At 65.7% G+C, this 115343-nt stretch carries 97 protein-coding genes, 6 tRNA genes and 2 pseudogenes (1 of these 105 running past the window's edge); 29 read left to right on the forward strand and 76 right to left on the reverse strand.

The genetic code is table 11. The features are described from left to right. Positions 1-11 precede the first annotated feature (11 nt). Positions 12-917 carry a 5-dehydro-4-deoxyglucarate dehydratase gene (kdgD, locus tag ISF28_RS21765; RefSeq protein WP_198119280.1) on the forward strand — a complete coding sequence of 302 codons (906 nt, stop codon included), beginning with the start codon at positions 12-14 and terminating at the stop codon, positions 915-917. Here the strand turns inward: kdgD and ISF28_RS21770 are convergent. Together ISF28_RS21770 and ISF28_RS21775 are read right to left on the reverse strand one after the other, a co-directional pair. Beyond that, entirely contained in the window at positions 908-3508 is a 2601-nt protein-coding gene (locus ISF28_RS21770; protein WP_198119281.1) for a glycoside hydrolase family 2 protein, read from the reverse strand. The two genes, kdgD and ISF28_RS21770, sit on opposite strands and share 10 nt — an antisense overlap. Positions 3509-3628: 120 nt before the next feature. Further along, the gene (locus ISF28_RS21775; RefSeq protein WP_198119282.1) at positions 3629-5002 is read right to left on the reverse strand and encodes an alpha-L-fucosidase; all 1374 of its coding nucleotides are present in this window, start codon (positions 5000-5002) and stop codon (positions 3629-3631) included. A gap of 191 nt (positions 5003-5193) precedes the next feature. Between ISF28_RS21775 and ISF28_RS21780 the strand changes: the two genes are divergently transcribed. Together ISF28_RS21780 and ISF28_RS21785 are read left to right on the forward strand one after the other, a co-directional pair. After that, a complete protein-coding gene (locus ISF28_RS21780; RefSeq protein WP_229519275.1) occupies positions 5194-7134 on the forward strand; it encodes a TOL_0244 family TonB-dependent receptor in 1941 nt (646 codons plus the stop codon). A 113-nt stretch (positions 7135-7247) separates the two neighbouring features. Beyond that, complete coding sequence (locus tag ISF28_RS21785; protein ID WP_198119283.1) at positions 7248-8693, forward strand: NAD-dependent succinate-semialdehyde dehydrogenase; 1446 nt, start codon at positions 7248-7250, stop codon at positions 8691-8693. An 81-nt stretch (positions 8694-8774) separates the two neighbouring features. Here ISF28_RS21785 and ISF28_RS21790 read toward each other — a convergent pair whose 3' ends face one another. The 3 genes from ISF28_RS21790 to clpP form a co-directional block, all read right to left on the reverse strand. Further along, positions 8775-10937, reverse strand: a complete 2163-nt coding sequence (locus ISF28_RS21790) for an exo-alpha-sialidase (RefSeq protein ID WP_198119284.1) — start codon at positions 10935-10937, stop codon at positions 8775-8777. A gap of 356 nt (positions 10938-11293) precedes the next feature. Beyond that, on the reverse strand, positions 11294-12913 hold the full coding sequence (locus ISF28_RS30930) for a methyl-accepting chemotaxis protein (RefSeq protein WP_198119285.1): 1620 nt from the start codon (positions 12911-12913) through the stop codon (positions 11294-11296). 258 nt (positions 12914-13171) lie between these two features. After that, a complete protein-coding gene (gene clpP / locus ISF28_RS21800; RefSeq protein WP_198119286.1) occupies positions 13172-13786 on the reverse strand; it encodes an ATP-dependent Clp endopeptidase proteolytic subunit ClpP in 615 nt (204 codons plus the stop codon). Positions 13787-13927: 141 nt separating this feature from the next. On the opposite strand from clpP, the gene ISF28_RS21805 reads away from it, so the two are divergent. The 3 genes from ISF28_RS21805 to ISF28_RS21815 all read left to right on the forward strand — a co-directional run bounded on the left by ISF28_RS21805 (position 13928) and on the right by ISF28_RS21815 (position 17701). Continuing rightward, complete coding sequence (locus ISF28_RS21805) at positions 13928-14623, forward strand: sigma-70 family RNA polymerase sigma factor (RefSeq protein WP_198119287.1); 696 nt, start codon at positions 13928-13930, stop codon at positions 14621-14623. 81 nt (positions 14624-14704) lie between these two features. Continuing rightward, a complete protein-coding gene (locus tag ISF28_RS21810; protein WP_198119288.1) occupies positions 14705-16870 on the forward strand; it encodes an FUSC family protein in 2166 nt (721 codons plus the stop codon). 51 nt (positions 16871-16921) lie between these two features. Further along, the gene (locus tag ISF28_RS21815) at positions 16922-17701 is read left to right on the forward strand and encodes a type 1 glutamine amidotransferase domain-containing protein (protein ID WP_198119289.1); all 780 of its coding nucleotides are present in this window, start codon (positions 16922-16924) and stop codon (positions 17699-17701) included. 98 nt (positions 17702-17799) lie between these two features. On the opposite strand, the gene ISF28_RS21820 is transcribed toward ISF28_RS21815, so the two are convergent. Further along, positions 17800-18798 carry a tripartite tricarboxylate transporter substrate binding protein gene (locus ISF28_RS21820; RefSeq protein WP_370663485.1) on the reverse strand — a complete coding sequence of 333 codons (999 nt, stop codon included), beginning with the start codon at positions 18796-18798 and terminating at the stop codon, positions 17800-17802. Positions 18799-18823: 25 nt separating this feature from the next. Beyond that, complete coding sequence (locus ISF28_RS21825) at positions 18824-20176, reverse strand: 2-hydroxycarboxylate transporter family protein (RefSeq protein ID WP_198119291.1); 1353 nt, start codon at positions 20174-20176, stop codon at positions 18824-18826. A 169-nt stretch (positions 20177-20345) separates the two neighbouring features. Between ISF28_RS21825 and ISF28_RS21830 the strand changes: the two genes are divergently transcribed. After that, positions 20346-21041 (forward strand): trimeric intracellular cation channel family protein, encoded by a 696-nt coding sequence (locus ISF28_RS21830; protein WP_198119292.1) that lies wholly within the window; start codon positions 20346-20348, stop codon positions 21039-21041. A 5-nt stretch (positions 21042-21046) separates the two neighbouring features. Here the strand turns inward: ISF28_RS21830 and ISF28_RS21835 are convergent, their stop codons facing one another. Then, positions 21047-22639 carry a L,D-transpeptidase family protein gene (locus tag ISF28_RS21835; protein ID WP_198119293.1) on the reverse strand — a complete coding sequence of 531 codons (1593 nt, stop codon included), beginning with the start codon at positions 22637-22639 and terminating at the stop codon, positions 21047-21049. Positions 22640-22788: 149 nt separating this feature from the next. Between ISF28_RS21835 and ISF28_RS21840 the strand changes: the two genes are divergently transcribed. Then, complete coding sequence (locus ISF28_RS21840; protein WP_198119294.1) at positions 22789-23271, forward strand: flavodoxin family protein; 483 nt, start codon at positions 22789-22791, stop codon at positions 23269-23271. On the opposite strand, the gene ISF28_RS21845 is transcribed toward ISF28_RS21840, so the two are convergent. Genes ISF28_RS21845 through ISF28_RS21855 form a run of 3 tightly spaced genes read right to left on the reverse strand, consistent with a single transcriptional unit; the run spans position 23240 to position 27148 of the window. Next, positions 23240-24781, reverse strand: coding sequence for a bifunctional aminoglycoside phosphotransferase/ATP-binding protein (locus tag ISF28_RS21845; protein ID WP_198119295.1), 1542 nt, complete (start codon positions 24779-24781; stop codon positions 23240-23242). The two genes, ISF28_RS21840 and ISF28_RS21845, sit on opposite strands and share 32 nt — an antisense overlap. A gap of 19 nt (positions 24782-24800) precedes the next feature. Next, positions 24801-26129, reverse strand: a complete 1329-nt coding sequence (locus tag ISF28_RS21850; RefSeq protein WP_198119296.1) for a nicotinate phosphoribosyltransferase — start codon at positions 26127-26129, stop codon at positions 24801-24803. Positions 26130-26143: 14 nt separating this feature from the next. Continuing rightward, positions 26144-27148: a ribose-phosphate diphosphokinase gene (locus ISF28_RS21855; protein ID WP_198119417.1), complete on the reverse strand. Its 1005-nt coding sequence runs from the start codon at positions 27146-27148 to the stop codon at positions 26144-26146. 174 nt (positions 27149-27322) lie between these two features. Between ISF28_RS21855 and ppsA the strand changes: the two genes are divergently transcribed. The 3 genes from ppsA (at position 27323) to ISF28_RS21870 (ending at position 31782) form a co-directional block, all read left to right on the forward strand. Beyond that, the gene (gene ppsA, locus ISF28_RS21860) at positions 27323-29761 is read left to right on the forward strand and encodes a phosphoenolpyruvate synthase (protein WP_198119297.1); all 2439 of its coding nucleotides are present in this window, start codon (positions 27323-27325) and stop codon (positions 29759-29761) included. Then, positions 29758-30891 (forward strand): 6-phosphofructokinase, encoded by a 1134-nt coding sequence (locus ISF28_RS21865; protein ID WP_198119298.1) that lies wholly within the window; start codon positions 29758-29760, stop codon positions 30889-30891. Before ppsA ends, ISF28_RS21865 begins: the two co-directional genes overlap by 4 nt. Before the next feature lie 150 nt (positions 30892-31041). Further along, positions 31042-31782, forward strand: coding sequence for a PEP-CTERM sorting domain-containing protein (locus ISF28_RS21870; RefSeq protein WP_198119299.1), 741 nt, complete (start codon positions 31042-31044; stop codon positions 31780-31782). Between the two features lie 11 nt (positions 31783-31793). Here ISF28_RS21870 and ISF28_RS21875 read toward each other — a convergent pair whose 3' ends face one another. The 7 genes from ISF28_RS21875 to ISF28_RS31260 all read right to left on the reverse strand — a co-directional run bounded on the left by ISF28_RS21875 (position 31794) and on the right by ISF28_RS31260 (position 35664). Then, entirely contained in the window at positions 31794-32357 is a 564-nt protein-coding gene (locus ISF28_RS21875) for a sigma-70 family RNA polymerase sigma factor (protein ID WP_229519290.1), read from the reverse strand. Between the two features lie 53 nt (positions 32358-32410). Continuing rightward, positions 32411-33052: a DUF1109 domain-containing protein gene (locus ISF28_RS21880; RefSeq protein WP_198119301.1), complete on the reverse strand. Its 642-nt coding sequence runs from the start codon at positions 33050-33052 to the stop codon at positions 32411-32413. 109 nt (positions 33053-33161) lie between these two features. Continuing rightward, positions 33162-33425, reverse strand: a complete 264-nt coding sequence (locus ISF28_RS21885; protein WP_198119302.1) for a pentapeptide MXKDX repeat protein — start codon at positions 33423-33425, stop codon at positions 33162-33164. 56 nt (positions 33426-33481) lie between these two features. After that, the gene (locus ISF28_RS21890) at positions 33482-34213 is read right to left on the reverse strand and encodes a molybdopterin-dependent oxidoreductase (RefSeq protein WP_370663486.1); all 732 of its coding nucleotides are present in this window, start codon (positions 34211-34213) and stop codon (positions 33482-33484) included. Positions 34214-34284: 71 nt separating this feature from the next. Beyond that, positions 34285-34917 (reverse strand): cytochrome b/b6 domain-containing protein, encoded by a 633-nt coding sequence (locus tag ISF28_RS21895; RefSeq protein WP_198119304.1) that lies wholly within the window; start codon positions 34915-34917, stop codon positions 34285-34287. A 67-nt stretch (positions 34918-34984) separates the two neighbouring features. Continuing rightward, entirely contained in the window at positions 34985-35467 is a 483-nt protein-coding gene (locus ISF28_RS21900) for an alpha/beta fold hydrolase (RefSeq protein ID WP_229519277.1), read from the reverse strand. Continuing rightward, on the reverse strand, positions 35464-35664 hold the full coding sequence (locus ISF28_RS31260) for an alpha/beta fold hydrolase (protein ID WP_370663482.1): 201 nt from the start codon (positions 35662-35664) through the stop codon (positions 35464-35466). The genes ISF28_RS21900 and ISF28_RS31260 overlap by 4 nt, the downstream gene beginning before the upstream one ends. Before the next feature lie 2 nt (positions 35665-35666). On the opposite strand from ISF28_RS31260, the gene ISF28_RS21905 reads away from it, so the two are divergent. Beyond that, positions 35667-36053, forward strand: a complete 387-nt coding sequence (locus ISF28_RS21905; RefSeq protein ID WP_229519278.1) for an Rrf2 family transcriptional regulator — start codon at positions 35667-35669, stop codon at positions 36051-36053. A gap of 688 nt (positions 36054-36741) precedes the next feature. On the opposite strand, the gene ISF28_RS31075 is transcribed toward ISF28_RS21905, so the two are convergent. Beyond that, the gene (locus ISF28_RS31075) at positions 36742-38082 is read right to left on the reverse strand and encodes a C1 family peptidase (protein ID WP_198119306.1); all 1341 of its coding nucleotides are present in this window, start codon (positions 38080-38082) and stop codon (positions 36742-36744) included. A 194-nt stretch (positions 38083-38276) separates the two neighbouring features. Between ISF28_RS31075 and ISF28_RS21915 the strand changes: the two genes are divergently transcribed. Beyond that, positions 38277-39263, forward strand: coding sequence for an IS5 family transposase (locus tag ISF28_RS21915; protein ID WP_229519279.1), 987 nt, complete (start codon positions 38277-38279; stop codon positions 39261-39263). 236 nt (positions 39264-39499) lie between these two features. After that, positions 39500-39774, forward strand: a pseudogene (locus ISF28_RS30660) (IS256 family transposase); the annotation flags it as partial. Between the two features lie 104 nt (positions 39775-39878). Here ISF28_RS30660 and ISF28_RS21920 read toward each other — a convergent pair. The 17 genes and pseudogenes from ISF28_RS21920 to ISF28_RS22000 form a co-directional block, all read right to left on the reverse strand. Continuing rightward, positions 39879-41192 (reverse strand): DUF4214 domain-containing protein, encoded by a 1314-nt coding sequence (locus ISF28_RS21920; RefSeq protein WP_198119307.1) that lies wholly within the window; start codon positions 41190-41192, stop codon positions 39879-39881. Between the two features lie 412 nt (positions 41193-41604). After that, positions 41605-42129 (reverse strand): PilN domain-containing protein, encoded by a 525-nt coding sequence (locus ISF28_RS21925; protein ID WP_198119308.1) that lies wholly within the window; start codon positions 42127-42129, stop codon positions 41605-41607. Next, positions 42120-42875 (reverse strand): hypothetical protein, encoded by a 756-nt coding sequence (locus tag ISF28_RS21930; RefSeq protein WP_198119309.1) that lies wholly within the window; start codon positions 42873-42875, stop codon positions 42120-42122. Before ISF28_RS21930 ends, ISF28_RS21925 begins: the two co-directional genes overlap by 10 nt. Further along, the gene (locus tag ISF28_RS21935; RefSeq protein WP_198119310.1) at positions 42856-44460 is read right to left on the reverse strand and encodes a GspE/PulE family protein; all 1605 of its coding nucleotides are present in this window, start codon (positions 44458-44460) and stop codon (positions 42856-42858) included. The genes ISF28_RS21930 and ISF28_RS21935 overlap by 20 nt, the downstream gene beginning before the upstream one ends. A 48-nt stretch (positions 44461-44508) precedes the next feature. Beyond that, positions 44509-45693 carry a type II secretion system F family protein gene (locus tag ISF28_RS21940; protein ID WP_198119311.1) on the reverse strand — a complete coding sequence of 395 codons (1185 nt, stop codon included), beginning with the start codon at positions 45691-45693 and terminating at the stop codon, positions 44509-44511. A 2-nt stretch (positions 45694-45695) separates the two neighbouring features. Continuing rightward, positions 45696-46139 carry a type II secretion system major pseudopilin GspG gene (gspG, locus tag ISF28_RS21945; RefSeq protein ID WP_267876970.1) on the reverse strand — a complete coding sequence of 148 codons (444 nt, stop codon included), beginning with the start codon at positions 46137-46139 and terminating at the stop codon, positions 45696-45698. A 7-nt stretch (positions 46140-46146) separates the two neighbouring features. Then, positions 46147-46599 (reverse strand): pilus assembly FimT family protein, encoded by a 453-nt coding sequence (locus tag ISF28_RS21950; RefSeq protein ID WP_198119312.1) that lies wholly within the window; start codon positions 46597-46599, stop codon positions 46147-46149. 2 nt (positions 46600-46601) lie between these two features. Further along, positions 46602-46973: a type II secretion system protein gene (locus tag ISF28_RS21955; protein ID WP_198119313.1), complete on the reverse strand. Its 372-nt coding sequence runs from the start codon at positions 46971-46973 to the stop codon at positions 46602-46604. A gap of 1 nt (position 46974) precedes the next feature. Continuing rightward, entirely contained in the window at positions 46975-47448 is a 474-nt protein-coding gene (locus tag ISF28_RS21960) for a prepilin-type N-terminal cleavage/methylation domain-containing protein (RefSeq protein WP_229519280.1), read from the reverse strand. Between the two features lie 11 nt (positions 47449-47459). Continuing rightward, positions 47460-49739: a secretin GspD/PilQ domain-containing protein gene (locus ISF28_RS21965; RefSeq protein WP_198119315.1), complete on the reverse strand. Its 2280-nt coding sequence runs from the start codon at positions 49737-49739 to the stop codon at positions 47460-47462. A gap of 8 nt (positions 49740-49747) precedes the next feature. Continuing rightward, a complete protein-coding gene (locus ISF28_RS21970) occupies positions 49748-50269 on the reverse strand; it encodes a hypothetical protein (protein WP_198119316.1) in 522 nt (173 codons plus the stop codon). Beyond that, on the reverse strand, positions 50262-50795 hold the full coding sequence (locus ISF28_RS21975; RefSeq protein ID WP_198119317.1) for a hypothetical protein: 534 nt from the start codon (positions 50793-50795) through the stop codon (positions 50262-50264). The genes ISF28_RS21970 and ISF28_RS21975 overlap by 8 nt, the downstream gene beginning before the upstream one ends. Positions 50796-50833: 38 nt before the next feature. Further along, positions 50834-51286, reverse strand: a pseudogene (locus ISF28_RS31265) (RHS repeat-associated core domain-containing protein); the annotation flags it as partial. 57 nt (positions 51287-51343) lie between these two features. Beyond that, positions 51344-51640 (reverse strand): DUF7716 domain-containing protein, encoded by a 297-nt coding sequence (locus ISF28_RS21985; RefSeq protein WP_198119319.1) that lies wholly within the window; start codon positions 51638-51640, stop codon positions 51344-51346. Between the two features lie 9 nt (positions 51641-51649). Beyond that, on the reverse strand, positions 51650-52189 hold the full coding sequence (locus tag ISF28_RS21990) for an HNH endonuclease (protein ID WP_198119320.1): 540 nt from the start codon (positions 52187-52189) through the stop codon (positions 51650-51652). An 84-nt stretch (positions 52190-52273) separates the two neighbouring features. Continuing rightward, positions 52274-52981: a hypothetical protein gene (locus ISF28_RS21995; RefSeq protein ID WP_198119321.1), complete on the reverse strand. Its 708-nt coding sequence runs from the start codon at positions 52979-52981 to the stop codon at positions 52274-52276. A gap of 12 nt (positions 52982-52993) precedes the next feature. After that, positions 52994-62791 (reverse strand): RHS repeat-associated core domain-containing protein, encoded by a 9798-nt coding sequence (locus ISF28_RS22000; protein WP_198119322.1) that lies wholly within the window; start codon positions 62789-62791, stop codon positions 52994-52996. A 363-nt stretch (positions 62792-63154) separates the two neighbouring features. On the opposite strand from ISF28_RS22000, the gene ISF28_RS22005 reads away from it, so the two are divergent. Then, positions 63155-63307 carry a hypothetical protein gene (locus ISF28_RS22005; RefSeq protein ID WP_198119323.1) on the forward strand — a complete coding sequence of 51 codons (153 nt, stop codon included), beginning with the start codon at positions 63155-63157 and terminating at the stop codon, positions 63305-63307. Between the two features lie 413 nt (positions 63308-63720). Here ISF28_RS22005 and ISF28_RS22010 read toward each other — a convergent pair. The 15 genes from ISF28_RS22010 to lepA all read right to left on the reverse strand — a co-directional run bounded on the left by ISF28_RS22010 (position 63721) and on the right by lepA (position 74127). Continuing rightward, positions 63721-63794: transfer RNA gene (locus tag ISF28_RS22010), tRNA-Cys, on the reverse strand. A gap of 76 nt (positions 63795-63870) precedes the next feature. Next, positions 63871-63946 (reverse strand) — tRNA-Gly (locus tag ISF28_RS22015). A gap of 36 nt (positions 63947-63982) precedes the next feature. After that, a tRNA-Gly gene (locus tag ISF28_RS22020) sits at positions 63983-64058 on the reverse strand. A 42-nt stretch (positions 64059-64100) separates the two neighbouring features. Beyond that, positions 64101-64176 (reverse strand) — tRNA-Gly (locus ISF28_RS22025). A gap of 78 nt (positions 64177-64254) precedes the next feature. After that, positions 64255-64330, reverse strand: a tRNA-Gly gene (locus ISF28_RS22030). An 80-nt stretch (positions 64331-64410) separates the two neighbouring features. Then, the gene (gene pgsA, locus ISF28_RS22035; RefSeq protein ID WP_198119324.1) at positions 64411-64995 is read right to left on the reverse strand and encodes a CDP-diacylglycerol--glycerol-3-phosphate 3-phosphatidyltransferase; all 585 of its coding nucleotides are present in this window, start codon (positions 64993-64995) and stop codon (positions 64411-64413) included. Positions 64996-65104: 109 nt separating this feature from the next. Then, entirely contained in the window at positions 65105-66973 is a 1869-nt protein-coding gene (uvrC, locus tag ISF28_RS22040) for an excinuclease ABC subunit UvrC (protein ID WP_198119419.1), read from the reverse strand. Positions 66974-67122: 149 nt separating this feature from the next. Continuing rightward, positions 67123-67518 (reverse strand): holo-ACP synthase, encoded by a 396-nt coding sequence (acpS, locus tag ISF28_RS22045; protein WP_198119325.1) that lies wholly within the window; start codon positions 67516-67518, stop codon positions 67123-67125. Between the two features lies 1 nt (position 67519). Beyond that, positions 67520-68305, reverse strand: coding sequence for a pyridoxine 5'-phosphate synthase (gene pdxJ / locus ISF28_RS22050; RefSeq protein WP_198119326.1), 786 nt, complete (start codon positions 68303-68305; stop codon positions 67520-67522). 22 nt (positions 68306-68327) lie between these two features. Continuing rightward, positions 68328-69125, reverse strand: coding sequence for a DNA repair protein RecO (recO, locus tag ISF28_RS22055; RefSeq protein ID WP_198119327.1), 798 nt, complete (start codon positions 69123-69125; stop codon positions 68328-68330). Positions 69126-69146: 21 nt separating this feature from the next. After that, on the reverse strand, positions 69147-70076 hold the full coding sequence (gene era, locus ISF28_RS22060) for a GTPase Era (protein WP_198119328.1): 930 nt from the start codon (positions 70074-70076) through the stop codon (positions 69147-69149). Continuing rightward, the gene (gene rnc, locus ISF28_RS22065; protein ID WP_198119329.1) at positions 70073-70906 is read right to left on the reverse strand and encodes a ribonuclease III; all 834 of its coding nucleotides are present in this window, start codon (positions 70904-70906) and stop codon (positions 70073-70075) included. The genes era and rnc overlap by 4 nt, the downstream gene beginning before the upstream one ends. 62 nt (positions 70907-70968) lie before the next feature. Next, positions 70969-71382 (reverse strand): DUF4845 domain-containing protein, encoded by a 414-nt coding sequence (locus tag ISF28_RS22070; RefSeq protein ID WP_198119330.1) that lies wholly within the window; start codon positions 71380-71382, stop codon positions 70969-70971. A 19-nt stretch (positions 71383-71401) separates the two neighbouring features. Further along, positions 71402-72316: a signal peptidase I gene (lepB, locus tag ISF28_RS22075; RefSeq protein WP_198119331.1), complete on the reverse strand. Its 915-nt coding sequence runs from the start codon at positions 72314-72316 to the stop codon at positions 71402-71404. Positions 72317-72333: 17 nt separating this feature from the next. Next, positions 72334-74127 carry a translation elongation factor 4 gene (gene lepA, locus ISF28_RS22080; RefSeq protein WP_198119332.1) on the reverse strand — a complete coding sequence of 598 codons (1794 nt, stop codon included), beginning with the start codon at positions 74125-74127 and terminating at the stop codon, positions 72334-72336. Positions 74128-74504: 377 nt separating this feature from the next. Between lepA and ISF28_RS22085 the strand changes: the two genes are divergently transcribed. Beyond that, positions 74505-75476 carry a hypothetical protein gene (locus ISF28_RS22085; RefSeq protein WP_198119333.1) on the forward strand — a complete coding sequence of 324 codons (972 nt, stop codon included), beginning with the start codon at positions 74505-74507 and terminating at the stop codon, positions 75474-75476. On the opposite strand, the gene ISF28_RS22090 is transcribed toward ISF28_RS22085, so the two are convergent. The 15 genes from ISF28_RS22090 to ISF28_RS22160 all read right to left on the reverse strand — a co-directional run bounded on the left by ISF28_RS22090 (position 75477) and on the right by ISF28_RS22160 (position 88345). After that, entirely contained in the window at positions 75477-76709 is a 1233-nt protein-coding gene (locus tag ISF28_RS22090; protein ID WP_198119334.1) for an ATP-grasp domain-containing protein, read from the reverse strand. 11 nt (positions 76710-76720) lie between these two features. After that, the gene (locus ISF28_RS22095) at positions 76721-78163 is read right to left on the reverse strand and encodes a pyridoxal phosphate-dependent decarboxylase family protein (protein ID WP_229519282.1); all 1443 of its coding nucleotides are present in this window, start codon (positions 78161-78163) and stop codon (positions 76721-76723) included. 78 nt (positions 78164-78241) lie between these two features. Further along, entirely contained in the window at positions 78242-78526 is a 285-nt protein-coding gene (locus ISF28_RS22100; RefSeq protein WP_198119335.1) for a glutaredoxin family protein, read from the reverse strand. Continuing rightward, a complete protein-coding gene (locus ISF28_RS22105; protein WP_198119336.1) occupies positions 78523-79977 on the reverse strand; it encodes a DegQ family serine endoprotease in 1455 nt (484 codons plus the stop codon). The genes ISF28_RS22100 and ISF28_RS22105 overlap by 4 nt, the downstream gene beginning before the upstream one ends. Before the next feature lie 166 nt (positions 79978-80143). Continuing rightward, positions 80144-80452 carry a sigma-E factor negative regulatory protein gene (locus ISF28_RS22110; protein WP_229519283.1) on the reverse strand — a complete coding sequence of 103 codons (309 nt, stop codon included), beginning with the start codon at positions 80450-80452 and terminating at the stop codon, positions 80144-80146. Between the two features lie 46 nt (positions 80453-80498). Next, complete coding sequence (rpoE, locus tag ISF28_RS22115; protein ID WP_036240215.1) at positions 80499-81101, reverse strand: RNA polymerase sigma factor RpoE; 603 nt, start codon at positions 81099-81101, stop codon at positions 80499-80501. A 61-nt stretch (positions 81102-81162) separates the two neighbouring features. After that, positions 81163-81690 (reverse strand): protein YgfX, encoded by a 528-nt coding sequence (locus tag ISF28_RS22120; protein WP_198119337.1) that lies wholly within the window; start codon positions 81688-81690, stop codon positions 81163-81165. A gap of 103 nt (positions 81691-81793) precedes the next feature. Then, complete coding sequence (fabF, locus tag ISF28_RS22125; protein ID WP_198119338.1) at positions 81794-83038, reverse strand: beta-ketoacyl-ACP synthase II; 1245 nt, start codon at positions 83036-83038, stop codon at positions 81794-81796. A gap of 25 nt (positions 83039-83063) precedes the next feature. Further along, positions 83064-83303 carry an acyl carrier protein gene (gene acpP, locus ISF28_RS22130; protein ID WP_036168404.1) on the reverse strand — a complete coding sequence of 80 codons (240 nt, stop codon included), beginning with the start codon at positions 83301-83303 and terminating at the stop codon, positions 83064-83066. Between the two features lie 176 nt (positions 83304-83479). Beyond that, positions 83480-84217 (reverse strand): 3-oxoacyl-ACP reductase FabG, encoded by a 738-nt coding sequence (gene fabG / locus ISF28_RS22135; RefSeq protein WP_198119339.1) that lies wholly within the window; start codon positions 84215-84217, stop codon positions 83480-83482. 38 nt (positions 84218-84255) lie between these two features. Continuing rightward, positions 84256-85203 carry an ACP S-malonyltransferase gene (gene fabD / locus ISF28_RS22140; RefSeq protein WP_198119340.1) on the reverse strand — a complete coding sequence of 316 codons (948 nt, stop codon included), beginning with the start codon at positions 85201-85203 and terminating at the stop codon, positions 84256-84258. 48 nt (positions 85204-85251) lie between these two features. Next, positions 85252-86232: a beta-ketoacyl-ACP synthase III gene (locus ISF28_RS22145; protein WP_198119341.1), complete on the reverse strand. Its 981-nt coding sequence runs from the start codon at positions 86230-86232 to the stop codon at positions 85252-85254. 2 nt (positions 86233-86234) lie between these two features. Continuing rightward, positions 86235-87275 carry a phosphate acyltransferase PlsX gene (gene plsX, locus ISF28_RS22150; RefSeq protein ID WP_198119342.1) on the reverse strand — a complete coding sequence of 347 codons (1041 nt, stop codon included), beginning with the start codon at positions 87273-87275 and terminating at the stop codon, positions 86235-86237. A gap of 176 nt (positions 87276-87451) precedes the next feature. Further along, a complete protein-coding gene (gene rpmF / locus ISF28_RS22155; RefSeq protein WP_005666806.1) occupies positions 87452-87634 on the reverse strand; it encodes a 50S ribosomal protein L32 in 183 nt (60 codons plus the stop codon). Between the two features lie 213 nt (positions 87635-87847). Further along, the gene (locus ISF28_RS22160; protein WP_198119343.1) at positions 87848-88345 is read right to left on the reverse strand and encodes a YceD family protein; all 498 of its coding nucleotides are present in this window, start codon (positions 88343-88345) and stop codon (positions 87848-87850) included. Between the two features lie 106 nt (positions 88346-88451). Between ISF28_RS22160 and ISF28_RS22165 the strand changes: the two genes are divergently transcribed. Together ISF28_RS22165 and ISF28_RS22170 are read left to right on the forward strand one after the other, a co-directional pair. Beyond that, positions 88452-89075, forward strand: coding sequence for a Maf-like protein (locus tag ISF28_RS22165; RefSeq protein ID WP_198119344.1), 624 nt, complete (start codon positions 88452-88454; stop codon positions 89073-89075). A gap of 5 nt (positions 89076-89080) precedes the next feature. Continuing rightward, positions 89081-89830, forward strand: a complete 750-nt coding sequence (locus ISF28_RS22170; protein WP_198119345.1) for an SAM-dependent methyltransferase — start codon at positions 89081-89083, stop codon at positions 89828-89830. Between the two features lie 13 nt (positions 89831-89843). Here ISF28_RS22170 and ISF28_RS22175 read toward each other — a convergent pair whose 3' ends face one another. Next, positions 89844-91118, reverse strand: a complete 1275-nt coding sequence (locus tag ISF28_RS22175) for an EAL and HDOD domain-containing protein (protein ID WP_198119346.1) — start codon at positions 91116-91118, stop codon at positions 89844-89846. A gap of 164 nt (positions 91119-91282) precedes the next feature. Beyond that, a complete protein-coding gene (locus ISF28_RS22180) occupies positions 91283-92368 on the reverse strand; it encodes a 23S rRNA (adenine(2030)-N(6))-methyltransferase RlmJ (RefSeq protein ID WP_229519284.1) in 1086 nt (361 codons plus the stop codon). 6 nt (positions 92369-92374) lie between these two features. Between ISF28_RS22180 and ISF28_RS22185 the strand changes: the two genes are divergently transcribed. Then, positions 92375-92605: a hypothetical protein gene (locus tag ISF28_RS22185; protein WP_198119427.1), complete on the forward strand. Its 231-nt coding sequence runs from the start codon at positions 92375-92377 to the stop codon at positions 92603-92605. Between the two features lie 243 nt (positions 92606-92848). Here ISF28_RS22185 and aceA read toward each other — a convergent pair whose 3' ends face one another. Beyond that, a complete protein-coding gene (aceA, locus tag ISF28_RS22190; protein ID WP_198119348.1) occupies positions 92849-94147 on the reverse strand; it encodes an isocitrate lyase in 1299 nt (432 codons plus the stop codon). 530 nt (positions 94148-94677) lie between these two features. Between aceA and ISF28_RS22195 the strand changes: the two genes are divergently transcribed. Further along, the gene (locus tag ISF28_RS22195) at positions 94678-95256 is read left to right on the forward strand and encodes an FxDxF family PEP-CTERM protein (protein WP_198119349.1); all 579 of its coding nucleotides are present in this window, start codon (positions 94678-94680) and stop codon (positions 95254-95256) included. Between the two features lie 76 nt (positions 95257-95332). On the opposite strand, the gene clpB is transcribed toward ISF28_RS22195, so the two are convergent. Continuing rightward, on the reverse strand, positions 95333-97957 hold the full coding sequence (clpB, locus tag ISF28_RS22200; RefSeq protein WP_198119350.1) for an ATP-dependent chaperone ClpB: 2625 nt from the start codon (positions 97955-97957) through the stop codon (positions 95333-95335). 183 nt (positions 97958-98140) lie between these two features. Between clpB and ISF28_RS22205 the strand changes: the two genes are divergently transcribed. Beyond that, the gene (locus ISF28_RS22205) at positions 98141-99340 is read left to right on the forward strand and encodes a voltage-gated chloride channel family protein (protein WP_229519285.1); all 1200 of its coding nucleotides are present in this window, start codon (positions 98141-98143) and stop codon (positions 99338-99340) included. Between the two features lie 4 nt (positions 99341-99344). Here the strand turns inward: ISF28_RS22205 and yiaA are convergent, their stop codons facing one another. From yiaA to ISF28_RS22235, 6 genes are all read right to left on the reverse strand, one after another. Beyond that, positions 99345-99770, reverse strand: coding sequence for an inner membrane protein YiaA (gene yiaA, locus ISF28_RS22210; RefSeq protein ID WP_198119352.1), 426 nt, complete (start codon positions 99768-99770; stop codon positions 99345-99347). Positions 99771-99852: 82 nt separating this feature from the next. After that, positions 99853-100236, reverse strand: coding sequence for a fluoride efflux transporter CrcB (gene crcB, locus ISF28_RS22215; protein WP_370663483.1), 384 nt, complete (start codon positions 100234-100236; stop codon positions 99853-99855). Beyond that, the gene (gene moaE / locus ISF28_RS22220; protein ID WP_370663484.1) at positions 100221-100709 is read right to left on the reverse strand and encodes a molybdopterin synthase catalytic subunit MoaE; all 489 of its coding nucleotides are present in this window, start codon (positions 100707-100709) and stop codon (positions 100221-100223) included. The genes crcB and moaE overlap by 16 nt, the downstream gene beginning before the upstream one ends. After that, entirely contained in the window at positions 100706-103351 is a 2646-nt protein-coding gene (locus ISF28_RS22225; RefSeq protein WP_198119353.1) for a DUF349 domain-containing protein, read from the reverse strand. Before ISF28_RS22225 ends, moaE begins: the two co-directional genes overlap by 4 nt. 116 nt (positions 103352-103467) lie before the next feature. After that, complete coding sequence (locus ISF28_RS22230; protein ID WP_198119354.1) at positions 103468-104091, reverse strand: hemerythrin domain-containing protein; 624 nt, start codon at positions 104089-104091, stop codon at positions 103468-103470. Positions 104092-104339: 248 nt separating this feature from the next. Then, positions 104340-105575, reverse strand: a complete 1236-nt coding sequence (locus tag ISF28_RS22235; protein WP_198119355.1) for a winged helix-turn-helix domain-containing protein — start codon at positions 105573-105575, stop codon at positions 104340-104342. A 135-nt stretch (positions 105576-105710) separates the two neighbouring features. Here ISF28_RS22235 and ISF28_RS22240 point away from each other — a divergent pair, with 135 nt between their 5' ends. From ISF28_RS22240 to ISF28_RS22275, 8 genes are all read left to right on the forward strand, one after another. Continuing rightward, the gene (locus ISF28_RS22240) at positions 105711-106988 is read left to right on the forward strand and encodes an exonuclease SbcCD subunit D C-terminal domain-containing protein (RefSeq protein ID WP_198119356.1); all 1278 of its coding nucleotides are present in this window, start codon (positions 105711-105713) and stop codon (positions 106986-106988) included. Further along, entirely contained in the window at positions 106985-110824 is a 3840-nt protein-coding gene (locus ISF28_RS22245) for an AAA family ATPase (RefSeq protein ID WP_198119357.1), read from the forward strand. Before ISF28_RS22240 ends, ISF28_RS22245 begins: the two co-directional genes overlap by 4 nt. 37 nt (positions 110825-110861) lie before the next feature. Next, a complete protein-coding gene (locus tag ISF28_RS22250; RefSeq protein WP_198119358.1) occupies positions 110862-111074 on the forward strand; it encodes a hypothetical protein in 213 nt (70 codons plus the stop codon). Positions 111075-111085: 11 nt separating this feature from the next. Next, positions 111086-112243, forward strand: coding sequence for a methyltransferase (locus ISF28_RS22255; protein WP_198119359.1), 1158 nt, complete (start codon positions 111086-111088; stop codon positions 112241-112243). An 84-nt stretch (positions 112244-112327) separates the two neighbouring features. Next, a tRNA-Met gene (locus ISF28_RS22260) sits at positions 112328-112404 on the forward strand. 63 nt (positions 112405-112467) lie between these two features. Then, the gene (locus ISF28_RS22265) at positions 112468-112737 is read left to right on the forward strand and encodes a hypothetical protein (protein ID WP_198119360.1); all 270 of its coding nucleotides are present in this window, start codon (positions 112468-112470) and stop codon (positions 112735-112737) included. A 53-nt stretch (positions 112738-112790) separates the two neighbouring features. Further along, the gene (gene dbpA, locus ISF28_RS22270; protein ID WP_198119361.1) at positions 112791-114203 is read left to right on the forward strand and encodes an ATP-dependent RNA helicase DbpA; all 1413 of its coding nucleotides are present in this window, start codon (positions 112791-112793) and stop codon (positions 114201-114203) included. 111 nt (positions 114204-114314) lie between these two features. Next, positions 114315-115343 carry the 5' portion of a serine/threonine-protein kinase gene (locus tag ISF28_RS22275; protein WP_198119362.1) on the forward strand. The gene runs 177 nt beyond the window's last position, so only the first 1029 of its 1206 coding nucleotides appear in the window; it begins with the start codon at positions 114315-114317; its stop codon lies beyond the right edge, outside the window.

Raw genomic sequence — 115343 nt, forward strand, 5'->3', positions numbered from 1 at the left:
CTGGAGCCCCCATGAATCCGCAAGAACTCAAACAGGTCATGTCGTCCGGCCTGCTGTCCTTCCCCATCACCGACTTCGATGCCGAAGGCAATTTCCGCCCCAGCACCTACGCCGAGCGCCTGGAATGGCTCGCCCCGTACGGCGCCACCGCCCTGTTCGCGGCCGGCGGCACGGGCGAATTCTTCTCGCTGACGCACGACGAATACTCGCAAGTGATCAAGACCGCCGTCGACACCTGCGCCGGCAAGGTGCCCATCCTGGCCGGCGCCGGCGGCCCGACCAGGAGCGCCATCGCGTTCGCCCAGGAAGCCGAACGCCTCGGCGCCAAGGGCATCCTGCTGCTGCCGCACTACCTGACCGAAGCGAGCCAGGACGGCCTCGTCGCCCACGTGGAACAGGTCTGCAAATCGGTGCAGATCGGCGTCGTCGTGTACAACCGCGCCCAGTGCCGGCTCACGCCCGACTCGCTGGCAAAGCTGGCGGACCGCTGCCCCAACCTGATCGGCTTCAAGGACGGCATCGGCGACATCGAACTGATGGTCTCGATCTGGCGCCGCATGGGCGACCGCTTCAGCTACCTGGGCGGCCTGCCGACGGCGGAAGTGTATGCGGCCGCGTACAAGGCGCTGGGCGTGCCGGTGTACTCGTCGGCCGTGTTCAACTTCGTGCCGAAGTTGGCGATGGACTTCTACCGCGCCGTCGCCAAGGACGACCATGCGACGACGAACCGCCTGCTGGACGAATTCTTCCTGCCCTACCTGGCGATCCGCAACCGCAAGGCCGGCTACGCCGTATCGATCATCAAGGCCGGCGCCCGCCTCGTGGGCCGCGACGCCGGTCCGGTGCGCGCGCCGCTCACCGACCTGACGGAAGAAGAGCACGCGATGCTGGACAAGCTGATCAAGGCTCAGAAGTAAGTCGCCGGGGTCCCCGTGATCCCGACCTCGGCGATGCCGCACGATCCGCCCGCGGGAGCGCTAAGCCGCAGGCGCAGCTGCCGTCCGGTGACGGCGCGCGCCGCGACGTCGAGCGTGCCGGCCGTTGCCGGTGCCTCGGCCAACGGCCGCCACACCCCGCCGGGGTCCTGCGTTTCCGCGCTCACGGCGCAGCGCGCGCCCGGCGCGAAGCGCACGGCCAGGCGGCGGTAGTTCACGATGCGCTCCGGGTCGACGACGAGCCACGGCGCGCGGTCCTCCGGCGCCGGCGCCCACCACGACCCGGCGTCGCCGTCGTTGGCGAGCGACGAGGCGTGCCCCGGCGCGCTGGAACTGGCCTGCGTCGGGTTCTTCAGGCCGAACGCCTGCTCCGGTCCCACTTCCATCTTCTGCGCCACGTACGGCCGGTCCGGCGCCAGCGGCGTCACGCCGGCGACGAACGGCGGGCCATCCACGGTGTCCACCGTCAGCACGCCGTCCGCGAGGCCCGGCGACGTCGCGCGGATCCGCGTCGTGCCGCGCTGCCAGCTGCGCATCGCGATGGCCGCCTGGCCGTCGTGGATCGGGATGTCGCCGTCCGGCGCGAACGCGATGCTGCGTCCCGTCGGCAGTTCGCCCGGCCCCGCTTCCAGCGCCAGGCGCACGGGCGGGCTGTCGGACAGCGCCTTGCCCGCCGTGTCGACGACGGTCACGACCAGTTGCACGTCGTCGGTGCCGTCGGCGTGACGGATGACGGGGCTGCTGGACGTCACGCGCAGCGCGGCCGCCTTCCCCGCCTGCGGCCACGTCGGCGGCGCGATGCCGCGGTAGGCGTTGCGATACCAGTACCAGCTGCGCTTCGGCAGCCGCGCGTAATCGACGAGGCCCATCGAGCCGAACCGGCCCGCGATCGAGCCGTGGTCGAAGCCGGCCCAGATGACTTCCCCCGAGCGCCACGGCTGGCGCCACGTCGCCGGCTCGCCCGCGCGCGCGCCCGGCGTGCGTTCGATGTCGCCCCAGCCCGGGTCGTACGCGCCCGGCCGGTCGGAGATGGTCGAGCCGTATTCGGCGACGAAGTTGGCGATGCCGGGGTTCGGGAACAGCACGGCGCCGTCGCCGTTGTAGCCGGCGACGTCGCCGATGTGGTCGATCTCGCCCCGCTGCGCGCCGTCGACGGACGCGGGCCGGGTCGGATCGAGGCGGTGCGACAGCGCCACCTCGTCGGCCAGCAGCCGGCGCACCCGCGGCATGGTGTCGCGGTCCGAGAAGAACACCTCGTTGTCCATGCCCCAGGCGACGACCGACGGATGGTTGCGGTTGATGCGGATGAGTTCCGCCAGTTGCTGCTTGACGCTCTCCTCGAACGCCGTCCGGTACTGGGCCTCGGGCGGATACGCGGACCGGCTCCACGGACTCTTCATGCCGGCCGTGCCCCAGAACGGCGCCTCCGGCAGGAACATCATGCCGATCCGGTCGGTGGCTTCGGCGAAGTGGGGATCGTGCGGATAGTGCGAGCCGCGGATGAAATCGAAGCCCGCGTCCTTCATCAGCTGCACGTCGCGGTCGATGGCGGCATCCGTCACCGCGTCGCCCCAGCCGGCCTGGTCCTGGTGGACGTTGGCGCCCCGAAAATAGCGGTGCCGGCCGTTCAGGAAAAAGCCTTTGTCGGCCGTCCACTTGATGGTGCGGAAACCGAATTCCGTCTCGAAGCGGTCGCGCCGGCGCCCCGCCACGTCCAACGTCGTGACGGCCCGATACAGGGTGGGCGTCTCGGGGCTCCACAGGTCCAGGCCGGCCAGGCGCGCGGATTGCTGGGCGACGTTGAGCGTGCGCCCCGGCGGCACCTGCACGGCCGCGTCGGGCAGCACGGCGACGGTGGCGCCGCGGCCGTCCGCGATGCGCGTCTTGACGGTGACCTTCACCGCGTGGCGGCCATCGTTGCGCACTTCCGTCGCCACGCGCACGGCGCCGCTGCGCCCCTTCAGGCCCGGTGTCGTGACGGCCGTGCCGGTCCAGGGCACGTGCACGTCGTCCGTCGCCACGAGCCAGACGTCGCGGTAGATGCCGCCGCTGAAGATATGCTCGCCGGCACGCGGCGCGAGCGTCGGATCCCACATGTTGTCGACGCGGACGGCGACGAGGTTGCGCCCCGCGTGCAGCGCGGGCGTCAGGTCGACGGGGAACCCGGTGTAGCCGCCCCGGTGGCGCGCCAGCTTGCGGCCGTTGACGTACACCTCGGTCGTCTGGAACGCGCCTTCGAATTCCAGCGTCCAGCGGCGCCCGGCGGGAACGGCCGGCAGCACGAGGTCCTTGCGATACCAGCCATACCCCACGTACACCACGGGCGCCTGGAAATACGGCATGGAAAAACTGTGCGGCAGCCCCACGGCCTGCCAATCGGCGTCGTCGAAGTCGGGATTGTCGGCGCCGGCGACGTCGCCCAGGTGGAAGCGCCAGCCGGCATTGAAATTCTGCCGCTGCCGCGCGGCGGGGGGCTCGGCGGCGGCCACCGCATGGACCACGCCCGCGGCCACGGCCAGCGCCATGACGGCGCGGGCCGCGAAATGTGTCAGGGTCGCCGTCGGCGAAGGCATGTCTGCTCCAGGTCGGTCGTCATCGTGCGAAGACCGTCATTGTGACGACGCGCACCCCGCGGGCGCAATGACGAAATTCGCTGGAGCGGACAATGATTTTCGCCGACAGGCATGCACCGTTCAGCGCACCGGCGCGAGCGCGGCGGCGGGCGAATCCAGCTGCAGGGCGACCACCGTGTCCATGTCGTCGCGCGCGGCCGGCGGCACGCTGATCTCGATGCGCTGCGCCGATTGCTCGACGCGCGCGGCGCCGCCGCCCAGCACGGACGCACTCACGATCCTGGCCGGAATCGCGGGCAGGGTCAGGGTCTCGCCCGGCCAGGCCAGCACGTGGACGTAGATCGTGTTGCCGCTGCGCGTGGACGCGCCCCAGGTTCCCGGCAGGAACGGACCGCCGCGCGTGCCGTAGATGCTGTCGCCGTGCTTGCCCAGCCACGCGCCGATCTCGCGCAGGCGTTGCGCCTGCTCGGGATCGATGCGGCCGTCGGGGTCCGGTCCCACGTTCAGCAACAGGTTGCCGTCGCGCCCCGCCACGTTGGCCAGCAGCTGGATGTAGTGCTTGAGCGGCTTCGGCGCCATGTTCGGCTGGTAGCCCCAGGCGCCGGCGATGGTCGTGCACAGTTCCCACGGATGCTGGTCGTCGTAGTCGCCCAGCGCGCCGTCGCCTTCGCGCGCGTGGAAATCTTCCTTCATGTCGGCGCGGCCGTTGATGACGACGTTCGGCTGCAGGCGCCGCAGCATCGCGTACACCTTGTCGTGCTGCCAGTCGAAGCCGCCGGCATAATGCTTGCCCGCCGGGCGCTTCTGCCATTGCGCGGCGGTCCAGTCGCCGCCGAAATTCAGCCAGTCCGTCTCGCCGCCGTCGAACCACAGCACGTCGATCTTGCCGTAGTTGGACAGCAATTCGCGCATCTGGCGGTGATACTGGGCGCGCATCGCTTCGGCGCTGGCCCGCTGCAGGTCCGGGAAAAAGAAGCCGGGATAGCGCCAGTCCAGCGGCGAGTAGTACAGCCCCACGTGCATGCCGGCCTTGCGCGCGGCCTTGACGTAGCCGGCGACGAAATCGCGGTGCGCCGCCGTCTTCGTGCTCGAGAAGGGATTGGCGCCGTCGTCGAACATCGCGAAGCCGTCGTGGTGGCGCGACGTGAACACCATGTATTTCATGCCGGCGGATTTCGCCAGCTGCGCCCAGCCGTCCGGATCGAAATGGGCCGGTTTGAACCGGTCGGCCAGTTTGGCGTATTCACCGGTCGGGATCTGTTCGCTAAATTGCACCCACTCGCCGCGGCCGGGAATGGCGTACAGGCCCCAGTGGATGAACATGCCGAAACGGGCCTGGCGCCACCAGCCGATGCGCGCGGCCGCGGCGGCGTCCGGCGCCTGGGCCTGGGTCTGGACTGCGGGCTCCGCCGCCGCGGCGGCGCCCGGCACGGCGCACGCCGCGGCCAGCAGCAGGCCGGCGCAGGCCGCCAGCGCCGATGAAGCGATCTTCATTGCAATGTCTCCTCTGAATAATTTGGATGAATTGTCCGAACCGCACCGTGCCGCAGCAATTACAAAATTAACTATTGCTGGCACAAAATGTGGTGGGGCACTATGTTCACACGCGAGGCGACATGTCAAATATCAATATTTTGATTTCTGCCATACAATTTCGCAAACCCGTGTAAAGGTGTCGCCAGACCATGTTCAATTTCACATTACCCCCAGCCGCAGCGCGCGGCGTCCTGGCCGGATGCGCCGCCGCCCTGCTGGCCGCGCCGGCCGCCGCCGACGTGCCGCTCGAATCGAAGGACATGGCGGAACTGAGCCTGGAAGAACTGGCGAACATCCCGGTGACGTCCGTGTCCAGGCGGGCGGAGCCGCTGTCCGACGCGGCCGCGTCCATCTTCGTCATCACGGGCAGCGACATCCGCCGCGCCGGCGCGACGTCGCTGCCGGAAGCGCTGCGGCTGGCGCCCAACCTGCAGGTCGCACGGGTGGATGCCCGCAACTACGCGGTCACGGCTCGCGGCTTTTCCAGCCCGTTCGAGAACAAGCTGCTCGTCCTCGTCGACGGCCGCACGGTCTATTCGCCGCTGTTTTCCGGCGTGTTCTGGGACGTGCAGGACGTGGTGCTGGAGGACGTCGAGCGCATCGAAGTCATCAGCGGCCCCGGCGCCACGCTGTGGGGCGCGAACGCCGTCAACGGCGTCATCAACATCATCACGAAGTCCGCCGCCGCGACCCAGGGCATGCTGGCCAGCGCGACGGCCGGCAAGGATGCGCGCGACGGCGCCGTGCGCTACGGCGGCGGCTTGCAGGGCGACGGCCATTACCGCGTCTACGCCAAGCATGCCGAGAACGACGATACGCACAACGCCGCCGGCGGCACCGTGGCGACTGGCTGGCACCGCGACCAGGCGGGATTCCGCACCGACTGGGGCGATAGCGCGCGCGGGCTCACCGTCCAGGGCGACGTCTACGACGCCCGGCTGCGCCAGGCGGGCACGAACGACATCCGGGTCGGCGGCGCCAACCTGCTCGGGCGGATGAACCGCACGTTCGCGGACGGCTCGTCGGCTACCGTCCAGCTGTACTGGGACCACACGGAACGCGACCAGCCGCGCGCCTTCCACGAACGGCTCGACACGTTCGACCTGCAGCTCCAGCACGCCGTGCGCCTGCCCGGCCGCCACCACGTCGTCTGGGGCGGCGGCTACCGGCTCGGCCACGACCGCGTGGAAAACGGCGCCGCGTTCGGCTTCCTGCCCGCGACCCTCGACCTGCACTGGGCCAATCTGTTCGCGCAGGACGAGATCGCCCTGCGCGACGACCTGCGCCTGACGGCCGGCCTCAAATTCGAGGACAACAATTACACGGGCGTCGAGACGCTGCCGACCCTGCGTCTCGCGTGGAACCCGCGCCCGGCGGCGCTCGTGTGGAGTTCGCTGTCGCGCGCCGTGCGGGCGCCGTCGCGCATCGACCGCGACTTCTACAGCCCCACGCAACCGGCCGTCGTGGGCGGCGTGCCGCAATACCGCGTGGCGGGCGGCCCCGACTTCGTCTCCGAGACCGCCAACGTGTTCGAGCTGGGCTACCGCGCCCGGCCGCTGGCCTCGCTGTCGTATTCGACGACGCTGTTCTTCAGCCGCTACGACAAGCTGCGCACGCTGGAGCCGAACCCGCGCGGCACGGGCTCCGTGTTCGAGAACCGCGCGGACGGCCTGACGCGCGGCATCGAGGCCTGGGCCACGTGGCAGGTGGTGGACACGTGGCGCCTGCAGGGCGGCGGCGTCGTGCAGCGCATCGGTACGTCGCTGGAGCCGGACAGCCGCGACCTGACGGGGACGACGGGCCTGTTCACGAGCGACCCGACCCATTACTGGTCCGTGCGCTCGTCGCACGACCTGGGCGGCGGGCAGGAACTCGACGTCATGCTGCGCCACGTGGGCGCGCTGCCCCGGCCCGCCGTGCCCGCGTACACGGCGGTCGACGCGCGCTGGGGCTGGCGCGTGAATCCCGGCCTCGCGCTGTCCGTCATCGGGCGGAACCTGTTCGATCCGCGCCACGCGGAATTCGGCGCGCCGGCGACGCGCAGCGAATACGAACGCACGCTCGCCGTGCGCCTCGTGTGGACGCCCTGACGCGCCGGCCTGGCCCGTGTTAAGCAAACAATCGGCGGCGGTGCGATCATAGCGGCTTCCGCTCTCGGCGGACCGAATATGCAACCACTACTGACTACAGGAAACGACGCTTCATGACGACTTCCAGCTATCCCGACACCCGCCTCCTCATCGCCAACGAATGGGTCGACGCCACCGGCGGCAAGACGATCCCGGTCGTGAATCCGGCCACCGGCCAGGCGATCGGCACGGTGGCCCATGCGGCCATCGCCGACCTGGACCGCGCGCTCGCCGCCGCCCGCAAGGGTTTCGACGCCTGGCGTGTCGTGCCCGCGGCCGAGCGCGCCGCCACGATGCGCCGCGCCGCGAACCTGCTGCGCGAGCGCGCCGGCGACATCGCCCGCCTCCTCACCCAGGAACAGGGCAAGCCCCTCGCGGAGGCGAAGATGGAGGCCATGGCCGGCGCCGAGATCATCGACTGGTTCGCCGCCGAAGGCATGCGCGTGTACGGCCGCATCGTGCCGGCCCGTAACCCGCAGGCGCAGCAGCTCGTGCTGAAGGAACCGGTCGGCCCCGTCGCCGCGTTCACACCGTGGAACTTCCCGATCAACCAGGTCGTGCGCAAGCTGGCCGCCGCACTGGCCACCGGCTGCTCGTTCCTGTGCAAGGCGCCGGAAGAGACCCCGGCCTCGCCCGCCGCGCTGTTCCAGTGCTTCGTCGACGCGGGCGTGCCGGCGGGTGTCGTCGGCCTCGTGTTCGGCGATCCGGCCGAAATCTCGGGCTATCTGATCCCGCACCCGGTCATCCGCAAGGTGACGTTCACCGGTTCCACGCCGGTCGGCAAGCAGCTGGCCGCGCTGGCCGGCGCGCACATGAAGCGCGTGACGATGGAACTGGGCGGCCACGCGCCCGTGATCGTCGCGGAGGATGCCGACGTCGCGCTGGCCGTCCGCGCCGCCGGCGCCGCCAAGTTCCGCAACGCGGGCCAGGTGTGCATCTCGCCGACCCGCTTCCTCGTCCACAACGCGGTCAAGGACGAATTCACGCGCGCCTTCGTGGCCCACGCCGAAGGGCTGAAGCTGGGCGACGGCCTGGTCGACGGCACCACGCTGGGCCCCCTGGCCAACGCGCGCCGCGTGGCCGCGATGACGAAGGTCGTCGAGGATGCCGCGGCCAAGGGCGCCGTCGTCGCGACGGGCGGCAAGCGCGTGGGCGACGCCGGCAACTTCTTCGCGCCGACCATTCTGTCCGACGTGCCGCTGGAAGCGAGCGTCTTCAACGACGAGCCGTTCGGCCCCATCGCCGCCATCCGCGGCTTCGACAGCCTGGAAGACGCGATCGCGGAAGCGAACCGCCTGCCGTACGGCCTGGCCGGCTACGCGTTCACGCGCTCGATCAAGAACGCGCACCTGCTGATGAACCGCGTGGAAGTGGGCATGCTGTGGATTAACCAGCCGGCCACGCCGAGCGCCGAGCTGCCGTTCGGCGGCATCAAGGATTCGGGCTATGGTTCGGAAGGCGGTCCGGAAGCGCTGGAGGCCTACCTGAACACGAAGGCCGTGTCGATGGTCGGCGTCTAAAGCCGTTCGGTACCCACCGCACCGGCACGCAACGGCCACCGCGGGGCTGCCCGCGGTGGCCGCGCTGCCGCTAGCGGTTCATCACGGCTTGCCGACGACGATGCCGCGTCCCGCCGTGCTCATGTAGACCACGCCGAACGTGTTCATGTCGCCGACGACGAACCGCCCATTGCCCGGACCGCCGTACTGGTGCGCATTGTCGTTGATGCGGGTCCAGGTCTGGCCCGTGTCCGTGGAACGGTAGAGGCCGGTCACGCCGCCGATCGTGCCCCAGATGAAGACCGTCGGATACGACGCACCCGCCGCCGCCTTGCCGAAGCCGACCGCGCCGCAATACGTGATATTGGGCAGATTGCTGAACTGCCAGCCCGAGCTCGTGGTACGCGTCAAGCCGCCGCCGTACAGCGGCACCCAGATATCGCCTTCGCGGCCGGGCGCCGCGCGGATGCCGTCGCTACCCCAGGCGGCGATCGTGTTGAACTTCCAGAACGACGCGCCGGCGTCCGTGCTGATCATGAAACTGCCGGTGGACGGATCGTACACGTAGAACTTGTTCGCATTGACCGGGTCCGCGATCGGGCGCGCATTATTGACGCTGATGCCGCCGACGGCCGACCAGCTCCCCCCCATGTTGGTGGAGCGGTACATGGTCGTGGAATTGGCCGGGGCGTGCAGCAGCGCGGTGGCGCTGGTCGACAGCGCGACCTGGCCGAAGCTGCCGTTCATGCCGACCTGGTTCCAGTTCACGCCGCCGTTGGGGGACGTGTACATCTTGCTGCCCACGCGCACGACCTGGCTCGTGTTGCTGTCGGCCACGGTCAGGCCGGTGGTCGTGCCGCCCATTGCCGGCGAATAGAGCGGGTTGGTATAGGTATCGATGTTGTAATGCTGGAAGCCGTCGTAGTCGCCGATGACGGACAGCAGCGGGCCGCCGGGAATGCTGTAGACGTTCAGCGGCACCGTTTCTTCCAGGCCCTTGGTGGTGAACGTCCAGGTGGTCGGCACGGCATCGATGTTGGTGGTCCGGAACACCCCGTTGCCCGAGGTCAGCCATACCGCCTTGTTGTTGAACGGATCGAAGACGGCCGTGCCGGCCCAGTGGATCGTCGCGGTGGAGCCCCAGGTGATGCCGCCGTTATCCTTGGCGAAGCCGCGGTTCATGATGTCGGTCCAGCTGGCGCCGCCGTTCGTCGAGATGAACACGTGGTCGCCCCAGCCGTTGCCTTGCGCCATGTACTGGTTGATGGTCGACGCGACGAGCCGCTGCGGGTTGGCGGGATCCACGCTGATGCCGCTGAACGACGCGGTGATGCCGGACGGCGTCACGTTGGTCCAGGCGCCGTTCGAGATCGTGTATTTCCAGATCTGCCCGTTGTTCATGGGCTCCGATCCCGAACTGTCGGGGTGCGGGCCGGCACCGTTGGCATACGTGATGTACACGTTGCCGGCGCCGTCGAACGCCGCGCGCTGCGGCATCAGGCCCGACGGGCTCCCGGACACGGCCGTGAACGACGCGCCCGCGTTGTCGCTGCGATAGAAGTTGGCACCCGCCCAGCCGTAGCGCGACACGCCGACGAACAGGCGCTGCGCCACGCCGCCCGACACGCTGGACGGGTCGGCCAGGACGAGGCTGATGCCATTGCTGTTGGCCGTCGTCGTCACGTTCAGCGCCGTCATCTTCGCCCAGCTCGCGCCGTAGTTCGTGCTCTTGAACAGCCCGTTGGCGCGGGTGCCGACGTACAGCACGTTGCTCGAACCGGGGTCGACGACGAGGCGCTCGCCGTTCTGGCGGCCCATCCCGTTGCCGTTCGCCTTGAACTGGCTGCTGACGTCCGTCGTGGCAAAGGTCCTGCCGTAATCGGACGAGCGCAGGATCGCCGACTTGCCCCCGTTGAAGTAACTGATCCCGACATACATATACACATTGGCCGCGTTCTTCGGATCGACGGCCAGGGACTCGACGCCGAGATAGCCGACCTGGTCTTCCGCCACCCAGTCCAGCAGCGGCACCCAGCGGCCGTTGGCATTGTCCCACCGGTAGGCGCCGCCCACGTCGGTGCGGGCATACACGACGCCCGCCTCCGTCTTGCTGGGAATGATGGCCGACACGAACCCGCCGCCCCCCATGGCGACATTGCCCCACGTATAGGCAGCCGCCGGCTGCAGTGTGGCCATGGCGGCCACGCCGACCGCGGCCGCCGCCCACGGCGCCGCTCTCTGGAACATTGAATCGATCAACTTCATGTATTGCCTCCTAAGGTCGTTATACATCTGAAGTGTGTCGACGCCTGTCTCCGCGCAAGCGTCGATTCCCGCGTCGGCCGATTTTTATCAAGCCGAGACGCAAGAATCTCCGAACCATATCGAACGGGTTTGAGCGCACGCAGCCGTGTAACGGCGTTTGTAATAAATCGTTAATCTACCTGGCGGTTTTCATAACGACGGCGGCGCCATGTGGATGGCGCCTTCGAGACGTCGTTCCGCACCCGGCGCCCCTGGACGGGGAACCGGTCTTGTCGTGCGGACGAGGATGCGACGTCGGCGGGAGCGACGTCTGGAATGTGGATGCCGGGTTGGATAGGCCGCGGCCGGGGCCGGCGTCAGGTACCGGCGTGGACCGGCCCGCCGATGCGCATCGCGCCCGACGCGGCCGCCGCCGGCCGCGCGCCGGCGTCCTGGAGCCGCAGGCGGAACACGCCCACCGCGTCCGCCAGCCGGTCCGCTTCCTCGCGCATGGCCTGGGCCGCGGCCGACGCCTGCTCCACCAGCGCCGCGTTCTGCTGGGTCGCCTCGTCCATCTGGCCGATGGCGCGGCTGACCTGCTCGATGCCCGTCGCCTGTTCCTCACCCGCCACGAGGATCTCGCCCATGATGGCGGTGACCTGGTTGACGCTCCGGACGATGTCGCCCATCGTCGCGCCCGCCTTGTCGACCAGTTGCGAACCGTGCTGCACTTTCTCTACCGAGTCGTCGATGAGCGCCTTGATTTCCTTGGCGGCGGCCGCGCTGCGCTGGGCCAGCGTGCGCACTTCGCTGGCCACGACGGCGAAGCCGCGGCCCTGCTCGCCGGCGCGCGCCGCTTCGACCGCGGCATTCAGCGCCAGGATGTTGGTCTGGAACGCGATGCCGTCGATGACGCCGATGATGTCCGCGATCCGGGCCGCGGAGGCATTGATCGCGCCCATCGTCGACACGACCTCGGACACGACGGCGCCGCCCTTGCCGGCGACTTCCGCCGCCGACAGCGCCAGCGTGTTCGCCTGGCGGGCGTTGTCCGCGTTCTGCTTGACGGTGGAGGTCAGCTCCTCCATCGAGGACGCCGTTTGCTCGAGCGCGGCGGCCTGCTGCTCCGTACGTGCCGACAGGTCGAGGTTGCCGGCGGCGATTTCGGCCGAGGAGGTGCGGATGGCGCCGGTGCCCGCGCGCACCCGTCCGACGATGTCCGCCAGGCCCGCATTCATGTGCTCCAGCGCCCGCATCAGGCGGCCCGTCTCGTCGTGCGCCTCGGTCGAAATATCCTGCGTGAGGTCGCCGTCCGCCACCGCGCCGGCGACGCGTACCGCCTTCTCGAGCGGACGGACGATGCCGCGCACCAGCGTGGCGCCGATGATCGCGGCCAGCACGAGGCCGAAGGCCATGCCGCTGAGGCAGACCAGGCGCACCGTCTCATAAGTCGCTTGCGACTTCTTTTCGGCCTTGGCGGCCTCGTCGAGCTGCAACTGGAGCAAGGCGTTGATGCTGGCGCGCACCGGCACGAACAACTCGATCATGGCGCCGTGCACGAGCGACTTGGCGCGCTCCATGTCGCCGGCACGCAATGCGGCCACCGCCGGCTGCGTCGCTTCGGCCGTGTATTTGTCGTTGGCCTGGATGAAGCGCTCGGCCAGGTCATGTCCCTCGCCGGTCAGCCCGGTCGCCGTGAAGGCCTGCCACTGCCGTGTGATCTCCGCATGGTTGCTGTCGAGCTCCTCGATCAACTTGGACAGGCGGCCCGCGTCGCTCGTCAGCGCCTCGGCCAGCGCGAGCTGGTTCAGGTTCAGCTTGCGCACGATCTGGTCGAGCTGCCCCAGGGTCACCAGGCGGTCCGCATACATGTCATGCATGGCGCCATTGGCATGGGCGAGGCTCAACAACCCGATGGTGGCGCCGCAGATCAATTCGAAGCCCAGGAAGGCGATGACGGCGATCAGCCTGGCTTTGACGGTGAACTTGCTTAACATTTTTTTCCCGAAAGAAAACTTTAACAACAGCAATTATGACCAAGAGTTTTCTACATCGGTTCATATTTACAAAAAATTTGTCGAATTTAACATTGCAGTTGTTGCGCTGCCACACGCGCACCCCGCATCCGTGCTTGACATGGCCGCAAACATGGTCATACCAAGTCCTGCGGCCATCTTTCGCTGCGCAAAAACGCGCCAATTGGCACATCATCTTTGACGAATTTGATTTGCATCAAGGAAATGTTAAAAGTATCGTCAAACGACCGCGCGCGCGTCCAGTACCCGGTCGATCAGGCCGTATTCCACGCCCTGGGCGGCCGACATGTAGCGGTCGCGGTCGGTGTCCTTCTCGATCTGGGCCAGCGTCTGCCCCGTGCGCTCGGCCAGGATCGTGTTCAGGCGGTGCCGCTGGTACAGCATCTCGCGCGCCTGGATGTCGATGTCGGCCGCCACGCCCTGCGAGCCGCCGTGCGGCTGGTGGATCATGATGCGGGCGTTCGGCAACGCGTAGCGCTTGCCGGGCGCGCCGGCCGCCAGCAGGAACGAGCCCATGCTGGCGGCGAAGCCCGTGCACAAGGTCGATACGTCGGGCTTGACGAACTGCATCGTGTCGTAGACGGCCATGCCCGCGTACACGGAGCCGCCGGGCGAGTTGATGTACAGTGAGATGTCCTTGTCGGGATTGTCCGACTCGAGGAACAGCAGTTGCGCGACGATCAGGTTGGCGGATTGCTCCGTCACCTCGCCGACGAGGAAGATCACTCGCTCCTTGAGCAGGCAGGAATAAATGTCGAAGGCGCGCTCGCCGCGTCCGGTCTGTTCGATGACGGTCGGGACGAGGCCGAGGCCCCGGGGTTGCTTGAATGTCATGATGGTCCTTTCGGTTGGTGGACCCGCATGACGCTTGCCGCCCGCCGTCGTGTGACGGCGGGAAAAATAAATCGCCGGCGTGTCACACCCGGGCGGCGCCAAACGTCAAGCGGCACCACCACCGCAACGAGGAGAATCGCGATGCCATGCACCACCGATACCGAGTCGGCCCTGTTCGAACGCCTGCGTCCGCGCCTGAAAGCGATCAGCCTGCGCATCGTCGGCAGCGAGGCGGACGCCGAGGACGTCGTGCAGGACTGTTTTCTCAAATGGCATGGCACGGAACGGGACGCCTTGCTGACGCCGGCGGCATGGCTGACGACGGTCGTCCGGCACCAGTCGATCGACCGCCTGCGCCGGCGCGCCCGCGACGCGCTGGCCGCGCACGCCGCCGCGGAACACGTGCCGGTGCCAGCGCCCGCGCTGCCGGAAGATTGCTTGCTGCGGCGCGCCGAACTGGGCGAGGCGCTGGCCCGCCTGCTGGCCTGCCTGTCGCCGTCGGAGCGGCTGGCCCTGATGCTGCACGACGTCTTCGAATGCGGCCACGCCGACATCGCGGCCGCGCTCGGCGCGACGCCGGCTTGCGCGCGCCAGCACCTGTCGCGGGCGCGCCGGCGCCTGCGCGCGCACGCGGGCGACCCGCCGCCGGACGACCGGCTGTGCCGCGAACTGATCCGGCGCTTCCACGCCGCGCTCGACGGCCTCGACGTACCGGCAATGATGACCCTGCTCACCGACACGCAGCCGATGGCCGTGCGCGCCAGCCCGCCGGTGCGGATGCGGGGCGGCCCGAGCGCCAACGATGCGTGCTATGCGCTCCTGGCGGCCGGCAGGTAAGGTCGCCGCCACGCGCGCTGCGAAGTCGCCCGCGGCGGCGCTATAATGGGCTCATCATTTCCGGCCGAGCGAATCGAGCCCATGCATTACGCCCTCGCGCCCCGCACACTCTTCTTCAGTCATTATTTCTACACCGGCCTGCGCATCGCCACCGGCGTCGTCGGCCTGACGTTCCTCGCCTACGGGTTTGCCGACCTGCCGACCGCGATGGCGGTGGCGATCGGCGCGCTGTGCACCAGCATGATGGACCTGCCCAGTCCCCTGCGCCACAAGTTCAACGAGATGCTGGCCGGGGTGCTGACGTCGTCGGCGGTGGCGCTGCTCGTGGGTCTCTGCTCGCCGACGCAATGGCTGCTGCGCGCCGTCATCGTCCTCGTGTCGTTCGTGGCCAGCATGATGACGGTGTACGGCAGGAAAGCGATGCCGCTGCAGTTCGTCGCGCTGTTCGTGATGATGCTGTCGAGCGACGCGGCGGCCACGCCGCTGCAGGCGCTGCGCCAGGGCGCCCTGTTCTTCGCCGGCGGGGCCGGCTACATGGCGTACGCGATGGTCGTCGTATGGATCCTGCGGCGGCGCCTCAAGCAGCAGGTGCTGGCCGAGGCGCTGTACGAACTGGCCGCGTACACCGGCATCAAGGCCGGCTGCTACGACATGGCGAACCCCTTGCCCGCGCAGATGGAAAGACTCGTGCGCCGGCAAAGCCTGCTGGCCGAGCGCCAGCAGGCGTCGCGCGACCTGGTCCTGCGCGGCAAGCCCAGGGCCGACGAGGCCATCCTCGTGCGGGTGCACTACGCCATGTTCGACCTGTACGAACTGGTGCTGTCGACGCACACCGACTACGCCTTGCTGCGCCAGCATTTCGCCGACGGTCCCGTCCTGCCGCTGCTGGGCAAGCTGATCGGCAAGGCGGCGCGCGACATCGAATCGATGGCGTACGCCATGACGCGCAACCGGCCGTCGTACGCCGACGTCGATTACCGCGCCGAATTGCGCGCCCTCGACGGGGCGCTGGACGCCCTGCCCCCGGCCGCCAGCGAGGACGAAGGCGCGCAGGCCGTGCTGCGCGCCACCTCCAACAAGATCCGCGCCATGATCGCGATGATCGCGCGGCTGCACGCCGCCAGCACGGCGCCGGACGGCACGCTGCCGACGGCCGCCGCCGCCGACCAGACCCCGTTCCTCACCCAGCAGCGCTACAGCATCGGCATCCTGCTGTCCAACCTGCGCTGGACGTCGCCGACCTTCCGCTTCGCGCTGCGCGTGGCGATGGCGATTAGCGTGGGCCTGTCGTCGGTCGAATGGCTGCCCTACCGGTCGCACGGCTACTGGACGGCGCTGACCATCGCCGTGATCCTCAAGCCCAGCTTTTCCATGACGCGCCAGCGCCGCGTCGACCGCCTGGTCGGCACGCTGATCGGCTGCCTGCTCACGGCCGTGATCCTGTATTTCGTGCATGCGCCGGCCCTCCTGATCGGCTTCCTGTTCGTCGCCACGGCGGCCGTCCCGACCTTCCTTTCCATCAAATACCGCTACACGGCGATCGCGGCCAGCGTGCAGGCCCTGCTCCTGATCGGATTGACGATGCCGCACAGCGCCGGCGCCATCGAGGCGCGGCTGCTCGATACGCTGCTCGGCACCTTGATCGCCACCTTCTTCAGCTACGTCCTGCCGAGCTGGGAATACCAGAACCTGCCGCGACTGGTGCGCGCCGTGACCGACGCCAACCGCAAATACCTGGCCGCCGCCGCCGACCTGCTGCTGGGGCGCGCGGTCGACGATTTCCATTACCGGATCCGCCGCAAGGGCTTCATGGACAGCCTCGCGAATCTCAGCGCGGCGCTGGGCCGCATGCTCGACGAACCGGAGGACAAGCGCCGCGCCCCCGCCGAACTGAACCGCTTCACGGTGCAGAACTACCTGCTGATGGCGCACATGGCGGCGCTGCGCCTGCTGCTGCAGCGCTACGCGGACGCCATGCCGCGCGCGGAGGTCGAGGCGGCGCTCGAGGACGCGTTCGCCAAGGTGCGCGCCAGCCTCGGCGCGGCGCCGCAAGCCCCGCCGCCGGCGCCGGACGGGCGCACGGTCTGGATCGCGGCCTGGCCGGGCTGGGCGCCGCTGCAGCGACGGCTGCGCTCGCTGCAGGAGGATGCGGCGCAAGTGGCGCAGTGCAATGCCGCGATCGCCGCCCTCCTCGCCCGGGACAATCGTCGACGTGCTTCAAAGACGGCCCGCGCCGGATGGAACTAAAGGCCTGTTGCACCGCTCTGTGACTCATGATCCTGGCGCGGATACGCGATCATGAATGCAATCAAGAAACTGGCTGGAAAGAAAATCGCGGTGCTGGCCGCCGACGGGTTCGAACAGGCGGAACTCGACACGCCGCTGGCGGCACTCGCCGGATGCGGCGCCGAGGTGGCGCTCGTGTCGCTGCGGCGCGGGCGGATACGGGGCATGCACATGCACCAGCCCGGCGACCTCGTCCGCGTCGACAAGGCCATCGACGACGCGCTGGCGTCCGACTACGACGGCCTGTTCATCCCCGGCGGCTACGTCAGCCCCGACATCCTGCGGCAATCCGCGCTGGCGCGCGCGTTCGTGCGGCAATTCGACGCGGCGGGCAAGCCGATCGCCCTGCTGTCCCAGGCGCCGCTGATCCTGGTGTCGGCCGGCCTGGCGGCGCGGCGCACGCTGACGTCCTGGCCCGGCGTGCGGGACGACGTCGTCAACGCGGGCGCCACTTGGCTGAACCGGGACGTCGTGCGCGACGCCCACGTATTGTCGAGCCGGGGCACGCAGGACGTGCCCGCGTTCGTGCAGGCGATGATCCCGTGTTTCGCGGGCGAGCCCGCCGCCGCCGGCCCCGCGGCGCAATCGGATCCGCCCCAGGAAAAGCCGCTGGAACAGCCGAACCAGTCGCTGCGCTGGCTGTCCGCGCCGTCGTTCGGCACGATGCTCAGCCTGGCGTTGCTGGGGGTCGGCGTGGTGGCCGCCCAGCGCGTCCGGCACAAGCACGCGGCGGCCGAACCGCCCGCGCTCCCGGACGCGCCGGCGCAGGAGACCAAGAACGTATCCCAGTAGGGTGGGCACCCCTGTGCCCACCAAACGCAAGCCGGTCCGCGAACGCATGGTGGGCACGGGGTGCCCACCCTACCCGTTCGCGCCTGCTGGAATACTCTTTAATGCTCGCGCACCAGATTGAACTGGCGCGCCTGCCGCTTGTAGTCGGCGACGGCCTGGCGGATGTAGCGGGTCAGCGCGTCGCCCGTGAGCGTCAGCGGATACAGCCCGATCTGCGCGCGCAACCGCGCGAATTCGGGCGCGGACTCGGCCCGGTCGAACGCCTGGACCCAGCGCCGGTAGTCCGCGTCGGACACGTCCGGCCCCATCCAGATGCCGCGGATCACGGGCCAGACCACGTCGAAGCCCTGCTCGCGCGCCGTCGGCACGGCCGCGAGGGCGCCGGGCAGGCGCTTGTCGGACAGCACGGCCAGCACGCGCGCCTTGCCGGAGGCGGTGTACAAACCCGTCTCGGACACGTCGCTCGACACCACCTGCACGTAGCCGGCCTGCATCGCGACGAATTCCTCGCCGCCGCCTTCCAGCGCGACGAAGCGCAGCTGATGCGGATCGAGCCCGGCCTGGCGCGCCAGCAGCGCCATCTTCATCCAGTCCTGGCTGCCGATGGTGCCCGACATGCCGATCAGGAGCTTTTCCGGGTCGCGCCGCAACGCGTCCATCAGGTCGCGCAGCGAACGATACGGCGAGTTCGCGGGCACGGCGACGACGCCGTAGTCGATGCCGAGCCCGGCGACCCAGCGCACGTCGTCCGGTTTGGCCTTGCCGAACTTGCCTTGCGCCAGGTTCAACAAGGAGCCGCCGGAAAACGCGACGAGGGTGTCCGGTTCGCCGCGGCGCTGCGACACGATCGTGTGCCACGCCACCGCGCCGATCCCGCCCGGCATATAGCTCAGTTTCAGCGCGGGCGCGCCGGGCTTGCCCTGCAGGGCTTTCTGCGCCAGTCGGCAGGTCAGGAACATCGCGCCGCCCGGCTTCGAGGGGACGATGCATTCGCCCTCGGGCGGCTGCTTCGCGCCGGCCGGCAACGCCACCAGCAGCGCGCCGAGCAGCCCGCCGAGCAGCGAAAGGAAGATGCGGAATGCGTTCATGGGCACCATCATACGCGCGGGCTCGGCGGCGTGTTCAATGCAGCTGCGCCATCAGCAGCAGGGTCAGCGTCACCGTGATCGCGCCGCCGATGCGCGTGGCGATCTGCGCGAACGGCATCAATTGCATGCGCTCGGCCGCGGTGAGGATCGCGACGTCGCCCGTGCCGCCCTGGCCGCTGTGGCAGGCGTTGATGATCGCCGCTTCGATCGGATACATCTGCATCTTGCGGCCGACGAAGAAGCCGGTGGCGATCAGGCTGGCGACGGTCGCGACGATGATGACGAGATTCACGACGTTGAACGCGGCGACGAGCTTGTCCCACGGCGTCATCGACGCGCCGATCGCGAACAGCAGGGGATACGTGACCGCGGTGGAAAAGAATTTGTAGACGATGTACGAGCTTTGCTGCAGCTGCGGCGACACGAGGCGCGACAGCTTGAACATCACGGCCACGAACAGCATCGCCACGGGCGCCGGAAAATGAAACAGGCGGAAGCACATCATGCCGACCATGTACAGCGAGATGGACGTGATTCCCGCCGCCGCGATGTTGCCGACGTCGAACTGGACCGGCGCGGCGTCGGCCTGCGGTTGCAGGTCGCCGTCTTCGGTCGGCTGCAGGCGGCCGTTGCCGGTCAGGTGGGGACGTTTCTTGCCGAGCGAATTCAGCATGCCGGACAACAGGATCGCCGTCAGGCTGCCCAGCATCACGGGCGGCAGGACTTCCGCGAAAACACGGCCCTGCTCCTGCCCGAGAATCCCGGCATAGCCGATCGACAGCGGAATCGCGCCTTCGCCGACGCCGCCGGCCATGATCGGCGCGACGAGGTAGAAGAACGTGTGGTACGGACCGAGGCCCAGCAAGGTGCCGACGGCGGTGCCCACGGCGCCCGCCACGACGGAGCCGGCGGCCAGCGGCACGAAGATCTTGACGAAGCCCTTGATGAGCACCGTGCGGTCCATGCTCAGGATGCTGCCCACGATGATGGACGAAATGAACAGGTACAGGAAATTGGTCGATTTCGTGAAGTCGACGACGTTCTTCAGCACCGGCGCCGGCAGCACCTTGCTGAACGCCAGGTAGGACGGGATGAAGGTGGCGAAGATCGCGGCCGCGCCGATCGTGCGGAAGAACGGCAGGCGCTTGCCCAGCTCGGCGCACGAAAAGCCGCCGACGGTCAGGATCGCGATCGACACGCAGATATCGTTCGGCACCTTGCCGGTGGCGACGAATCCCGCGATCAGGATCAACAGCAGGACGTAGACCGGCAGCGGCACGATGCCGATGCGGGCCCGTGCGATCTGCCGGCACACGCCGGAAAAGGATGTGGCGGCCGGCTTGGCATCGTCGCGTGCCGGCGTGTAGGTGGTCGTGGTGGTGTTCATGTGTGCTCCTCTTTCCTGGACCGGGCCGCGGCGTAGATATGGGATGCGGTGATACGCTCGATCAGCCTGGTGAATGGGGCCCACTATAGCGACGCAACCCTTCAATTACCTTTCAGTGCGCGGGCGCGGCATAATGACGGGTTTTCTTCGCCTTTCGCCTGGACGCACCATGTTCCCACCCGTCTCCCTCGACGTCGGTACCGCCATCAAGACCCTCGTGCTGACGCTCGACCTGCTGGGCACGTTCGTGTTCGCACTGTCCGGCGCCGTGGCCGGCGTGCGCCGCCGCCTCGACCTGTTCGGCGTGCTGGTGCTGTCGTTCGTGGCCGCCAACTCGGGCGGCATCGTGCGCGACGTGCTGATCGGCGCGGCGCCCCCGGCCGCCATCCGCGACTGGCGCTACCTGGCCGCGTCGCTGCTGGCCGGCGTGCTGATCTTTTTCTGGTATCCGAGCATCAAGCGGCTGAAGAGCCCCGTGCTGATCTTCGACGCGGCGGGTCTCGCCCTGTTCTGCGTGGCCGGCGCCCAGAAAGCCCTCGTGTTCGGCCTGTCCCCCGTCGCGGCCGCCCTGCTCGGCATGCTGACGGGCGTGGGCGGCGGCGTGGCGCGCGACGTGCTGCTGTCCGAGATCCCCGCCGTGCTGCGTTCCGACATCTACGCCGTGGCCGCGCTGGCCGGCGCCGCCGTGATGGTGACGGGCGACGCGCTGGGCATGCCCGGCGCCGCGAGCGCCTGCGCGGGCGCGGCCCTCTGTTTCGGCCTGCGCCTGGCGGCCATCAAGCTCGACTGGCATCTGCCGGTGGCGCACGCGCCGCGGCAAGCGGCGGACGAAGCCGGGGCGGCGGAGCGGCGGGAGGGGCGCTAGGAAACTCAGTCCCGCGCCCGGCCGCGCCGTGCCGCCAATTCCCGCTCCAGCTTGGCGTCGCGCCCGTAGATATCGGCGAAAAAGCGCGGATCGCCCTCGCTGTCGACGATGGCCGTGGCGTAGAACAGCACGACGGGAATCGGATGGGCCAGGTCGACGTGCCGGGTCGGTCCCGGCTGCAACGCTTCCTGGATGGTGTCGGCGTTCCACGCGCGCAGCCCGCCGAGCACGTACTGGGCCAGCGCGGCCGGATGCTCGACCCGGATGCACCCGTGCGACAGGTCGCGCCGGCTGCGCGCGAACAGCTCGTGCGCCGGCGTCGAGTGCAGGTAGATGTCCATCGGGTTCGGCATTGCGAACTTGATCGGGCCCAGCGAATTCTTCGACCCCGGACGCTGGCGCAGGCGCGCCCGGCCCGCCTTCAGGTCGGCCGCGCTCGCGCCCGGCGGCACCGTCTCCATGTCGTTCTGCGCCAGGTAGCGGGGGTTGCGCTCGAGCTTGGGCAGGATTTCCCGTTCGAGAATGCTGCGCGGGACGTTCCAGTACGGGTTGAACTCGACGTAGCGCATCTGGCCGATGAACAGCGGGGTTTCCGTCTTGATCGCGGCGCCGACCACGACCCGCATCTCGAGCGTCGTCCCGGTGCTGCCGTCGTGCAGCGCCCATAGCCGGTAGGCCGGCAAGTCGACGACGATCAGCGGGCCGGGGCCGAAATCCGGCAGCCAGCGCAGGCGTTCCAGGGTCAGCGCGAGTTGCTGCGCGCGCTTCTCGGGCGGCACGTTGAGCGCGGCGATCGTGCCGCGGCCCAGCACGCCGTCGTCCAGCAGACCGTGGCGGGACTGGAAGTGCTTGACGCCCTCTTCCATCTGCTCGGCGTAGACCTCCCCGGCCGGCGCAAGCGCGGCGGCCGGCAGGTCGCCCAGCAGCACCAGGCGCGCGAACAGCGCCTGCGCGGCCGGGTACGCGTCGCCGGGCGCGGCCTTGGTACGCGGCACCGGCAGCGCCGGCCACGGCTGCGCCGCCAGGTCGCGGTAATGGGCCAGCGCCGCCTTGACCCGCCCGTACTGCTGCAATTGCGGCTCGGCCGCCTGCACCGCCGCCTGCAGCCTGCCTTCGGCGAGCCCGGCGCGCAGGCGCTCGACCGGATCGTACTGCCGCAGGCGCGCATCAAGCCCGCGGGTGTGGTATTCGGAGCGCACGCGGCCGACGCGCAGGTCGGCCAGGTAGCGCAGCATCGCCGCCGTCAGCGCGACGTCGAACCGGGCGGCGTCCGCCCGCCCGTCGCCCAATTCGCGCTGCAGCGCGTCGACGCCGTAGTCGAGCGGATCCAGGCCCTGCAGCGCGGACCGGCGCAGCACCCACAGCGCGGCGGCGGCGGTCGACGCGTTCCAGGCGAGCGCGTACTTGCGCGGAGCGTAGAACCGGTCGAGCCAGCCGCGCTCGTCGTAGGGCAGCGCGGACATTGGCGGGGACTGCGCGGCCTGGACGGCCAGGGCGTGGATGGTGGCGGGGACGGGCTGGGCGAACGTCGAACGGGGAACGAGGGCCGCAGCTGCGCAGAGCGCGAGCGCGGCGCCGATTTTCTGGCTGAGCTTCATCGATGCTTTCCGGCTTCGGCAACGGTACGTTACCGAGTTGCATCATACCCTTCGGGGCCGGCGTTGCCCAGCGGCGCCACGATTCGGCGGCGCCCGCAACGGAACAACCCGTGCGCGGGATCGTCCAACGAGAACGTAAAGGAGGTCCCATGAAATCCTGTCTCGTCGTCTATTACTCGCGCACGGGGATCACGCAGGAGGTCGCGCAGCGGATCGCGGCCGGATGCGCGTGCGACATCGAGCCCATCCGCGATATGCTGCCGCGCGACGGCGTCCCCGGCTATCTGCGCTGCTGCTACGAAGCGTTCGCGCGCAAGACGCCGCCCATCGCGCCCATGGCCAGGAACGCGGGCGACTACGAGCTCGTCATCCTGGGCGCCCCCGTCTGGGTGGGCCGGCTCAGTTCGCCGATGCGCAGCTTCATCCGCGCGAACGCGGCTCGCCTGCCCCAGGTCGCGGCCTTTTGCACGATGGGCGGATCGGGCGGCGACCGCGCGCTCGACGAGATCGCCGCGCTGTGCGGCAAGCCGCTGGTCGCCCGCATGGCGCTCGCCGACCGCGAGATCAAGGGCGAACGCGACCGCGACAAGATCGGCCAGTTCACCCGCACTGCGGCCGCGGCGCCGGGCTGAAGTCGATGCCGGCACCGGTATCGACGACGACGGCACGCGCGCGTTCGGCCCGCGTCAGCGGCTCCGCACTGGTGATCTGGCGTTCGAGCACGGCGGCGTCGGCATCGGACGCGTCGCGGCCGTCCTGGCGCCGGGCCGCGATGCGCGCGCGCAGGGTCGCCGGCGGCGCGCGCACGTCGACGATGAAGAACGGCACGCCCAGGTCCGCGGCCACGGCGCACAGGCGCGCGCGTTCGGCCGCCATGAGGCAGGCGGCGTCGACCACGGCAGTCCAGCCGGCGGCGAGCACCGTGCGCGCGAGTTCGCACAGGCGCGCGTACGTCCGGCACGTGGTGGCGGCGGCGTACAGCGCGTCCCGGGCCGCGGCCGGCTGCAAGCGCTTGCGCTCGACGTCGGAACGCAGCTGGACGGCGCCGAGCCCTTCGACGAGCAGGCGGGCGACGGTCGTCTTGCCGCTGCCGGAATAGCCGTGCATGGCGATCAGGGCCGTCGGCACGTCGCGGGTGCTGCGGCGCGCGCAGCGCAGGTACGACCGGCCCTCGGCGCGGCTGGCCTCGCGCACGTCGGCCGGCAAGCCCGGCTGATGGGCGCGCAGCAGCATGACCCTGGCCCTCACCAATGCCCGGTGCACGCGATAGTGAGGCAGCAGGGCCAGCGCGGCGTAGTCGCCCGTCTGTTCCAGGTACGCGTTCAGCAGCCGCGCGGCGAGGTCGGGGCGTCTGCGGCACGCCAGGTCCATGTATGCGAACGCGACGTCGTCGATGACGTCGATCCAGCGCAGCGCGGCGTCGAATTCGATGCAGTCGAACGCCTTGACCTCGTCGCCGAGCGTGACGATGTTGTTGCAATGCAGGTCGCCGTGGCATTCCCTGACCATGCCGGCCGCCTTCCTGGCCGTCGCGAGCGCGCCGAGCGCTGGCCGGCGCCGCGCCGCCCAGCGCCGCACGACGGCCAGGTCGCCCAGCGCCGCCGCATCGTCCGCGGCATCCGCCGCGAGCGCGTTCAACGTGGCGGCGAACGTCGCCGTCACCGTCGCCGCGCTCCCCCACGCGGATGCGGCCGGCGCGCAGTCGGCGTCGCGATGGAAGCGCGCCAGCACGGCCGCCAGGCGATCGACCTCGGCGCCGTCGAGCCGGCCGCGCGCGAGCCGCTCGCCCCAGAGCGCGCCCTGGTCGAACGCCCGCATCCACACGGCGTAGTCGAGCGGCGGCCCCGTCCCGCCGAGGACCGGACGCGTCGGATCGCCGGCGACGGGCACGACGTCGATGTACAGGCCGGGCGCCAGCCGGCGGTTCAGGCGCCACTCTTCCCGGCACAGGCGGAGGCGCGCGGCGAGCGTGGCGCAGTCCACGAACGGCAGCGTCACGGCCTTCTTGAACTTGAAGGCATGGCCGCCCGCGACGAGGACGCGGGACATGGGCGTCTCGAAGCATTCGATGCGGCCCGCGGCCGCCCGCAGCGAGCGCGCCACGCCGTCGATCAACGCCTGCTGTCGCGCCAACGCGTCCATGATGGCGGCGCCCGGCGGCTCAGGACAACGTCCGGTCCACGTCGGCGGCCAGCCGCAGCAGGCCGGGCGACGGCCGGACGGACGGCGCCGGCGCCGGCGCGAGGCCGCGCAGCGCGGGCGCCAGCGTGCCGAGCTCCGCCCGCAGCGCCATGCGCGCCTGCGCCAGCGTGGGGGCCGGTTCCAGCCGGCGTCCGCCGCGCATCGCGGGCACGAGCAGCGGGGATCCCGGCAGTGCTTCGCCTTCCAGCCCGAGCGTGTCGTACAGGATCGTGCCGGCGCCGGCGCGGCAGCGGTAGACCTGCTTGCGGCCCGGCCACGTCTCCTTGCCGGGCGAGCGCTTGCGCCGGCCCGTGCCGCCGTATTCCGCCAGCTTGTAGGCGCAGTCGAGGAACGGCGCGTCGGCGGACGTGCTGACCCGCGTGCCGACGCCGAACACGTCGATGGGCGCACCCTGCCCCAGCAGCGCGGCGATCCGGTGCTCGTCGAGGTCGCCGCTGGCGACGATCCGCGTGGCGCCGCATCCGCCCGCGTCCAGCACCGCGCGCGCCAGCCGCGCCTGGGCGCCGAGGTCGCCGCTGTCGATGCGCACCGCGTCGATCCGCCCCGCGCCGTGGAGCGCAGCCGCCAGCCGCACCGCCCGCTCCAGGGCGCGCGGCACGTCGTAGGTGTCGACCAGCAGCGTGCAGCCGCCCGGACAGGTGCGGGCGAATGCGGCGAAGGCCGCCTCTTCGCTGTCGTGCGCCTGGATGAACGCGTGCGCGAGGGTGCCGGCCACCGGGATGTCCCAGCGCCGTCCCGCCAGCACGGTGGCGGTGGCGGAGAACCCGGCCAGGAACGAGGCGCGCGCGGCCAGCAGCGCCGCCTCGGCCCCGTGCGCGCGGCGCATGCCGAAGTCGACCACCGTGCGGCCCCGCGCCGCCGCGACGCAGCGCACCGCCTTGGAGGCGACGAGGATCGGGAACTGCATCAGGTTGACGAGCCGGCTCTCGACCAGCTGCGCCTCCACCAGCGGCGCCGTGACGCGCAGGACGGGCACGCCGGGAAAGAACACCGTCCCTTCCGGCATCGCGTCGACGTCGCCCGTGAAGCGCAGCGCGCCCAGGAAACGAAGAAAACCGGGCGTGAACTTGCCGGTGCCGCCCAGCCAGGCCAGCTCGTCCTCGCGGAAACGTAGCCCCGCCAGGTAGTCCAGCAGCTGTTCCAGGCCGGCCGCGACGAGGAAGTTGCGGCCCTCGGGCAGCCGGCGCACGATGAAATCGAACACGGCCGTGCCGTGCATGCCCAGGGCATGGTAGGACTGCGCCATGTGCAGTTCGTACAGGTCGGTCAGTAACGCGCTGTCGTCCATGGCGGCACCGGCGCTCAGTCGCCCACATCGGCGCCCGCGCCGCCATGCCAGCGCGCGATGGCCGCCGCCACCATCCCGGCGCAGCCCACGACGCGCACGCGCGCCTGCGCCATCGCCGCGCCGAGCCGGAACGGCGCGACGGTGTCGCCGACGAGGGTCGCGCCGATGGCGCTGGCCGCGAGCAGCGCCGGCGCGTCGCCCGTGAACAGGCCGTGCGTCGCGACCGCGGTCACCTGCGCCGCGCCGTGCGCCCGGCAGGCCCCGCCAGCGCGCGCCAGCGTGGCGCCGGTGCCGATCAGGTCGTCGACGATGACGGCGTGGCAGCCGCCCACGTCGCCGGCCAGCATGCCGCCGCCGAGCACCCCGCCGCTGCGGTATTTTTCGCAGAAGGCGGCGCCGACCGGGGTGCCGAGCGCGGCGGCGAGGCGGCGCCGGAACGCGTCCGCGCGCTTGATCCCGCCCTCGTCCGGCGCCACCACGACGACGTCGTTCCCCGCCAGCCGCGGGGCCAGCTCGGCGACGAACAGGTCGGCCGCTTCCAGGTGCTCGGTGCGGCAGCGGAACGCGTTCTGGAAGGCGGCGAGGTTGTGCACGTCGACCGTCGCCACCACGTCGGTGCCGACCGCGTCGAACAGGGCCGCCACGTAGCGCGTGGTGACCGGATCGCGCGCCTGGGTCTTGCGGTCCTTGCGCGCGTACGCCAGGTAGGGCACGACGGCGGTCACGCGCGCCGCCGCCGCATCCTTGACGGCGCCGATGAAGAACAGCAGCCGGCACAGCTTGTCGTTGGCGCTGCGGCTGGCGTCGCCGTACAGCGAGTGCAGCACGTAGACGTCGCGCCCGCGCACGCTCGCGAGCGGCCGCGCCTTGTGTTCGCCGTCCTCGAATTCCCGCTCCTCGTGCGCCGCCGGTGCCGTGCCGAGTGCCTGCGCGACCTGCGCGGCGAACTCGCGGCTGCCGTCCAGCCCGAACAGCAGCGGCCCGGGCGTTCCTTCCGTTGCTACCGCTGACCCGCCCATCGACGCCTCCGTGATCGTTGCCGGCATGTCCGCTGGACCGCAACGGTCGCGCAAAGTTCCATCCTGGTGGGGTAAAGCAACGCTGGCGCAACTCCCGCCCGCGCGCCCGCGCGCGGCGGCCTTGCCTCTGCTACCATCATCGACACCCGATGCCTGTCACAGGAGTGCGAGGCCATGGAAGCGCCAGACACGTTCATCCGCTGGTTCGCGGATCTGGGAATCGCCGATATTCCTTCGGTGGGCGGCAAGAACGCCTCCCTCGGCGAAATGGTCCGCGCATTGGGCGGCCAGGGGATACGCGTGCCGAACGGCTTTGCCGTCACCGCGGCCGCCTACAAGGCCACCCTGGACCGCTGCGGCGCATGGGCGCGCCTGCGCGAAGCGCTCGACGGGCTCGATGCGTCCGACGTCGCCGACCTGGCCCGCCGCGCGGCGGCCGCGCGCGCGATCGTCGAGGGCGCGCCCTTGCCCGCGGAACTCGAAGACGGCATCGTGCAGGCATGGCGCCGGCTGCGCGCGCAATACGGCGACGATCTCACCGTGGCCGTGCGCAGCTCCGCCACCGCGGAAGACCTGCCCACCGCCAGCTTCGCCGGCCAGCACGAAACCTATCTCAACGTCGCCGGCGAGGCCGCCGTGCTCGACAGCGTGCGCCGCTGCTTCGCCAGCCTGTTCATGGACCGCGCGATCGTCTACCGCATCGAGAACGGCTTCGACCACTTCAAGGTGTACCTGTCGGTGGGCGTGATGAAAATGGTCCGCGCCGACCTCGCCTCTGCGGGTGTGATCTTCACGCTCGACACCGAGATCGGCTTTCGCGACGTCGTCTTCGTCACCGGCGCGTACGGCCTCGGCGAAAACGTCGTGCAGGGCACGGTCGACCCCGACGAGTTCTACGTGTTCAAGCCGACGCTGCGAGGCGGCAAGCGGGCCGTCCTGCGGCGCAATCTCGGCGGCAAGGAGGTGCGCATGGTGTACGCGGCGGCCGGCGACCGCGGCACGACCCGCAACGTGCCGACCGGCCCGGACGAGCGCGCGCGCTACTGCCTCGACGACGCCGGCGTGCTCGAGCTGGCCGACGCCGCGCTGCGGATCGAGGAGCACTACGGCGCGCAGGCCGGCCATCCGGTGCCGATGGACATCGAGTGGGCGCGCGACGGCGTCGACGGCCTGCTCTACATCGTGCAGGCGCGGCCGGAGACGGTCGCGTCGCGCCGCGCCGTCACCCGGCTGGAGGAATACCGGCTCGACGGCAAGGGACCCCTGCTGGCGTCGGGCCGCGCGGTCGGCAGCAGGATCGCGTCCGGCAAGGCGCGGGTGATCGCGCACGCCAGCCAGCTCGGCCAATTCCGGCCCGGCGAGATCCTGGTGGCGGAAACCACCATGCCGGACTGGGGCACCGTCATGAAGTCGGCCGCCGGCGTCGTGACCGACCGCGGCGGCCGCACCTGCCACGCCGCCATCGTGGCGCGCGAGATCGGCGTGCCGGCGCTGGTCGGCTGCGGCAACGCGACCGCGGCGATCCGCACCGGCGACGAGGTGACCGTGTCCTGCGCCGAAGGCGACGCCGGCCACGTGTACGGCGGCCGCGTCCCGTTCCGCGTGATCGAGACGGATCTCGCGGCGCTGCCCATGCCGCGCACGCGGCTGATGGTCAACATCGGCAACCCGGATACCGCCTTCCGTACCCGCTTCCTTCCGAACGACGGGGTGGGCCTGGCGCGCATGGAATTCATCGTCGCCGACCATATCCGCATCCATCCGATGGCGCTCGTCCATCCGGACCGGGTCGCGGACGAAGACGCGCGCGCCGAAATCGAACGGTTGACCCGCGATTACCCGGCGCCGGCCGACTACTTCGTGCGCGAACTGTCCGAAGGCGTGGGCACCATCGCGGCGGCGTTCTGGCCGAAGCCCGTCATCGTGCGCATGTCCGACTTCAAGACCAACGAGTACGCCAGCCTGCTCGGCGGCGCGGCTTTCGAACCGGCCGAAGCCAACCCGATGCTCGGTTTCCGCGGCGCCGCCCGTTACGCGCATCCGGCCTACGCGGCAGGCTTCGCGCTCGAATGCCGGGCCATGAAGCGGGTGCGCGAGGAGATGGGCCTGACGAACGTGCGCCTGATGATCCCCTTCTGCCGGCGCCTGCGCGAAGCGGAGGACGTGCTCGCCGCGATGGCGCGGCACGGCCTGGAACGGGGCAAGGACGGACTCGAGGTCTACGTCATGTGCGAGATTCCCAACAACGTCATCCAGGTGGACGCGTTCGCCTGCCTGTTCGATGGCTTCTCGATCGGCTCGAACGACCTGACCCAGCTGGTGCTCGGCGTGGACCGCGACTCCGACCTCGTCGCCTTCGATTTCGACGAGCGCGATCCCGGCGTGCTGGAAATGCTGCGCCAGGCCATCGCGGGCGCCAAGCGCAACGGACGCCACGTCGGCATCTGCGGCCAGGCGCCGTCGGACTATCCGGAAATCGCGCGCTACCTCGTGCAGGAAGGGATCGATTCGATCAGCCTGAATCCGGATTCGGTGGTGGCGGCGGCGCGCAACCTCGTCGAGTTCGAGCGCGTGCTCGGGCTCGAACCGCGCGCGCCCGGGGACGCGGCGTGAACGGGCATGTCCAGCGCATCGCCATCGCCACCGGCGGCGGCGACGCGCCCGGCCTGAACGCCGTGATCCGTGCGGTCGTCCTGTCGGCCACGCGCCTGGGCTGGGAATGCCACGGCATCCGCGACGGCTTCAACGGCCTGCTCGCCCCCGGACAATGCCTGGATGAGCCGGTGACGCGCCTGTCGGTGCAGTCCGTGCACGGCATCGGCCATCTCGGCGGCACCATCCTCGGCAGCACCAACCGCGGCAATCCGCTGCGCTATCCGGAGCGGCAGGACGACGGCAGCCTGGTCGAGCGCGACCGCAGCGACGAGCTGGCCGCGCTGTGCCGGGCGCGGGGATTCGACGCCGTGGTCATGGTCGGCGGCGACGGCTCGATGGCCATCGCCGAGTGCCTGCACCGCAAGGGCCTGCGCGTGATCGGCGTGCCCAAGACGATCGACAACGACCTCGATCGCACGCTGCAGACCTTCGGCTTCGACACGGCGGTGGGCTTCGCGACCGAATGCATCGACCGCCTGCACACCACGGCCGACAGCCAGCACCGCGTGCTGGTGGTCGAGGTGATGGGCCGCTACGCCGGCTGGATCGCGCTGCACGCGGGCATGGCCGGCGGCGCGCATGCGATCCTGCTGCCGGAGATTCCATTCGACGTCGGCATCGTGGCCGACGCCGTCCGCAGGCGCGACGCGCTCGGCTGGCGCCACTCGATCGTCGTGGCCGCGGAGGGCGCGCTTGCGCTCGGCGGGCAACGTGCCGTCCGGGAGGCCGCGGGCGCCGGCCACGTCGAGCGCCTGGGCGGCATCGGCGCGTGGGTCGAGGACCGGCTGGCGGCGCTGACCGGCAAGGAGTGCCGCACCGTCGTGCTGGGTCATCTGTTGCGCGGCGGCAGTCCGTCGGCGTACGACCGCGTGATGGCCGCGCGTTTCGGCGCGGCGGCGGTCCGGGCGCTGGCCCGCGGGGAGTCCGGCGTGATGGTGACGCTGGGCGGCCGGCACAACGGGGCGGAGATCGGCACCGCGCCGCTGTCCGACGTGGCGGGCCGCACCCGGCGCGTGCCGGTCGACGGCGACACGGTACGCACGGCGCGCGACCTCGGCATCTGCTTCGGCGACGGCCCGCACGCCTGATGCCGAATCGCCGGCGCGGCATGCCCGGCGGCACATCGCAACCGGGCCATCCGCACGTTTGCGTTCGAATAAATGGAAGGATGACGGCGCTTCTTATAGTCGAGTGAGGCCGGCCGGCTCGTCACACCTTCCATTTAACCGGAGCAGATCATGAAAGCTTCCCGACACGCAGCGATCGCGACGATTCTTTCCGCAGCCATGCTAGGCATTGCGCCTAGTGCCTCGGCACAATTGAGTGCGTCGTCATCGTTCGATTCGTTCGCCTATCGACTCGTCGACCTCGATCCCTGCGACGGCATCGATCCCAGCATCAACTTCCTCAACGCATCGGTGAACGGCTTTGCGCTGCTGCGCGACGCCAACGGCGCCGTGCGCGAATCGGTGCAGGACGGCAGCATTGGCGAACGCCCCATCCAGGTACGGATCGACACCGGAGACGCGTATCTGGCCGGCGACGCCACCTCGACCAGCGCCAGCTCGCTGGTCTCCATCGAGTACGGCTCCGGCGATACCAACACCGACAGCTTCCTCGGCTTCGTCCTCGCGCCGTACACGGAGGTCACCTTCACCATCGACGCCAAGGCAACCGCCAGCCCCGCCAGTTCGCCGAACTACGCGTATGCCACCGTGGCCGTGAACGGGACCGTCACGGACGAGAACGGCGACCACATCATCGAAACCGATGGCCTGTCCAGCTACCTCGCCTCCTCCGACATCCTGTCGGTGACGTTGCGCTCGGCCGGGGTCGCGCGCATGGGAACGCTCGAGTTCGCCACCGCGGCCCACGCGCTGCTGCAGCCGGTGCCGGAACCGGCCCCGATGGCGATGCTGGCCGCCGGGCTGATGGTCGTCGGCGGGTTCGCGCGCCGGCGGATAGCGGGCAATACCTAGGTGCGGGGACCTCAGCGTTCGCCGCGGATACGGGCAGCCAATGCCTTCAGCCCGCGGTGCACGCCGACCTTGACGGCCGATTCCGACATGCCGGTGCGACTGGCCGTCTCGGCCACCGAGAGCCCCTGCAGCTTGACCATCTCGATCGGCAGGCGCTGGCGGTCCGGCAAGTCCTCGAGCAGCGCGGCGACGTCGCGGCGCGCGTCGCTGGCCTGCTCGGCCGACTCCTCGAACAGGTCGGCCGCATCGTCCAGCGGATCGTTGAGCGCGTCGTGGCGCATGCGCGCGCGCAGGAAGTCCATCAGCTTGTAGCGGGCGATCGCGTAGATCCACGCGGTCACCGGCTGGTCGCGGCGGTAGGTCAGGCGGGCATTGTGCACGGCGAGCAGGGTTTCCTGCACGATGTCTTCCACGTGGTCCTGCATGTCGAACAGGCGCCGGCGCAGGAAGGCGCGCAGGCGCCGGGTCAACTCCTCGAGGAACCGCCGGTACGCGCGCGCGTCGCCATCGAGACCGGCGAGCAGCCAGGCCTGGAGTTGCTCTTCGACGGGAGAGCGTGCTCCGGCATCCTGCATCGGCGTGCCGAGCGCGTCCGCGCGGACGCTGCCGGCGTCCTGGGCGCGGCCGTCTACCATCGCAGCAGCACCTTGCCGAGGACCGCGCCCAGCGCCGTCGGCACCAGCATGCCGAGCACGTACCACACGCCCCAGAACGGCAGCGTCGATTCCGGGCAATGCAGGCAGTACACGAGCAATCCCTGGGCGCCGGCCAGCAAGCCCGCCGCGGCGCCGGCCTGGCGCGGCTTCGTCGGGGCCAGGCCGCGCAACGCCCAGAACACGGCGCAGAACGCGGGAATGGACAGCACCGTCACGCACAGCGTGCACACGCGCCACGTCTCGCCCAGCACCATGTGCGGCCGCAGCGCGGGCGGCGCGGCCACGAGCGCGGCGCCCGCCCCGAGCCACAGCGCGGCCAGCGCCAGGGCCGACACCAGCCAGCCCAGCCCGGCGCCGCGCCCCGGGCGTGCGAGGCGCATCGTCACCGACAAGGTCGCGCCGAGCACCGCCGCCGGAAACGCCAGCTTGAGCCAGAACATGCCCGTCATCGCCACCCGGGCGAGATCCGGACGCACGCCCAGCAGCGCCACCATCAGGACGCCCGCGCCGGACAGGCCGAACGCCAGCGCCAGCGCGAAGCGCTTTTCGACGGCGCGCGGATCGACCGCCTCGACGCCCGTCGCCAGCATCGCGACCAATTCATCCGTTTTCATGCCACTCCTTGAGACCTGCCGGCAACGAACGCGGCGCGGATGCGTATTAGATCACGGCGCGCATCCATGCGCGAGAGGCATGCCGCGATCCGGGCCGTTGCCCGGCCGGTCAATGGCCCATTGCGTCCTTGGCCATGGCGTCCTTTTTCTTCATGGCGTCCTTGCCCATGGCGTCTTTTTTCATCGCCAGCTTTTTCATGGCGTCCTTGGCGATCGTATCGTGGGCCATCTCGTCCTTCTTCATGGCGTCGTGCTTCATCGCGTCGTGCTTCATGGCGTCGTGCTTCATCGCGTCGTGCTTCATGGCGTCCTGGGCGAAGGCGGTGCCCGACAGGAGGCTGGCGGCGATCAGGGTGGCGGCAAATGCTTTCATGATATTTCCTTTCTGATGGATCGAACGGTGGAGGTGTTGCGAGGAGGGGTCGGCGCTCAACTGCCGCCGAACCAGTTGTAACCCTGGTCTTCCCAGTAACCGCCGGGATACGTGTTGGTCACGAAGATGGCCTGGATATGCTTCGGGTTCTTGTAGCCCAGCTTGGTCGGCATGCGCAATTTCATCGGATAGCCATACCGCGGCGGCAAGGTCCGGCCGTCGTAGGTCAGCGCCATCAGCGTCTGCGGATGCAGCGCGGTCGCCATGTCGATGCTGGTAAAGTAATCGTCGGCGCACTTGAAGCCGACGTATTTGGCGCTGAGGTCGGCGCCGACGCGGCGCAGGAAATGCGCGAACGGCACGCCGCCCCATTTGCCGATGGCGCTCCAACCTTCCACGCAGATATGGCGCGTGACCTGGGATTGCTGCGGCAAGGCGCGCAACCCGGCCAGCGTCCATGGCTTGCGGTCGGCGATCAGGCCGGACAGCTCGAGACGCCAGGCGTCCCCGTCGACCACGCGCACCTCGTCCTCGCCATAATAGGCATTGAACGGAAATGGACGCGTGATCATGCTGTCCGGATAGGTGGGCGCGAGGCGCGTCGGATCGAACAGGAAAGCCTGGGCGCGGTCGTTGAAGCGCGACATCGACGCCAATGCGCGCTCGATGCTTTCCTCGCTGTCCGGCGTGCAGCCGGTCAGGAGACCGAGTCCGCCGAGCGTCAGGCTGCGCTGCAGGAATGCGCGGCGCGACGGCTGCTCGACGCGCTTGATCGCGTCGGCCAGCATGGCGGCGCCGTCTTCGGGCACGACGATGTTGCGGGGTTTAAATAAAGGCATGTCAGTGTCCTCGATGAAGATCAGCGGCCGCGCAGCATGGCCAGCAACGTGCGCGGCACGAGCGCGACCATGACCACGTGCACGGCGATGAACCCGCACAGGCCGGCCATGGCGAAGAAGTGCACGCGACGCGCGCCCTCGTAGCCGCCCACCAGCGTGCGCAGCAGCGGGAACTGCACCGACTTCCACAGCACGAGCCCCGACAGGACCAGCACGACGCAGTCCGCCATGACGAATACGTAGGCCAGCCGCTGGACGCTGTTGTAATGGCGCGGATCGGCATGCGACAACCGTCCGCGCAGCGCGGCGCCCAGGTCGCGCAGCACCTGGCGCGGCGGGATCGGGAAGAACTGGCGGCGCAGGCGTCCCGAGGTCAAATTGATGGCCAGGTACAAGAGGCCGTTCGCGACGAGCAGCCACATGGCGGCGAAATGCCAGGCGAGCGCACCGCCCAGCCAGCCGCCCAGCGTCACGGCGGGCGGAATGGTCAAGCCGAGGAAGCCGGTCGCGTCGTAGATGCGCCAGCCGCTGGTGACGAGCACCAGCACGGCCGCGGCGTTGAGCCAATGGGCGATGCGCAGCCATGCCGGATGAACGACGGCATCGTCGTGGCGCGGGGTGGGGACGGCGGTGGAAAGACGCGTGGTGCACATGGCGGATCGCTCCATTGGGGATGACCATGTGTAATTCGCGCGGGCGGCGCGGTCGGTTACACGCCGCTCAAAAAAAATTCGGACGCGTCAGACTATTGGCGAAAATCAGGATCAATTCATTGACGGCGTCGGCCCGCTCTTGCTGTATCCAGTGGCCGGCGCCGTCGAGCGTGACCGATCCGCGCAAGTCCGTGACCAGTCCGGGCATGCTGGCGATAATGCGATCCATTCCCGGGATCGCGAACAGCGCTGGAACGTGAACCCGCATGCCGTCCAGGCTGGCCTGGAGTTGCCAGTTTCGATCCAGGTTGCGGTAGTAATTCAGGCCGCCCCGAAAGCCGCTGCGCCCGAAAGCGGCCGCTACGGCTTGCAAATCGGAATCGCCCAGCCAGGCAGGCGCGGAAGGCGGATCGGGAAGGTCATGCAGGAGGCCGCGCGTGCGCGAGACCATGCCGAAGGGATTGGGCGTACCGTCGCCTGGACGGCGCGGACCGGCGTCGGCCGTGCGCGGGAACAGCCGCGTGGGCGGCATCGGCGGACGACCCATCATCGGCACGCCGAAGGCAATGACGCCTGTAACGAGGTCGGACGCATCAGCGCCATCTGCCAGGCGATCGTGGCGCCCCAGTCGTTGCCGACGACGATGACGCGCTCGACCGGCAAGGCGTCCAGCAAGCCGACCAGATCGCCTACGGCGTCGAATACCGTGGGCAGGAGGAACGATGAGGCGCGATGGCAGGCTGTCACGCATGATGCATGTGCTGATCCACATGAGCAAACGGGACGGCAGAACGACGTCCGACACGCTCGCGCTGATGCTCGACACGAACGCGGTCGTCGTCAGGCGAACGATGGCATCACTCAAGCAAGCCGGATCGGTGCGTTCGGACGGTGGCGCGGGTGGCGGCTGGTCGCTGTGCCGCGACATCAGCACCATCACGATCCGCGACGTCCACGAGGCCCTCGGCTCGCCCCGGGCGCTCGCCGTGGAAGCGGCGGTCGATCACCCCGCCTGCCCGGTGGAGCACGCGGTCGTCGCCCAACTCGGCGCGATTTTCGAGGCGACAGAAGACTTCATGCTGGCACGCATGGGCGACGTCACCCTGGCAACGGTTGCGGCGCAGATGGCGCAGTAACGCCGCGGTTCGCGCATCGCATGGCCGTTGGGCACGAAGCGGAGACGCTGTCCTGCTGGGAGAATCTGGAGGCGAGGATGGGAGCCGAACCCATCTGCACGGCCTTGCAAGCCGTTTTAGCCTTTAGGAATCAAAGAGTTAGCTCAGCGCCACACTTTGCATCGAATGAGTTCGCTGGAGCGTGACTGTCAAAACAATATAAGCGCACTGTGCAGTCGGCCCCGGCTTGCTGGAGTGATCCCATGATGCAGAGGCCACGCATCTAGGCCGGTCTCCGCCCCGAAGCAAACCGTCGGTCCCTGTACCACGCGCATGAAGGTCGACCGGAATTTACCCGCCGCTCGCGAGCGGCGACCCGACGGCTTACGTGGGTCTGCCCGGTATCGGCGTCATTCTGTAGCTCAGTGCCGGATGGGCATTACGGCGGCGCCGGTCGACGCGCGCGCCTAAAACCCGCATTCACCGCGTCGCATCCTTGGCGGTAACGCGGCGTTGGCGGCGCCCTGGAACGGCGCGAGGTCGACAGTGATCGTTGTCGCCGCCGACGTTGCGCGCCGCCCGTCATACGGAGCACCTTGCAAGGCGCCGTCGCGGCCCACGCGACATCTCAAGTGGTGACTCCTGGACCGGTTGCAGCGTTCCAGGAGTGCAATGAGGGGCCCACACGCCCGCCGAGGTGGCGTGGCAGTCAGGCGCTATAGCTGGGCGTGAAGCTGTACGTCGTCACGTTTGCGGCCATCCATCCCATATCGTGTTGCACGCCGGTTAGTGCAACCTGGACGGTATCGGCGTTTGACGTGACAGCGGCGATGGCCGTCGCTGCTTCCGCCGAGTTATTCAGCTGATAAGTGGCTGCATACGTCTCGCTCACCGTGCCGCGATTGACCAGCGCATCATGATCGGTGCCGGTCGAGTTTTGAGCCGAATGGATGATATCGAGAGTTACGTTTCCGTGCGTAACCCCGCTGTTCAATTCGTTCACCCAGACATTCGCTTCGCTTCCGACCACATGGCGGCCGAACAGGTTCATGTACATCTGGTCGACATAGGCGGTATTCGACAGCGAACCGTATTTTTGCGTGGCTTCGCCCGACGTCACGAGCGCATTTGCAATCGAAGAGAGGGAGACGCCGCTATTTTCCTGGCCGACCCAGTATTCAAGACCGCTGTGATCGACAGCGCGGCCCAGCGTGCCAACGTACAGGGTCGCGATATCGCTACGCGCCTGGGTCCACGCGGTATCGACGTTCTTGAAATTTTGGACTACCGCAATCTCATTGACAAGCACACCCTGTTCGATGAAATCGTAGGGGAGCGTACCGTATCCGTGGTCGCCCCAGCCGGCACCCCACGAATTCTCGAAAATGTAGGCACCCTTGCCGTCATTTAGCGTATCGTCCTTCCCGACGATGACGAATGCATGCCTGCCAACGGTGCTGTTGTCATAACCGTTGACTCCCAATTGACTGGACAAATACCCGCCCTCGGCGGCCATCCAGTCCGGAATGTAGCCGCCGACGATAACGGCTTTGCCCTGCATTAGCTGTTGCTCAATGAGAACCTTAACGTTGGCATCTTGTTGAGCACCGTCGTAACCGCCAACGCCTGACGGACCGTTGGCCAGCGGCTGATTATGATCGCCGTTCTTGTACATCATCCAGTCCGTATAGTCCTTATAATCGATGACTTTCTGGGTGGCGGCGTTTGCTTCGGTCGATGCGCTGGGTTGCAGATACAGACTGCCGTTGTATGGCGCCGCATTTGCCTGAGACGCAATGCCGACTTTCTTCGCGACATCCAGCATTTTCGTTATACTCGCGCCAGAGTCATTAGTGACGTCTTCGTATGCAAATCGATAATCGTAGTAAATCTGGTTGCGGGCCAGTTCACCGGTGTCCAGATGATATTCGCGGGATTCGAGACGGATTGCCTGGCAAATGGCGTTAGTGACGCAAGAATTTTCCGTTCCTTGGTCGAACACCATAGGGGAAAAGGAACTCAAATAAATTTTCGACGAGACGGTAGACACGAATACTCCCAAGGTAGTGATGAATGTGCATCTCATGCAATTAAGAAATTGCATTTTCGCAATATTACACGAGAGTATTGATTTTTGATAACAAATTTTAGCGAAAGCGTTAAGGAAGTGCTGATTTAATCGCTGAGCCCCCCGGCAGGAGGCGCAACTGGCACAATGACGCATCTGATCTTTCCATCATCCCGATGAAGCAAACGAGTTTTTCCGACGCCGAGTTCGCAAGCAAGAAGAGACTGACGCGACGCGATCGCTTTCTGGCCGAGATCGAAGCCGTGACGCCGTGGCCGTCGCTGGCGGCGGCGCTGCTGCCGTACTATCCCAAGGGCGAAGAACGCGGTCGACCACCGGTCGGTCTGGAGCGGATGCTGCGCATGTACATCGCACAGCAGTGCTTCGGCTTGTCGGACGAGGGCATCGAAGATGCGATCTATGACAGTCAGGCCATTCGCGGCTTTGTCGGCATCGACCTGACGCACGAGTCGGCGCCGGACGCAACGATGCTGCTCAAGTTCCGTCGGCTGCTCGAAAAGCACAACCTGACGCGCAGGATCTTCGATGAAGTCAACGGGCACCTGGTCAGTAAAGGCTTGATGATGCGCGAGGGGACCATCGTCGACGCGCCCCTGATCGCGGCGCCTCCCTCGACCAAGAAATCGCGACGAGAAACGCGATCCGGAAATGCATCAGTCGAAGAAGGGAAAGAACTGGTTCTTCGGCATGAAGGCTCATATCGGCGTCGATGCCAAGTCCGGCCTGACGCATACGCTCGTGACCACGCGGGCAACGTGTTCGATGTCACGCAAACTCACAATCCTCTTCATGGCGACGAAACTATGGTGTTCGACGACGCCGGCTACCAGGGTGCCGACAAGCGCCCGGTGAACGTGGATAAGGCGGTCATCTGGCACATTGCGATGAAACGCAGCGTGCGTAAGGCCATGAAGAAGAATCCGCTGGGTCGCGCCAGGGAAAAGCTGGAGAAGGCCAAGGCCAGCGTACGCGCCAAGGTCGAACACCCGTTCCACGTGCTGAAGAACCTGTTCAAGCATCGCAAGACGCGTTACCGCGGGCTGGCGAAGAACACCGCACAGCTGCATACCTTGTTCGCGTTCGCCAATCTCGTGCTGGCCGGCCGAACTTTTGGAAGCGCCCACGCCCGAACTCCGTCCTGAACCGGGAAATGCGCGCTGCGATACGCCAAAATGCATCTCGCGGACCAGCGTACGCGTGAAAAATAACTCATTTCAACCATCGTCACATCCAACGCTGGTTTGTCACATCGGTCGGGCGCACACCCCATTTGTTCAGCGTTTCCCTAGAGGGTCGACGTCTGCTGCGGCCGCTGCGGATGTCGGGAGCCCGTCAGATCTGCCGGGTGGAACGGAGTCGTGAAATAATCCAGAAAGGACTGTTCCATGACCGATGTAATGACGGCGAAAAGTCCAAGAAACAAAAAAACGCGTCCCCGTTCCCGGTCGAGTTGATCGACCAGTTGCTTGCGCAGGTTGAGAACAAGGACGATGAGTCGATCCTTGGGGAATCTGCGTGGCCGCGCAACTCAAGAAGAGGCTGGCCGAACGCATGCTGTCGGCCGAGCTGAGCCATCACCTGGCCAACGAGGGCGAAGGCAGCAAGAATCACTGCAGCGGCAGCCGCCCGAAGAAGGTTCTTACGGCTCGTGGCGCCGTCGCGGCCCACGCGACATCTCAAGTGGTGACTCCTGGACCGGTTGCAGCGTTCCAGGAGTGCAACGAGGGGCCCGCACGCCCGCCGAGGTGGCGCGGCAGTCAGGCGCTAAAGCTGGGCGTGAAGCTGTACGTCGTCACGGTTGCGGCCATCCATCCCATATCGTGTTGCACGCCGGTTAGTGCAACCTGGACGGTATCGGCGTTTGACGTGACAGCGGCGATGGCCGTCGCTGCTTCCGCCGAGTTATTCAGCTGATAAGTGGCTGCATACGTCTCGCTCACCGTGCCGCGATTGACCAGCGCATCATGATCCGTGCCGGTCGAGTTTTGAGCCGAATGGATGATATCGAGGGTTACGTTTCCACGCGTAACTCCGCTATTCAATTCGTTCACCCAGACATTCGCTTCGCTTCCGACCACGTGGCGGCCGAACAGGTTCATGTACATCTGGTCGACATAGGCGGTACTCGACAGCGAACCGTATTTTTGCGCGGCTTCGCCCGACGTCACGAGCGCATTTGCAATCGAAGAGAGGGAGACGCCGCTATTTTCCTGGCCGACCCAGTATTCGAGACCGCTGTGATCGACAGCGCGGCCCAGCGTGCCAACGTACAGGGTTGCGATATCGCTGCGCGCCTGGGTCCACGCGGTATCGACGTTCTTGAAATTTTGGACTACCGCAATCCCTACGATATGCACACTCTGTTCGATGAAATCGTAGGGGAGCGTACCGTACCCGCGGTCGCCCCAGCTGGTACCCCACGAATTCTCGACGATGTAGGCACCCTTGCCGTCATTTAGCGTATCGTCCTTCCCGACGATGAGAAACGCATGCCTGCCAACGGTGCTGTTGTCTTGATCGTAGCGTCCCAATTGATTGGACAAAGGCCCGAACTCGGAGTGCAGCCACTCCGGAATGTCGCCGTCGACGATAACGGCTTTACCCTGCATTAGCTGTTGCTCAATGAGAACCTTAACGTTGGCATCTTGTTGAGCACCGTCGTAACCGCCAACGCCTGACGGACCGTTGGCCAGCGGCTGATTATGATCGCCGTTCTTGTACATCAACCAGTCCGTGTAGTCCTTATAATCGATGACTTTCTGGGTGGCAGCGTTTGCTTCGGTCGATGCGCTGGGTTGCAGATACAGGCTGCCGTTGTATGGCGCTGCATTTGCCTGAGCCGCAATGCCGACTTTCTTCGCGACATCCAGCATTTCCGGTATACCCGCGCCAGTGTCAGTATCGGCGTGTTGGTTTGCGAATCGATAATCGTAGTAAATCTGGTTGCGGGCCAGTTCACCAGTGTCCAGATGGTATTCGCGAGATTCGAGACGGATTGCCTGGCAAATGGCGTTAGCGACGCAAGAATTTTCCGATCCTTGGTCGAACACGATAGGGGAAAAGGAACTCAAGTAAATTTTCGACGAGACAGTAGACACGAATACTCCCAAAGTAGTGATGAATGTGCATCTCATGCAATTAAGAAATTGCATTTTCGCAATATTACATGAGAGTATTGATTTTTGGTAATGAATTTTAGCGAAAGCGTTAAGCCTGCACGACGAGCGTATAGCCGAGCCATGACACGGAGTCGTGCGCTCAATATGTGTAGTTCAGGGCTTCCAAGCAGGTAAGGGCGCGAAATCTCTAGAGGGGCGGCGTCTACTGCGGCCGCTGCGGATGTCCGCTCTCGCAAACGTGGACACGAACCCCACATGGGGCACGTCGTCCGTCATCGCCCCTCAACATTTCGCCGCCATGCGGCCCTACAGGTTCCGAAGGATTAACGGTGTGCGGTAAACAGCGTGGCAGTTTCTCGGTCGCTCAATCGCGGAGTTGCATTCGGATCTCGAACGTCACGATGTCGGCGTTGCCCTGCATGCCTTTCTTTTGATGGGAAAGATAAACATTGTAAAAATACGGCTCGGCCGACAAGGCAGCCAGATAGTCCACCAATGACTTTATGTCGCGCGACGTACCACGCAAGGTCAGCCGCCGTGCTATCTTGTCCGGCAAAAACTCGTGCAGAGCAATATCAGGCTTACTGGTGCGCTCCAACGCGGCGAACATCGGGTACCAGGAGAAACTCAGTTCCTGCCGCAGTTCGTTCCAGTTACGCTGTGACTCAGGATCCGGAAGACGGGTTTTGTGCGAGGGAGATCTGGCGGTCGCCTGCTGCAGCGAGGCAAGAATGCGCTCTTGCCTGAGCAGGTTCTCGTAATGTCGATAAAGCTCGACGCCAGCCCAGAGCGCAGCCGCAACGGACGCCGCCAACAAAAACCACCAACGCGCCGCATGCCGTGCCTTTGGCCCGAGATAATGTATCGTCTGATCCAGGTTCACGCCCATCGCAGCCCCGGGAGTACTTCAAAATCTGATGTGGGAAATCGGCTCTTGATCAATTCCGTCTCGGCGGTGTCGACAGTCGGCGTCCAAAACCGAAGGTGTGACACTGCGGGAAGCGTGGCGTCCAGCATGTTCGCTAGTCGTCGCAAGGCATCAGGAAAACCGGCGCCCATCGGCTGCACCTGCACGCCGGCGCACGTCCTCCCATGGAACAGCAAGGCACTCAAGCGCCCGCACTCACGCAAAATAAGGACGGTCCGACTGCCCCGTACATTTCCCGTATTGCGCCAGTAGGCGTAAGCGGAAATCGGTGCAATCGACCTGAAGCGCATCCGACGTTCAAGCAGACGGTTCCCTACCTCCACGACAAGCGCGCGAGGCAACGCATAACCGAATCCGACACTACGGAAATGACGATATCCGGCCTGCACGACCCAGTCCCCGTCGAGGTTAAAGCCGGCTTGATCGAAACAGGCACGAGCATAGGCTTCATATTGTTCACCGTTGTTGAGACTATCCTGCCAGATCAAAGGGATTGTACGCGCGGCACTATCGGAAACGATAAGGTCCAGTTGGGCTCGACCACGCCGCGGATATGCATCAAGAAGGCGATCTAAATTTTCCGTAACATCGAATGCGGCCCGCGCCACAGGTACGTATCGGGCGACCTCCCTGCCGCCGGCGCCGTAAAGAACATTCGCGTCCGGATACACGACCGCCGTCAAATGCTCAGGCCACAAACGTAACACGATTCACCTCCTGTAACGTTGTGTGGCCGTCCTTGACCAGATCGAGCGCGACATCGCGGAGAAACCGCGTGCCTTCGTTGCGAGCCTGCTCCTTGAGCGAACGGATCGATGCGCGCGCGACGATCATTTCCCGTATCTCGTCAGTAAGGCGCAATACTTCGGCGATCGCACGACGTCCTTTGTAGCCGGTATTCCTGCACTGTACACAGCCTCGTCCGGCTTTGAACCGGTACCCAGCCGGATCTACGATTCCCGACTCTGCTAGAAGCGTCCTATCGACTTCCACCTCTTCGGCGCAAAACGCGCAATTCTGACGCACCAATCGCTGTGCAACGACGCCCGTCAGCGACGATACGAAGTTGTATGGGTCCACGCCCATATGCATGAAGCGTCCAATCACATCGAACGTGTTATTGGCGTGCACGGACGTGAACACCATGTGGCCGGTCAATGCCGATTGAACCGCGATCTGCGCCGTTTCAGGATCGCGGATTTCACCGACCAGGATCTTATCCGGATCGTGACGGAGAATCGAACGCAGGCCTACAGCAAACGTTAATCCTTTGCGCTCATTCACGGGAATCTGCAACACGCTGGGAAGCTGGTACTCGACCGGATCCTCGATTGTAATGACCTTGTCTTCGCCGTGATTGATCTCGGTGAGCGCCGCATACAGCGTGGTGGTTTTTCCGCTCCCCGTTGGCCCTGTCACAAGCATCATACCGTACGGTTCCGCGGCCAGCCGACGCAACAACATTATGGTTCGCGCGTCGAAGCCGAGGGAATCGAGCGTCAAGCGCTGCACACTGTCCATCAGGGCCTTTTTATCGAGCACGCGCAGCACCGCGTCTTCTCCGTGAATGCTCGGCATGATGGACACGCGGATGTCGATGTCGCGGCCTTTCGATGCGACGCGGAAGCGTCCATCCTGCGGCACGCGCTTCTCGCCGATATCCAGCTCCGCCAAGACCTTGATTCGCGCGATGCACTGGTCTGCAAGGACGGGATTGTTTACCATCGCGATCTTGTTCAGCACGCCATCGATGCGGAACTTGATCAGCAATCCCTGCGGCAGGGATTCCAGGTGAATGTCGCTCGCCTCGAGCCTCAGTGCATCGAACACGGTCGAGTTGATGAGCTTCACGGCGGGGCTGGCCTCGCCCTGGATGGACGTCAGAGTCAGCTCGGCGCCCGAACTGCGTTCGATGACGCCGGCAACCTCTTCCCCGACCGCGTCGGCCACGGCGCTAAACGACGCCTCGTGCGATTCGAGCCTGGCCAGCAGCAACTGGGGATCGGCCATCCGGACGTCGGCGACGTCGAGGGTAGCAAGCCACGCTCCCAGCGCGGGCGACAGGGGCTGGCCGACGACGGCCTGGCGCATGCCGCCCTCGTCGCGCGCAATAAAGACGACGCGCGCGACCATCTGCGCGTACGCGACGGTCTCGAAGTCCGGCATCAGCGCGTCGAACGCGTCGTCGGCGATGAGTTGATAGCCCAGCAGGTCGGAAGCGTGGCGCAACGCGGCGTCGCGTGACATAGCCTGGCGTTGCGACAGGACGTCGAGCCATTCGAGGGAATGCATGCTGCTGACCGACGCAAGGTCTTGTATGGTAAAACTCACGGGATCCCTTTACACGATATTGGCAAGGTCGAAGATCGGGCTGTACAGCATCAACACAATGGCGCCGACAACCAGGCCGATGCCCAGCATGAGGACCGGTTCGATCAGGCGGCCGGCGGTGTCGACCCACATCGCCGTTTCCTGGTCGTAGAAATCGGCGATATGGTTCATCATTTGCGCCAGGTTGCCGGAAGATTCGCCGGCCACCAGCAGGCGCACGGCGACCTCGGTGCCAAGGCCGCAATCGCGCAACGACGCCGACATCGGCATGCCTTCACTGATGAGGCGTGCCGCTTCGTCGATCCGGCCATGCATGACCTGCGGCAGCGACGCGCGTGTCATGTGTAGCGCCGACAGCACGCTGACGCCGCTGTGCAGCAGCATGCCGAGCGTGCGATACAGCCGCCCGAGCTGCAACACCCACACGCGTTCTCCGACCCAGGGCGTCGCCAGAAGCCGGCGAAACGCGGCGCTGCGTACCACGGGATGGAATACCTGTACAACCAATGCAAGCGTCACCGTGGCGAATCCGCCCCATGCGACGACCTGGTTGTTGCGGACGAAGGTGCCCCACCATTGTACGAATGCCGCGCTGCCGTTGCGCATCGTTCCGACGTCGTCGTATACGGCACTGAATCGCGGCAGCACGTATAACATGAGGAACGAGATGACGAGGAAGCCGACCACGAGAAGAATCGCGGGATAGGTTGCTGCCGCCCTTAGCTTGCCGCGCAATGTGTCCAGTTGTTGCCGGTACAGCTGGTAACGACGGATCGACGCGCGTACGGTGCCGGTCGTTTCGCTCGACCGGACCATTGCGATGTACAGCGGCGGAAAGATCGACGGAAGACCTTCCATGGCATCGGACAGTTGCTTGCCCGAGCGAAGGCTGCGCAGCAGGACGTCGTACACAGCCCGGCTCGCGGCCTTGCGGTCGTTCCGCCCCAGGATTTCGATCGCGTCGACGACGGTCTGGCCGGCTTCGAGTAGCGAATGCATCTGCTGGTTGAAGACGTCCAGGTTGAAATCCCGCCCCGTTTTCGCTATCGGCACGAGGCCATGAACGGCCTTAAGTTCGATGAGGCGACCACCCGAGTTGGCGATCAGTTCGCGCGCTTCCGCTTCGTTTGCGGCATCGATCACGCTGTCGACAACGGCCATGGAGGCATCGAGCTGCTTGACGTGGAATCGCATGTTCAGTTCCAGCTGACGATGTCGGCGTCTTCGCCGGCGCCGCCCTGCTGGCCGTCGGCGCCGTAGGAAACGATTTCATATTCACGGCCGTCCGCGCCAGGCGTCCGGTAGCCGTACGCATGGCCCCAGGGATCCGTGGGAACGCCCTTTTTCAGATAAGGGCCCTGCCAGTTCGCCTCGTTGGGCGGCTGGACGAACAACGCGACCAGGCCGGCCTCGGTGGGGGGATAATGCCCCGTATCGATGCGATACTGGTCCAGCCCTTTTTCGAAGGACTCGATCTGGGCCCGGGTGATCTGCACCTTGGATTTTCCGATCTGGCCGAAGTACTTCGGTGCGACGAACGCGGCGAGCAAACCAATGATCACGATGACCACGAGCAGTTCGAGAAGCGTGAACCCGGCTGGTCGTGTGCGGCGCATGCGAAGGTTGATGAACGAAGCCATGCCGTTGTTACCTCGGTTGATAAACGAATTTCCAGTCGCTGTAATGCTTCGCGCCCGTGAACGCGGCCAGCGCGTCCGGAAAACCCGCCTGTTTGAGCGGGACGGCATTCGAATTCGGTTGGACGCCGATGATCCGTCCCTCTTCATTGCGAATGGCAATCCAGGCATCGCCAGACATTGGATCGGTATAGAGCCTGCGCAAAGGCCGCGTCGGGCGCACCAGCCGGCTGTCGTACAGCAGATCCTTCAGCTCCTGCGGATAACTCTTGCCAGTCCCCGGCGAGCTCTCGTAATAGATCCGTATCGCTTCGCGGTAGGCCAGGCCCCGCCACAGCGTTTCCGCCTCCTTGTCGCGGCGCTCCCGCGTCAGCGTGTTCTCCAGTGCCCGCACTGCCGTAATCGACAGCACCGCCACGAGGAACATGACGATCACGTAACTGAAGCCTTGCTCGCGACGCACGGCTACCAATCCTTGAGCCACGTGCCGTCACGTCCGGTATTCGGGGCGCCGCTGCGCACGTCGGCGACTGCACCCATCGAAGGATCCGGCGGCGGTATGGCGACCCAGCTGTGCGCGCTCTGCGTGAACGGGTCGACCGGCACCTTGCGCAGGTAATGCTGCGTGACCAGGTCGTCGAGCGCGTCCGGATACTTGTTGCGGTCCGCATAAAACTTGTCGATCGCGTCGCGCAGCACGTACAAATCCTCGCGCAACACATCTTCCTTTGCCTTGTCCAGGTTACCGAAGTAGCGGGGCGCCGCCATTGCGACCAGGAAGCCTAGAATGGCCAGGGTCACCAGCAATTCGATCATCGTGAATCCGCGCCGGCGCATGTCACCACTCCCGGTACGGCTGGCCGTTCAAGCCGGTGAGTGGTGAATTCGAATACACGTCGAATACGTCGACGCCTTCGCGCGGCGCTTCGGGTGGAGAATCGAAGCTGCGCTTGCCCCACGTATCCTCGGGCGCCACGGACAAATCCGGTACGAACGGATCGCGCGGAATCCGCCGCAGAAAATACAACCTTGCGCCATTCTTGTTGGCCTGGTCCTGAACGCCGACGACGAGGTCCGACAGCGTCGGCGGATAGCCGGAGTCGTCGGGCTTCAACGCGATATGTCCGCTCGCGGCCGCCGCCTTGTAAGCGTCGATGGCGCCGCGAATGTCGCGCAGCGCCTGGCGCAGTTGCCGCTCCTTGTCGCGCCGCACAGTCGTTTCGATGACAGGCACCGCAACGGTCGCCATCACCGCGAGAATGGCCGCGGCGGCAAGCAGCTCGATCAGGCTGAAACCGGCGGTGCGGCGCAAAGGATGGCACTTCAATTGGTCACCGTGATCACGTGCGCGAGAGGCAGCGCCGGACTGCCGATTGCCTTTTGCGCCCCGACGGGCGTCATCGAGATCACCGAGACCGACGCATCCAGGGCCGGCCGCAGAGGCTTCAGGGTCAACGCCAGCACGCGGCCCGGCCCTTTCGCAGGGGCGTCGTTCTGCGCTTTCACACCGACAGATGCGCGACCGCTCGCGCCGTCGATGGACTTACTGAAGACCGATTTGTTGTCCTTGCCAAAATAGCCGGCGTCGTTCAGCGCGACCAGTTCAAATACGGCCGGATCGTAGGCGACCTGCAGCGATGCGGCGCGCAAGGCATCGGCGCTGTCCATCGCCAGGATCAGTTGAACAGGCTCGCCAACCTTCGCCGTCGACGGCGCTTCCCATCGCAGTTGCGGGGCGTTCGCCGCAGTCGCCGACGCAAGCGGGGCCAGCACGGCACTGGGCGCCATACCCTGCGCCTCCGCCCCGCGCTCCGTCGTGACGGTACGCAGTTGCAGCGGTCGATCGCGCAGGCTTGCCTCGGTACCGGACCAGAACGATTCCGCGGCCGGACTCTGACGCTGGATATTGCGAATCAGGTGGGGCGTAATCGAGAGCACGATCTCGTTCTTTTGCCGCGAGTCGTTCTGGCTGCCGAACAAGCGGCCGAGTACGGGCAATTCGCCGATCAACGGAATGCGATTGGCGGAACGGCGATCCTCGTCGCTGATCAGGCCCGCCAGAATCTGCGTCTCCCCGTCGCGCAGCCGTAGCGCGCTACTGAAATTCCGGGTGCCGATCTGGTAAGCCTGCGAGCCATTATTCGTCTTGACGGCAGACACCAGCGAACTGACCTCCAGCGACAGCTTCAATCCGACTTCGTCGCGCAGATGGATTTCCGGCTCCACTTCCAGTTTGAGGCCGACGTCGAGATACTGGATGTTCTCCGTGACGAACGAGTTCGTGCTCGTTGTCGTCACGACCGGCACCTTGTCGCCGATGAGGATCTTGGCCTTCTCGCGGTCACGCACGCGGATGCGCGGATTGGCCAACAGATTCGCGTCCCCGTCCGTTTTCTGCAGATTGATCGTCGCGCTGGGCGCCGTGATGCCGATGCTATCCGAAGTCAACGCCTTCAGGTCGCTCAGCTTCATCGTCGCCGTCGTCGTACCGTTCGTCGGCGTCGACGTGGTGCCGCCCAGCGGCGCCACGGTCAACTGGCTGCTCCATTGGATGCCGGCATTGAGCAGGCGCGAACGGTTGATTTCCAGGACCTCGACTTCGAGCATGACCTCGGGTTCGTCGAGGTCATGCAAGCGGATGAGCTTTTCGGCTAGACCGATCGCTTCCGGACTTTCGCGCAGCACCAGCATATTGTATTTGTCGTCGACGAAGATATCCTTCAGCTTCAACACCGTCTTGAGCATGTTGGCGGCCTGCTTGGCCTCGACGTTCGACAGATAAAAAGCGCGCACTACAAGATCCTGATATTCGCGCCGTTTCTCCGGGGTGCTTGGATATATCAGCACACTGCTCGAATTGAGAACCTTCTTTTCCAACTGGCCGGTAGACAGGATCACATCGATCGCATCGTCCAGCGATGTCTGCTTGAGAAAAACCGTCGTACGCTGGTCAGGATGTACATCACGGTCGAAGATGAAATTGATGCCCGTCGTGCGCGACAAAGCGTCGAACACGAGCTTGATGCTGGTATCGCGAAACTCGAGATTGATCGGCTTCCTGTACACCTGGCTCAGGCTCGGCGGCGTGATCGTCTGTTTTGCCTGGACTGCGTCGAGCTCACGGCGAACGGCCAGCGCGCCGGCATGGCCGGGAGCACGCTTCAAGGCACGCGCAATCAATTCCGCAGCCTGCGCCATCTCGCCCTGCTTCAGCGCGGCGAGCGCCTCCTTGGCGTCAGCATCCGCGAGTCCCAGCTCGCGCAATTTTTCCTGTCCCTCCAATGCGCGCTCATTTGCCGGATCGTAGCTCAGGATAGTAGCGTAACGTTGGGCGGCCTTGGCACGGTCGCCGGTCGCCAACGCGTCCTGCGCCTCGGCCATCAGCGTATCCGTCGAAGTTTCGCGGGCACGCAGTGCGTCGCGGCGATATTCGTGGTCGTCCGGCGCCAGCTTCGATGCTTGCGCCAGTTCGGAGACGGCCGTCGGATAATCGCGTTTGCCGAGCGCTTCGATACCGGTCCGGTGATGCATTTGTGCGGCGCAGCCGCCCAGCGCTCCAGCCGCCAATATCAACCCGCTCCAACGATATAACATGTTCGTCATGAATGCCCTTACTGAGCCGGGATCGGCAGCGCCTGCCTAATCCCCGACTGAACCGACTCGAATTCGATCATGCTGTCGTTGATGGCTACGACCTTGTAGCTCCCCTCCAGCACATCGTTCTGATGAGCGAGCAACACTTCCTCGCCACGACCCAGATAAATGATCCGGTTGCCGCCGTCCTGCATTTGTCCAAGGAAGCGGTAAGGGAGCGGCGGCGGCGCTTCCTGTGCGGGCGCAGTTTGCACCAGTTCCGCCGACTGGACGACGCGGGCGCTTTCGACCACCGGCGGCGGCGAGGTCTCCCACACCCGCAGACCGAACGGGTTTTCGTCGCTCGCGATCCAGACGGGACGAGATTGCTCTTTCGATGCCGGCGCCGCGACCAGCTTGATTACCGGGCTCGGCCCCGGCCGGACCGTTGCCGGTATCCGGGATTCAACCGGCCCATCGACGGGATAGAACATGGCGACCAGCGTCGCCGCCAGTGCGGACAACAGCACGGTCCATCTAAGCTTCGCGTGCTTATCCATGATCTTTTTTGCTGAAGAACGCGCAAAATTCGAGTTCGCATCCAAGGACCGGTGCGGCGGCGTCGGTCCGGCTGCAGCGAATATTGTCCAGAGCGGCGTTCGGAATCTCCGACGACACGACAGCGAGGAACTTGCGGATTTCGCTGTAGCCGACCTTTGTCTTGAGCGTGATCCGGTATTTCAGATATGGCGTGCGATCTGCATTGTCGAGGGAGTAGGCAACCTCCTCCAGGGGCACATGCAAGTCATCGGCAATGTTGTTGAAGCTTTTGACGATCTCCGCACTTTGCAGTTGCGGGAGTGCGATCACGGCAACGTCTGCGCGTTCGGACTGCGGTGCTCCCGGCCTTCTATGCAGCAGCGCCTTCTTTTCGTCTGCCAAGTGACTGACTTGCCGTTGGATGCCGCCCCATGCCGCCAGAACGGCGATCAACATCGCCAGGCATGCGGCTGTTCCCACCAACTGCACCGGGTAGGCCTCGTAGGCGCGCCTGAGGTAGAAACGGCAGAAAAGGGAGAGGTACATCGGAGACCGCCGTGGCGATAATTATTGCGATCATGAAATTATATGGAGCTGGCCCTCACATATTCTCTCTGAATGTAACGATGTCGATAAATGTCTGTACCACGGAGGGCGTTGTTGCACAAATCCGCCCCTGCAGCGGCCAAGCCGGGCCACGGGTAAGCTGACGGGATGAGTGCACCAACCTGAGGGTCTGTCGTTTTGCCATTTGGTTCAGAACTAAAAATAACGTCGACGCCCGCGCCGGTACCCCGCATGCTGCCGGACAAGCGACGCGCTGACGTATTCGACTCGTCCCTACATTTTTTCTCCTGAGCTTCGCTACCCGAACACGCGGTAAACCCACTCAAATCCGTCAAGTTCGTAGGATTGTTCAGAACACAACTATAGCGATTGTAGCTCTGACCATTCGTCGGATCCTGTACAAGAGGATCACCGCTCAGGAACCTGCCGACCACAGGGTCATACACCCGGCCATTCATATGCACCAGGCCAAGTCTTCTTCTTCGATTGTCAACGGCCGAAGAGACACCCCATCAACTATTCCAATGTTATTCTGAATGATAGACCCATTTAGGATAGGCATCATTTTCAGCGTAATACATCAGCAATGCCCTCTGCTCATCTACTGACGGCTGACGATCACCAAAAACTTCAAGCACGTCGTTAGCAACGCTCACCTCCAAGAAATAATCCAAGCCATTGTTTGTCACTTCTACAGGCACACGAAATTCAAAATCTAATAAACCAACATCTGCCTCGGATTCGAGTGTCCATGGTTTACGCGCAAAGATAACTTTGTCATCGCTTAAAGATTTGACGTTATCAAGAGCATCTTGAAGTTTCACTTTTATCTCCTAAAAGTCAGCGCCCCATAGCCTGAAGCCACCTACTTGATCCGGCTGCAATATCGACTGCCATGCTCCACCTTGGTGCTGCGCTCGAGGAATCAGCTGCATGACCCCAGGCTGATCCGGAACATGATGCCAACTCCAACCGGCTGGGCTTCTATCCATTCGGTCGATTTTAATGCCAAGGTCGTCTATTGATTTCGCAAATGCGGCGTCACTTTGCATTGTCGCAATGAGTGCCTTGTTAGCACTTGAGAAATGAGATGCCCTAGTGCCTGCTCCTAATTTCTCGATCGTAGTCTCAAATGCGACGGAATAAACAACGGATTTTTCAGCTTCCCTCCCGAGAGCGCCAATGCCACGAGCTTCTTTACCCAAGGGCCCAAGGAATTCGCTTCCTAGAGCCATTGCCGCAGCACCATAATTACCTTCTCCTGCAAGCCTTCCGACTTCAGGGAACGAAGAACCAGGCAGGAGATTGATGCCAAAATCTACAATGTTACTAAAATAACGCCCGACCATCTCTGCGGGAGTCTCCGTCCACATCACGCTTCGGTTCGCGCCAGTATATCCGTCGTTGAATTGTCGGAAGATTCCACCATTTGGTGCAGTGTTTACCGAATCAAACCATTAGCTAAGTACGCCTATTCTTGCTAGAGCCTCGGCATCACGTAATACTTGATTATAAAGTGGCTTGTCCAGCTGCGGCGCAACAAGCAGGACTTCGTTGACGTTCTCATCAATCGTAGTGCTCAACACGGCCTTACTGTAGTCGGACAAAGGTAACGCCGCTATTTCTCCGCGCAAATCTGAACCAGAAAGACCTGAGATTATGAACTGGCAATTTATGTCTCGGCGGATCAGGCTTAATGGAACAGCTCCATTACGAATTGAAAAATCATCGAATTGGGCTTGAGAAATATCTAACGCCCATTGGACCCTACTATAAAACTCCTTAGATCTTTTCTCATGTGATGATCGAATAGCAGCACTCGGCCTCGACTCAGGAATGCCGTGTAACATAAGCCGCTGGATTTCCCCTTCAAGCACGACTTGATCGAAAAGGGTGCCCCAACAAATTAACATATCGCCAGAAAGATTATGTACTTGAGTAGATCGAATTTCCGCAGGCCCGAGGATACACTTCGAGACTTTGCAGTTAAGAAGCTGCATATCCTTAACAGAATCACGCTTCTGAGCCAGGGGAACGTTGTTGTATCCAAAACTACAGTTTTCAAATACGCAGTCTTGGATGGATATCCCAGAAATGTCGTATTTTCCAAACATTCGACGTCCGAGTCGAAAGAATTTTTTACCACGAATTAATGTGGTTTCCATAACCGTTCCATATCAAAATTGAAAACCTGCTGGGCGCTCATATTCGATTAAGCGCAAGGTGCCTGAGTAGCCTCGCTGAAAGTGCTGAGCTCCCCAGGTTGTCTCTTTTGTCGTAATGTCGTAGACGCCCTGTCCGTACTTCGAGACAAAATCAGGAGTCTTAGCAAATGGCTTGCTACTATAGTCGAGAAGACGTCCAAACACCGGACTGTTATTTACTCGTTCTGCAACTGCTCGCTCAACAGCCTTCCCAAAATTTGGCGCAAGTGGTCCGCGTGCAAGTTCCTTGGGCGACAAAAAACTCCGCGCGTACGCAGCATCTTCTGCAAATTCCACGACAACCTGGTTTGTATATCTCTGCAATGCCCAGCCCTCGACCCTATTTAGCGCGACACCTCCTAATCCCTTTACATAGCTTACGACAGCTCCGGCTTCACCTAGCGTGAAAGCATTCATCACTGCATATCCGGTACCTAACCCTACGTACCCTAGTGACTTACCGTAATCGCCATTCGACCGGGCTTGTTCTGCTAAGTCACCGTATCCGCCGTCTAAGAAATCCTTTAGTGACGCGCCTAAATGCTTAAATCCATTTGTTCCAGTATTGTTTGCCGAGCCGCTATATTGTGCCCCACCTGCTTTGCCATTTACAGTCGGGGTGCCCTGAGGGTCGGTCGTTTTGCCATTTGGTTCAGAACTGAATATAATTTCAACCCCCGCGCCGGTACCCCTGATGCTGCCGGACAAGCGGCGCGCTGACGTATTCGACTCGTCCCTACATTTTTTCTCCTGAGCTTCGCTACCCGAACACGCGGTAAACCCACTCGGATCCGTCAAGTTCGTAGGATTGTTCAGAACATAACTATAGCGATTGTAGCTCTGACCATTCGTCGGATCCTGTACAAGAGGATCGCCGCTCAGGAACCTGCCGACCACAGGGTCATACACCCGGCCATTCATATGCACCAGGCCAAGTTGATCCAGCATTTCGTGGCCGGTGAAACCGCGGTCGTCCGTCATCTTGGTCGTATCGCCGGTGCGTCGCTTGCCCCATGGGTCATAGCTCAGCTTATCCGCGCCGGCCAATGCTCCGGTTGCGTCGGTCTGACCGATGACGCTGCCGAGCCGGTCGACATGCGTCCAGTGCAGTTCCGACGTCGTCGAGCCAGGCTTGTCGATCTCGACGCCGATACCGTTCGGCCAGTAGGTCTTGACCGTCGTGCCGCTTGCGTTGGACTCGACCTCCTGCGCGCCGGCGTAAATGACGATCGTGCCATCTCCGCGCACTTGGCGCAACCGCTGGTGTTCCGTGCCATAAGTAAAGACCGCTCGTGCGCCATCCGTACATTGTGCATTGGTACCACCTTGCGTAATGACCGATGGCATGTCAAAACTGGTCCAGCACACGCGACGTCCGTTACCGCTGGCCAGGTTGCCGTTCATGTCATACGCAAAGGTGCCGCTGATACCGCCCACCGTTTGCACGGCATGTGGTCGTACGCCGCCGCCCGCAACAGGGTAGGTATAAGTCGCAGAGCCCTTGGCCGAAATATTGCCGGTTCCGTCGTATTGATAGACGAGCTGCTGCCCGTTCAGCGTGCTGGTTTTAAGGCGATTCAGGTCGTCATAGGTAAAATCTTCCATGAACCCGGTATCGCTCCAGTACTGCGAACGATGGCCGACGCTGCCGACGAGATCATATGAATAACCCTCGGTCAGGAGGGCATTGATACCCTGCTTCAAGGTGCTGTTGGCCAGTCGTCCGGTGTACGGATTGAAATCGCGAGTCTGCGTCAGGCCGTTACCCAGCGTAGCACTTAATACCTGCTGTGCAGCGTCCTGGCTGTCTGCACGCCATAGCTCCAGGTTGCCGCGCAACACCGCCGCCAGATAACCCATTCCATTGTATTTAAGGTCATAACCTTTTACGCCGGACGTCCCGCGTTGATACTCCTGGCGAGACAGTCGTCCGGCGCTGTCATAGCCCATCTGCGCGGTGTAGGTAACACCGTTGATCTTTTGTGTTACCAGAGACGGGCGCCCATACAGATCGTACGTGTGCGTGCGCTGATAGTCAGGTACCGAAGGCGTGCCCGTATATGCCTGTGCGAGCTGACCGACGCCTTTGGTCGCGGTGTCATAAACCCAGTGGCTTTCGAGGTCTGTCTCATAGCGGGCCGTCATACGGCCGTCCAGATCGTAGACGAAGGCCGTAAATTTACTGGCAGTGCGCTGGTTCGGCGAAATCTGCGCGTAAGTCAGACCGATCGGATCGACTTTGTATTGGATAAAGCCGAGATCAGGATCGCGCAACTCGATCTTGCGCCCCAAGCGGTCGTAGGCCATCAAAGTCGAATTCCCGCCAGGGTCGGTCGCTTTCGCCAGGCCACCGAACGGTTCATACCCGAACGATGTGGTCCCACCGATGGCGTCCACGACTTTCACGAGCTGATCTGCCACATTCCGTGTTTCAGTACGCGACTGCCCAAGCAGGTTTTTGAGTGCCCGGTTCACGCCCAGATACGAGGTCGTTGCGGAATGCAGCGTCCCTTGTTCATCCGGCGAGGACACGCTGACCACCCTGCCGAAGTTATCGTACTGCTGGTAGGTCTCGATATAAACCGATCCCTGGTCGTAACGCGGCTTATAGGAATAAGCAAGCCGGCCCTGACTGTCATACGTCCGTTCAGTCAAAATAGCTCGCCCATCGAAACCCCAGGTCTTGAGCAGCACAGGATGAGCTTCGCTGTCGGTATAGACAATCGAAGGCACAGCGATGCGCGTACTGCCCAGATACGTATCGGTAATCGTTGCGGCGGTAGCGGTACCGGCACAGTCGCCCCTGCACTGCTTGGTGGTCGTCCGGACCTGGATACCGTCTGGGCGCGTCTCGGCCGTGACTCGGCCGAACGCGTCGATCGTCCATGTCGTCGTCAGCTGGTTCGGATCGGTCTGGCTGAGCCGTGCGCCCGTACCCGCATCGAATTCGAATATGGTCGTATGCAGCAGAGCATCTTTCGACGTAGTAACGTAGCGCCCCTTCACATCCCAGAGGGTCGTCGTGGTGCGGCTCTTGTTGGTCACGCAGCCAGGCTCCGGCCAGGCGACCTCCGCGCAAGCCGGATTGACCCAGGTGTCGGTCTGGGTTTCGACTAAACCGAAACTGTTGCGACCGTAAACCGTACTGACTTGCAGAGTCGAATTCGGCTCGGTCTTTTGGGTCGCCATCAGACCGGTGCTCTGGTCATAGGTCGAGGTTATCGTCCTGGTGACGCTTTGCCCCGTCGTATTGTCGCTCTTTGTCGTGGCAACCGATAAGGGGTGGCCGATCAGCCAGCTCGAGGACAGATTTTCATAACCGGTGTTGATCTGGGTTGTCAGCGTCTGAACGCCGTCTGCGAGGGTATTGGTCTGTGCAGTCAGGTTACCCCAGCCGTCGCCATAGGTCAGCGTCGTCGTACTGGTACCAAGCGCCCGGCATGTGCCATCGGAGCCAAGATCCTTGCGTGTCACGGTGCTCGTTTTGACGTAAGGGAAAACCGAAGCGCCCGGAGAAGACGCTGCAATATTCGCAAGTTGCAGCTGGTTCACCGTACTCGACACCACGCACCCCTGTGCGGCCACGTCAACACGGGACACCATCCCGGTAAAGGGCCAGGCCTGCGCATACGAGGTCGTCGTGGTAATGCCATTGTTCTGATCCGTCACGACGACTTGACCAAAACCCAACGAACCGCGCCCAGCAACGTCAATTGCGCTGTTCCTGTATTGATAACTCTTGGTCATCACCGTATTTCCACCGACAGTCTGGTTCAGGTAAGAAACGACCTTGCCAGCCGGACGATTCGGCTGCTGCGGATAGACGAGCGCCGTGTTGGTTGATGCAGCAACGATATTGTTTGCAATACCGTCGTCGTAACGAACGGTTTCGACCGCACCGATACCATTATCGACTTCGACGATGCGATCGAGTGCTTCCCCGTCGTGTGCAACGTCCTTGGGCGCGAAGACTTCCCACTTCCCGTTTTCAGTCCAGACGCCATTCACGAAGGAGCCGGCGTGATAAAGCACGAGCTGAGTGCGGCCCGTACCCAGCAAATCCATATAAAGGAGCTTGTCGTACCCGGTCGTGGGAGCCTGCACGCCAAGCCATGGCACGCAAACGATGTTGGCATCGTTCGTACCGCCCGTCGTGTCATCGCCCATCAGTCGGCACATTTCGAGATTCCCGCTCAAGGCCGGCGAATCGTTCGATGGATAAGTCAACGTGCCGACCAGTAGCGAAGGCATGCCGTCGCCGACAAAATTCCCAGAGTTCAAAATTTTGCGGTATGCGGCGCCGCTGTATTTTTTCCTTACACGGCAATCGAGCGCCCGCCCAGTCGACAGGCATACCGTGAAGTCCGCTTTGCTATATCCGCTCAGCAGATTATTTGTGTACACGAGCTCCAGGAAGCCATATGCCAGGTCGTTATAACCCGAGCCATTGAAATCGCTGTAGACGCTTGTGCCATCCTGCAATGTATCGAACGTATATGGCGGCAAAACTTTGGGGAACTCGGTTGGACTGCTTGCAGTCGGGTCAGGCGGCACCGGATAAGCAGGATAAGCATAACTTGCCATCGGCCCCGGATTCGTTCCGTCCAGTAAAACATACGACCTGATGCTGACGATCGGTGTTGCGTTCTCGAACTGCGGATTGAACAGGGGCTTGTCGCCGTCATACGTGTACTTCACGTAGCGGAACTTCGACCAGGCGACGTCATATGGCTTGCCGGTACCCGCAAAGTCGACGGCCATGGCCAGGCTCGAATAATTGTGAGGCGCATAGTCGTTCGAACCATCGTCTGCCTTCGGATTGGCGACGGACGATGGTGCCGGCACATTACCGCAGGTATTTTGAACACATAGTTTGGCTTGGGTGGTGACGCCGGAAATATGGCCGTAATGTGCAGAACGGCCGTCGCCCACGACGTCGACCACGAACACCGGCTGGGTCGTCAGGTTGGCGCCCTGGGCAGGCAGCGACGTACAGTTGAATACGATCGGGTCGACGAACGCGGCAGGGCTCGTGAGCGGCGACGTACAGATCCTTGCGCCGTTCGACGTCGCGACCAGCAGATCGGGCAAGCCATCACCATTGAAATCGCCGACGTCCTGTACGGCGAATGGCTCATTGGTACTGATTTGGTAATTGAATACCTGGAAGCCAGTACCGGTGTTCCGGAAATACCGATATTGGCTCCGCAGGGTTCCCGCGGCAATCGGGTTGTTACCGTTCGGCGGCGTTTCGCCGGCGGGCGCAGCCGGTCCCGCAACGCGCTTTTCCAACGCATCCCCTCGCCCATCGCGGTCGAAGTCGATGAAGCTGAAGAATTCCGGATGCAAGGCCGCGTATGGGCTGGACAGGTGCGTCGTCAGGATCGGCGCGTTTGCCCAATAGCCCTTCGATTCGAAGCCGACGGTCTTCGCCGGGTCTGGTTGCCCCCAACGGAATGACGTCGGTGGCAGCACATCCGTTGCCCGCCCATTCGAACCCTGCAGTTGGACACTGGACAAGAGGCTGCGGCCGCTGGTCGCGCTCTTCTGGTATTTCAGAATGTAGTCGCGTACGACGACGGTGTTGGTCGTGTCGACGACGGTGCCGTCCGCGCCGGCAAACGTGCCGTCGAGGTTGGCGCCGACGTAGGTTCTGATATGGCTGATCCGTTTGCGCAGGTCATCGCGTGTTTCATCGACGTAGCGCGTCCATGCATCATCGCGAGCTTCGTACTGGAACTGTACCGCGGCATGCGACGCGAGGCCGGAACCGCCATACCGGATGGCCGACACATGGTGCTCGCCGGTCGTCTGATCCTGCTCGTAACTGAACTGGATGAAGTTTCCTTTGCGATCAACAATCGTGGCCACAGCCCACGCACGGGCGCCGTCCTTGGCCGCAGGTTGCGGCGCAGTCAGACCGCTGTTGACCGTCCCAATGATCGGCTGCACCGCGGCGCTCCCAGTGCCATACGTCGCAATCCGGCCATCCTTGTACTCGACCTTGAACGTCCGGTTCGGCCACGTTCCCTGGGCGGTAATGCGCGCCATGTTATTCAGTTCAGTACGGAACTCGGCGCCATCTGCCCAATAGCTGGCGTCGGCAGCAGGAGCACTGCCAGCCGACACCAGGATGAGTCGTTGACCGTCCAGGCACAAGCGGTCGCTCTTCGCAAACGCAACCCGACCGTTTACGCCATCCTGAGCGATGGTTTTACCGCAGCGATGGATATTCGACAGACCGTTCAGCGTCCAGCCAACGCCAACTACGCCATTCGTTCCGGCGCTACTGTAGTCGAGGCTCAGCTGCGGCTGCATCCCCGCTGTTCCCGGCGGTACAACCAGCGCCAAGTGATACACCGCATTACCACGCGCATCCACCGACAATTCGCCCGGCAGCGTTCCAGCGGTTGGATTGCTCGTATGTGGAAGAACGATCTGGGAAAGATTTCCTCCAGGGCCGGTGCCGGTGCTGCTCACCGTGACCGTCACAGCGGGCGATTGCGCCAATTGAGCTCCAGCAGCATCGTATGCAATCGCAGTGAGCGAGACCGAACCTGCTGCGGTCGGCGTCCAGCTCGCAATCCAAGTCGATCCTGACGCCGTGCCGGTTGCGACGACGGCGCCATTGGCCAGGAACTTCACCGATTGCGCGGTACCGCTGAAAGTCGCGGCCAAGCTTTGCGCAGTTCCCAGGGTCAGAGAAGCGCCGTTGCTCGGACTCGTCAACGAAATCGCCGAACCTCCAACCACCGTGAAGCTGTTCTGCACACTGAGCACCGTCGTATTACCCTGACGCACCCTCGCATACACGGTGTACGGCGTCGCGCTGACAGCCAGGCCGCTCACCGATGCCGAGTACGCGCCCGCCGTCCCATCCGGTTGGCCCACGACCCACTTGCCGTCGACATAGAAACCGATTTCGTCGAAGGCGGCGCTGGTATTCGTCTGCATCCGCACGAACACGGGATTCGGGTACGAGACCCTGTCGCCATTCTGCGGCGTCGTCAGCGCGACACGCAGCGCGCCGGGCATCGTGCAGCCGTTGTCGGGGCACGGCAGCGACACGTTCTGGCTGTGATCCGCAGTCTCCGCCCAGACATAGAGCGACCGGCCGGCGTACTGAGCGAGGTACGGGCTCAGATCCACGACGAAATGGTGCGCCGCACCGGGCGTCGAGCACGACGATTGGACCGATGCGTTATCAGGCTCCGTCGCGACATTGGCCGTGCCGGTCGTCAGCGGAAAACCGCCGGCGTCCGGACTCGGCGCATCGAGAAGAACTTTGTAATTCAATGCCGTCGCATTACCCGGCTGGCAGACCCAGCCGAACAATTCCAGGTTGCTGGCCGCGTTCGTCCGCACGCCGGACGTCGTGCCCAACAAGGCACTGTTGGTCACGTTGACGACGACCGGTTTCGAATCCGTCGCCACGTTATTACTGTCGGTGCTGCGCACCTTGAACAGATAGGCTCCCGCCGGCACGGTCACGGACGGCGTCCACGTCGCCGCGGTTGTCGACAGCGTGGTCGAGGCCACTGGTGTCATGTTGGAAAAATCGGCGCTGTACGTTCCCTGGAACAGCTCGAGCTTGCGCAGGCTCGTGCCTGCATATGCCGTCGAACCGGCCGTGAAATTGATCGCGACAGTCTGCGTTCCCGCGACCCGCACGTTCGTCGGCGTGGCAGTCAACGTCGCGGACGGGCCGGCACCGGTCGTTACGCTGACCACTTGATTGGTCGTCGCATCGCCGAACCAACTCAGGAATTCAGCGACCATCTTCCATTGCATGTTGTATGAACCCGCCGTGGGCGGTGCGGTGACGGGAATCGTGAACGCGACAATCTGGCCAGTCGTCACCGTGCCGCTCAGGTAAGCCCGGGATGTTACGTTCCAGTTCCGGTTGTCCTGCGGATTCTGCGTACCGAGCCTGACCGGATTGGCGCCGCTGGGCGACCACGTTGTAGTGCCGGAATTGAGCATCTGGACGGTGATCGTGTAAGGCTGCCCGGCACGCATTGTCGACGGGCTCGATTGCGATATGAACGTCGCGCCGAGGCCCGGCGTCGCGGTCAGGACGGTGACGGTGACCGCCTGGCTTACGCCCTGCTTGCCGGCCGAATTCGTGGCACGCAACGTCAGCGTATGTGTACCAGGTGCGAGGTTGACCGATGCGGCAAAGCTTGTAGTGGCGCCGGCCGACTTGATGACGGTGCCGTTATCGAGCAGATCGAGCGCGGTAATCGAGGAGCCGCCGACAGCGGTCGCCGTACCGGCCACGGACACGGCTGCCGTTCCTCCCGACGGGGCGGCCGTCTTGGTCCCACTCGTCGGCGACGTAATCGCTGCGGTCGGCGAATTGCCGACGACGGTCACGCTGATCGAACTGCGCGTCGAGACCGCACCATAGCTGTCCGTCGCCTCGACGGCAAGCGTGTGCATTCCCTCGGCCAACGAGACCGAGGTACTCATCGTGCTCGCCGCCACCGTCTGCGTAAGGACACCGTCGGCGTACAGGCGCAGACTGCTGATCGCGGCGCCGCTCGTTGACGTTGCCGATGCGGATACCGGCACGCTCACCGTGGTTCCCGAGGTCAGGTTGAAACTCGCACCGTTCGAGGGCGACGAGATCGATGCGGTCGGCGGTGAGGACGTCACCGTGACCGTACGCGTAATGGTTGCGGTCGTGCCGCGGCTGTCCGTCGCCTTCAACTGGATGGTATGGCTACCGATGGACAACGCCTTGCTTGCGCTGATACTGCTCGTTCCGGTCGCGAATGCCGTGCCCGCTTCGATCAGTTCCAACTTGCTCATCGTCGCGCCGCCGGACGCCGTTGCCGAACCGGCAAACTGGACCGTTGCCGATGAGCCACTGGCCGCCACGGAGATGTTGGATGCGGGCTGCGTAAACGTGGGGACCGGGGGCGGATACGTGACCGTGACCGTCACAGCCGGCGAATAATCACCGAACCAGGTGTAGCCTTCCGAGAGCATGCGCCACTGGAACGTAAACGTGCCGGCCTGCGTCGGCGTCACGTTAAATGAGAAAGTACGCTGCTCACCTTGGGAGGTGTCGCTTCCCACACCGACGCGGTTGATTCCAAAATTCGAGTTATTCTCCGGGCTTTGCGAGCCCAGGCGATATGGATTTGTGCCACCTGCCAACCAGGTGGAGGTTCCGCTGTTTTTAAAGATCAACCATACGGGATAACTCTGTCCGACGATCATCGATGTGGGAATCGCCGATTGTTGAAGGTAAGTGGCGCCCTCGACCGGCGCCGCCACATTGACCGTGATCGGATAAGTCAACGAATTGCCGCTGGCGCCGTTGTAGGTTTCGGCATAAACGTAGAGAGAATGGCTACCTGGTGACAAGTTGGTCGCAAGGAAGATCGTGCGCGGATTATTGGTCACGACCTCCGTTCTCGGGTCCACATCAGGCGTGTACGAGGTGCTTGCCAGAACCGTGCTGCCCTCGTGAAGCTCGACCAGGACGACCTCGTCCATTGAAGACACGGCGGCAACCGTCCCGCCAATGTTGGCTCGAAATGTTCCGCTGGAATCGGCCGTCGCAGTGGCCGGCGGGCCGGATATGTTCGAGAACGTGACACCGCCGCTGGTTTGTGCGAATGCCAGCTGGGCGGAAGCGCCCAGCACCGCAAACAAAATTGGAATACCCAATCGCTTCAGGACTTGGCCGAATGCCCGGACCAAGAACAGAAAGATCAAAGCGAATATGGAAAGGCCCGCAGTGCCAGCTTTGATTGTCATAACCATCGCCCGATAGAATTGAATCGAACCCGCGCGCGTATGCGCAAATCATGTCGAAGGAAGACATGTCCGGGAGCGATTGTGGTCGAGATTGTTGCCAAGAAAACTATCTAATAGTCACACTCGGCAATATTTTTTTGGGAACGTGGAAGCATGTAACAAAACCGCAACGTCAAGAGTTAATTCGCGGGATTTGAGGAGTCCGAATTTTCTTGGCAATTCGGCCGGAATTACCCCGATTGGATGACAAAAAGGTGCAAATTATGGACTTCTCCCGCTCCGGTAAACATTTCTGACCTGTGATCGGACTTACCCAAATCCGGTATACATTTCTGGCCCATGATTTGAGCATAGGAGAAATGAATGAGTACCCAGCGTTACACACCGAAATTCAAGGAAGAGCAATTAAGCAGGTGGTCGAGCGTGGCCATCCCATTCCAGAGGTCGCGGCCGATTGGAGGTATCGGCACGCTGTTTGTCCAAGTGAGTCAAGGCAGTGATGCCAACGAAGGATGAAAAGCAAAGTGCCGAACTAATCGAAGCAATCCGGCATTCCAATTCGGCCGGCCGTGGCGTCTACGGAGCGAACCGCGTTTTGGCGATCTGCGAGAAGCCGACGAGACATGCGGTCGCAATCGTGCGACGCGGCCCAGGTCAATCGGATCAAGACGATGCGCGCCTAAAATGCGCCCAGGAGGATTGCTGGATGGCCTTCGATTATTGCTCCCGATCGGCTGGATCCAAAACTTACCGTCGACGCGAAATCAATGCGGCCAAAATTGCCGCTTGACACTTAGAAGGACGTCGACGGCAGTCAGTACGGAACCGAAACTGGCGCCCGTTGCTCTTCAGGTAAGAGGAAGATTTCCTAGTACGCCGAGTCAACTGCTGACATAAACCACCGCCGAAGCGCTGATCTACAAGTATGCTGGAGGCGAGGATGGGAGTCGAACCCATCTACACGGCTTTGCAGGCCGCTGCATAACCGCTTTGCTACCTCGCCGGAGGAAGACTTTGACGATGCCGTCGCGACCGGTTATTTGTCGCAGCGACACGAGAAGGCTGGCTTCTCTTGCAACTGGAGCGGGAGAAGAGTCTCGAACTCTCGACCTCAACCTTGGCAAGGTTGCGCTCTACCAACTGAGCTACTCCCGCATGGAGTTCATCACTTTTTATACTGCCGTAAAACACTGGAGCGGGAGAAGAGTCTCGAACTCTCGACCTCAACCTTGGCAAGGTTGCGCTCTACCAACTGAGCTACTCCCGCACGGAGTCTTACGTTTGTTGCCCCAGCCTCATCTGCGATGAGTGGAGCGGGAGAAGAGTCTCGAACTCTCGACCTCAACCTTGGCAAGGTTGCGCTCTACCAACTGAGCTACTCCCGCGTCGCTGGAACTTGCGATTATCTCAGATTTTTTACTGCTTTCCAAGACAACCTTTTCGTTACGACCACCTGCAAACACTGGAGCGGGAGAAGAGTCTCGAACTCTCGACCTCAACCTTGGCAAGGTTGCGCTCTACCAACTGAGCTACTCCCGCTTCGTTTGCCGCGATGTCTTCGCAACAGGCAGGCATTATAGAGATGCTGAGCTATGTGTCAAGGATGACCTGGCAGAAACTTATACGGCACCCGACTTTTCCTTGATCAGCGGCCAGGCGCGGCGCAGGTAATAGAACATCGACCAGACCGTCAGCACGCCCGCGATCCACAGCAGGATCTCGCCGCAGCGGTGGATGTCGAGCCCGCCGCCGAACAGCGGGTCGTGGAACAGCAGCAGGGGAATGGCGACCATCTGGGCGGCCGTCTTGATCTTGCCGAGCGAGCTCACCGCGACGGACTTGCGCGCGCCGATCTCGGCCATCCATTCGCGCAGCGCCGAGATCGTGATCTCGCGGCCGATGATGATGAACGCGATGACGGCGTTCACGCGGTCCAGTTGCACGAGCACGAGCAGCGCGCCGGCCACCATCAGCTTGTCCGCGACCGGGTCGAGGAAGGCGCCGAAGGCCGACGTCTCGTTCCAGCGCCGCGCCAGGTAACCGTCGAACCAGTCGGTGATCGCGGCCACGATGAAGACGAGCGTGGAGGCCAGGTTGCGGTCGGCCAGGTGCAGCCAGTGTTCGGGGAGGTAGTAGACGCCGACGACCAGCGGGATGAGTGCGACGCGTAGCCAGGTCAGGAGAATCGGGATATTGAAAGGCATGGGTGGGGCTGATCGGTGCTCGGCTTGTTGAGTTGCATGCGCGCTAGTCTACATGGCTCTCGCCGTTAAAACCAGTTGGGGCAGAACCGGGCCGGGCCCGGTTCCGCGCCTAGTGAAGCTGGCGGTAGATCTCTTCCGCCAGCGTGCTCGAGATGCCTTCCACCGACATCAGGTCTTCCACGCTCGCGTCGATCACGCCTTTCAGGCCGCCGAAGCGCGCCAGCAGCTTCTGGCGGCGCTTGGCGCCGATGCCCTCGATCTCTTCCAGGCGCGACGCCTGGCGCGTCTTGGCGCGTTTGGCGCGCATGCCCGTGATGGCGAAGCGGTGCGCCTCGTCGCGGATCATCGCCACCAGCATCAGCGCGGCCGATTCCTTGCCCAGTTCCTGCGGCGCCCGGCCGTCGGCGAAGATCAGCGTCTCCAGGCCGACCCTGCGACCCTCCCCTTTCGCCACGCCGACGATATTGCCGATGTCGAGGCCCAGCTCCGTAAACACCTGGCGCGCCATCTCGACCTGCCCGCGGCCGCCGTCGATCAGGGCGATGTCCGGCATCACGCCCTCGCCGTTCGCCACTTTTTCGTAGCGGCGCGTGAGCACCTGGCGCATGGCGGCGTAGTCGTCGCCCGGCGTGATGCCCGCGATGTTGTAGCGCCGGTATTCGCCGTTCTGCATCTGGTGGTGGTGGAACACGACGCACGACGCCTGCGTCGCCTCGCCGGCCGTGTGGCTGATGTCGAAGCATTCGATGCGAAGCGACTCCAGATCCTCGTTGTCGACGCCGAGCACCTCCGCCAGCGCGCGCGTGCGCGATTGCTGCGAGCCCTGTTCCGACAGCAGCCGGGCCAGCGAGATCTCGGCGCCCTTCTGCGCCAGTTCCAGCCACTGGCGGCGCTGGCCCTGCGGCTGGAACACGAGGTTGATGCGGTGGCCGCACTGCTCCGTCAGCGCCATCATCAGCTCGGGCTGGTCGAACTCGATGTTCAGGATGATCGTGCCCGGCACGAACTTGTCGCCGTAGTGCTGCGCCATGAACGCCGCCAGGACTTCCACCTCAATGGGGCATTCATCCATCGCATCGCCGACCTGGGTCGGGAAGTAGGCGCGGTCGCCCAGGTGGCGGCCGCCGCGCACCATCGCCAGGTTGACGCACGCGCGCCCGCCCTGCACGACGACGGCGATGACATCGACGTCGGCGTCGCCCGTCGTCTCCATGCTCTGCTGGTGCAGCACGCGCGACAGCGCCTGGATCTGGTTGCGTACGCTCGCCGCCTGCTCGAACTTCAGGTCCTCGGCGTAGGCGAGCATCTTTTTCTCGAGTTCTTCCAGCACCTCGGTCTGGCGGCCGCGCAGGAATTTCGCGGCGTTGTCGACGTCGCGCCGGTAGTCCTCGTGCGAGACCAGGTCGACGCACGGGCCGCTGCAACGGCCGATCTGGTGCAGCAGGCAGGGCCGCGTGCGATTGGCGAAGACGCTGTCCTCGCAGGTGCGCAGCATGAATACCTTCTGCAGCAGCTGCATGGATTCCTTCACGGCCCACGCGCTGGGGAACGGCCCGAAGTACTGGTTCTTCTTGTCCAGCGCGCCGCGATAATAGGCCATGCGGGGGAAGTCGCCGCCCGTCAGCTTCAGGTACGGGTACGACTTATCGTCGCGGAACAGGATGTTGTAGCGCGGCTTGAGGCTCTTGATCAGGTTGTTTTCCAGGATCAGGGCCTCGGCCTCGCTGTGCGTCACCGTCGTTTCCAGGCGCGCGATCTGCGCCACCATCATCGCGATGCGCGGGCTCGCCAACGTCTTCTGGAAGTAGCTCGACACGCGCTTCTTGAGGTTGCGCGCCTTGCCGACGTACAAGACCTTGTCCTCGGCGTCGAAATAGCGATACACGCCCGGCAGGTCGGGCAGCCTGGCCACCGTCGCCAGGACTTGTTCGCGCGCCGCCTCGCTGGGGCGCACGGGGGATTCCGCATCCTTCGTCATCGTCGCGATCAATTCCTCTTTCATGGCTTGCCACGCGTCCGGACGGGCGCGCGGCGCTTTCGCCGGGGCCGGCAGCGTCTTGCGCCGTCGGGGTACTGCCACTTCATTTGTCACTTCCGCTACACCTGCCAGGCAGCGGACGACAACGACTACGGGTCCTGGGTGACGATGACGAACGCGACGCCGTAGTCGGCTTCGTCGCTGATCGTCACCTGGGCCGTGAGCCGGTGCGTCCGCATGAATTCTTCCAGCGCCCCGCTGCATACGATGATCGGCCTGCCGCTCGGGGCGTTGAGCATCTGGGCCGAGCGCCACGTCATGGGCATGCGCATGCCCAGACCGATGGCTTTCGAGAACGCCTCCTTGGCCGAGAACCGCGTGGCCAGGAAGCGCAGCCCGCGCACGTCGTTCTTGGCGCGGCGGGCATGGTATTTGACGAGTTCCTCGGGACCGAGGATTTTTTCCGCGAAGCGTGCGCCGCTGCGCTTGAGGGCCGCCTCGACGCGCGAGATCTGGACGATGTCCGTGCCGATCCCGTAAATCATGTCATTGCCCCGTCCCGCGCGCGGCGTACGACACGCCCAGGCGCGCGGCGACCATGATCGCCTTCATCTCGCGCACGGCATTCTCGAAACCGGCGAACAGCGCGTGCGCGACGATCGCGTGGCCGATGTTCAGCTCGTGGATCTCGGTGATCGCCGCGATCGGCTGCACGTTCGTGTAATGCAGGCCGTGGCCCGCGTTCACGCGCAGGCCGTGCTTGACGCCGGCACGCACGCCCCGCTTGACGCGTTCCAGCTCGTGCGCCAGTTCTTCCGGCGTGGACGCCTCGGCGTAGCGGCCCGTGTGCAGTTCGATGACCGGCGCACCGACCGCGGCTGCGGCCGCGATCTGCTGCTCGTCCGCATCGATGAACAGCGACACGCGGATGCCCTCGCCTTTCAGCTGCCGGATCGCGGCCTCCACTTCCTTCTGGTAGCGGATCACATCCAGGCCGCCCTCGGTCGTCACCTCTTCGCGCCGCTCGGGCACGAGGCACACGTCCTGCGGTTTCACCTTGCACGCGAAGTCGATCATCTCCGGCGTGACGGCCGCTTCCAGGTTCATGCGCGTGGCCAGTTGCGGGCGGATGGCCAGCACGTCGGCGTCCTTGATGTGGCGGCGGTCTTCGCGCAGGTGCAGGGTGATGAGGTCGGCGCCGGCCTGCTCGGCCACCAGCGCGGCGCGCAGCGGGTCGGGATAGGCGGTGCCGCGCGCGTTGCGGACGGTGGCGATGTGGTCGATGTTCACGCCCAGGTCGATCACCTGGCCGGCGGGTTGCAGGAAGCTCATGGTCGTAGTCTCGTATTCTTTTTTACAGCTGCATCAGGTCGATCAAAATCTGGCGCGTGTTCAGCGGCGCGCCTCCCAGGTGATAGGCCAGCAGGAAGCGCATCAGCTGCTTGCTCTGCGCCTTCGTCTGCGGGTCGGCGTAGTCTTCGCGCTCCATGTCGACCAGCGTCTTGCCGGACACCACCGGCCACGTCTCGACGGCCGCCGCCGCGCGCGCGCCGCGTTCCGGGTCGACGACGTACAGGCCGTCAGGCAGCACGGGTGCGCGCGTCGTCGTGCAGCGCGTGAGGTCGGCGGCGACGCCGGTTTCCTTAAGTAAGGCCCGTTCGAATTTTCGCAAGGCGATCGGCGCAGGTTCGCCGTGCGCCAGTTCGTTCAAGGTAGCGACGTAATGGTTGAACAGCGCGGGATGCGGATCGTCGCGCGCCAGCAGTTTCACCAGCAATTCATTGAGATAGAAGCCGCACAAGAGCGCCGTCTTCTCGATCGGCAGCATGCCGCCGACCCATTCGGCGTCGATCAGGGTGCGCAGTTCGGACTTGCCGGAAAACGACACGGACAGCGGCTGGAACGTCTGCAGCACGCCGCGCAATTTGGACATCGGCCGCTTCGCGCCCTTCGCGACGACGCCGATGCGGCCGTGGTCGCGCGTGAACAGGTCGACGATGAGGCTCGTTTCCTTGTACGGATAGCTGTGCAGGACGAACCCCGGCTGGCCGGTGACGCGGCCTTCGCGCGCGGGCGCGCGGCGCTTGGCGCCGGCGGGCGGCGCGTGCGCGTCCTGGTCGTTGTCGATGGGTTCGTCGTCGCGGCTGGGCATGCGGGCTATCTTACCCCGGCTTCACTCGTAGCCGTAAGCGCGCAGGCCCGCCTCGTTGTCGGCCCAGCCGGATTTCACCTTGACCCAGATTTCCAGGTACACCGGACCGCCGAACAATTTCTCCATGTCGAGGCGGGATTGCGTGGAAATCTCTTTCAGGCGCGCGCCCTTGTTACCGATGATCATGGCCTTGTGCGTGTCGCGCTCGACGAGGATGGCGGCGAACACGCGGCGCAGATTGCCTTCCTGCAGGAATTGCTCGATGAGGACGGTGCTCGTGTACGGCAGCTCGTCGCCCAGCAGGCGGAACACTTTTTCGCGCACGATCTCGGCCGCGAGGAATTTCTCGCTGCGGTCCGTGATGTCGTCCGGGCCGAAGATCGGCGGATTTTCCGGCAGGTGGCGCTTGATCTCGGACTCCAGCGCGTCGATCTGGAAGCGGTGCTTGGCCGACACGGGCACGACGGCCGTGAAATCGCGCAGGGCCGCCACCCTGGCCGCGAACGGCATCAGCTCGGCCTTGTCCTTCATGCGGTCGGACTTGTTGATGACGAGGATGACGGGCACGTTCTTCGGCAGCAGGTCCAGCACTTGCTGGTCGGCCGCGCCGAACGTGCCGGCCTCGACGAGGAACAGGATCGCGTCCGACGCCGTCAGCGTGTTCGACACGGTCTTGTTCAGGGTCTTGTTCAGCGCGTTCGCGTGGCGGGTCTGGAAGCCCGGCGTGTCGACGTAGATGAATTGCGCGTCGTCGCGGGTCTGGATGCCGGTGATGCGGTGGCGCGTCGTCTGCGCCTTGCGCGACGTGATCGACACCTTGGCACCGATCAGCACGTTCATCAAGGTCGACTTGCCCACGTTCGGACGGCCGACGATGGCGATGTAGCCGCAGCGGAAGCCTTCCGGCGTGCCGTCCTGTTCGTGATTGCCGGTGGCGGTCTCGATGTTCATACTGGGGTGTTTCCTGACTGGTGAGGCGGTTGTTGTTTCTGCTGCGACTGCGGCTCCTCGGCCTGCACCGTCAGCTCGCTCTGGTCCGTCGCGATGCCCGCCAGCTTCAGTTGGGCGGAACGGGGCCGGGACTTGCGCGCCGCGGACGGGCTCTTCTGCAGCAATTGCTCGGCCGTTTCCAGCGCAAGCCGCGCCGCGGCCTGTTCGCCGGCACGGCGGCTGCCGCCGCGGCCGTAGACCTGGATGCCCAGCTTCGGCACGAGGCATTCGATTTCGAATTCCTGGCTGTGCGCGGCGCCGTGCGTGGCGACGACGTTATACGTGGGCAGCGAGATTTTTTTGCTCTGCAAGAATTCCTGCAGCAGGGTCTTGGCATCCTTGCCGAGCGTGCGCGGGTCAACGGAGTCGAGCAGCGGGACGTAGAACGCGCGGATCGTATTGCGGGCCGCCTCGAAGCCGCTGTCGAGGAAGATGGCGCCCAGCAGGGCTTCCAGCGTGTCGGCCAGGATGGACGGCCGGCGGAATCCGCCGGATTTCAACTCGCCCTCGCCCAGCCGCAGGAATTGCGACAATTCCAGCGTCTGGGCAATCTCGAACAGCGACTGCTGCTTGACGAGATTGGCGCGCAGGCGCGACAAATCGCCTTCGGGCAGGTTGTTGAAACGTTCGTAGAGGATGGAGGCGACGACGCAATTCAGGATCGAGTCGCCGAGGAACTCCAGGCGCTCGTTATGCAGACTGCTGTGGCTGCGGTGGGTCAGCGCCTGCTGCAGCAGGCCGGGGTCCCGGAACGTATAGCCTAGGCGAGTTTGCAATAACTGAAGATTCATTGTCGTACCAATCTAATGGGCCGGCGTCGCGCGCCGATCCCATCGCGCGCCCTCCCGGCGTGTTACTTGTCGGCCGTATCGGCCTTGGCGGCATTGATGCCGCTCGGGTCGGTGGTGCCGGAAAAGTCGAACAGCAGGCTGACGTTCCCCGCCAGCGAAACCCGCTTCTCGTAGGCGAAGCTGATTTCGGTATCGCCGCCGTCGCGGGTAATCACCAGGTCGCGCCCGGACACCGCCGTGATGTCGTTGACGCCGGCATTCTTGTCGAACGCCTGCTGGATCTCGCGCACGGTGCCGGTGCCGGCGTCCGCCTTCGCCCTGGCGATCGAACTCTTGACGGCCTTGTATTCGAGGAAGGCCGGCGTCACCTTGATGGCCACCAGCGCCAGCGCACCCAGCACGATCAACACCACGATCAGGCCGGACAGCGACACACCGCTCTCCGCGCCGATCCGATACCGCTTCTCACCTTTCATCTCGCCCTCCGCGCCGACCTTAATGGATACCGCCGATGCGCTTCAGGTTGCCGAAGTTCATCCAAACAAACACAGCCTTGCCGACGATGTTCTGGTCCGGCACGAAGCCCCAGTAACGGCTGTCTGCGCTGTTGTCGCGGTTATCGCCCATCATGAAATAATTGCCCTCAGGTACGATACAGGTAAATTTATCGTAGGTATAGGTGCAATTTTCGCGATGCGGGAAATCCTCCACGGCGCTCAGATTGAGCGTGCGCGCACCGTCCATGTTCAAGATGCGGTGCGGGGCGTTCGGCAGCTTTTCCAGGAACTGCTTGTGGTACACCGGGCGCTCGTCGTCCAGGTAATCGTCCAGGGGCACGTACTCGACAGGCTTGCCGTTGACGGTCAGGCGCTTGTTCTCGTAGGTGATTTTATCACCCGGCACGCCGATGACGCGCTTGATGTAGTCCTGGCTCGGATCCTTCGGGTATCTGAACACCATGACGTCGCCCCGCTGCGGATTGCCCACCGCGATGATCTTCTTGTTGATCACCGGCAGGCGGATGCCGTAGTCGAACTTGTTCACGAGGATCAGGTCGCCCACGAGCAGGGTCGGCACCATCGACGACGACGGGATCTTGAACGGCTCGAACAGGAAGGATCGCAGCACGAACACGAGAGCGATCACGGGGAAGAAGCTGCCGGAATACTCCACCCACGTCGGCTGGCGCAGGATGGACGCTTCCAGCACGGCGCGGTTGCCGTTGTCCAGCTTGATGCCGTCGGCCGTCAGCTTGGCGTGGCGCGCGTCGTACTCGGCCAGCGCGGCGTCCGCCTTGGCGCGGCGCTGCTTGGCGAGGACGAACACGTCCAGGCACCAGATGACGCCGGTGATCACCATCGCCACGAACAGGATTAATGCAAAGTTCCCAAGAATCGGTTGCAGGTTCATCGCTTGTCAGTCTTCCCTTATTTTTCTTCCACTTGCAGGATGGCGAGGAATGCCTCTTGCGGAATCTCCACCGAGCCCACCTGCTTCATGCGCTTCTTGCCGGCCTTTTGCTTTTCCAGCAGTTTCTTCTTGCGCGAAATGTCGCCGCCATAGCACTTGGCCAGCACGTTCTTGCGCAGCGCCTTGACGTTCTCGCGCGAGATGATCGTCGCGCCGATCGCGGCCTGGATCGCCACGTCGAACATCTGGCGCGGGATCAGTTCGCGCATCTTCGCCGCGACCTGGCGGCCGCGGTAGGCGGCATTGGCGCGGTGCACGATGATGGCGAGCGCGTCGACCTTGTCGCCGTTGATCAGCATGTCGACCTTCACGACGTCCGACGCGCGGTATTCCTTGAACTCGTAGTCCATCGACGCATAGCCGCGCGAAGTGGATTTCAGGCGGTCGAAGAAGTCCAGCACGATCTCGGCCATCGGGATCTCGTACACGAGTTTCACCTGGCGGCCGTGGTAGCTCATGTCCATCTGCACGCCGCGCTTGCCGGTGCACAGCGTGATGACGGCGCCGACGTATTCCTGCGGCATGTACAGGTTGACGGTGACGATCGGCTCGCGCACCTCGTCGATCTTCGACACTTCCGGCATCTTGGACGGGTTGTCGACCTTGATCATCGTGCCGTCGCGCATCATGACTTCGTACACGACGGTCGGTGCCGTGGTGATCAGGTCCTGGTCGAATTCACGCTCGAGGCGCTCCTGCACGACGTCCATGTGCAGCAGGCCCAGGAAGCCGCAGCGGAAGCCGAAGCCCAGCGCCTGCGACACTTCCGGCTCGTACTGCAGCGCGGCGTCGTTCAGCTTCAGCTTTTCCAGCGAGTCGCGCAGCGCGTCGTACTGGTTCGCTTCCACCGGGAACAGGCCGGCGAACACCTGCGGCTGCACTTCCTTGAAGCCGGGCAACGGCTCGGGTGCCGGGCGCGACGCCAGGGTGACGGTATCGCCCACCTTGGCGGCCTTCAGCTCCTTGATGCCGGCGATGATGAAGCCCACCTGGCCCGCCGACAGCTGGTTCAGCTGCACGGAACGCGGGGTGAACACGCCGACCTGCTCGACCAGTTGCTGGGAGCCCGTCGCCATCAGGAGGATCTTGTCTTTCGGACGCAACGTGCCGTTCTTCACGCGCACGAGCATCACGACGCCGACATAGCTGTCGTACCACGAGTCGACGATCAGCGCCTGCAGCGGACCGTCCGGATCGCCTTCCGGCGGCGGCACTTTCGCGATCAGCGTTTCCAGCACGTCTTCCACGCCCAGGCCCGTCTTGGCCGAGCACGTGGTGGCGTCGGTCGCGTCGAGGCCGATCACGTCCTCGATTTCCTGCTTGGCGCGGTCCGGGTCGGCGTGCGGCAGGTCGATCTTGTTCAGGATCGGCACCACTTCCACGCCCAGGTCCAGCGCCGTGTAGCAGTTGGCGACGGTCTGCGCTTCCACGCCCTGCGACGCGTCGACGACGAGCAGCGCGCCTTCGCAGGCGGACAGCGAGCGCGACACTTCATAGCTGAAGTCGACGTGGCCCGGGGTGTCGATCAGGTTCAGGTTATAGATCTCGCCATTGCGTGCCTTGTATTGCAGCGCCGCGGTCTGGGCCTTGATGGTGATGCCGCGCTCGCGCTCCAGGTCCATCGAGTCGAGCACCTGCTCGTCCATTTCACGTTCCGACAAGCCGCCGCATAACTGGATGATGCGGTCGGCCAGCGTCGATTTGCCGTGATCGATGTGGGCGATGATGGAAAAGTTACGTATGTTTTTCATTAACAAACTCAAAACCGAAAAGAGCGGCACGCGGCCAGGCCGGCGGACACGGAAACCGGCGCCGGCGGAATACGAAAAAAGCGCCGCGTCTGGGGGACGGGACGTTCCCCGGGCGAGCGCTTATCGGGCGGGACGCGGCGGCCTGGCACCGCGGATTCACCCGTAAGCTGCCCATTTTACCGGATTTCGAGCCAGAAAGCCCGGTTTCCGGGCCGCAGTCAGGATAGATGCGGTGCGAAACACCGGACGCAAGGGCCCGCGGCGGGGCTTGTCGGGCTGTCAACGGCACGGCGAATTTCATTTCCAACCGTCAAGTTAAGCATGGGGCCGCCGTTAATGGGACATCGGCGGCACGCCGCCATCCCGACCTCGACACCATGATCTACACGTCCGATCCGCAAGCATGGCATGCCCAGCTGGGCCTGCCCATCGAGCAACGCGTCCTGCCCCTGCCGGACGAAGTGCGCGAACTCGTGCACCAGGTGAACATGGCGACGGGCCTGGCGGCCGTGCCGGCCCCGTGCACGCCGGACGGCGCACTGCAGGCGGACCTGCGCGCCGCGCTGGCCGGCCTGCCGGCCGCCGTGCGCGACCTCGTGAGCCCGCTGCTGCTGGGCGTCTGCACGGGCCGCGGCCTGGGCTCGTCGGGCGTGACGGACATCGTGGCGGACGCCGTCGACGGCCGCATCCTCGGCTGCATCGTGCTGCTCGACATGGATCTGCTGGAAACGCACACGGCGAATTCCTGGGCCACGTGGAAGGAAAACCTGCCGTTCGGCGGCCCCGGCTTCTCCCTGGCCGCGACGATCGCGGAACCCCACCAGGACACCCGCGCGCACGCGCTGCAATTCTTGCTGCTGCACGAATTCGGCCACGTCGTGACGGCGGGCGGCACCTTCCTGCCACGCTGGTGGGAGCCGGTGCCGGCGGCCTCGTTCCCCTTCCTCGACCTGAGCTGGGGCATCAACGGCCAGGGACGTTTCGTGCCGTGGGACGGTTCGAATTTCGAGCTGCGCGGCGTCGTCGATTTCTACGGCAACAACAAGCTCGACAGCGATGCCATCGTGACCGCGTACTCGGGCCTGGAAGGCAGCGATTTCCCCAGCCTGTACGGCGCGACGAATCCCTACGACGATTTCGCCGAGTGCTTTGCGACCTACGTCCATCACGAGATGATGGGCCGGCCGTACGTGCTCCGCGTCGACTACGACGGCGCGCCGCAGGCGACGCTGGACAGCTTCTGGGCGAGCCCGCGCAGCAATGCGAAGCGGGCGTTCATGCGCAGCCTGCTGGGCGAAGCGGCGGCCCTGGCCGTCGCCAACGATGCGCACGCGCTCGCGGCCGCTTGATCACGCCGCCCGCGCGGCCCGGTGCAGCATCGCCTCGAACGCGCGGAACACCTTGTCCATCACGGGTCCCTTGTACGGATACTTGCCCGGATCGTCCATCGCGTGCACGACCATCGCGTTGTCCACTTCGAAGATGAGCAGACGGCCATCCCGCGTTTCCGCGCAATCGATGCCCAGGTAGGGCAAGCCGATGCGCGCGTCGATGTCCGCCAGCGCCGCGGCGTGGCGTTGCGCGAAGCCGGTATCGAATTCGGCCATGCCGGCCGCCTCTTCCGCCCGCTTGGCCGCGCTGTCGTCCATGCCCGCGTTCAGGTAATGCACCATCCAGTGCATTGATATCGCCAGGTGGCAGATGAACGGTTTCCCCTCGATGAGCACGATGCGGTATTTGCGGAACTGGCCGTCCGGCCCCGAATAATCGACGAACGGCGCCAGGTAGAACTCGCGCGACGCCTGGGCCGCGAGGTAGCCGCGCAGCGCCGCCGCATCGTCCACTTTGTGCAGGTCCGTGCCTGCGTGCGAATCCAGCGGCCGCACGATCAGGGGGAACGCGGCGCCCGGCAGCAAGGCCTGCAGGTCGAGCGCGCCGCCGGCCAGTTGCTCCGCCGTCGCGCGCGCGACGCGCACCGTTTGCGGCATCAGCACGCCCGTCGCGCCTGCCAGCTTCGCATGGGCGCCGTCGCGCGACAGGTGCCCGATCCGTTCCGGACGATTGACGACGGGGCGCGGCCAGCCGTCGAGCATCTGCGCCACGTCGCGCAGCAGCGGCGCGTTGGCGTCGGATTGGGCGATCGCCACGAACAGCACGTCATGGTCGGGCACCTGTTCCGGCAGCGGCAGGTCGAGCGTCAGGTATTGCACCTGCGCCGCGATATCCGACGTCTGGAGCAGGAATTCGATCGGCGTATTGGCCATGAAGTCGCCGGGCCCCATCAGCACGAGCAGGTTCAACGTGGGCGTGCGCGCGGGCGCCGGCAGCGCGTACAGCGCGCGGGTGGCGAGTGCGTGGTGCTGCACGTCCAGGCCGGCCTCGCGCTGGCCCAGCAGTTGCAGCACGAAACTGGCGTCCAGCCAGGCGTTCGCGTCGTCGGGGTTGGCCTGGGCGCGGGCCAACAACATTTCGCCGATGGGGCGCAGGTCGTCGCGATAAAAGGCGCAGCGCATCAAGGTCGCCGCGCCGATCAGCGGGGCGTACGGTGTGGCGGCGGCGTCGACGAGTTCGGGCGTGATCATGGTGGTAAAGGTCAGGAAAGGCGGCGGCCGGCGGCGAGCACGGCGTCGACGAGCGCGTCGATGTCGGCCTGGCCGGTGCGATGGTTGACGATGGCGGCGCGGATCGCGTAGTGGCCGCCGAGCGTGGTCGCGGACGGCGCGACGCGGCCCTCGTCGTACAGGGTCAGCACGATCTCGCGGTTGATGTGCTCGATGCGGCGTTCGTCGTCGCAGACATAACGGAAACAAACGACGTTCAGGGTGACGGGCGCGGCCAGTTCCAGTTCCGGCTCGGCCGCGATGCGCTCGGCCAGCCGGCGCGCCAGCGCGCAGGTGGCGGAGATCGAGCGGCCGATGGCGTCGGCGCCATAGACCTGGAACGTCAACCACGTCTTGAGCGCGCGAAAGCCCCGCGACAGGTCTGGCCCCACGTCGCACGGCCACGCCGTCCCCGCCGCGAGGCCACGGCCCGCGCGCTGCAGGTAGGACGCCGGCGCCGCGAACGCGTCCAGCATGCGGTCGCCGTCGCGCGCCATGAAGTAGCCGGCGTCGTACGGCACCTGCCCCCATTTGTGGAAATCGAAGGCGATGGAATCGGCCCGTTCGATGCCGCCCAACAGCGGCGCGACGTCCGGCGCCAGCATGCCCAGCGCCCCGTAGGCGCCGTCGACGTGCAGCCACATGGCGTGCTCGCGCGCGAAGTCCGCGAGCGCGGCGAGCGGATCGATGGCGCCCGTGTTCACCGTCCCTGCGCTGGCCACGACGAGGAACGGCCGCAGCCCGTTGGCGCGGTCCGCCGCGACCTGCGCGGCGAGCTCGATCAGGTCCATGCGGCCGGCGGCGTCCACGCGCACGCTGCGCAATGCGTCGGTGCCGAAGCCCGCCATGTCCATCGCCTTGGCGATGCAGCCATGGGCCTCCACCGACGCGTACGCGCGCAGGCCCGCGTGGGCGGCGAGGCCCTGCTCGCGCACGTCGCGCCCGAGCGCGGCCGTGCGGGCCACGACGACGCCCATGAAGTTGGCGATCGACGTGCCGGTGACGAACACGCCGCGCGCGTTGGCGGGAAAGCCGAACAGCGATGCCATCCACGTCGACACCTGGTGTTCGACCTCGACGGGCGCCTGGTTGCGTCCGCCGACGTTGGCGTTCAACCCGCCGGCGATCATCTCGGCCAGCATGCCGACGGGCGTGCCGGCGCCGTGCACCCAGCCCATGAAGCCGGGATGCGGATTGCCGACGGTATAGGGGATCACACTGTCCTGCAAGGTGCGGTAGGCCTCCTCCAGGGAGCCCGGTGCGCGCGGGAGCGGCGCGCGCAGGCTGTCGCGCGCCTCCGCCGGCATCTGCTGCCAGACGGGCCGCGCGCGGATACCCTCCAGGTGGTCGAACATATCGTCCAGCATCCGGTGCCCGATGGCACGGATGTCCTTCCAGTCCTCGGGATCGAGCGTAGCGTCGGGGCCGTCAACCATATGCGTCTTTCAAGAGTCGATGACGCCGATTATCGCAGGTCGGCGTGCATTCGGTCCTTGGAGCATGACCAGGCCGCACTAGGCCGCGGCCGCCTGCAGGCCGAGGTGGCGCCGCAGCGCCGCCTCGTCGAGGAAGTAGTGGCAGAGCTCGATGCCGGCCGGGTCGGCGACCAGCACCGGCACGAGTTCGTCGAAGCGGGCGACGAGGGCCGGATCGGCGTCCACGTCGACCACGTTCACCGTGTACGCCTGCCCCTGGCGCGCCATGAACGCCTGCAAGGCCACCAGCATGTCTTCGCACAGGTGGCAGTACGACCGCGAATATAGAGTGAAGCGCAAGGTGAAGCGCGGTGTCGTGTTCATGGGCGCGGCCGGATGACGAGGTAGCGGGACGCATTGTCGCGCTTCACCAGCAGGGCGACGGATTTCTTCTTGTCGAGCTTGGCGACGAGCCCGTTGAACTGGGCGGCGCTCGTGATCTCGACATTGTTCATCTGCAGGATCACGTCGCCCTGGCGGATGCCGGCCGACGCCGCGCGGCCCTCGGCGAATTCGACCAGCACGCCCGCCTCCGTCTTGAGTTCGCGCTTCTGCGCGGCGCTGAGATCCGACACATGCAGGCCCAGCGCGTTCGGGGCCTGGTCCGGCGCCGGTTTCTTGGGCGTCGCTTTCGCCGTCGCCGATTTTTCTTCCTGCAACTCGACGATGGTCACCGGCAGGTCGAGCTGGCTGCCGCGGCGCCACACGGTGACCGTGGCGCGGCTGCCGACGGCGCTGGCGCCCACGAGGCGCGGCAGGTCGGAGCTGCGGTCGATGTCCTTGCCGTTGTATTTCAGGATGATGTCGCCGACCTTGATGCCGGCCTTGTCCGCCGGTCCGCCCGGCTCGACCATCGCGACCTCGGCGCCGTGCGCGCGCCCCAGGCCCAGGGATTCCGCGACGTCCGTCGTCACTTCGCTGATCTGCACGCCCAGGCGCCCGCGCGTCACCTTGCCCGTCTTGCGGATCTGGTCGGCCACGCGCATGACCTCGTCGATCGGCACGGCGAACGAGATGCCGTTGTAGGCGCCGGACAAGGTGGCGATCTGCGAGTTGATGCCGATGACTTCGCCGCGCATGTTGATCAGGGGACCGCCCGAGTTGCCGGGATTGACGGCCACGTCGCTCTGGATGAGGGGCAAATACTCGCCCGTGTCGCGCGCCTTGGCGGAGATGATGCCGGCGGTCACCGTGTTCTCCAGGTTGAACGGCGAACCGATGGCGATCACCCATTCGCCCACGCGGATCTTGCTGGAATCGCCGATGCGCACGCTGGGCAGGTTGCGCGCGTCGACCTTGAGCAGGGCCACGTCGCTGCGGGCGTCCGAACCGAGCACCTTGGCCTTGAATTCGCGGCGGTCGGTGAGCGTCACGACGACCTCGTCCGCGCCCTCCACGACGTGGGCATTGGTCAGCACGTAGCCGTCGTCCGAAATGACGAAGCCGGAACCGACCCCGCGCTGCACGCGCTCTTCCTGCGGCGTCTCCACCGGCCCGCCGCGGCGTCCACGCGGCGCCATCTGGCCGCCGAAGAAGCGGCGCAGGAATTCCTGCATCTCTTCGTCCGGCCCGCCCTGGTCGAGGCGGATGTGTTCGGTCGTGCGGATGTTGACGACGGCCGGGCCGACCTTGTCGACGAGGTCCGCGAAGTCGGGCAGGCCCGTGACGGCCGGGACGGCAACGGGGGCGGCGGCAATGGCCGCCGGGGAGGACATCAGACTCGCGCCCGCAAAGACGAGGGCGGACAGGAGCGCGCTTCCGGTTTTGCTTGTCATAGGATCGATAAGGTCTGTGCTTGGATGTTGGTATGGTAAGACAAAAGTGCATTGTTGTCGCGTTGGCACGCCCGTGGCGAACGGGGCGGCATGCCCGTGCCGGCGTGCGTGGCCGATGCGCGTGCAAGCGGGCCGCGCGACCGGGGCGGCGCCGTGGAGCGGCGGCTCAGCCCGGACCGGCCACGGTCTGGTCGAGCTGGGTGGCGGGGCCGGCCGCATCGCCGGCGGCGGCTGCGCGCTTGCCCGGCAGCGGTTCGGCCGCGAGGCGTGCCGCCAGCCGCTCGGCAAAGCCGGGCGACAGGTCGGGCGCCGGCGCCGCGCGCAGGACGTCGCCGACCCGGTGAAAAAGCGCCCATGCCTGCTGGCCGTCCGGCGTGTCCAGGGCGGCAAGCGCCAGTTCCTGGTCGGCGTCGGGGATCTCGCCGTCGCTCAACGCCGAGATGAGTTCGCGGTTTTTTTTGTTCGTGTCCATCATCGTCCCATCACGCCGGTGGCTGATTATTAGTCTCCATCATCGCTACCTACCGACGTTTGTCCGCCGAGATATCGAGCAAGGGCCGCAATTTCTCGGCGATGACTTCGCGCGCCCGGAAAATCCGGCTCCGCACCGTACCGATTGGACACGCCATCACTTCGGAGATTTCCTCGTAGCTTAAACCTTCTATTTCGCGCAGTACAATTGCCGTTCGCAATTCCAGCGGCAAGGCTTCCATGGCCGCATTCACGGTATAAGCAATCTGCTTGCTGGCCAACACCGATTCCGGTGTATTAATGTCTCGCAAGCTATCCGCGTCGTCAAATCCTTCCGCACGTTCGGCATCGGCTTCCGTCGAGGTCGGCGCTCGCCTGCCTTGCGTAACAAGAAAATTCTTTGCTGTATTAATCCCTATTCGATACAACCACGTATAAAACGCGGAATCGCCGCGGAAATGGCGCAGGGCGCGGAACGCCTTGATAAAGGTTTCCTGCACGACGTCTTCCGCCTCGGCCGGATCGTGCACGAGGCGCGACACGAGCCGCATCAGGCGACGCTGGTATTTCGCTACCAGCAGGTCGAACGCCCGGCGATCGCCAGCCTGGACGCGCTCAACCAGCAGTTGATCACATTCGCGTTCGGTCGTCACTGCAATGCCCCGTTGGCTGCGGCGGCGTCCCTGTTATGCGGAAACGGTATTCCACGTTTCCTTAAGAGTTGGTCCGCTGCAATGAGTTCGTCGTGTCTTCGCATCCTTCGTCCGCATCTCCCCGCCGGCCGACCACCGCCAGCGCGACGGCCAGCGCGCGCCACGTCGCCGCGTCGACGCTGTCGCGCCACACCGCCAGGGTGCGCGGCCCCGTGCCCGGCGCGGCGTACCGCAACAACATCAGCATCGGCCAGATCACCGAGCCCGGCAGCAGGGCCGCATGACCGCCAGCATGACCGCCCGGCTCGCCGCCGCCATCCCGGCCGTCCACGTCTTGTTGTACCGTCACGCGTAGGTCGCCGGTTCCAGAAATATCAATTTGGGGCGTCTTTGCACGTGCCGCGGCCGCGCCCAGCACGGCGATGCCCGCGGCGGCCAGCGCGAGCGCCACCCAGGGCGGCCAAAGGAAACGTCCTGGCGCCAACAGCCCGACGGCCAGCGCCGCTGCGCATTGCGCCAGGCCGCATCCGCCCCACACGGCACGCTGGATGCGCGACGGCCTGACGAGCGCGGAAACCGCGATCGACATGGAAAGCTTTCGTGATTGGTTGTGGTCGCTTGACCGGAAATGACAAACGCCCATTCCTTGGACAGGAATGGGCGTCAGAAAGTTCGGAGATCGGCGAGGCCGATCAGATCTTCGCGAAGACCAGCGTGCCGTTGGTGCCGCCGAAGCCGAAGGAGTTTTTCACTGCGTAATCGATCTTCATGTCCCGCGCCGTATTGGCGCAGAAGTCCAGGTCGCATTCCGGATCCTGGTTGAAGATATTGATCGTCGGCGGCGATACCTGCTTGTGGATCGCGAGCACGGTAAACACCGACTCCAGGCCGCCCGCGCCACCCAGCAGGTGACCCGTCATCGACTTGGTGGAGTTGACCACCAGCTTCTTCGCGTGGTCGCCGAAGGTGCGCTTGATGCCCTTCACTTCCGCCACGTCGCCCACCGGGGTGGACGTGCCGTGCGCGTTCACGTAGTGCACCTGGTCCGGATTGATGCCCGCATACTGCATCGCGGCGACCATGCAGCGCGCCGCGCCGCTGCCGTCCTCGAGCGGTGCCGTGATGTGGTTGGCGTCCGCGCTCATGCCGAAGCCGACGACTTCCGCATAGATCTTGGCGCCGCGCGCCTTGGCGTGTTCGTACTCTTCGAGCACCATCACGCCCGCGCCCTCGCCCAGCACGAAACCGTCGCGGTCGCGGTCCCACGGACGCGAGGCCGTGGCCGGATCGTCATTGCGCGACGACAGCGCGCGGGCCGCGGCGAAACCGCCCAGGCCCAGCGGCGACATGGTCGATTCCGCGCCGCCGGCGATCATCACGTCGGCGTCGCCGTATTCGATCAGGCGGGCTGCCTGGCCGATGCAGTGCAGGCCGGTCGTGCAGGCGGTGACGATGGCCAGGTTCGGGCCGCGCAGGCCGAACTTGATCGACAGGTCGCCCGAGATCATGTTGATGATCGACGCCGGGACGAAGAACGGCGAAATGCGGCGCGGGCCGCGGCTGTCGTACTCCGCCTTCGTATCTTCGATCATCGGCAGGCCGCCGATGCCCGAGCCCACGAGCACGCCGATGCGGTCGGCATTGTCCTCGGTGACGACGAGGCCCGAATCTTGTATCGCCTGGATGCCCGCGGCCATGCCGAAATGGATGAACGTATCCATATGGCGGCCTTCCTTGCCCGGCAGGTAATCCTCGACGTTAAAGTTCTTCACTTCGCCCGCGAAGCGGGTCGAAAATGGCGTTGCGTCGAACTTGGTGATGTTGGCAATGCCCGATTTGCCCGCCAGTGCTGCCTCCCACGCGTCGGCAATGCTGTTGCCGATCGGAGAGATGCAACCCAGGCCGGTAACGACGACACGGCGGTTGCGTGAACTCAAGCGCTTCTCCTGAAATCCTGAAAGCTTAGGCCTTGACGTGTGCCTGTGCGTACTCGATTGCCTGGCGAACGGTCGTGATCTTCTCGGCCTGCTCGTCCGGGATTTCCATTTCGAATTCGTCTTCCAGGGCCATCACCAGTTCCACGGTGTCCAGCGAATCAGCGCCGAGGTCGTCAACGAACGAGGAATCGATTTTGATGTCTGCTTCGGCAACGCCCAGTTGCTCAGCGACGATTTTTTTAACGCGTTGTTCGATATCCGACATGTTATGGCTCCATTAGGTATGTGTTGCGGAAAGTGCGCGCATTTTATCAGGGTTTGCGCGTTGAAAAACTATTTTCAGTGTTTGACGCTAAATCAACTGAAACTACTGCCAACTGCCGAGAATTCTCTACAAAACGCGCCGGCCGCACCTTTTCGACGGGCCGGCGCGTCCGGCGATCAGTTCATATACATGCCGCCGTTGACGTGCAATTCGGTGCCCGTGATGTAGCCGGCCTGCGGGCTCGCCAGGAAGGCGACGGCGTGCGCGATGTCTTCCGGCTGGCCCAGGCGGCCCAGCGGGATCTGCGTCAGCAGCGCCTCGTGCTGGCCTTCGCCCAGCGCCTTCGTCATGTCGGTGTCGATGAAGCCCGGCGCGACGCAATTGACGGTGATGTTGCGGCTGCCGATCTCGCGCGCCAGCGCGCGGGTCATGCCGGCCACGCCGGCCTTGGCCGCCGCGTAATTCATCTGGCCCGGATTGCCGGCCGCGCCGACGACGGACGTGATGTTGATGATACGCCCCTGCTTCGCCTTCATCATGCCGCGCAACACGGCGCGCGCCAGGCGGCCGACGGCCGTCAGGTTGGTGGCGATCACGTTGTCCCACTCCTCGTCCTTCATGCGCATCGCCAATTGATCTTGGGTGATGCCGGCATTGTTGACGAGGATGCCGATGGTGCCCACGTTCTTGCTGACGTCGTCGATGACGGCCGCGCACTGGGCGGCGTCCGTGACGTTCAGCACGACGCCCTTGCCACCGAACTCGGCGAGGTAGGCGCCGATGGCTTCCGCGCCGGCCGCCGTCGTGGCGGTGCCGACGACCTTGGCGCCCTGGCGGGCCAGTTCCAGCGCGATGGCCTTGCCGATGCCGCGCGAGGCGCCGGTGACGAGGGCGACTTGGTTTTGCAGATTCATTGAGTCCTCTTCTTCTTTAACGGGGGATATTGCTGCGCTCAGCCCTGGACGGCGGCGAGCACACGCTCCAGCGCGGCCTGGTCGACCAGGGCTTCGCCCACCAGCACGGGGTCGATCCGCTTGGCCATGCCGATCAGGGTCTTGCTCGGCGCGCATTCGATGACCTGGGTCACACCATCCGCCGCCATCTTCTGCATGGTCTCGACCCAGCGCACCGGACCGGCGGCCTGGCGCACCAGCGCGTCCTTGATCGCGGCCGGATCGTTCAGGATAGCGACGTCCACGTTGTTGATCAAGTCGATCCGCGGCGCCGCGAAGTTCAGGTTCGCCATATAGTCGCGCAGGCGGTCCGAGGCGGGTTTGAGCAGCGACGAGTGGAACGGCGCCGACACGGCCAGCTTCATGGCGCGCTTGGCGCCCTTGGCCTTGGCGATGTCGCAGGCGCGCTCGACGGCGGCCGTGTGGCCCGCGATCACGATCTGCGTCGGCTCGTTGAAGTTGACGGCTTCCACGACTTCGCCCGCATCTCCTCCTTTCTCGGCCTCGGCGCACACGGCGCGCACGTCGTCGGCAGCAAGGCCGAGGATCACGGCCATGCCGCCCTGCCCGACCGGCACGGCATCCTGCATCGATTGCGCACGGAAGCGCACGAGCGGCACGGCATCCTTGAAGTCGATCACGCCGGCGGCGACCAGTGCCGAGTATTCGCCGAGGCTGTGGCCGGCGACGACGGCCGGTTGCGGGCCGCCCGCGGCGATCCACGCGCGGTACACGGCGACGGCGGCCGTCAGCATCACGGGCTGCGTATTGGTGGTGAGATCCAGTTCTTCCTTCGGACCTTCGGCGATCAGCTTGCCGAGGTCCTGGCCCAGCGCGTCCGATGCCTCAAGCACGGTCTCTGCGACGACCGGGTTGCCGGCGAAGCCGTTCAGCATGCCGACGGCTTGCGCGCCCTGGCCCGTGAAAAGGAATGCGAATTTGCTCATCTAAACTCCTTGATTCTTGTGTTTCTTGTTGTTCGGCGCAGGCCGGCGTCACATGCGCGCCAGCACGGCGCCCCACGTGAAGCCGCCGCCCACGCCTTCCATCATGACGTTGTGGCCGGGCTTGATGCGGCCGTCGCGCACGGCGACGTCGAGCGCCAGCGGGATCGACGCGGCCGACGTGTTGCCGTGTTCGTGGACGGTGACGATCATCTTCTCGGCCGACATGCCCAGCTTTTTCGCGGTGCCCGTCATGATGCGCAGGTTGGCCTGGTGCGGGATCAGCCAGTCGATCTCGGCGGCCGGCATCTGCGCGTGGGCCAGGGCTTCGTTGGCGACCTTTTCCAGCACGGAGACGGCCAGCTTGAACACGGCCGGACCGTCCATGTACAGGAATTTCCGGGGCGCGGCCAGGTTCGACGGGTTCGCGGGGCCGCACAGGATGTCGCCATGGCTGCCGTCCGCATGCAGCTTGACCGCGAGCAGGCCCGGCTCGGCGGACGCCGTCAGCACGACGGCGCCGGCGCCGTCGCCGAACAGCACGCAGGTGCTGCGATCGTCGAAATCGAGGATGCGGGAAAACACTTCCGTGCCGATCACGAGCACGTTCTTCGCATTGCCGGCCTTGATGAAGGCGTCGGCCGTCGCCATCGCGTAGACGAAGCCGGAGCACACGGCCCCCATGTCGAACGCGGCGCTGTTGTTGCGCATGCCGAGCTTGTTCTGGACGATGCAGGCGGTGCTGGGGAAGCTGCCGAAGAAGTCCGGGGTCGACGTGGCGACGATGATCAGGTCGATCTGTTCGGCCTCGAGGCCGGCCGCCTCGAGCGCCTTGCGCGCCGCGTTCACGGCCAGGTCCGACGCGTTTTCGTCGGGCGCCGCGTAGTGGCGCGCGGAGATGCCGCTGCGGGTCACGATCCACTCGTCCGAGGTCTCGATGCCCTTGGCGGCCAGCTGGGCCGCGAGGTCGTCGTTCGTGACACGCTGTGCGGGCAGGTAGCTGCCGGTGCCGATAATTTTGCTGTAAGTCATTGCTAACCCTGCTGAATAGTTGAGCCTGGCGCTTCCGGATCGGGAGCTTGCGGCAACATTTCGGCGATCAAGGTCGAGAGTTGCGCTTGCACATTATATTTCGCCGCGTCAAAAGCGCGCCGAAGTGCCCACTCGTAGGCGTAGGCACTGGCGCCGCCGTGGCTCTTGAAGACCAGGCCCTTGAGGCCCAGCAGACCGGCGCCGTTATAACTTTCGGGGTTCAGCTTCTTGAGCGATTTGCGCGCGAACAGTGCACCGATCTTCGACATCGTCGTTTCCAGGAATACCGACTTGACGAAGCGGGACAGCCCCTCGATGGCCTTCAAGGTCACGTTGCCGACGAACCCGTCGCACACGACGACGTCGACCGTGCCCTTGAAAATGTCGTTGCCTTCGACGTTGCCGTGGAAATTCAGCACGCCGCGTTCGTGGTCGGCCCGCAGCAGGGGTGCGGTGGCCTTGACCACTTCGTTGCCCTTGATCTCTTCCGTACCGACATTGAGCAGACCGATGCTCGGGCGGCGGTGTTCCATCGCCTCGAACAGCACGGCGCCCATGATGGCGAACTGGTGCAGGTGGTGCGGCTCGCAATCCACGTTGGCGCCCAGGTCCAGCATATAGGTCGGGCCGCCCTTCTGGTTCGGCAGGATCGAGCAGATGGCCGGACGGTCCACATCGGCCATGGTTTTCAGGACATAGCGCGAGATGGCCATCAACGCGCCCGTATTGCCGGCGGAGACGCACACGTCGGCGCTGCCGTCCTTGACGAGCTCGATCGCGACGCGCATCGACGAATCCTTCTTGCGGCGCAGCGCGACTTCGACGGGATCGTCCATGGCCACCACTTCCGAGGCGTGGCGGACGGCGAGGCGCGGATTGTCGCCCGCGTGGTGTTTCTTGAGTTCAGCACGGAGCTGCTCTTCCTGACCAACGAGGATCAGCTCGGCGTCGGGTTCGTGCTTGAGGAATGCGAGGGCTGCCGGGATCGTCACGGCGGGGCCGTGGTCGCCGCCCATGCAGTCGATGGAAATTTTGATTGTCATTTGTCGGGATGAACCGCGGGCTCAAGGTCGGCCGGCGGCGGCGTGTTCTCGGCGGGGTGCAAAGCAGTCCGAGTCAGCGGGATGGTAAATGACGGAGTTACCGCGAAAGAAAAAGCGGCGCCACGCATTCGACATACGTTGCACCGCTTTCATGGAACAAAACAGCAAGACGTCGATTACTCGTCGTTCTTGGTCTTGAGCACTTTACGACCACGATAGAAGCCGTTCGGGCTGATGTGGTGACGCAGGTGCGTTTCGCCGGTGGTCGGCTCGACTGCCAGGTTCGGGGCGGTCAGGAAATCGTGCGAGCGGTGCATGCCGCGCTTCGACGGGGACTTCTTATTCTGTTGAACTGCCATGATGACTCCTAAACATAAGTTCTAAAATTCTAACACATTCGACTTGCAAGTACATGCGCATCGAGTATCCCAGCGGCAATAACCGTCATTGCCGACATGTTTAACGCTGCCTTACAACGATGACTCAATACTCGAGCTGCACGCGCTTGACACGTTTTGACGCTGCGAATGCTACCCGGAGGCCGCACTCACTGCAATTCTTTTGTTTACTTCTTATTCTGATTTGAGGTTCTTCAAAGCCGCGAACGGCGATACCTTCTCGGACTTGATCGAGTCCAGCAGCTTGGTATCGGGGCATACCTCGTGTTTCGGTGCCTGCGGCAGGGCCAGCAGGGCTTCGTCTTCGAGCAGGTCGCGGATGTCGCAGGTATGGCTGCCGACGATCACGTCGATACTCTCGTCGTCGAGGATTTCCTCGATTTCGTCCGCTTCCGCGTCGTCCTTGCCCAGCACCAGCACGGTCGAGGAACCGATCTCGTAGCCGAACGGGGTCAGGCAGCGCTGGCAGACCAGTTGCACGGTACCGGAGACGGACAGCGTCAGCATCGGATACCCCTGGCGGGTCTGGCCGCCCTGGATGGACCATGCGATCTCGCCGGAGCGATCGGCGCAATCGGCCGCCAAGCGGGGCATGTCCGCCACCGGCGTGACGCCTTCACGATAGCCGTTGTTCCGACAAAATTCAAAGGCGTCGATGACAAAAGCGCTCATTTGGAAAAACATCCCCGGAAAACCTGCGATAATAGCAGGCTTCGGCCCGCGCAGTCAAAGACTCCGTCGCAAAAGCGCTATCTTCCTGTTTTATTTACAAAAATCGATGTCCAGCCCTACCCTTCCGCGCCTCATTCTCGCCTCCAGTTCGGCCTACCGCCGCGAACTGCTGAGCCGCCTGCGCCTGCCGTTCGAAGCGGTCGCGCCGGACGTCGACGAAACCCCGCATCCCGGCGAAAGCCCGGAAGCGACGGCGCTGCGGCTGGCGCGCGACAAGGCGGCGGCCGTCGCCCGCGCGCACCCGGGCGCGCTCGTGATCGGCTCGGACCAGGTCGCGACACTGGACGGCGCCCAGATCGGCAAGCCCGGCGACCACGCCCGCGCCCTCGCCCAGCTGCAGACGATGCGGGGGCGCCGCGTCGTGTTCCATACGGCCCTGTGCCTGTGGGACGGACGCCTGCCCGCGGACGAAGCCGCGGCCGCGGCGCAAGTCGAGAACGTGCAAGTGTTCGTGACGTTCCGCGACCTGCCGGACGCGGAGCTGGACGCCTATCTGCGCATCGAGCAGCCGTACGACTGCGCCGGCAGCGCCAAGAACGAGGGCCTCGGCATCGCCCTGCTCGAACGCATCGACAGCAGCGACCCGACCGCCTTGACGGGCCTGCCCCTGATCGCTCTCACGGGCATGCTGCGCCGCGCCGGCATGCCATTTTTTAATCGCCAACAATAACAACGATGCCCGGTACGCTCTACCTCATCCCGAACACCCTCGGCCCGACCGAAGCGGCGCCGCACGCGCTGTCCCACATCCTGCCCGAACAGGTGCAGGACATCGCCAGCAAGCTCGACTATTTCGTGGCCGAGAACGCCAAGACGGCGCGCGCCTTCCTGAAGCTGGTCGCCATCGACCATCCGCTCGCGCGTCCCCTGCAGGACATCCGGATCGCCGAACTGAACGTCAACACGCCGCCGCAGGCGCTGGCCGCGCTGCTGGCGCCGCTGCTCGAAGGACGCGATGCGGGCCTCGTGTCGGAAGCGGGCGTGCCGGCCGTCGCGGACCCCGGCGCCGACCTCGTCCGGCTGGCGCACCAGCACGGCGTGAACGTGCGTCCGCTGGTCGGGCCATCGTCCTTGCTGCTGGCCGTCATGGCGAGCGGCCTGAACGGCCAGAGCTTCGCCTTCAACGGTTATCTGCCGACGGATGCCGCCCAGCGCACGAAGCGCATCCAGCAGCTGGAGCAGCGCTCGCGCAGCGACAAGCAGACGCAGTTGCTGATCGAGACGCCCTATCGCAACGGCGCGATGCTGGAAGCGCTCGTTGGCGCCTGCCAGCCGGGCACGTTGATCTGCGTCGCGACGGACCTGTCGCTGCCGACGGAAACCGTGCGCACGCAGGCGGCCGCCAAGTGGAAGGCGCAGCTGGCCGCCGGCCGTGCGCCGGATTTCCACAAGAAGCCGACCGTCTTCCTGTTCCTGGCGCAGTGACGCGGCCGCGGGCTCAGTGCACCTCGGCACCGAGTTCGCGCACCCAGCCGAAGGCGGCCAATTCGATCTCGCGCACCTGCTTGACGGACAGGCCCAGCCGGCCCAGCGCGGCCCCCATGTCGCAGCCCGTCTCGGCGTGCTCCAGCGCTTCCGCCACGCTCAGCATGGCGCCGTAATCGCCGGCGCGCTCCAGCAGCGCGGCACGGACGTCGCGCGAGATGTCGACCTTGCCGAGGATCTCGCGCATCGGCACGCCGAACAACGCATCCATCAGCGACATGATGCCGACCGTGAACGCCGCGTTGGCACCGCCGACGTCGCCCGGACGCAGGGTCAAGGTCATCAGCTCGAGCAGCCGGCCGCGCGTGGTCGCCATCTGCAGCAGCGGCGAATTCAGTTCGACGTGGCCCTCCGGGCCGCTGTACAGCAGGATCTGCACCCAACGCTGCAACTGGCTGCGGCCGAGCTGGGCAAGCGCCTGCGAGATCGATTCCACGCGCGGCGCGCCCGTGCCCGTCAGGTGCCCGTTCACCAGGCGCAGCAGGTTCAGGCTGAGCAGCGCGTCGCGCTTGACGGCCGCTTCGATCGCGTCGTTGTCGGCGTGCGAGTGGATCAGGTCCAGCAGACGCAGCAGCACGAGCTCGGACGGCGTGATCTTGCGGCCGGACAAGATGGCCGGGCGGGCAAAATAATAACCCTGGAAATATTCGAAGCCGAGTTCCATGCACAGCTGGAATTCTTCGACCGTCTCGACCTTCTCCGCCAGCAGCTTCTGGTGCGGTCCGCGCAGCGTGCGCACGAGTTCGGCAAGCTCGCCGCGCCCGACGCCTTGCAGATCGATCTTGATGACGTCGACGAGGTTCAGAAGCTTGCGTACCTGCTCGGAATGGCCTATAACATCGTCGAGAGCGAACTTGAAGCCAAGCTCTTTCAATTCCCGGATGCGCGCCAGCAACCGCGCCGTGGGACGGACAGTTTCCAGGATTTCGAGTATCACCCGATCGGGAGGCAGGAAGCGGACGAAATCGCTCATCAACACGACCTCGTCGACATTGACGAAGGCAACCTGCTCGCCCACCACGTGGCTCATGCCCAGTTGCGACGCATGGGAAATCACGGCGGCGGTGGCGGCGGCATAATCGGTCAGCTGCGCGTCCTCGTGCTCCGGCGCGGCGCGAAACAGCAACTCGAACGCCACCAGTTTCTGGTCGCGTCCGAGAATGGGCTGGCGCGCCAAAAAGAATTCGTCGGACGGCGTGGACGCGACTGCCGTTGCTACCGCATGCATGTAAAAACTCCTGAAACGCACGGCACGCACCATGCGTACCGGGTCCGGTCTGGCCGGAACACCGGTCCGACTATACACCATGCGCGAAGTCTTTACATTTCGACATCGTATCAAATCGTTTCAGACGCAGATGTGCTCGCCTGAAACGATGCATGCATACGGGGTCAGGAACGGCCCGAGCCGTTGCGCTTGAACGGGCCGCGCGGCGCGAGGGCTGCCTCGCTGCGCGGGCCGCGCGGCTTGGCATTGCCGCCCGTACCGGCGTCGCGCGGGCCTGGCGCCGCGCCGTCCTGCTTGCCCTTGGCCGCGCGGCCGCCGTGCTCGCCTTCGCCGAACGCCTGGCCCGGCAGGCGCAGGCTGCCGCCGCCGGACAGCGGACTCGCGCGGCGCGCATTGCCCACCGGCTGGCGCGGCGTGCCGACGGCACCGCCGCGCGCGCCCACCGCGCCCGTGAGTTGCGTGCCCTTCTCGATCCGGAACGTCGCGCCCGCGTCCTGGCCCAGTACCTGCACGAGGTAGGGCATCGTTTCGCGCAGCGTCGCTTCCAGCGTGTACGGCGGGTTCAGGATGAACATGCCGCTGCTGTGCAGGCCGTTGCCGTCGGCGCGCGGTCCGGCCACGCTCAAGGTCACGTGCAGCCACTCCTTGGCCGGCAGGCGTTTCAGGCGGTCGGGGAACTGGCGCGATTCCATGCGCTGCAGCACCGGATACCAGACGGCGTACATGCCGGCCGGGAAACGCTTGAGCGCTTCCTCGAGCGCGTCGCGCACGTGCTTGTAGTCGAGCTTGACTTCATATGGCGGATCGACGAGCACCAGCGCCCGGCGCGACGGCGGCGGCAGCAACGCCTTCAGGCCGTGGAAGCCGTCCGCGTGGTCGACGAGGATGCGGCGGCCGCGCGCGCGCTGGCCCTGCTCCGCATGATGCGCTTCGAGCTTGCGGACGTTTTCCGCCAGCACCTTGATGTCGGCCGGATGCAGCTCGAACAGGCGCAGGCGGTCCTCCAGCCGCGCCTCGGCATCGGCCACCCACGGCGAACCGGGATACCAGCGCAGCTTGCCGCTCGGATTGAGCGAGCGCACGAGGCTCACGTAATCGGCCAGCGCCGGCGGCAAATCGTCGCGGTCCCACAGGCGCGCGATGCCGTCGACGTATTCGCCACTCTTGACCGCCTGCGCGCTATCGAGCGCGTACACGCCGGCACCGGCATGGGTGTCGATATACGTGTAAGCCGTGTCTTTCTGGTTCATGTATTTATGCAACTGAACCTGAATAAAGTGCTTCAGGACATCGGCGTGATTACCCGCGTGAAAGGCGTGGCGGTAGCTGAACATAGGGATTCCAATCTGATTGATGCGGCGCCCGCGGTGCGATCGCGGTTGCGGGCCAACCGCCATTATCCACCAGATACGCCTCCACCCCAACAACCGGCTAAATTCGGGGTCAGAGCATTTTTTGGCGAAATTTTGGGGTCAGAGCACTTTTGAGTGCACGAGCTTTGGGGCAAGTTTACAGGCGAATCCGCCGGCTTTTCGCCAAGTGGCAGGACAACGCCGCGTTCAGCGACACGGTATATTGCCGATCAAAAATTGATCCGAAATTCGCTCTGACCCCGAATCCGGCGCAAAAAATGCTCTGACCCCGAATTTTGGGGGAGGCGAAAAAATGCCGCAGCGGCTTGTGGCCACTGCGGCAGACCATCGCGAGGATGGGTGGAGGATCGTTTCGGCTCAGGCGACTTTCTGTTGGTCGAAGAATTGTTCGTCTTCGGTGGAGCCGTGCAGCGCCGTCGTCGAGCTCTGGTGCTGCTGGATGGTCTGGGTCACGGCGTCGAAATAGCCGGTGCCCACTTCGCGCTGGTGCTTGACGGCCGTGAAGCCTTTGTCGGCGGCGGAGAATTCCGCTTCCTGCAACTCGACGAAGGCCGACATGCCGCGGCGCGCATAGCCATGCGCCAGGTTGAACATGCTGTAGTTCAGCGCGTGGAAGCCGGCCAGCGTGATGAACTGGAATTTATAGCCCATCGCGCCCAGCTCTTTCTGGAACTTGGCGATCGTCGCATCGTCCAGGTTTTTCTTCCAGTTGAACGACGGCGAGCAGTTATATGCGAGCATCTTGCCCGGGAATTTCGCGTGGATGGCGTCGGCGAAGCGCTTGGCGAATTCCAGGTCCGGCTTGCCCGTCTCGCACCACACGAGATCGGCGTACGGGGCATACGCCAACCCGCGCGCGATCGCCTGGTCGACACCCGGCTTGACGCGGAAGAAGCCTTCGACCGTGCGTTCGCCCGTGCAGAACGGCTGGTCGTTCGCGTCGACGTCGGCCGTCAGCAGATCGGCCGCTTCGGCGTCCGTGCGGGCGACGAGGATCGTCGGCGTGCCCATCACGTCGGCCGCCAGGCGGGCCGCGGTCAGCTTCTCGACGGCTTCGCGGGTCGGCACGAGGACCTTGCCCCCCATGTGGCCGCATTTCTTGACGGACGCCAGCTGGTCCTCGAAGTGCACGCCGGCGGCGCCCGCTTCGATCATGGACTTCATCAGTTCGAAGGCGTTCAGCACGCCGCCGAAGCCCGCTTCGGCATCGGCCACGATCGGCGCGAAGTAATCGATGTCGTCCTTGCCTTCCGACCACTGGATCTGGTCGGCGCGCTGGAACGTGTTGTTGATCCGCTTGACGACCATCGGCACCGAATTGGCGGGATACAGCGACTGGTCCGGATACATCTCGCCGGCCAGGTTGGCGTCGCCGGCGACTTGCCAGCCCGACAGGTAGATGGCTTTCAGGCCGGCCTTGACCTGCTGCATGGCCTGGTTGCCCGTCAGCGCGCCGAGGGCGTTCACGTACGGCTCGTTGTTGATCAGGTCCCACAGCTTCTCGGCGCCGCGCCGCGCCAACGTATGTTCGATCTGCACGGAACCGCGCAGCCGCACGACATCTTCCGCGGTGTAGTTGCGGACGATACCTTTCCAGCGCGCGTTCGACTCCCAATCCTGTTGCAGGGCGGCGATTTGCTGTTCACGAGTTGCCATGGCGATCTCCTGATAGAAAAGACGAGGTTGGACAGTGATTCCGTTAGAAACATCATAACGCCGATTGTGCGCAGCACCAATACTCTTATATAAGACATATGACGATTTTTAAGCATATAAAAATCAGCCACTTACGAATTTAATTCCATGATACGAAAACAAATTTCTTAAAATGAAAACACGTCGACTCGGCGCTCTTGTGCGCTTTTCACATCTGCGAACAGATTTTCACGATGCGGAATGCACGACAAAGTTTCCGATAGGCACGTCGTCCATGCTGCCGCAAATTCCGCAGCCTTGTTTGATGAGGCTGCGCCGCGATGCCGAAGAGAATCATTAATGACGACATTCATCAATCGAGCGACACATTCGCCCGGCTCAGCCGTTGTTACAAACGATGCGTTAGACGGCTAACAGAGCCATATCGCCCCCGCCTCTACGCTTGCGGCACGGATGTCATCCGTATGTACCCGGCAGTCTCGCAGGACGCGAGCTGTCGGGTTCTTAACGATGCGTGGAGAAGGAAACACATGAAATTGCTCATCCGCACTACCCTGCTGGCCGCGCTGCTGGGCGCCGCCACACTCGGCTCGGCCCAGGCCGGCACACTGACATTCCAGGGCGTGGACTTCACGTCGTCCTGGTCCGGCAACGTGCTGACCCTGCAGATCGACGCCGCCGATCCCACCGGAAGCTGGACCGGCGCCGCCTCGCTGGGCGCCCTGCAATTCAAGGACCTCGGCAGCTTCGACAGCGTGTCGCTCACCGCCGCGCCCAAGGGCGCGTCGAACTGGACGCTGTCCAGCAACGAGTTGAGCGCGAACGGCTGCACCGGCGGCAGCCATGCCGGCGCCTCCCTCTGTCTCTCGGGCGCGCCCATCGCGCTGACGGACGATATGGTTTTCCAGTTCGCCTTTTCCGGAGGCGACCCGAATCCCGTCGCACCCCAGCTCAAGGTGAACATGCTCGGCCTGGACGGCGGCCGCAAGGTCGGCAGCCTGATGGGCGAGCATCTCCCCGTCGCCGCCGTGCCCGAACCGCAGACGTACGCGATGATGCTCGGCGGCCTCGGCCTGCTCGGCCTGATGGCGCGCCGCCGCAAGGGCTGACACACGGCCGCGCAAACACGAAAAAAAACGCCCTGCCGGCGCTTGCCGGCAGGGCGTTTCCGTTTCCAACAGGCGATTACTTCGCCAGCTCGACGGCCGGTTCCTCGCCGAACACCAGCTGGCCGCCGCGCACGCCGACCCGGATCGTATCCTTCGGGCCGAAGCGGCCGGCCAGGATTTCCTTCGACAGCGGATTCTCGATCTGCTGCTGGATCGCGCGCTTGAGCGGACGGGCACCGTACACCGGATCGAAGCCCGCTTCCGCGATCTTCTGCAGGGCCTCCTCGCTGATGTCGAGCGACATTTCCATCTTCTCGAGGCGCTGCTCCAGGTTCTTCAGCTGGATCTGCGCGATCGCGCCGATGTTCTTCTCGTCGAGCGCATGGAACACGACGATCTCGTCGATGCGGTTGATGAACTCGGGGCGGAAATGTCCGCGCACCTCGGCCATCACGGCCAGCTTCACGACGGCCGGATCGTCGCTGTCCATCGACTGGATCTTGTGCGAACCCAGGTTCGACGTCATCACGATCACGGTGTTCTTGAAGTCCACCGTGCGGCCCTGGCCATCCGTCATGCGGCCGTCGTCGAGCGCCTGCAGCAGGACGTTGAACACGTCCGGATGCGCCTTCTCGATCTCGTCCAGCAGGATCACGCTGTACGGCTTGCGGCGCACGGCTTCCGTCAGGTAACCGCCCTCCTCGTAGCCGACATAGCCCGGCGGCGCGCCGATCAGGCGGGCCACGGAATGCTTCTCCATGAACTCGCTCATGTCGATGCGGATCAGCGCGTCCTGCGTATCGAACAGGAAGTTCGCCAGGGCCTTGCACAATTCCGTCTTGCCGACGCCGGTCGGGCCCAGGAACATGAACGAGCCGTACGGGCGGTTCGGATCGGAAAGGCCCGCGCGCGAGCGCCGGATCGCATCGGACACGGCCTCGATCGCCTCGTCCTGGCCCACGACGCGCTCATGCAGCTTCTCTTCGATGTGCAGCAGCTTGTCGCGTTCGCCCTGCATCATGCGCGCCACGGGGATGCCGGTCGCGCGCGACACGACTTCCGCGATTTCCTCGGCGCCGACCTGCGTGCGCAGCAGCCGCGGCCGCATATTCTCTTCCTTGTCCGCGTCTTCCGCGTGATGGCCGGAAGCCTCCGCATCCTTCAACTGCTTCTCCAGCTCGGGCAACCGGCCGTACTGCAGCTCCGACACTTGCTGCCAATTGCTCTGGCGCTTCGCCTCGTCCATCTGCAAGCGGATACGCTCGATCTCTTCCTTGATGTGCGTCGTGCCCTGCACGGCCGCCTTCTCGGACTTGAGGATTTCGTCGTAGTCGGCGTACTCGCGCTCCAGGCGGGCGATCTCTTCATTGATCAGCTCGAGACGGCGTTGTGACCCCTCGTCCGTTTCCTTCTTGACAGCTTCGCGCTCGATCTTCAGCTGGATCAGGCGGCGGTCGAGCTTGTCCATGACTTCCGGCTTGGAGTCGATCTCGATCTTGATCTTCGAGGCAGCCTCGTCGATCAGGTCGATGGCCTTGTCCGGCAGGAAGCGGTCCGTGATGTAGCGGTGCGACAGCTCGGCCGCGGCGATGATCGCCGGGTCCGTGATCTCGACCTTGTGGTGCAGCTCGTACTTTTCCTGCAGGCCGCGCAGGATGGCGATGGTCGCCTCCACGCTCGGCTCGTCGACGAGGATCTTCTGGAAGCGGCGCTCCAGCGCGGCGTCCTTCTCGACGTACTTGCGGTACTCGTCCAGAGTGGTCGCGCCGATGCAGTGCAGTTCGCCGCGCGCCAGTGCGGGCTTGAGCATATTGCCCGCGTCCATCGCGCCTTCGGCCTTGCCGGCGCCGACCATCGTGTGGATCTCGTCGATGAAGACGATCGTCATGCCCTCGTCGTGCGCCAGCTCCTTGAGCACGGATTTCAGGCGCTCCTCGAACTCGCCGCGGAACTTGGCGCCGGCCAGCAGCGCCGCCATATCGAGCGACAGCACGCGCTTGCCCTTCAGCGAATCGGGCACCTCGCCGTTGACGATCCGCTGTGCCAGACCCTCCACGATGGCGGTCTTGCCGACGCCGGGTTCGCCGATCAGCACGGGGTTGTTCTTGGTGCGGCGCTGCAAGACCTGGATGGCGCGGCGAATCTCGTCGTCGCGGCCGATCACGGGGTCGAGCTTGCCGCTGCGGGCACGTTCCGTCAGGTCGAGCGTATATTTCTTGAGGGCTTCGCGCTGTCCTTCCGCGTCCTGCGAATTCACGGATTCGCCGCCGCGCACGGCCTGGATGGCGGATTCCAGTGCCTTGCGGGCGAGACCGTTCTCGCGCGCGAGACGGCCGGCCTCGGACTTGTCTTCCGTAAAGGCCAGCAGCACCATCTCGCTCGACAGGAACTGGTCGCCGCGCTTTTGCGATTCGCGGTCGGCCAGGTTCAGCAGCGAGACGAGCTCGCGCCCCACCTGCACGTCGCCGCCCGTGCCCGACACCTTGGGCAGGCGGTCGAAGGCCGAGCGCAGCGCCGTCTGCAGGCTGCCCACGTTGACGCCGGCGCGCTGCAGCAGCGAGCGCGCGCTGCCGTCGCTCTGGCCCAGCAGCGCGGCCAGCAGGTGGACCGGCTCGATATATTGGTTGTCGTTGCCGACCGCCAGGCTTTGCGCATCGGCAAGGGCTTCCTGGAGCTTGGTCGTCAATTTATCTTGTCGCATATTCTCGGTCCCTGGTTGTTGGGTTGGATTTCGGATTGACACACAGTTAGGGATGCCGTAACGACTTTTCAAGATGTGAACACGCGGCTGTCGGTCATTTAAAGTTGCTGCGATAAAATAATCAGCATGGGCCCATCCTTTTTATCCAGACACTTCCACGAACAGCTGCGCCTGCTGCCATACATGGCGAAGTGGCTGCTGCTCGCCCTTGCCGTCGGGCTGCTCGCCGGCTCCGCGTCCGCCTTCTTCCTGTTCGGCCTCGAGTGGGCGACGGCCACGCGCATCGCCCACCGCTGGCTGATCGCCCTACTGCCGCTGGCCGGATGCGCCGTCGGCTGGCTGTACCTGCGCTTCGGCAGCGCCGTGGAAGCGGGCAACAACCTGCTGATCGACGAGATCCACGACCCGAAAAAAGTCATTCCGTTGCGCATGGCGCCGCTCGTGCTGGGCGGCACGGTGGTCTCGCATCTGTTCGGCGCCTCCGTCGGGCGCGAGGGCACGGCCGTGCAGATGGGCGGCGCGCTCGCGGACCAGCTCACGCACGTGTTCCGGCTGCACCACGAAGACCGGCGCATCGTCCTGATGGCGGGCATCAGCGCGGGCTTCGCCTCCGTGTTCGGCACGCCGCTGGCGGGCGCCATCTTCGGCCTGGAAGTCCTCGCGATCGGGCGGCTGCGCTACGACGCCCTGCTCGCCTGCCTCGTGGCCGCGGTGGCCGGCGACCAGGTCTGCCTGCTGTGGAACGCCGTGCTTGGCATCCACCACACCCATTACGCCATCGCCGCCGTGCCGGCGCTGGCCCTGTGGCCCCTGCTGGCCGTCGCCATCGCCGGCGCCTTGTTCGGCCTCGTCGGCAAGCTGTTCGCGGATTGCACCCACGCGCTGTCGGGCTGGATGAAGCGGCGCGTCCCGTACGGCCCGCTGCGTCCGCTGCTGGGCGGCAGCGTCGTCGCGGCCGCCGCGCTGGTGTTCGGCGCGGACCGCTACATCGGCCTGGGCATCCCGACCATCCAGGCCGCGTTCGCCGCGCCGCTGGCGCCGTGGGACTTCGCCGGCAAGATGGTCTTCACCATTGCGTCGCTGGGCAGCGGCTTCAAGGGAGGCGAAGTGACGCCGCTGTTCTACATCGGCGCCACCCTCGGCAATGCGCTGGCGCCGCTGCTGCACGTGCCTTTTGCCCTGCTGGCGGGCGTCGGCTTCGTCGCGGTGTTCGCGGGCGCGGCCAACACGCCGATCGCGTCGACGTTGATGGCCGTGGAATTGTTTGGCGCGGAGGTGGGCGTGTACGCGGCCGTCGGGTGCGTGCTGGCCTACCTGTTTTCCGGCCACACGGGCATTTACCGGGCCCAGCGCATCGGCCAGGCCAAGCCGGGCAAGTCGTGACGGATCAGGCTTGCTGCGCCACCGGCGGCTCGCCCGCCGCGGCCAGGTCGCGCACGTTCTTTTGCACGGCCACGATGGCGAACAGGGTCAGTACGAACGACATCGCATAAAAACCTTTTTCGCTGGGCATCAGCGACGCATTCCACAGGCCGATCGTCAGCAGGCAGATGGACGCGATCAACGACGTCCAGCACAGCCCCACGTACAGCCCCGTCACCGGCAGGCCCTCGGCGCGGTCGCGCAAGGTCTTTTGCAGCGACACGGCGGCAAAGCAGCCATACAGCAGGATGGTGAAGTAATACCCTTTTTCGTTGAGCTGCATCTCCGCGTTCCACAGGCCGGTGAGATAGGCGAGGATGCCGACGATCATGGCGGTCCAGGATGCGCCGACGAAGGCGGGGCTCGGGCGTGAAGACGTGTGCAGGGTCATGGCGATCTCCAATCGATGAAAACTAGAACTTTGCCAGATTGCAACGCCAGCACTTTGCGCGCAAGCGAACACCGTGAAAGTATCAGCCGATGGCACGCCAGGTGGCATATCCCGCGACACAGCAGCCGATCGAGCCCAGCACGTGCACGGCCGAATGCCCCAGCGCCCAACCGTAATGGCCCCGCTGCAGCAGCACCATCGCTTCGCCGGAAAAACTGGAAAACGTCGTCAAGCCGCCGAGGAAACCCGTGATGATGAACAAACGCCAGACGGGGGACAATGCCGGCGACGTGTCGAAGAACCCGAGCGCCAGCCCGATCAGGTAGCCGCCGACGAGGTTGGCGACGAGCGTGCCCAGCTGGATGTGGGCATGAAGCTGGCCGAGCAGGATGGTCAGCCCCCAGCGCAGCCAGGCACCGAGGGCCGCCCCGACGGCGACCGCGATCCAGCTCAGCGGGTGGCCCACTTGGCCCGGGCCGTGTCGTCCGTCACACGCGCGTCGACCCAGCGCGCACCGTTCGGCGTCTGTTCCTTCTTCCAGAACGGCGCGTCCGTCTTGAGGTAATCCATGATGAATTCGCAGGCCGCGAACGCCTCGCCACGGTGGGCGGCCGTGCAGGCGACGAGGACGATCTGGTCCAGCGGCCGCATCGGGCCGATGCGGTGGACGACGAGGACGCCGTACAACGGCCAGCGCGCGCGCGCCTGAGCGACGATATCCTGCAGCGCGCGCTCCGTCATGCCCGGATAATGCTCCAGCTCGAGCTCGGCCACGTCGTCGCCGTCGTTCATGTCGCGCACGGTGCCGACGAAGCTGACGACGGCGCCCACGCGCGCATCGCCCGCGCGCAGGCGTGCGATCTCGGCGCTCAGGTCGAAGTCGGCGCTCTCGACCCGGATGTCCGTCGTCTCTTGTAAGTCCGTCGTCTCTTGCTTCACTTGCCCTCCTTCGCCACACGCAGCGCGAGCTGCTCGATACGGGACGCCGTGCGCGCGTCGACGAGCGCCGGCAGCGCGCACAGGTCGCGCAACTGGGCCCCCGTGCCGTCCTGCGCGCCGCGGCCGCCGTGGCCGCCATGGCCGGATTTCAACGACGATTGCAGCACTTCGACCTGCAGCTTCAGGCGCTCGCGCGCGAACTCCGGACCGCTGTCGATGCCGGCGCCGATTTCCAGGCGCAGCAGGTCGTGCAACAGCCTGTCGCGATTGGCTTCCAGCCGACTCGCGTAGGCCGTCCTGTCTTCGGGACTGCCGCGCAGCGCGGCCAGTGCGGCGTCGAAACGGGTGCGCAGGGTGCGTTCCATCTCGGCGTCGAGCGCGGGCAAGGCGGTCCAGCGGGCTTCCCAGTCGACGTCGGCCGTGCCGGCGGACGCGACGGCCTGCTCCAGTTCCTGCACGAGGCGCAGCTTGTCGCGCAGCATCCCCGCCTGGGCGACGCCGGCCGCGCGGCGGGCCTGGTCAACCTGCTGCTGCACGAGCGCCACGGCCGCGTGGTAGCGCTTTTCGACGCGGGCCTCGTGGGCGCGCGGCACGGGCCCGATCGCCTGCCATTCCGCCTGCGCCTCGCGCAGCAGCTTGCCGGCCGTGGCCGGAGTGACGCCCGGCGCCGCCGCTTCCAGGCGCGCGCTGATCGCTTCCTTGGCGGCCTCGTGGGCGCGACGCTCGATGTCGGCCTCGTGCATGGTCTCCTTGCGGCGCTGGAACACGTCGTCGCAGACGGCGCGGAAGCGCTGCCACAACGCCTGCTCGCTCTTGCGTTCGAGCGGCAGCGCGCGCGCGTGCTCCTGCCAGCGCTGCTGCAGTGCCCGCATCGTGTCGATCGCGTGGCGGTCGTGCGGGTCGATCGCGGCCGCTTCCTCGATGATCGCCTCGCGCTCGGACACTTCGGCCTTGCGCTGCTCTTCGAGCGGCCGCTGCAGCGTGTTCAGCGCGTCCGTGAACAGCGCATCCAGGCGTTTCTTTTCCTTGCGGTCGATAGCGCCCAGGTGGCTCCACGCGAGGCGCAGCCGCTGCACCGTGCCCGCCACGTGCTTCCACTCGGCGCTGCCGTCGCGCAGCCGCGCGATCTCGGTCTGGGCTTCCTCGACCAGGGCCTGGCCCCGCGCCGCGTTCGCATGCCGCTCGTCGGCCAGGTGGCGGAAGTGGGCCGCGGCCGGCGCATACGCGGCCGTGCAGGCGGCATCGAAACGCTCCCACAGGCTCTTGGGCGCGGCGCCGGACAGGCTGTCGAGCGCCTTCCAGCGGTCGCGCATGCTGCCGACCTTCTTGGCCAGCTCGCTCATTGCCAGGTTTTGCGTGGGCAAGGCCTCGACCGTCTTGATGAGTTCTTCGCGCGACACGTTGCCGCCCCAGCGGGCCCAGTCGGACAGGCGCTTGAGCTCGGCCCGCAAATGGGCCAGGCGGTCGGACTGCGCGGACGTCAGGCGCATGCCCTTCTCGCGCGCTTCCTTCAAGATCTTGTCGTGCTCGGCGGCGGCGCCCAGCGAACCTTGCTGCAGGGCCGCCTCCATCGCATCCATCGTGTCGATGAAATGCTGGTCCGCGCCGCGCGGCTTGTTGTCCTTGTTGTCTTTGCCGGCCGCCTTGCCGCCGTCATGGGCGGCGGTGCGCTCGGGCCGGGGTTCGCGCGCCTCTTTCGGCTTGCGCGGCTCCGCTTGCGGCAGCGAGGCCAGCAGCGCATCGAAGCGGCGCTGCAGTTCGGCCGCCTGGTCGTCCTGGGGCGGATGCGGCAGGGCTTTCCATTCGCGCCGCAATGTCTCTGCGTTCAGTTCGGCAACGGGTTTCGCCTGCTCGGCGTCGAGAAACGCGGCGCGGGCGGCCAGCGCGGCCTGGCCCGCTTCCTGCACCTGCAAGCCGGCCCGCAGCTTCTGCATCTCGGCCGTGAATTCCGCCACGAGGGTGCGCGGCAGCGACGGATGCTCGGGCGAGCGCAGGGCCTCGTCCTGTTCCTGCGTCAGCGCGTCCAGACGCTGCGCGAGTTCGCCGGCCGGCAACCCGCTCGCCCCCAACTGGCGCAACGCGGCCACGCGGTCGATCATGGCGCGCTGCAGGACCACCTGCGCTTCCAGGCGGCGGGCCAGGGCAGCGCGGGCCGTCTGGAACGCGGCGTCGAGCTCGGGCGCGGCGATCACGGACCATTTACGGTCCAGGTCGGCCACGTGGTTCGGGGTCAGCAAGGCGTCCTTGAGGAGGGATTCGGCGTGCTCGACGGCAGCCTCGGCGCGCCGATGCTCGGCCTCGCGGTGCCGGTGCGCATCGAGGCGCGACTGCATCAACTTGGCGACGCGGCGATCCGTATTGCGCATCGCGGTATGGACACGCTCGAGCTGCTCCGGACTGTGCACGAACTCGGCGGCGGACAGCCGCAGTTCGGAAAATTCGCATTGGAGGATGAATTCCGCGGCGGCGGCCTCGTCATCCCCGAGCCGGCTCAGCTTTTCAGCCTGGGCCGCACGCTGTGGATTGGACGCGTGCGCGGCGGCGGGCGCGGACAGCTCCGCGTGCGCCCCCGCCTGCGCTTCCTGCCCGGCCGGCTTGTCGCCAGGCTTGTCGCCCGGCCGCTTGAATAGGAACTCGAACATGATGAAATCGCACTTCCAAAATCGCCATCATAGCAAAGAACCCTGATGGCCCCGTAACGCCAGCCCTGAGCGTGCGAGCACGATGTTCGTCCATACCCATTTTGAATATCAGTGGGTCAGTGGGCTACCGTCAATGTCGCGTGCCGTCGTCCGAACTCCGGCTGCAGCGGATCGTGCCCGTGCACCGTCTGGCCCGCGTGCCCGATCAGCGTGTGGCGCAGGCGGCGCGCATCGCCGCGGCGCTCCTGCGCATAGGTATCGTGGGCGAGCATCTGGTGGGCGATCGCGAACCAGGCATCGCCGCCGACCGCGGCGCGCGCCAGCGGGAACAACTCGTGCTCCTCGCGCTCGAGCCGGCTGCGCAGCGCCGCCACGCAGCGTTCGACGGCGTCGCAGAACACGTCGCGCGGCACCGGATGGTCGGCCGCGCCGACGCAGGCTTGGGCCGCGGCCATCGCGGCGCCCGCCTGGCCGCTGAGGCGTTCGAGTTCCTCCAGCAAGCCGTCGGCCGCCGCCGTGCTGCGGCGCAGGGCCGGCACGAGGAATTTGTCGAGCTTGCGCCAATGACAGTTGTCGTAGGCCTGGCGCAGCGTGGTGCACAACTGGGCAGCCCGCCCGGCGGCCAGCGTGCTGAAGTCGCCCGGCAGCGCGCCCAGTTCGTCGAGCAGCGACTGCAGGGCTGCGCGCATGGTCGTCTGTTCGACGGACAGGGCGACGAGGGTATAAGTCGATGTCAGCATTCGGTCTCCACCTTTTCTCACGAGTGAGTTCCGTTCCGTCGCAAATCGACCGTCCGCATGCAGGCGCGGCGCGATGCAGTTTCCGTGGGAACGTTGTTGACAGGCCTGGGGTGCGTACGGGCATCGACGTGCCCTCTGTTTGTCATCGGCCTGAAGGAAGGTCTAGTGTAAGGAGGCCGGCCGGGTACCTGTTTGATCTATCACAAACGGTCCCCAGCCCTTGCGGAATGCCGATCCGGCGCCGGACGTCAGGCCGCGTCCGCCAGTGTCTGGCCCAGCGCGGCGGCCAGCGGCGCCGCGATGGCGGCCGGCGCCGCATGCGTGAGCACGACCTGCGGGCAGCCATGCCAGCGCGCGCAGCGGGACAATGCGGCGGCCAGGTCGCGCACGAAGCGGTCGCTGACGCGCGCGCCCGGCTCCAGCACGAGCGATTTCAGCTCGAACACGCCGGCCCGGCGATGCGCCTTGGCGTCGACGCGGCCGACGAGCGAGCCGCGGCGCAGCAGCGGCAGGGTGAAGTAGCCGTAGCGCCGCTTCTCGGCCGGCGTATAGCATTCCAGGCGGTAGTCGAAGCCGAACAGGTCGAGCGCCCGGCGGCGGTCCCACACGATCGGATCGAACGGCGACAACACGCTGGTGAGCGTGGGCTGCAGGCCGCCCTGCACGGCCTGGTCGAGCAGCCCGGCGTGGTCCGGATGGACGTACACGGGCTCCTTCCACCCGTCGACGCGGGCGCGCAGCAGCAGGCCCTCGTCGGCCAGCGCCTGCGGATCGAGGTGCGGCGGCTTCGTGCGGTGGTAGTCCGGGATCCAGGCAGCCTTCGCCACGCCCAGCGCGCGCACGGCCCGCAGCACGTACCGGCGCCGCGTCTCCGCGGACGACGGCATGTTCGCGTCGCTCCAGCCCGGCAGCACGCGCTCGGCCAGGTCGTACACGCGGTGAAACTGCTGGCGCCGGGCGATCATCAGCTGCCCCGTCGTGAACAAGACCTCCAGCGCACGCTTTTCCGGCTTCCATTCCCACCAGCCGCCGGCCTTGCCGTCCGTGCGTTCGAAATCGGCCGAGCGTGCCGGCCCATTGGCGCGGATGTGGGCCAGCACGCGCTCGACTTCGTCGCGATGCGACGCCAGCCACGTCCCCGCGTACTTCCAGCCGAGCGAGCCGGGATCGACCATCCGGTGCCGGTACAGGCCGTAATCCTCGATCGGGATGAAGCACGCCTCGTGGGCCCAGTACTCGAACAGCTTCCCTTCGGCCAGCAACTGGTCGAGCCAGTCCGGATCGTAGTCGCCCAGGCGGCTCCACAGCACGAGATAGGGGCTGCGCGCGACGACGCTGATGGTGTCGATCTGCAACACGCCCATGCGCCGGATCGCGGCCAGCACATCGTCCTTCGTGGCGCGGGCGCGCCTGGCCTGCAGCATGCCCTGGGCCGCCAGGTGAAGGTTTCTGGCGACAGCGGGCGTCAAAATTGGTTCGCTCATCCGCACATTCTAGTGTCATCCGATCAACATTTGTACAGGTCGACGCGAAAAAGTACTGGTTTTTTTTACAGTATCGCGCCGTCTGCGCTATAGTTGGCGCCCTGGCTCATCACTGTTGCTGACTTTCTAACGACCATGCGGCTGCTGCACACATCGGACTGGCACCTCGGCCAGACACTGCACAATTTCGACCGGACCCACGAGCACCAGTGCTTCCTCGACTGGCTGCTCGACACGATCGTCGCCGAGGAAGCGGACGCCCTCCTGATCGCGGGCGACGTGTTCGACAACTCGAACCCGTCCGCCGCCTCGCAGCGCCAGTTGTACCGCTTCCTGCAGCAGGCGCGGGCGCGCGCGCCGCAGCTGGACATCGTCGTCATCGCGGGCAACCACGATTCGCCGGGCCGGCTCGAAGCGCCGGGGCCGCTGCTGGAAGCGCACGGCACCCGCGTCGTCGGCCACGTCGTGCGCGACGCCGCCGGCAACATCGACCTGGAGCGATTCATCGTGCCGCTGGCCGGCAAGGACGGCGACGTCGAAGCCTGGTGCGTGGCGATCCCGTTCCTGCGGCCGGGCGACGTGCCGCGCGTGACGCCGGCCGCCGACGCCGGCGCCGAGGACGCGTTCGACGCCTACCTGGCCGGCATCCGGCTGCTCTACCGCCACGCGTACGAACTGGCCCGCGCCCGCGCCGGGGCCGGCCAGGCGATCGTCGCGATGGGCCATTGCCACATGGTCGGCGGCGACGCGTCGCCGGATTCCGAGCGGCGCATCGTGATCGGCGGCACCGAGGCCCTGCACGCCTCGATGTTCGACCCGGACATTGCCTACGCCGCGCTGGGTCACCTGCACCTGGCGCAGTGCGTGGGCGGGCAGGACCGCCTGCGCTACAGCGGCAGTCCCCTCCCCCTGTCGTTCGCCGAGGTCGGCTACAAGCACCAGGTGCTGCGCATCGACCTGGACGGCGCGCGCGCCGCCGCCATCGAACCGCTGCACGTGCCGCGCGCCGTCGAGCTGTTGCGCGTGCCGGCCAGCCCGGCGCCCGTCAAGCAGGCGATTGCGGAACTGGTCGGCCTCGACCTGCCGGACCGGCCGCGCGAGGACTGGCCGTATCTGGAAGTGCGGGTGCTGCTGGACGCGCCCGAACCGGGCCTGCGCGCCCAGGTCGAGGCCGCGCTGGAAGGCAAGCCCGTGCGCCTGGCGAAAATCGAGCCGACGCGCCGCGTCGCGACGGCGCCCGGGGTGGAGCCGGCGCTGAGCCTGGACCAGCTCGCGCAACTGCAGCCGGACGACATCTTCCGCCGCCTGTGGCAACAGCGTTTCGGGACGGATGCGCCGGACGACCAGCTTGCGGCATTCGCCGAACTGCTGCTGCCCGCGGAAGGCGCGGCCAAGAACCGGGAGGCAGCATGAAGATCCTGCGCATCGGCGGCAAGAACCTCGCGTCGCTGGCCGGCGAATTCGAAGTCGATTTCGAGAGCGAACCGCTGGCGACGGCCGGCCTGTTCGCGATCAGCGGCCCGACCGGCGCCGGCAAGAGCACCCTGCTGGACGCCTTGTGCCTGGCCCTGTACGACGCGACGCCGCGGCTCATCAAGGGACCGCGCGTGGGCAACTACCTGCCCGACGTGGGCGACGAGACCTTGTCCGTGGCCGACCGCCGCACCTTGATGCGGCGCGGTACGGCCGACGCGTTCGCCGAAGTGGATTTCGTCGGCAACGACGAGCAGCGCTACCGCGCGCGCTGGAGCGTGCGCCGCTCGCGCAACCGCGCCGCAGGCGCGCTGCAGCCGTCCACGATGAGCTTGCAGCAACTGCCCGGCCTGCAGCCGCTGGGCGGCACCAAGACCGAGGTGCTGGCCGAGGTCGAACGCCGCATCGGCCTGTCGTTCGAACAGTTCACGCGTTCCGTGCTGCTGGCGCAGAACGAGTTCTCCGCCTTTCTCCGCACCGACGACAACGAGCGCGGCGAACTGCTCGAGACGCTCACCGGCGGCGCCGTCTACAGCGACATCTCGCGCCGCGCCTACGAACGCTGGCGTCTGGAACAGGAAGCGATGCGCCGCCTGACGGCGCGCCTGCAGGACCAGGCGCCGCTGGGTCCGGACGCGCGGACCGAGCTCGACACCGGCCACGCCGCCGCGCAAGCCGCGCTGACGGCGGCCGAAGCGCGCCGCGCCGGCCTCGAGCGGCAGTTGCGGTGGCACCAGGAACTGGACCGCCTGCGCGCGGCCGAAGCCCAGGCGGACGGCACGCTGGGGCGGGCCCGCGCCGACGTCGACGCGGCGTCCGAACGCCGGCGCCGCCTGGCCACGCTGGATGCCGTGCAGCCCGCGCGCGCCCTCGTGGCCGACCTGAACCGCCTGGCCGGCGAACAACGCCAGGTGCAGGCGCAACTGGCCGCCGGCGAACACGACCTGGCGCGCGCCCTCGACGCCCAGCAGCAGGCCGCGCGCGGACTGATGGAGGCCGAGCGCAAGCTGGAAGCGGCCGAGGACGCGCAGCGCGCGGCCGCACCGCAACTGGACCGCGCGAAAGCCCTCGACGCCACGCTGGAGACGCTGGCCCCCGCCCACGCCAAGGCCAGAGCAAACGCGGACGGCGTGCGCACGGAGGCCGGCCAGGCGCAGGCGGCCCTGCAGGCCAAGGCGACGGAACTGCAAGCCAGCCGGCGCGCCTTGCACGACACGGGCACATGGCTCGCCGCGCACCAGGCTCACGAGGTGCTCGCCACGCAATGGACGCGCTGGGACCAGCGCCTCGCGCAAGCCGAGCAGGCCGCGCGCCAGGATGCGTCCGGCCGCGAGGCGCTGGACGCGGCCAGGGCCGGCGCCGAACAGGCGGCCGCCATGGCCCAGCGCACGGCGCATGCGCTGGCCTCGTCGACTGAACTGCTGGACGTGCGCGAGGCCGCGCGCCGGCAGGCCGTCGACGCGCTGAACGGCATCGACGGCGACGCCCTGCGCACGGAACGGCGCGCGCTCGACAAGCGGCGCGAACACCTCGCCTCGCTCGACCACACTTGGCAGGCGCTGCGCACGAACCGCGGCCGCCTGGCCGAGCTGGACGCGCAGACGACCCAAGCCAACGAGGCGCGTGCGGGCGCCCAGGACGGTCTCGACGCCGCGCGCGCGGCCGGCATCGCGCTGGACGCCGCCGTGGCCCAGGCCGAACGCATGCTCAAGGCGGCCCAGCTGGCCTGCGCCGACGGCGTCGAACAACTGCGTGCCACCCTCGTCGACGGCGACGCCTGCCCCGTGTGCGGCGGCACCGAACATCCTTACCGCCACCAGGACGACCGGCTCCACGCCGTGCTGGACGAGCTGTCGGCCGAACTGGCCGCGCGCCGCGCCGACCAGCGCGCCAACGTCGACCGACAAGCCGGCCACCGTGCCGCGCTCGACGCGGCCGGCGAGCGGCTGGCGGCGCTGGCGCGGGAGCGCGACGCGCTGGCCGCCGCGCTCGCCCAACTGGACGACGAATGGGCCGACAACCCGCTCGCGGCCGAGACGCCCGGCGAGGACGGCGGCGGCGACGCGCGCGGCCGCTGGCTGGCGGCCGAACTGGCGGCGCTGCGCACGTCCTACGCCGGCCTGGAGTCGCGCGACGCCGACCTGCGCCGCGCCGAACTGGCGCGCGATGCCGCCCAGCAGGCGTGGGACCAGGCGCACCGCGAACACGCGCGCCTGCTCGACGCGACCCACACGGCCCAGGGCACGCTGGCCCGGCTGGACGCCGAGATCGCGGCGCTGGCCGCCCGGCGCGAGGCGGCCGCCGCGGCGCTGTCCGACCTGCTGGCGGAGCTGGACCCCGTGCTGGCCGAGGCATGCGGCGACGGCTGGCAAGGCCACTGGCAACGCGATCCGGCCGCGTGGCGCGAGGCGCGCGCGCAGGAAGCCCGCGAATGGAACGACCAGGCGGCGCGCCAGGCGCGGCTGCAGGGCGCCATCGGCACGCTCGACGCCGAACACGCCGCGCTGGCCGAACGCGTGGAGCACGCGCGCCAACGCCTGGCCGAGACGGACGCCGAATTCGCCCGCCTGGACGCGGAACTGGCCGCGCGCCGCGCCGAGCGCGCGACGCTGTTCGACGGCCGTGCCGCGCGCGACGTCGAGCAATTACTGGCGTCCGCCGTGAGCGCCGCGCGCGACGCGCTGAACGCGTGCCAGGCCGCGAGCCTGCAGGCGGCCCAGTCGGAAGCGCGGGTGCGCGCGGCCCAGGCCCAGGCCGCGGCCCGCATCACGGACCTGCAAGGCGAATTGGCCGACGCCAGTGAGCGCCTCGCGCAATGGATCCACGATTTCGACGGCAGCGACCCGGCGCTGGAAAACGTGGCCAACGAACAGCAGCTGGCCGCCCTGCTCCAGGTCGGCGCCGCGTGGATCGCCCAGGAACGCGCGGCCCTGCAGGAGCTGGACACGGCCGTGCGCCAGGCGACGGCCGTGCTGGACGAACGCCGCACGCAGCGCGAGCAGCACGAACGCCTGCGCGAGGACGCGGTGCCGGCGCAGGCGCAGGCGGACGGTGGACAAGCGGACGCCGACGCGCCCGCCGCCGCGCAAGCAATGGCGCAGGACGTCGATTCCGTCGCCGCCGCGCTGGGGCGCGCCCAGGCCGAGCGCGATGCCGCGCACGAGGCCGCCGCCGGCCTGGCCATGCGCATCCGCGAGGACGACCAGCGCCGCGAGCGGGCACGGGCTATGATGGCCGAGATCGAACGCCAGCGCGCCATCGAGGACCGGTGGGCCAAGCTGGCGGAGCTGATCGGCTCGGCGGACGGCAAGAAATTCCGCAACTACGCCCAGCAATTCACGCTCGACGTCCTGCTCGGCTATGCCAACACCCACCTGGCCCAGCTGGCGCGGCGCTACCGGCTGGAACGTGTCGCCAGCTCGGCCGGCCCGTCGCTGGCGCTGATGGTGCGCGACCAGGACATGGGCGGCGAGGTGCGCTCGGTGAACTCGCTGTCCGGCGGCGAATCGTTCCTCGTGTCGCTGGCGCTCGCGCTGGGCCTGGCGTCGCTGTCGTCGAACCGCGTGAAGGTGGAATCGCTGTTCATCGACGAGGGATTCGGCAGCCTGGACAGCGATACGCTGGGCGTCGCGATGGATGCGCTGGACGCGCTGCAGTCGCTGGGCCGCAAGGTGGGCGTCATCTCGCACGTGCAGGAGATGACGGAGCGGATCGCCACCAAGGTGCTCGTCCGGCCCGCCGGGGGCGGCAGCAGCGCCGTGACCGTGCAATGCTAAAATGCGCGCCTTCCATTGACCCGTCCTCCTTTTCATCATGTCCAAACCCGCCCGCTTCCTGACCTTCAAGTGCGCCAAATGCGCCAAGCCGGTCAAGGTCACGCTGCAGAAAGTGTCCGCCTGCTCGCACATCCAGCCCTACCAGGGCATCTGCGAGTGCGGCGAGATCAAGCGCCACGCGACCGGCAATCCGGATGCCGTGAAATCCTACGTCGAGTCGAACGAACTCCACTGGCATCACCACCACTGATCGGAACGGCGATGACGACTCCCGACGGCGCGGCGCGCATCCACTGGATCGAACACGGCGAGGAACGCTCGGCGCACTGGCGCTCGGAAAGCGGCTGGCCGGCGCCCAGGAAGGTCGTGGCGGCCGACGACACGATGAGCGCCGATACGGCCTGGCGCCTCGCGCTGGACGGCACTGCCCTCCTGTGGCGCGGCGATTTCCAGAATGCGCGCCAGCTGCTGCAGGCGCTCATGCGCCGCGTCGACCACAAAGGCCCGCGCGCCAAACGCGCCAAGGCCGGCAAGGCCGCGGCGTCGCTCACCGAACAATTCCACCGCCACCGCCTCGCGCAGCTGCAGCGCGCGCGTACGCTGGCGATGCTCCTGATCCCGTTCGATGCCGGCCACGCCATCCCGCTGCGCCGCGCGCCCGACGTGCGCGAAGCCTGCACGGAAGCGTACGGAGCGGCGGCGGAACCGTATGTCGCGTCGCTGCGCGAACTGCTGGGCGTCATCGGCGCGCACGAATGGCGGCGCAAGGGCGTGTTCATCCCGGCCCTGGACGAACGCATCCACCCTTGGTACGGCGTGTTCTCGCCCGTGCGGGGCGAATACGTCGAGCTCGTCGCGCAGGCGCCGTTGTCGACAAACGCCAAGCTGGCGTTCGACATCGGCGCCGGCACCGGGGTGCTGTCGGCCGTGCTCGCGCACCGCGGCCTGCAGGGCGTGCTCGCCTCCGACATGGACGAGCGCGCACTCGGCTGCGCGCGTGAGAACGTCGAGCGTCTCGGCCTCGGCGGGCAGGTCGAAGTCGTGCGCGCCGATCTCTATCCCGAGGGGCGCGCCGACCTCGTCGTCTGCAATCCGCCCTGGCTGCCGGGCAAGCCCAGTTCCGCCATCGAATACGCCATCTACGATCCGGACAGCCGCATGCTCAAGGGCTTCCTCGCCGGCTTGAAGGACCATCTGCGCGACGGCGGCGAAGGTTGGCTCATCCTGTCCGACCTGGCCGAGCACCTGGGGCTGCGTTCGCGCGATCAATTGCTCGGCTGGATAAGCGATGCGGGCCTCGACGTCGCCGGCCGTCACGACATCCGTCCCACGCACGCCAAGGCCAGCGATCCCGACGATCCGCTCGCGGCGGCGCGCATGGCCGAGGTGACGTCGCTGTGGCGGCTGCGCCCCGCGTGAACGCGGCGCCGGCACCGGCCGCGGGGAGGACAGTCAAGCCGATTTGCGCTTCGGCGCCGATCCGGTTAAAATAGCGTTCTCAGACGCGGGGTGGAGCAGTCTGGCAGCTCGTCGGGCTCATAACCCGAAGGTCACAGGTTCAAATCCTGTCCCCGCAACCAAATACCGTAACAACAAGCCCGACTCTTGCAGCCGGGCTTTTGTTTTCTGGGCCAGCGCAGCGCATGAGAGACAAGAAAGACAACGCGACCTTCGACCTGCCCGGCTTCGAGCCGGCACCGCATGGCGATACCGCCGCTGTCTCCGCCGCCGTCGCACCCGATGCATCCGCCGTCCCGGCAGCCAAGCGCCCCCGCGCGCGGCGCACGGGGCAGAAACAGGAACAGTTGATGCTGCTGGACCTGGAAGGCACGGATGCGACCGGTCTGCCGGCCTGGAAACACGATCCGAATCTCGACCTGACCGGCTTGCCCATCTGGGAGCCAGCGGCCTGAGCGGCACGCCGCCCGTCGCGGCAAACCAACCGCCGCGCTGCGCGGCCGACGACATGTCCGACACCGCCTTTTCCTCGCTGCCGCTGGCAGCCCCCTTCCTGGCCAACCTCGACCAGCTCGGCTACAAGCAGATGACGCCCGTGCAGGCCGCCACGCTGCCGCTCGCGCTCGAAGGCCGCGACCTGATCGCCCAGGCGAAGACGGGCAGCGGCAAGACGGCCGCGTTCGGCATCGGCATGCTGCTCAAGCTGAACCCGACGCTGTTCGCCGTGCAAGGACTCGTCATGTGTCCGACGCGCGAACTGGCCGACCAGGTCGCGCACGAACTGCGCCGGCTGGCGCGCGGCATCGGCAACGTCAAGGTCGTCGTGCTGACGGGCGGCATCTCGATGCGTCCGCAGATCGCGACACTCGAATTCGGCGCGCACATCGTCGTCGGCACGCCGGGCCGCATCCGCGATCACCTGCAGCGCCGCACGCTCGACCTCGCGCGCCTGCGCACCCTCGTGCTGGACGAGGCCGACCGCATGACGGACATGGGGTTCTACGACGAGATCGCCGCGATCGTGCGCGCCTGCCCCGCGCACCGCCAGACCCTGCTGTTCTCCGCAACGTATCCGGACGACATCCGCGCCGCCACCGCGCGCTTCCTTCGCGATCCGCTCGAGGTCGCGGTCGACACGGCGCATGCGCCGGCCCGCATCGAGCAGCGCTTCTACGAGATCGGCTTCGACGGCCGCATCGACGCCGTGGCCCGGCTGCTGCGGCACCACCGCCCCGGCTCCGCGATCGCGTTCTGCAACACGAAGGCGCGCTGCCGCGAAGTGGCCGACGCCCTGCGCGAGCTCGGCTTTTCGGCGCTGGCGCTGTACGGCGAGATGGAACAGCGCGACCGCGACGAGACGCTCGTGCGCTTTGCCAACCGCAGTTGCGCGGTACTCGTCGCGACCGACGTGGCGGCGCGCGGCATCGACATCGCCGGGCTGGAAGCCGTCATCAACGTCGACGTGTCCAAGGACCCGGAAGTGCACGTGCACCGCGTCGGCCGGACGGGACGCGCGGGCGCGACGGGACTGGCGCTGTCGCTGTGCGCGCCGAACGAAAAGCGCTGGGTCCGGCTGATCGAGGAGGCGCAGGGTTTCACGGCCGAGTGGCATGCCCTCGCCGAGCTCACGGTCGACGACGACGCACCGGCCGAACCGGCGCCGATGGTCACGCTGTGCGTGTCCGGCGGCAAGAAGGACAAGCTGCGCCCCGGCGACCTGCTCGGCGCGCTGACGGGCGACGCGGGCCTGACGAAGGAACAGGTCGGCAAGATCCACATCTTCGAATTCGTCAGCTACGTCGCGCTCGACCGCGGCGTCGCGCAGCAGGCGTTCGCGCGGCTGAACGGCGGCAATCCGCTGGGTCCGGACTTCGGCGCCTTCAAGGGCCGCAACTTCAAGATGCGTTTCATCGAGGACTGAGCGCGGCGCCGCCAAATGTAACATTTGTAACAGGCGCGCACGGTTGAGCAGAGCGCGGGGCATGGGTCCTGCAAATCTGGCATGATTTTGCCAAGCCCATGCCTTAGCAAAATGACCAGCCTAACTTCCATCGGACCGGACCAGCAGCACCTCGAAGGCCGCACCGTCAGGGACATCGTCGAATACAGTCCCGAACAGGTCAACGAAGTCTGGTGCCGCAAGATCTTCCGCCAGATCCTGCAGTCGCTCGAACTGCAGTACGCCATGCACATGCCGCATCGCGCCATCACGCCCGACACGATCGTGTTCCACGACAACGGCGAGCCGCTGCTGATCCCCTCCGACGTCGGCCCGCCCGACGCGCACGAAGCCGAGGACCTGAATGCGCTGGCACGCATCGTCCACTACGCCATCACGCGCGAACTCGCCCCCACCGGTCCGCTGGAAGGCCGCGCGGAAGGCTACAGCGAATCGCTCGTCAAGGCGGTGGACCGCTGCATGGATCCCGATCCGGCGCGCCGTCCGCACAGCATCGGGGAGTTGCGCGACCTGCTGGGCATCGTCCCGCTCGGCCCGCCCGTCGGCGCCGCCGTGGCGTCGCACATGACGCCGCCACCGCACGACGTCGAGCCGCGGCCCGTGGTGGCCGCCCCACGCCACGCCGAGGTCGACGTCGGCGCGGATCCGCCGCCGTTCATGGAGACCGCCGAACGGCCGCGCCGGGCCTTCGGCCTCAGCCGCTGGCAACGGTGGGCCGTCGCGGCGGGCGGCGGCGCCGTCCTCGTCGCGCTGGCGCTCGCCATGTTCGCCGAGATGCGCGATTCCGGCTCGTTCGACCACATCGTCCTGACCTTGCCGCAGCAGGGCGACGGGACGCGCGCCGGCCAGGACATGGCGCCCACGTCCTCGGGCCAGACGGGCGGCGCGGCGGCCGGCACGACGGACAGCAGCGCAGCCTATGCCACGCCGGAGCCGGCCCTGCCCGCCGCCGGCACATCCACGGAAACGGCCGCGCCCGCGCCTGCCGCCGGCGCGCAAGACCACCCGGCAACGGCCGGCCGCCTGCCGGGCGTCGTCGTGACGCCGAACGGCAATCTGTACAAGCTGCAGATCCAGCCGTGGGGCGTCGTGTACGTGGAC

The organism is Massilia rhizosphaerae (genome assembly GCF_016093545.1).
GTDB classification, from domain to species: domain Bacteria; phylum Pseudomonadota; class Gammaproteobacteria; order Burkholderiales; family Burkholderiaceae_D; genus Telluria; species Telluria rhizosphaerae.

Excerpts from the sequence above, each read along its gene's own strand:
- kdgD (WP_198119280.1), top strand. The coding sequence starts at position 12 with ATGAATCCGCAAGAACTCAAACAGGTCATGTCGTCCGGCCTGCTGTCC.
- ISF28_RS21770 (WP_198119281.1), bottom strand. The coding sequence starts at position 3,508 with ATGCCTTCGCCGACGGCGACCCTGACACATTTCGCGGCCCGCGCCGTC.
- ISF28_RS21775 (WP_198119282.1), bottom strand. The coding sequence starts at position 5,002 with ATGAAGATCGCTTCATCGGCGCTGGCGGCCTGCGCCGGCCTGCTGCTG.
- ISF28_RS21780 (WP_229519275.1), top strand. The coding sequence starts at position 5,194 with ATGTTCAATTTCACATTACCCCCAGCCGCAGCGCGCGGCGTCCTGGCC.
- ISF28_RS21785 (WP_198119283.1), top strand. The coding sequence starts at position 7,248 with ATGACGACTTCCAGCTATCCCGACACCCGCCTCCTCATCGCCAACGAA.
- ISF28_RS21790 (WP_198119284.1), bottom strand. The coding sequence starts at position 10,937 with ATGAAGTTGATCGATTCAATGTTCCAGAGAGCGGCGCCGTGGGCGGCG.
- ISF28_RS30930 (WP_198119285.1), bottom strand. The coding sequence starts at position 12,913 with ATGTTAAGCAAGTTCACCGTCAAAGCCAGGCTGATCGCCGTCATCGCC.
- clpP (WP_198119286.1), bottom strand. The coding sequence starts at position 13,786 with ATGACATTCAAGCAACCCCGGGGCCTCGGCCTCGTCCCGACCGTCATC.
- ISF28_RS21805 (WP_198119287.1), top strand. The coding sequence starts at position 13,928 with ATGCCATGCACCACCGATACCGAGTCGGCCCTGTTCGAACGCCTGCGT.
- ISF28_RS21810 (WP_198119288.1), top strand. The coding sequence starts at position 14,705 with ATGCATTACGCCCTCGCGCCCCGCACACTCTTCTTCAGTCATTATTTC.
- ISF28_RS21815 (WP_198119289.1), top strand. The coding sequence starts at position 16,922 with ATGAATGCAATCAAGAAACTGGCTGGAAAGAAAATCGCGGTGCTGGCC.
- ISF28_RS21820 (WP_370663485.1), bottom strand. The coding sequence starts at position 18,798 with ATGGTGCCCATGAACGCATTCCGCATCTTCCTTTCGCTGCTCGGCGGG.
- ISF28_RS21825 (WP_198119291.1), bottom strand. The coding sequence starts at position 20,176 with ATGAACACCACCACGACCACCTACACGCCGGCACGCGACGATGCCAAG.
- ISF28_RS21830 (WP_198119292.1), top strand. The coding sequence starts at position 20,346 with ATGTTCCCACCCGTCTCCCTCGACGTCGGTACCGCCATCAAGACCCTC.
- ISF28_RS21835 (WP_198119293.1), bottom strand. The coding sequence starts at position 22,639 with ATGAAGCTCAGCCAGAAAATCGGCGCCGCGCTCGCGCTCTGCGCAGCT.
- ISF28_RS21840 (WP_198119294.1), top strand. The coding sequence starts at position 22,789 with ATGAAATCCTGTCTCGTCGTCTATTACTCGCGCACGGGGATCACGCAG.
- ISF28_RS21845 (WP_198119295.1), bottom strand. The coding sequence starts at position 24,781 with ATGGACGCGTTGGCGCGACAGCAGGCGTTGATCGACGGCGTGGCGCGC.
- ISF28_RS21850 (WP_198119296.1), bottom strand. The coding sequence starts at position 26,129 with ATGGACGACAGCGCGTTACTGACCGACCTGTACGAACTGCACATGGCG.
- ISF28_RS21855 (WP_198119417.1), bottom strand. The coding sequence starts at position 27,148 with ATGGGCGGGTCAGCGGTAGCAACGGAAGGAACGCCCGGGCCGCTGCTG.
- ppsA (WP_198119297.1), top strand. The coding sequence starts at position 27,323 with ATGGAAGCGCCAGACACGTTCATCCGCTGGTTCGCGGATCTGGGAATC.
- ISF28_RS21870 (WP_198119299.1), top strand. The coding sequence starts at position 31,042 with ATGAAAGCTTCCCGACACGCAGCGATCGCGACGATTCTTTCCGCAGCC.
- ISF28_RS21875 (WP_229519290.1), bottom strand. The coding sequence starts at position 32,357 with ATGCAGGATGCCGGAGCACGCTCTCCCGTCGAAGAGCAACTCCAGGCC.
- ISF28_RS21880 (WP_198119301.1), bottom strand. The coding sequence starts at position 33,052 with ATGAAAACGGATGAATTGGTCGCGATGCTGGCGACGGGCGTCGAGGCG.
- ISF28_RS21885 (WP_198119302.1), bottom strand. The coding sequence starts at position 33,425 with ATGAAAGCATTTGCCGCCACCCTGATCGCCGCCAGCCTCCTGTCGGGC.
- ISF28_RS21890 (WP_370663486.1), bottom strand. The coding sequence starts at position 34,213 with ATGCTGGCCGACGCGATCAAGCGCGTCGAGCAGCCGTCGCGCCGCGCA.
- ISF28_RS21895 (WP_198119304.1), bottom strand. The coding sequence starts at position 34,917 with ATGTGCACCACGCGTCTTTCCACCGCCGTCCCCACCCCGCGCCACGAC.
- ISF28_RS21900 (WP_229519277.1), bottom strand. The coding sequence starts at position 35,467 with ATGATGGGTCGTCCGCCGATGCCGCCCACGCGGCTGTTCCCGCGCACG.
- ISF28_RS21905 (WP_229519278.1), top strand. The coding sequence starts at position 35,667 with ATGATGCATGTGCTGATCCACATGAGCAAACGGGACGGCAGAACGACG.
- ISF28_RS21915 (WP_229519279.1), top strand. The coding sequence starts at position 38,277 with ATGAAGCAAACGAGTTTTTCCGACGCCGAGTTCGCAAGCAAGAAGAGA.
- ISF28_RS21925 (WP_198119308.1), bottom strand. The coding sequence starts at position 42,129 with ATGGGCGTGAACCTGGATCAGACGATACATTATCTCGGGCCAAAGGCA.
- ISF28_RS21935 (WP_198119310.1), bottom strand. The coding sequence starts at position 44,460 with ATGCATTCCCTCGAATGGCTCGACGTCCTGTCGCAACGCCAGGCTATG.
- ISF28_RS21940 (WP_198119311.1), bottom strand. The coding sequence starts at position 45,693 with ATGCGATTCCACGTCAAGCAGCTCGATGCCTCCATGGCCGTTGTCGAC.
- gspG (WP_267876970.1), bottom strand. The coding sequence starts at position 46,139 with ATGGCTTCGTTCATCAACCTTCGCATGCGCCGCACACGACCAGCCGGG.
- ISF28_RS21955 (WP_198119313.1), bottom strand. The coding sequence starts at position 46,973 with ATGCGCCGGCGCGGATTCACGATGATCGAATTGCTGGTGACCCTGGCC.
- ISF28_RS21965 (WP_198119315.1), bottom strand. The coding sequence starts at position 49,739 with ATGACGAACATGTTATATCGTTGGAGCGGGTTGATATTGGCGGCTGGA.
- ISF28_RS21970 (WP_198119316.1), bottom strand. The coding sequence starts at position 50,269 with ATGGATAAGCACGCGAAGCTTAGATGGACCGTGCTGTTGTCCGCACTG.
- ISF28_RS21975 (WP_198119317.1), bottom strand. The coding sequence starts at position 50,795 with ATGTACCTCTCCCTTTTCTGCCGTTTCTACCTCAGGCGCGCCTACGAG.
- ISF28_RS21990 (WP_198119320.1), bottom strand. The coding sequence starts at position 52,189 with ATGTGGACGGAGACTCCCGCAGAGATGGTCGGGCGTTATTTTAGTAAC.
- ISF28_RS21995 (WP_198119321.1), bottom strand. The coding sequence starts at position 52,981 with ATGGAAACCACATTAATTCGTGGTAAAAAATTCTTTCGACTCGGACGT.
- ISF28_RS22000 (WP_198119322.1), bottom strand. The coding sequence starts at position 62,791 with ATGACAATCAAAGCTGGCACTGCGGGCCTTTCCATATTCGCTTTGATC.
- ISF28_RS22005 (WP_198119323.1), top strand. The coding sequence starts at position 63,155 with ATGAGTACCCAGCGTTACACACCGAAATTCAAGGAAGAGCAATTAAGC.
- pgsA (WP_198119324.1), bottom strand. The coding sequence starts at position 64,995 with ATGCCTTTCAATATCCCGATTCTCCTGACCTGGCTACGCGTCGCACTC.
- uvrC (WP_198119419.1), bottom strand. The coding sequence starts at position 66,973 with ATGACGAAGGATGCGGAATCCCCCGTGCGCCCCAGCGAGGCGGCGCGC.
- acpS (WP_198119325.1), bottom strand. The coding sequence starts at position 67,518 with ATGATTTACGGGATCGGCACGGACATCGTCCAGATCTCGCGCGTCGAG.
- pdxJ (WP_198119326.1), bottom strand. The coding sequence starts at position 68,305 with ATGAGCTTCCTGCAACCCGCCGGCCAGGTGATCGACCTGGGCGTGAAC.
- recO (WP_198119327.1), bottom strand. The coding sequence starts at position 69,125 with ATGCCCAGCCGCGACGACGAACCCATCGACAACGACCAGGACGCGCAC.
- era (WP_198119328.1), bottom strand. The coding sequence starts at position 70,076 with ATGAACATCGAGACCGCCACCGGCAATCACGAACAGGACGGCACGCCG.
- rnc (WP_198119329.1), bottom strand. The coding sequence starts at position 70,906 with ATGAATCTTCAGTTATTGCAAACTCGCCTAGGCTATACGTTCCGGGAC.
- ISF28_RS22070 (WP_198119330.1), bottom strand. The coding sequence starts at position 71,382 with ATGAAAGGTGAGAAGCGGTATCGGATCGGCGCGGAGAGCGGTGTGTCG.
- lepB (WP_198119331.1), bottom strand. The coding sequence starts at position 72,316 with ATGAACCTGCAACCGATTCTTGGGAACTTTGCATTAATCCTGTTCGTG.
- lepA (WP_198119332.1), bottom strand. The coding sequence starts at position 74,127 with ATGAAAAACATACGTAACTTTTCCATCATCGCCCACATCGATCACGGC.
- ISF28_RS22085 (WP_198119333.1), top strand. The coding sequence starts at position 74,505 with ATGATCTACACGTCCGATCCGCAAGCATGGCATGCCCAGCTGGGCCTG.
- ISF28_RS22090 (WP_198119334.1), bottom strand. The coding sequence starts at position 76,709 with ATGATCACGCCCGAACTCGTCGACGCCGCCGCCACACCGTACGCCCCG.
- ISF28_RS22095 (WP_229519282.1), bottom strand. The coding sequence starts at position 78,163 with ATGGTTGACGGCCCCGACGCTACGCTCGATCCCGAGGACTGGAAGGAC.
- ISF28_RS22100 (WP_198119335.1), bottom strand. The coding sequence starts at position 78,526 with ATGAACACGACACCGCGCTTCACCTTGCGCTTCACTCTATATTCGCGG.
- ISF28_RS22105 (WP_198119336.1), bottom strand. The coding sequence starts at position 79,977 with ATGACAAGCAAAACCGGAAGCGCGCTCCTGTCCGCCCTCGTCTTTGCG.
- ISF28_RS22110 (WP_229519283.1), bottom strand. The coding sequence starts at position 80,452 with ATGATGGACACGAACAAAAAAAACCGCGAACTCATCTCGGCGTTGAGC.
- ISF28_RS22120 (WP_198119337.1), bottom strand. The coding sequence starts at position 81,690 with ATGTCGATCGCGGTTTCCGCGCTCGTCAGGCCGTCGCGCATCCAGCGT.
- acpP (WP_036168404.1), bottom strand. The coding sequence starts at position 83,303 with ATGTCGGATATCGAACAACGCGTTAAAAAAATCGTCGCTGAGCAACTG.
- fabG (WP_198119339.1), bottom strand. The coding sequence starts at position 84,217 with ATGAATCTGCAAAACCAAGTCGCCCTCGTCACCGGCGCCTCGCGCGGC.
- fabD (WP_198119340.1), bottom strand. The coding sequence starts at position 85,203 with ATGAGCAAATTCGCATTCCTTTTCACGGGCCAGGGCGCGCAAGCCGTC.
- ISF28_RS22145 (WP_198119341.1), bottom strand. The coding sequence starts at position 86,232 with ATGACTTACAGCAAAATTATCGGCACCGGCAGCTACCTGCCCGCACAG.
- plsX (WP_198119342.1), bottom strand. The coding sequence starts at position 87,275 with ATGACAATCAAAATTTCCATCGACTGCATGGGCGGCGACCACGGCCCC.
- rpmF (WP_005666806.1), bottom strand. The coding sequence starts at position 87,634 with ATGGCAGTTCAACAGAATAAGAAGTCCCCGTCGAAGCGCGGCATGCAC.
- ISF28_RS22160 (WP_198119343.1), bottom strand. The coding sequence starts at position 88,345 with ATGAGCGCTTTTGTCATCGACGCCTTTGAATTTTGTCGGAACAACGGC.
- ISF28_RS22165 (WP_198119344.1), top strand. The coding sequence starts at position 88,452 with ATGTCCAGCCCTACCCTTCCGCGCCTCATTCTCGCCTCCAGTTCGGCC.
- ISF28_RS22170 (WP_198119345.1), top strand. The coding sequence starts at position 89,081 with ATGCCCGGTACGCTCTACCTCATCCCGAACACCCTCGGCCCGACCGAA.
- ISF28_RS22175 (WP_198119346.1), bottom strand. The coding sequence starts at position 91,118 with ATGCATGCGGTAGCAACGGCAGTCGCGTCCACGCCGTCCGACGAATTC.
- ISF28_RS22180 (WP_229519284.1), bottom strand. The coding sequence starts at position 92,368 with ATGAACCAGAAAGACACGGCTTACACGTATATCGACACCCATGCCGGT.
- ISF28_RS22185 (WP_198119427.1), top strand. The coding sequence starts at position 92,375 with ATGCAACTGAACCTGAATAAAGTGCTTCAGGACATCGGCGTGATTACC.
- aceA (WP_198119348.1), bottom strand. The coding sequence starts at position 94,147 with ATGGCAACTCGTGAACAGCAAATCGCCGCCCTGCAACAGGATTGGGAG.
- ISF28_RS22195 (WP_198119349.1), top strand. The coding sequence starts at position 94,678 with ATGAAATTGCTCATCCGCACTACCCTGCTGGCCGCGCTGCTGGGCGCC.
- clpB (WP_198119350.1), bottom strand. The coding sequence starts at position 97,957 with ATGCGACAAGATAAATTGACGACCAAGCTCCAGGAAGCCCTTGCCGAT.
- ISF28_RS22205 (WP_229519285.1), top strand. The coding sequence starts at position 98,141 with ATGGCGAAGTGGCTGCTGCTCGCCCTTGCCGTCGGGCTGCTCGCCGGC.
- yiaA (WP_198119352.1), bottom strand. The coding sequence starts at position 99,770 with ATGACCCTGCACACGTCTTCACGCCCGAGCCCCGCCTTCGTCGGCGCA.
- ISF28_RS22225 (WP_198119353.1), bottom strand. The coding sequence starts at position 103,351 with ATGTTCGAGTTCCTATTCAAGCGGCCGGGCGACAAGCCTGGCGACAAG.
- ISF28_RS22230 (WP_198119354.1), bottom strand. The coding sequence starts at position 104,091 with ATGCTGACATCGACTTATACCCTCGTCGCCCTGTCCGTCGAACAGACG.
- ISF28_RS22235 (WP_198119355.1), bottom strand. The coding sequence starts at position 105,575 with ATGAGCGAACCAATTTTGACGCCCGCTGTCGCCAGAAACCTTCACCTG.
- ISF28_RS22240 (WP_198119356.1), top strand. The coding sequence starts at position 105,711 with ATGCGGCTGCTGCACACATCGGACTGGCACCTCGGCCAGACACTGCAC.
- ISF28_RS22245 (WP_198119357.1), top strand. The coding sequence starts at position 106,985 with ATGAAGATCCTGCGCATCGGCGGCAAGAACCTCGCGTCGCTGGCCGGC.
- ISF28_RS22250 (WP_198119358.1), top strand. The coding sequence starts at position 110,862 with ATGTCCAAACCCGCCCGCTTCCTGACCTTCAAGTGCGCCAAATGCGCC.
- ISF28_RS22255 (WP_198119359.1), top strand. The coding sequence starts at position 111,086 with ATGACGACTCCCGACGGCGCGGCGCGCATCCACTGGATCGAACACGGC.
- ISF28_RS22265 (WP_198119360.1), top strand. The coding sequence starts at position 112,468 with ATGAGAGACAAGAAAGACAACGCGACCTTCGACCTGCCCGGCTTCGAG.
- dbpA (WP_198119361.1), top strand. The coding sequence starts at position 112,791 with ATGTCCGACACCGCCTTTTCCTCGCTGCCGCTGGCAGCCCCCTTCCTG.